Origin of the sequence: Paenibacillus faecis (genome assembly GCF_008084145.1) — a bacterium.
GTDB classification, from domain to species: Bacteria; Bacillota; Bacilli; order Paenibacillales; family Paenibacillaceae; genus Fontibacillus; species Fontibacillus faecis.
In genome coordinates, this window is the sequence record NZ_VSDO01000002.1 from 634,386 (window position 1) to 749,728 (window position 115,343).

Annotated in this window: 116 protein-coding genes (1 of these 116 only partly in view); 99 read left to right on the forward strand and 17 right to left on the reverse strand. The window is 53.5% G+C overall.

Translation table 11 applies throughout. From position 1 onward, the window contains the following. Positions 1-31, reverse strand: partial view of a BglG family transcription antiterminator LicT gene (gene licT / locus FRY98_RS10705; RefSeq protein ID WP_148451732.1) — the beginning only. 821 nt of this gene lie to the left of the window's left edge; only the first 31 of its 852 coding nucleotides appear in the window; the start codon lies at positions 29-31; its stop codon lies beyond the left edge, outside the window. A 210-nt stretch (positions 32-241) separates the two neighbouring features. Here licT and FRY98_RS10710 point away from each other — a divergent pair, with 210 nt between their 5' ends. From FRY98_RS10710 to FRY98_RS10770, 13 genes are all read left to right on the forward strand, one after another. Next, positions 242-529 (forward strand): stage VI sporulation protein F, encoded by a 288-nt coding sequence (locus tag FRY98_RS10710; RefSeq protein WP_148451733.1) that lies wholly within the window; start codon positions 242-244, stop codon positions 527-529. 734 nt (positions 530-1,263) lie between these two features. Then, on the forward strand, positions 1,264-1,962 hold the full coding sequence (locus FRY98_RS10715) for a TetR/AcrR family transcriptional regulator (protein ID WP_148451734.1): 699 nt from the start codon (positions 1,264-1,266) through the stop codon (positions 1,960-1,962). Between the two features lie 57 nt (positions 1,963-2,019). Then, a complete protein-coding gene (gene map / locus FRY98_RS10720; RefSeq protein WP_148451735.1) occupies positions 2,020-2,766 on the forward strand; it encodes a type I methionyl aminopeptidase in 747 nt (248 codons plus the stop codon). A 207-nt stretch (positions 2,767-2,973) separates the two neighbouring features. Further along, a complete protein-coding gene (locus FRY98_RS10725; RefSeq protein WP_148451736.1) occupies positions 2,974-3,360 on the forward strand; it encodes a YhjD family protein in 387 nt (128 codons plus the stop codon). Further along, entirely contained in the window at positions 3,357-4,595 is a 1,239-nt protein-coding gene (locus FRY98_RS10730; protein ID WP_148451737.1) for a DNA polymerase IV, read from the forward strand. Before FRY98_RS10725 ends, FRY98_RS10730 begins: the two co-directional genes overlap by 4 nt. After that, positions 4,592-4,921: a YolD-like family protein gene (locus FRY98_RS10735; RefSeq protein WP_148451738.1), complete on the forward strand. Its 330-nt coding sequence runs from the start codon at positions 4,592-4,594 to the stop codon at positions 4,919-4,921. Before FRY98_RS10730 ends, FRY98_RS10735 begins: the two co-directional genes overlap by 4 nt. Before the next feature lie 718 nt (positions 4,922-5,639). Then, positions 5,640-7,865 (forward strand): glycoside hydrolase family 5 protein, encoded by a 2,226-nt coding sequence (locus tag FRY98_RS10740; protein ID WP_148451739.1) that lies wholly within the window; start codon positions 5,640-5,642, stop codon positions 7,863-7,865. A gap of 52 nt (positions 7,866-7,917) precedes the next feature. Further along, positions 7,918-9,111, forward strand: coding sequence for a HEAT repeat domain-containing protein (locus FRY98_RS10745; protein ID WP_148451740.1), 1,194 nt, complete (start codon positions 7,918-7,920; stop codon positions 9,109-9,111). 43 nt (positions 9,112-9,154) lie between these two features. Then, positions 9,155-10,531 (forward strand): glycosyltransferase family 2 protein, encoded by a 1,377-nt coding sequence (locus tag FRY98_RS10750; protein WP_148452675.1) that lies wholly within the window; start codon positions 9,155-9,157, stop codon positions 10,529-10,531. 102 nt (positions 10,532-10,633) lie between these two features. Beyond that, a complete protein-coding gene (locus tag FRY98_RS10755) occupies positions 10,634-11,485 on the forward strand; it encodes a response regulator transcription factor (protein ID WP_148451741.1) in 852 nt (283 codons plus the stop codon). A 17-nt stretch (positions 11,486-11,502) separates the two neighbouring features. Continuing rightward, the gene (locus FRY98_RS10760) at positions 11,503-12,882 is read left to right on the forward strand and encodes a nucleotide sugar dehydrogenase (RefSeq protein ID WP_148451742.1); all 1,380 of its coding nucleotides are present in this window, start codon (positions 11,503-11,505) and stop codon (positions 12,880-12,882) included. 28 nt (positions 12,883-12,910) lie between these two features. Beyond that, on the forward strand, positions 12,911-13,822 hold the full coding sequence (locus tag FRY98_RS10765; protein WP_148451743.1) for a glycoside hydrolase family protein: 912 nt from the start codon (positions 12,911-12,913) through the stop codon (positions 13,820-13,822). 652 nt (positions 13,823-14,474) lie between these two features. Beyond that, a complete protein-coding gene (locus FRY98_RS10770) occupies positions 14,475-14,984 on the forward strand; it encodes a Crp/Fnr family transcriptional regulator (protein WP_148451744.1) in 510 nt (169 codons plus the stop codon). A 63-nt stretch (positions 14,985-15,047) separates the two neighbouring features. On the opposite strand, the gene hmpA is transcribed toward FRY98_RS10770, so the two are convergent. Continuing rightward, positions 15,048-16,265 (reverse strand): NO-inducible flavohemoprotein, encoded by a 1,218-nt coding sequence (hmpA, locus tag FRY98_RS10775; protein WP_148451745.1) that lies wholly within the window; start codon positions 16,263-16,265, stop codon positions 15,048-15,050. 446 nt (positions 16,266-16,711) lie between these two features. On the opposite strand from hmpA, the gene FRY98_RS10780 reads away from it, so the two are divergent. Then, positions 16,712-17,374 (forward strand): YitT family protein, encoded by a 663-nt coding sequence (locus tag FRY98_RS10780; RefSeq protein ID WP_249043384.1) that lies wholly within the window; start codon positions 16,712-16,714, stop codon positions 17,372-17,374. A 49-nt stretch (positions 17,375-17,423) separates the two neighbouring features. On the opposite strand, the gene FRY98_RS10785 is transcribed toward FRY98_RS10780, so the two are convergent. Both FRY98_RS10785 and FRY98_RS10790 read right to left on the reverse strand, forming a co-directional pair. Continuing rightward, complete coding sequence (locus FRY98_RS10785) at positions 17,424-17,606, reverse strand: DUF2188 domain-containing protein (RefSeq protein WP_148451746.1); 183 nt, start codon at positions 17,604-17,606, stop codon at positions 17,424-17,426. Between the two features lie 71 nt (positions 17,607-17,677). Beyond that, positions 17,678-18,172 (reverse strand): DinB family protein, encoded by a 495-nt coding sequence (locus FRY98_RS10790; protein WP_148451747.1) that lies wholly within the window; start codon positions 18,170-18,172, stop codon positions 17,678-17,680. Between the two features lie 130 nt (positions 18,173-18,302). Between FRY98_RS10790 and FRY98_RS10795 the strand changes: the two genes are divergently transcribed. Beyond that, positions 18,303-18,860: a CGNR zinc finger domain-containing protein gene (locus tag FRY98_RS10795; RefSeq protein WP_148451748.1), complete on the forward strand. Its 558-nt coding sequence runs from the start codon at positions 18,303-18,305 to the stop codon at positions 18,858-18,860. Positions 18,861-18,939: 79 nt separating this feature from the next. On the opposite strand, the gene FRY98_RS10800 is transcribed toward FRY98_RS10795, so the two are convergent. Genes FRY98_RS10800 through FRY98_RS10810 form a run of 3 tightly spaced genes read right to left on the reverse strand, consistent with a single transcriptional unit; the run spans position 18,940 to position 21,347 of the window. After that, positions 18,940-19,671 (reverse strand): ABC transporter permease, encoded by a 732-nt coding sequence (locus tag FRY98_RS10800; RefSeq protein WP_148451749.1) that lies wholly within the window; start codon positions 19,669-19,671, stop codon positions 18,940-18,942. 12 nt (positions 19,672-19,683) lie between these two features. Further along, entirely contained in the window at positions 19,684-20,433 is a 750-nt protein-coding gene (locus FRY98_RS10805) for an ABC transporter permease (RefSeq protein ID WP_148451750.1), read from the reverse strand. Continuing rightward, complete coding sequence (locus FRY98_RS10810; RefSeq protein WP_148451751.1) at positions 20,430-21,347, reverse strand: ABC transporter ATP-binding protein; 918 nt, start codon at positions 21,345-21,347, stop codon at positions 20,430-20,432. The genes FRY98_RS10805 and FRY98_RS10810 overlap by 4 nt, the downstream gene beginning before the upstream one ends. A 170-nt stretch (positions 21,348-21,517) precedes the next feature. Between FRY98_RS10810 and FRY98_RS10815 the strand changes: the two genes are divergently transcribed. Beyond that, positions 21,518-22,231: a response regulator transcription factor gene (locus FRY98_RS10815; RefSeq protein WP_148451752.1), complete on the forward strand. Its 714-nt coding sequence runs from the start codon at positions 21,518-21,520 to the stop codon at positions 22,229-22,231. A gap of 1 nt (position 22,232) precedes the next feature. Then, the gene (locus tag FRY98_RS10820) at positions 22,233-23,618 is read left to right on the forward strand and encodes a sensor histidine kinase (RefSeq protein WP_148451753.1); all 1,386 of its coding nucleotides are present in this window, start codon (positions 22,233-22,235) and stop codon (positions 23,616-23,618) included. Between the two features lie 108 nt (positions 23,619-23,726). On the opposite strand, the gene msrB is transcribed toward FRY98_RS10820, so the two are convergent. Further along, positions 23,727-24,713 carry a peptide-methionine (R)-S-oxide reductase MsrB gene (msrB, locus tag FRY98_RS10825; RefSeq protein WP_148451754.1) on the reverse strand — a complete coding sequence of 329 codons (987 nt, stop codon included), beginning with the start codon at positions 24,711-24,713 and terminating at the stop codon, positions 23,727-23,729. A 105-nt stretch (positions 24,714-24,818) separates the two neighbouring features. Beyond that, complete coding sequence (locus FRY98_RS10830) at positions 24,819-25,424, reverse strand: TVP38/TMEM64 family protein (protein WP_170287074.1); 606 nt, start codon at positions 25,422-25,424, stop codon at positions 24,819-24,821. Positions 25,425-25,768: 344 nt separating this feature from the next. On the opposite strand from FRY98_RS10830, the gene FRY98_RS10835 reads away from it, so the two are divergent. Further along, complete coding sequence (locus tag FRY98_RS10835) at positions 25,769-26,476, forward strand: TerC family protein (protein WP_148451756.1); 708 nt, start codon at positions 25,769-25,771, stop codon at positions 26,474-26,476. A 70-nt stretch (positions 26,477-26,546) separates the two neighbouring features. On the opposite strand, the gene FRY98_RS10840 is transcribed toward FRY98_RS10835, so the two are convergent. Next, positions 26,547-27,377: an AraC family transcriptional regulator gene (locus tag FRY98_RS10840; protein ID WP_148451757.1), complete on the reverse strand. Its 831-nt coding sequence runs from the start codon at positions 27,375-27,377 to the stop codon at positions 26,547-26,549. Between the two features lie 147 nt (positions 27,378-27,524). On the opposite strand from FRY98_RS10840, the gene FRY98_RS10845 reads away from it, so the two are divergent. From FRY98_RS10845 to FRY98_RS10885, 9 genes are all read left to right on the forward strand, one after another. Further along, entirely contained in the window at positions 27,525-28,598 is a 1,074-nt protein-coding gene (locus tag FRY98_RS10845) for a Gfo/Idh/MocA family protein (protein WP_148451758.1), read from the forward strand. Between the two features lie 53 nt (positions 28,599-28,651). After that, positions 28,652-29,422, forward strand: coding sequence for a sugar phosphate isomerase/epimerase family protein (locus FRY98_RS10850; protein ID WP_148451759.1), 771 nt, complete (start codon positions 28,652-28,654; stop codon positions 29,420-29,422). Continuing rightward, positions 29,415-30,497 (forward strand): Gfo/Idh/MocA family protein, encoded by a 1,083-nt coding sequence (locus tag FRY98_RS10855; protein WP_148451760.1) that lies wholly within the window; start codon positions 29,415-29,417, stop codon positions 30,495-30,497. The genes FRY98_RS10850 and FRY98_RS10855 overlap by 8 nt, the downstream gene beginning before the upstream one ends. 45 nt (positions 30,498-30,542) lie before the next feature. Beyond that, a complete protein-coding gene (locus FRY98_RS10860) occupies positions 30,543-31,511 on the forward strand; it encodes a sugar phosphate isomerase/epimerase family protein (protein WP_148451761.1) in 969 nt (322 codons plus the stop codon). A gap of 188 nt (positions 31,512-31,699) precedes the next feature. Continuing rightward, a complete protein-coding gene (locus FRY98_RS10865; protein ID WP_148451762.1) occupies positions 31,700-32,017 on the forward strand; it encodes a winged helix-turn-helix transcriptional regulator in 318 nt (105 codons plus the stop codon). A gap of 60 nt (positions 32,018-32,077) precedes the next feature. Continuing rightward, positions 32,078-32,647, forward strand: a complete 570-nt coding sequence (locus FRY98_RS10870) for an NAD(P)/FAD-dependent oxidoreductase (RefSeq protein WP_148451763.1) — start codon at positions 32,078-32,080, stop codon at positions 32,645-32,647. A 353-nt stretch (positions 32,648-33,000) separates the two neighbouring features. Further along, complete coding sequence (gene nirB, locus FRY98_RS10875; protein WP_148451764.1) at positions 33,001-35,436, forward strand: nitrite reductase large subunit NirB; 2,436 nt, start codon at positions 33,001-33,003, stop codon at positions 35,434-35,436. 32 nt (positions 35,437-35,468) lie between these two features. Continuing rightward, a complete protein-coding gene (nirD, locus tag FRY98_RS10880) occupies positions 35,469-35,807 on the forward strand; it encodes a nitrite reductase small subunit NirD (RefSeq protein WP_148451765.1) in 339 nt (112 codons plus the stop codon). A 43-nt stretch (positions 35,808-35,850) separates the two neighbouring features. Next, on the forward strand, positions 35,851-36,630 hold the full coding sequence (locus tag FRY98_RS10885) for a formate/nitrite transporter family protein (RefSeq protein ID WP_148451766.1): 780 nt from the start codon (positions 35,851-35,853) through the stop codon (positions 36,628-36,630). 427 nt (positions 36,631-37,057) lie between these two features. On the opposite strand, the gene FRY98_RS10890 is transcribed toward FRY98_RS10885, so the two are convergent. Continuing rightward, the gene (locus FRY98_RS10890; protein ID WP_148451767.1) at positions 37,058-37,774 is read right to left on the reverse strand and encodes a Crp/Fnr family transcriptional regulator; all 717 of its coding nucleotides are present in this window, start codon (positions 37,772-37,774) and stop codon (positions 37,058-37,060) included. 459 nt (positions 37,775-38,233) lie between these two features. Between FRY98_RS10890 and adhE the strand changes: the two genes are divergently transcribed. From adhE to FRY98_RS10990, 20 genes are all read left to right on the forward strand, one after another. Next, positions 38,234-40,849 carry a bifunctional acetaldehyde-CoA/alcohol dehydrogenase gene (adhE, locus tag FRY98_RS10895; RefSeq protein ID WP_148451768.1) on the forward strand — a complete coding sequence of 872 codons (2,616 nt, stop codon included), beginning with the start codon at positions 38,234-38,236 and terminating at the stop codon, positions 40,847-40,849. Positions 40,850-41,103: 254 nt separating this feature from the next. Next, positions 41,104-43,374 (forward strand): formate C-acetyltransferase, encoded by a 2,271-nt coding sequence (gene pflB / locus FRY98_RS10900; protein ID WP_148451769.1) that lies wholly within the window; start codon positions 41,104-41,106, stop codon positions 43,372-43,374. Positions 43,375-43,445: 71 nt separating this feature from the next. Continuing rightward, a complete protein-coding gene (gene pflA, locus FRY98_RS10905; RefSeq protein WP_148451770.1) occupies positions 43,446-44,189 on the forward strand; it encodes a pyruvate formate-lyase-activating protein in 744 nt (247 codons plus the stop codon). A 206-nt stretch (positions 44,190-44,395) separates the two neighbouring features. Continuing rightward, positions 44,396-45,781, forward strand: coding sequence for an ABC transporter substrate-binding protein (locus FRY98_RS10910; RefSeq protein ID WP_148451771.1), 1,386 nt, complete (start codon positions 44,396-44,398; stop codon positions 45,779-45,781). Positions 45,782-45,881: 100 nt separating this feature from the next. Next, the gene (locus tag FRY98_RS10915; protein ID WP_148451772.1) at positions 45,882-46,766 is read left to right on the forward strand and encodes a carbohydrate ABC transporter permease; all 885 of its coding nucleotides are present in this window, start codon (positions 45,882-45,884) and stop codon (positions 46,764-46,766) included. Next, on the forward strand, positions 46,766-47,593 hold the full coding sequence (locus tag FRY98_RS10920) for a carbohydrate ABC transporter permease (RefSeq protein ID WP_148451773.1): 828 nt from the start codon (positions 46,766-46,768) through the stop codon (positions 47,591-47,593). Before FRY98_RS10915 ends, FRY98_RS10920 begins: the two co-directional genes overlap by 1 nt. Positions 47,594-47,664: 71 nt before the next feature. Further along, a complete protein-coding gene (locus FRY98_RS10925; protein WP_148451774.1) occupies positions 47,665-49,506 on the forward strand; it encodes a cache domain-containing sensor histidine kinase in 1,842 nt (613 codons plus the stop codon). Then, entirely contained in the window at positions 49,478-51,142 is a 1,665-nt protein-coding gene (locus FRY98_RS10930; protein WP_148451775.1) for a helix-turn-helix domain-containing protein, read from the forward strand. Before FRY98_RS10925 ends, FRY98_RS10930 begins: the two co-directional genes overlap by 29 nt. 18 nt (positions 51,143-51,160) lie before the next feature. Beyond that, positions 51,161-52,795, forward strand: coding sequence for a beta-N-acetylhexosaminidase (gene nagZ / locus FRY98_RS10935; RefSeq protein ID WP_148451776.1), 1,635 nt, complete (start codon positions 51,161-51,163; stop codon positions 52,793-52,795). A gap of 163 nt (positions 52,796-52,958) precedes the next feature. Next, positions 52,959-55,247, forward strand: coding sequence for a stalk domain-containing protein (locus FRY98_RS10940; protein WP_148451777.1), 2,289 nt, complete (start codon positions 52,959-52,961; stop codon positions 55,245-55,247). Between the two features lie 140 nt (positions 55,248-55,387). Further along, positions 55,388-55,846: a Fur family transcriptional regulator gene (locus FRY98_RS10945; RefSeq protein WP_148451778.1), complete on the forward strand. Its 459-nt coding sequence runs from the start codon at positions 55,388-55,390 to the stop codon at positions 55,844-55,846. A 23-nt stretch (positions 55,847-55,869) separates the two neighbouring features. Next, positions 55,870-56,136 carry a membrane protein insertion efficiency factor YidD gene (yidD, locus tag FRY98_RS10950; protein WP_148451779.1) on the forward strand — a complete coding sequence of 89 codons (267 nt, stop codon included), beginning with the start codon at positions 55,870-55,872 and terminating at the stop codon, positions 56,134-56,136. A gap of 378 nt (positions 56,137-56,514) precedes the next feature. Further along, positions 56,515-58,503 (forward strand): methionine--tRNA ligase, encoded by a 1,989-nt coding sequence (gene metG / locus FRY98_RS10955; protein WP_148451780.1) that lies wholly within the window; start codon positions 56,515-56,517, stop codon positions 58,501-58,503. 166 nt (positions 58,504-58,669) lie between these two features. Next, complete coding sequence (locus tag FRY98_RS10960) at positions 58,670-59,710, forward strand: metal ABC transporter substrate-binding protein (RefSeq protein WP_148451781.1); 1,041 nt, start codon at positions 58,670-58,672, stop codon at positions 59,708-59,710. A gap of 37 nt (positions 59,711-59,747) precedes the next feature. Beyond that, positions 59,748-60,506, forward strand: a complete 759-nt coding sequence (locus tag FRY98_RS10965; protein WP_148451782.1) for a metal ABC transporter ATP-binding protein — start codon at positions 59,748-59,750, stop codon at positions 60,504-60,506. Between the two features lie 35 nt (positions 60,507-60,541). Further along, positions 60,542-61,345, forward strand: a complete 804-nt coding sequence (locus FRY98_RS10970; RefSeq protein ID WP_148451783.1) for a metal ABC transporter permease — start codon at positions 60,542-60,544, stop codon at positions 61,343-61,345. A 19-nt stretch (positions 61,346-61,364) separates the two neighbouring features. After that, the gene (locus FRY98_RS10975; protein ID WP_148451784.1) at positions 61,365-62,078 is read left to right on the forward strand and encodes a cytochrome c biogenesis CcdA family protein; all 714 of its coding nucleotides are present in this window, start codon (positions 61,365-61,367) and stop codon (positions 62,076-62,078) included. A gap of 141 nt (positions 62,079-62,219) precedes the next feature. Beyond that, positions 62,220-62,645 carry a transcriptional regulator MntR gene (mntR, locus tag FRY98_RS10980; protein WP_148451785.1) on the forward strand — a complete coding sequence of 142 codons (426 nt, stop codon included), beginning with the start codon at positions 62,220-62,222 and terminating at the stop codon, positions 62,643-62,645. Positions 62,646-62,838: 193 nt separating this feature from the next. Next, positions 62,839-64,476 (forward strand): family 10 glycosylhydrolase, encoded by a 1,638-nt coding sequence (locus FRY98_RS10985; RefSeq protein WP_148451786.1) that lies wholly within the window; start codon positions 62,839-62,841, stop codon positions 64,474-64,476. Positions 64,477-64,541: 65 nt separating this feature from the next. After that, positions 64,542-65,513, forward strand: coding sequence for a patatin-like phospholipase family protein (locus FRY98_RS10990; RefSeq protein WP_148451787.1), 972 nt, complete (start codon positions 64,542-64,544; stop codon positions 65,511-65,513). Here FRY98_RS10990 and FRY98_RS10995 read toward each other — a convergent pair. Together FRY98_RS10995 and FRY98_RS11000 are read right to left on the reverse strand one after the other, a co-directional pair. Further along, positions 65,510-65,830, reverse strand: a complete 321-nt coding sequence (locus FRY98_RS10995) for a hypothetical protein (protein ID WP_148451788.1) — start codon at positions 65,828-65,830, stop codon at positions 65,510-65,512. The genes FRY98_RS10990 and FRY98_RS10995 overlap by 4 nt on opposite strands. Positions 65,831-65,837: 7 nt before the next feature. Next, entirely contained in the window at positions 65,838-66,839 is a 1,002-nt protein-coding gene (locus FRY98_RS11000) for a DUF1385 domain-containing protein (RefSeq protein ID WP_148451789.1), read from the reverse strand. A gap of 156 nt (positions 66,840-66,995) precedes the next feature. Between FRY98_RS11000 and FRY98_RS11005 the strand changes: the two genes are divergently transcribed. From FRY98_RS11005 to FRY98_RS11165, 33 genes are all read left to right on the forward strand, one after another. Next, positions 66,996-67,490 (forward strand): YqhR family membrane protein, encoded by a 495-nt coding sequence (locus FRY98_RS11005; protein ID WP_148451790.1) that lies wholly within the window; start codon positions 66,996-66,998, stop codon positions 67,488-67,490. A gap of 125 nt (positions 67,491-67,615) precedes the next feature. Next, on the forward strand, positions 67,616-68,059 hold the full coding sequence (aroQ, locus tag FRY98_RS11010) for a type II 3-dehydroquinate dehydratase (protein WP_148451791.1): 444 nt from the start codon (positions 67,616-67,618) through the stop codon (positions 68,057-68,059). Between the two features lie 64 nt (positions 68,060-68,123). Continuing rightward, complete coding sequence (locus tag FRY98_RS11015) at positions 68,124-69,197, forward strand: M24 family metallopeptidase (RefSeq protein WP_148451792.1); 1,074 nt, start codon at positions 68,124-68,126, stop codon at positions 69,195-69,197. A 78-nt stretch (positions 69,198-69,275) separates the two neighbouring features. Then, a complete protein-coding gene (gene efp / locus FRY98_RS11020; protein ID WP_148451793.1) occupies positions 69,276-69,833 on the forward strand; it encodes an elongation factor P in 558 nt (185 codons plus the stop codon). A 246-nt stretch (positions 69,834-70,079) separates the two neighbouring features. Next, positions 70,080-71,333: an aspartate kinase gene (locus FRY98_RS11025; RefSeq protein ID WP_148451794.1), complete on the forward strand. Its 1,254-nt coding sequence runs from the start codon at positions 70,080-70,082 to the stop codon at positions 71,331-71,333. Between the two features lie 169 nt (positions 71,334-71,502). After that, positions 71,503-71,769, forward strand: a complete 267-nt coding sequence (locus tag FRY98_RS11030; protein ID WP_148451795.1) for a YqhV family protein — start codon at positions 71,503-71,505, stop codon at positions 71,767-71,769. A 106-nt stretch (positions 71,770-71,875) separates the two neighbouring features. Continuing rightward, positions 71,876-72,874, forward strand: a complete 999-nt coding sequence (gene spoIIIAA, locus FRY98_RS11035) for a stage III sporulation protein AA (RefSeq protein ID WP_148451796.1) — start codon at positions 71,876-71,878, stop codon at positions 72,872-72,874. Continuing rightward, positions 72,867-73,385, forward strand: coding sequence for a stage III sporulation protein SpoIIIAB (gene spoIIIAB / locus FRY98_RS11040; RefSeq protein WP_148451797.1), 519 nt, complete (start codon positions 72,867-72,869; stop codon positions 73,383-73,385). The genes spoIIIAA and spoIIIAB overlap by 8 nt, the downstream gene beginning before the upstream one ends. Before the next feature lie 60 nt (positions 73,386-73,445). Beyond that, positions 73,446-73,649, forward strand: coding sequence for a stage III sporulation protein AC (gene spoIIIAC, locus FRY98_RS11045; protein WP_009225775.1), 204 nt, complete (start codon positions 73,446-73,448; stop codon positions 73,647-73,649). 12 nt (positions 73,650-73,661) lie between these two features. After that, positions 73,662-74,051, forward strand: coding sequence for a stage III sporulation protein AD (gene spoIIIAD / locus FRY98_RS11050; protein ID WP_148451798.1), 390 nt, complete (start codon positions 73,662-73,664; stop codon positions 74,049-74,051). A 17-nt stretch (positions 74,052-74,068) separates the two neighbouring features. Beyond that, a complete protein-coding gene (gene spoIIIAE, locus FRY98_RS11055) occupies positions 74,069-75,268 on the forward strand; it encodes a stage III sporulation protein AE (protein WP_148451799.1) in 1,200 nt (399 codons plus the stop codon). A gap of 28 nt (positions 75,269-75,296) precedes the next feature. Then, positions 75,297-76,037 (forward strand): stage III sporulation protein AF, encoded by a 741-nt coding sequence (spoIIIAF, locus tag FRY98_RS11060; protein ID WP_148451800.1) that lies wholly within the window; start codon positions 75,297-75,299, stop codon positions 76,035-76,037. 13 nt (positions 76,038-76,050) lie between these two features. Next, positions 76,051-76,698: a stage III sporulation protein AG gene (gene spoIIIAG / locus FRY98_RS11065; RefSeq protein WP_148451801.1), complete on the forward strand. Its 648-nt coding sequence runs from the start codon at positions 76,051-76,053 to the stop codon at positions 76,696-76,698. A gap of 30 nt (positions 76,699-76,728) precedes the next feature. Next, complete coding sequence (locus FRY98_RS11070; protein WP_148451802.1) at positions 76,729-77,589, forward strand: SpoIIIAH-like family protein; 861 nt, start codon at positions 76,729-76,731, stop codon at positions 77,587-77,589. Between the two features lie 200 nt (positions 77,590-77,789). Next, positions 77,790-78,266, forward strand: a complete 477-nt coding sequence (gene accB / locus FRY98_RS11075; protein WP_148451803.1) for an acetyl-CoA carboxylase biotin carboxyl carrier protein — start codon at positions 77,790-77,792, stop codon at positions 78,264-78,266. A 55-nt stretch (positions 78,267-78,321) separates the two neighbouring features. Continuing rightward, complete coding sequence (accC, locus tag FRY98_RS11080; protein WP_148451804.1) at positions 78,322-79,665, forward strand: acetyl-CoA carboxylase biotin carboxylase subunit; 1,344 nt, start codon at positions 78,322-78,324, stop codon at positions 79,663-79,665. Positions 79,666-79,772: 107 nt separating this feature from the next. After that, on the forward strand, positions 79,773-80,180 hold the full coding sequence (locus FRY98_RS11085; RefSeq protein ID WP_148451805.1) for an Asp23/Gls24 family envelope stress response protein: 408 nt from the start codon (positions 79,773-79,775) through the stop codon (positions 80,178-80,180). 81 nt (positions 80,181-80,261) lie between these two features. Next, positions 80,262-80,801, forward strand: a complete 540-nt coding sequence (gene amaP / locus FRY98_RS11090) for an alkaline shock response membrane anchor protein AmaP (RefSeq protein ID WP_148451806.1) — start codon at positions 80,262-80,264, stop codon at positions 80,799-80,801. 8 nt (positions 80,802-80,809) lie between these two features. Further along, the gene (locus tag FRY98_RS11095) at positions 80,810-81,046 is read left to right on the forward strand and encodes a DUF2273 domain-containing protein (RefSeq protein WP_263639281.1); all 237 of its coding nucleotides are present in this window, start codon (positions 80,810-80,812) and stop codon (positions 81,044-81,046) included. A 201-nt stretch (positions 81,047-81,247) separates the two neighbouring features. After that, complete coding sequence (gene nusB / locus FRY98_RS11100) at positions 81,248-81,697, forward strand: transcription antitermination factor NusB (RefSeq protein WP_148451808.1); 450 nt, start codon at positions 81,248-81,250, stop codon at positions 81,695-81,697. Positions 81,698-81,764: 67 nt separating this feature from the next. Further along, complete coding sequence (gene folD / locus FRY98_RS11105; RefSeq protein ID WP_148451809.1) at positions 81,765-82,622, forward strand: bifunctional methylenetetrahydrofolate dehydrogenase/methenyltetrahydrofolate cyclohydrolase FolD; 858 nt, start codon at positions 81,765-81,767, stop codon at positions 82,620-82,622. Between the two features lie 85 nt (positions 82,623-82,707). Next, positions 82,708-84,075: an exodeoxyribonuclease VII large subunit gene (xseA, locus tag FRY98_RS11110; protein WP_420819700.1), complete on the forward strand. Its 1,368-nt coding sequence runs from the start codon at positions 82,708-82,710 to the stop codon at positions 84,073-84,075. Next, on the forward strand, positions 84,014-84,307 hold the full coding sequence (xseB, locus tag FRY98_RS11115) for an exodeoxyribonuclease VII small subunit (protein WP_148451811.1): 294 nt from the start codon (positions 84,014-84,016) through the stop codon (positions 84,305-84,307). The genes xseA and xseB overlap by 62 nt, the downstream gene beginning before the upstream one ends. Further along, a complete protein-coding gene (locus tag FRY98_RS11120; protein ID WP_148451812.1) occupies positions 84,294-85,202 on the forward strand; it encodes a polyprenyl synthetase family protein in 909 nt (302 codons plus the stop codon). Before xseB ends, FRY98_RS11120 begins: the two co-directional genes overlap by 14 nt. Positions 85,203-85,342: 140 nt before the next feature. Next, a complete protein-coding gene (gene dxs, locus FRY98_RS11125) occupies positions 85,343-87,241 on the forward strand; it encodes a 1-deoxy-D-xylulose-5-phosphate synthase (RefSeq protein WP_148451813.1) in 1,899 nt (632 codons plus the stop codon). 82 nt (positions 87,242-87,323) lie between these two features. Beyond that, positions 87,324-88,172: a TlyA family RNA methyltransferase gene (locus FRY98_RS11130; RefSeq protein ID WP_148451814.1), complete on the forward strand. Its 849-nt coding sequence runs from the start codon at positions 87,324-87,326 to the stop codon at positions 88,170-88,172. Positions 88,173-88,318: 146 nt separating this feature from the next. After that, a complete protein-coding gene (locus FRY98_RS11135; RefSeq protein ID WP_148451815.1) occupies positions 88,319-88,789 on the forward strand; it encodes a hypothetical protein in 471 nt (156 codons plus the stop codon). 29 nt (positions 88,790-88,818) lie between these two features. Continuing rightward, on the forward strand, positions 88,819-89,268 hold the full coding sequence (ahrC, locus tag FRY98_RS11140) for a transcriptional regulator AhrC/ArgR (RefSeq protein ID WP_148451816.1): 450 nt from the start codon (positions 88,819-88,821) through the stop codon (positions 89,266-89,268). A gap of 36 nt (positions 89,269-89,304) precedes the next feature. Beyond that, positions 89,305-91,029 (forward strand): DNA repair protein RecN, encoded by a 1,725-nt coding sequence (gene recN / locus FRY98_RS11145; protein WP_148451817.1) that lies wholly within the window; start codon positions 89,305-89,307, stop codon positions 91,027-91,029. Between the two features lie 188 nt (positions 91,030-91,217). After that, positions 91,218-92,540: a SpoIVB peptidase gene (gene spoIVB, locus FRY98_RS11150; RefSeq protein ID WP_148451818.1), complete on the forward strand. Its 1,323-nt coding sequence runs from the start codon at positions 91,218-91,220 to the stop codon at positions 92,538-92,540. A gap of 224 nt (positions 92,541-92,764) precedes the next feature. Then, positions 92,765-93,565 (forward strand): sporulation transcription factor Spo0A, encoded by an 801-nt coding sequence (spo0A, locus tag FRY98_RS11155; RefSeq protein WP_148451819.1) that lies wholly within the window; start codon positions 92,765-92,767, stop codon positions 93,563-93,565. A gap of 599 nt (positions 93,566-94,164) precedes the next feature. Continuing rightward, on the forward strand, positions 94,165-95,205 hold the full coding sequence (locus FRY98_RS11160) for a Cfr family 23S rRNA (adenine(2503)-C(8))-methyltransferase (protein WP_148451820.1): 1,041 nt from the start codon (positions 94,165-94,167) through the stop codon (positions 95,203-95,205). Positions 95,206-95,357: 152 nt separating this feature from the next. Continuing rightward, the gene (locus FRY98_RS11165) at positions 95,358-95,579 is read left to right on the forward strand and encodes a hypothetical protein (RefSeq protein WP_225040510.1); all 222 of its coding nucleotides are present in this window, start codon (positions 95,358-95,360) and stop codon (positions 95,577-95,579) included. Between the two features lie 69 nt (positions 95,580-95,648). On the opposite strand, the gene FRY98_RS11170 is transcribed toward FRY98_RS11165, so the two are convergent. Then, on the reverse strand, positions 95,649-95,945 hold the full coding sequence (locus tag FRY98_RS11170) for a DUF2627 domain-containing protein (RefSeq protein ID WP_148451821.1): 297 nt from the start codon (positions 95,943-95,945) through the stop codon (positions 95,649-95,651). A gap of 157 nt (positions 95,946-96,102) precedes the next feature. On the opposite strand from FRY98_RS11170, the gene lpdA reads away from it, so the two are divergent. From lpdA to lipB, 5 genes are all read left to right on the forward strand, one after another. Continuing rightward, positions 96,103-97,524, forward strand: coding sequence for a dihydrolipoyl dehydrogenase (gene lpdA, locus FRY98_RS11175; protein WP_148451822.1), 1,422 nt, complete (start codon positions 96,103-96,105; stop codon positions 97,522-97,524). A 117-nt stretch (positions 97,525-97,641) separates the two neighbouring features. Next, positions 97,642-98,664 (forward strand): thiamine pyrophosphate-dependent dehydrogenase E1 component subunit alpha, encoded by a 1,023-nt coding sequence (locus tag FRY98_RS11180; RefSeq protein ID WP_148451823.1) that lies wholly within the window; start codon positions 97,642-97,644, stop codon positions 98,662-98,664. 3 nt (positions 98,665-98,667) lie between these two features. After that, complete coding sequence (locus FRY98_RS11185) at positions 98,668-99,654, forward strand: alpha-ketoacid dehydrogenase subunit beta (RefSeq protein WP_148451824.1); 987 nt, start codon at positions 98,668-98,670, stop codon at positions 99,652-99,654. 21 nt (positions 99,655-99,675) lie between these two features. After that, positions 99,676-101,043 carry a dihydrolipoamide acetyltransferase family protein gene (locus FRY98_RS11190; protein WP_148451825.1) on the forward strand — a complete coding sequence of 456 codons (1,368 nt, stop codon included), beginning with the start codon at positions 99,676-99,678 and terminating at the stop codon, positions 101,041-101,043. A gap of 16 nt (positions 101,044-101,059) precedes the next feature. Continuing rightward, complete coding sequence (gene lipB / locus FRY98_RS11195; RefSeq protein ID WP_148451826.1) at positions 101,060-101,737, forward strand: lipoyl(octanoyl) transferase LipB; 678 nt, start codon at positions 101,060-101,062, stop codon at positions 101,735-101,737. 10 nt (positions 101,738-101,747) lie between these two features. Here lipB and prli42 read toward each other — a convergent pair whose 3' ends face one another. Continuing rightward, positions 101,748-101,846, reverse strand: a complete 99-nt coding sequence (prli42, locus tag FRY98_RS11200) for a stressosome-associated protein Prli42 (RefSeq protein WP_148451827.1) — start codon at positions 101,844-101,846, stop codon at positions 101,748-101,750. An 82-nt stretch (positions 101,847-101,928) separates the two neighbouring features. Here prli42 and FRY98_RS11205 point away from each other — a divergent pair, with 82 nt between their 5' ends. Next, positions 101,929-103,065, forward strand: coding sequence for a M20/M25/M40 family metallo-hydrolase (locus FRY98_RS11205; protein WP_148451828.1), 1,137 nt, complete (start codon positions 101,929-101,931; stop codon positions 103,063-103,065). A gap of 56 nt (positions 103,066-103,121) precedes the next feature. On the opposite strand, the gene FRY98_RS11210 is transcribed toward FRY98_RS11205, so the two are convergent. Then, positions 103,122-104,183 carry a hypothetical protein gene (locus FRY98_RS11210; protein WP_148451829.1) on the reverse strand — a complete coding sequence of 354 codons (1,062 nt, stop codon included), beginning with the start codon at positions 104,181-104,183 and terminating at the stop codon, positions 103,122-103,124. A 9-nt stretch (positions 104,184-104,192) separates the two neighbouring features. Next, positions 104,193-104,333, reverse strand: a complete 141-nt coding sequence (gene mciZ, locus FRY98_RS11215) for a Z-ring formation inhibitor MciZ (protein ID WP_148451830.1) — start codon at positions 104,331-104,333, stop codon at positions 104,193-104,195. Between the two features lie 81 nt (positions 104,334-104,414). On the opposite strand from mciZ, the gene FRY98_RS11220 reads away from it, so the two are divergent. From FRY98_RS11220 to FRY98_RS11280, 13 genes are all read left to right on the forward strand, one after another. Then, positions 104,415-104,981, forward strand: a complete 567-nt coding sequence (locus FRY98_RS11220; protein ID WP_148451831.1) for an NUDIX hydrolase — start codon at positions 104,415-104,417, stop codon at positions 104,979-104,981. Beyond that, positions 104,978-106,183 carry an endonuclease Q family protein gene (locus tag FRY98_RS11225; protein ID WP_148451832.1) on the forward strand — a complete coding sequence of 402 codons (1,206 nt, stop codon included), beginning with the start codon at positions 104,978-104,980 and terminating at the stop codon, positions 106,181-106,183. The genes FRY98_RS11220 and FRY98_RS11225 overlap by 4 nt, the downstream gene beginning before the upstream one ends. Positions 106,184-106,314: 131 nt before the next feature. After that, entirely contained in the window at positions 106,315-106,950 is a 636-nt protein-coding gene (gene spoIIM, locus FRY98_RS11230; protein ID WP_148452681.1) for a stage II sporulation protein M, read from the forward strand. A 210-nt stretch (positions 106,951-107,160) separates the two neighbouring features. Continuing rightward, a complete protein-coding gene (locus FRY98_RS11235) occupies positions 107,161-107,490 on the forward strand; it encodes a hypothetical protein (protein WP_148451833.1) in 330 nt (109 codons plus the stop codon). Positions 107,491-107,494: 4 nt separating this feature from the next. Then, the gene (locus tag FRY98_RS11240; RefSeq protein ID WP_148451834.1) at positions 107,495-108,163 is read left to right on the forward strand and encodes a class F sortase; all 669 of its coding nucleotides are present in this window, start codon (positions 107,495-107,497) and stop codon (positions 108,161-108,163) included. After that, positions 108,160-109,287, forward strand: a complete 1,128-nt coding sequence (locus FRY98_RS11245; protein ID WP_148451835.1) for an amidase domain-containing protein — start codon at positions 108,160-108,162, stop codon at positions 109,285-109,287. The genes FRY98_RS11240 and FRY98_RS11245 overlap by 4 nt, the downstream gene beginning before the upstream one ends. Before the next feature lie 75 nt (positions 109,288-109,362). After that, positions 109,363-109,836: a YhcN/YlaJ family sporulation lipoprotein gene (locus FRY98_RS11250; protein WP_148451836.1), complete on the forward strand. Its 474-nt coding sequence runs from the start codon at positions 109,363-109,365 to the stop codon at positions 109,834-109,836. 114 nt (positions 109,837-109,950) lie between these two features. Then, positions 109,951-110,424, forward strand: a complete 474-nt coding sequence (gene fur, locus FRY98_RS11255; protein WP_148451837.1) for a ferric iron uptake transcriptional regulator — start codon at positions 109,951-109,953, stop codon at positions 110,422-110,424. A 175-nt stretch (positions 110,425-110,599) separates the two neighbouring features. Beyond that, complete coding sequence (locus FRY98_RS11260) at positions 110,600-110,836, forward strand: DUF4227 family protein (RefSeq protein WP_148451838.1); 237 nt, start codon at positions 110,600-110,602, stop codon at positions 110,834-110,836. 103 nt (positions 110,837-110,939) lie between these two features. Beyond that, positions 110,940-111,845: a site-specific tyrosine recombinase XerD gene (gene xerD, locus FRY98_RS11265; protein ID WP_148451839.1), complete on the forward strand. Its 906-nt coding sequence runs from the start codon at positions 110,940-110,942 to the stop codon at positions 111,843-111,845. 84 nt (positions 111,846-111,929) lie between these two features. After that, positions 111,930-113,117: a phosphopentomutase gene (gene deoB, locus FRY98_RS11270; protein WP_148451840.1), complete on the forward strand. Its 1,188-nt coding sequence runs from the start codon at positions 111,930-111,932 to the stop codon at positions 113,115-113,117. 18 nt (positions 113,118-113,135) lie between these two features. Next, positions 113,136-113,963: a purine-nucleoside phosphorylase gene (locus FRY98_RS11275; RefSeq protein WP_148451841.1), complete on the forward strand. Its 828-nt coding sequence runs from the start codon at positions 113,136-113,138 to the stop codon at positions 113,961-113,963. A 19-nt stretch (positions 113,964-113,982) separates the two neighbouring features. Further along, on the forward strand, positions 113,983-115,314 hold the full coding sequence (locus FRY98_RS11280) for a pyrimidine-nucleoside phosphorylase (RefSeq protein WP_148451842.1): 1,332 nt from the start codon (positions 113,983-113,985) through the stop codon (positions 115,312-115,314). Positions 115,315-115,343 lie beyond the last annotated feature (29 nt).

Genomic DNA, 115,343 nt, shown 5'->3' on the forward strand with positions numbered 1-115,343 from the left:
CGTTGTTGTTGAAAATTTGCCGGATAATCATGACGGCGCGTTCACTCCTTCTGCTCAAATCCATGCCTATGTATAGGGTTATCATCGGGCTTAAATTTTACAACCTACGATAGCACACACCCGGCAGCGAACACAATAGATTGCTGTGGCAGCCGGCAGCCGTTTTTTTCGGCACTATGTACAGCCACTCCCGCATATAAGTAGAGAGAAGGCCTTGAGGGACGGGAGGTGTAGAGTGCCGTTGAGTTATCATCAATACGGAATCAGTCCGCAGCTGGTGGAACGGGTCAAGCTGAAAATGAAGAATCCGGCGACCAAAGAGCGGGTGAAAAAACTGGTGGAAGGGTTGACCAAAGCCGACCTGCAGGATCGGGTCAAGGTTCGCCGGCTGGTCAAATCGGCAGCTTCGCTGCTGAACGAAAGGTTGAGCGGCGTCCAGGAGGAGCAGATCGTTCAATTTGTCGTGGCCCAACGAATCGATCCGCAGAGCACGCTCCACTTGATCAGGCTGTGGGGGATGTTTCGCTAGGCTTAAACCCATTTGTCATCTTGCCGAAGCCTTGTCGGCAAACACGGTCAGCCGGAATATTCCGGCTGATTTTTGTTAGTGGCTTTAGCCCCAGTTGAGCACGCGAAGCGGGTGAGGCAAAACACCTGGGTTCGTTATCATGGGAGTGTTCAAGCTACTATGTATACCGAAAGGAAAAGGTGGCTTAATGGCTAATCGAAGTGATATGCCACCTACAAAGAGGCGCCTAGCGTGCTTCCAAGCTTCCAACTCTAAAAAGATGCAAATCTGCAGGCATTTAGGCCAATTCCCGAGGGAATGCGAAAATAGATGCAAATCTGCAGGAATTTCCAGCGGTTTTAGAGAAACGAGCCGGTTTCGTCAAAAATTCCTGCAGATTTGCAGGATTTTTGAAATTTTGGGCCCCGAACAAGAAAAAAACATGCATATATGCAGGAATTCTATATTATCAAGGTGGTCTGAAGAGGGACCAGTAATAAACGCACTACCCGTTTGACGTGTGGTTATGATTACCGGAAAATGAGCGGAATCATGATGGGCGGATCTATGCGGCGTAAAGGGAAGTTCAGCGGGTTAACCGGATGTTAACCGGAGATACGGGGAAAGTTAAACGAGCGGGGATTGTAAAAATGAAGGTTGGGGTGGAGAATCGCCCTTGCGCGAAGAGAAGATTTGTTGTATTTTTAAATTGACATGACAGTAGGTCAAAAATAAATCGCAGGTGGTGGCGTATCATGACACCTCGGACGAAGGAACAGAACGAACAGATCCGGAACCTTCGGATGTCGCAGATCTTGAAGGCCGCGGCCGATGTTTATCTCGAGCGGGGACAGCAGATGGAAATCCGCGACGTGGCGGCCGAGGCCGGATTAGGCTATGGAACGGTATACCATTATTACAAAAATAAAATGGATCTTCTGCATGATTTGATGCTCCAGGCGATGAGCCGGGCGGAGGAGATTCTGCTGTCCGCCGCGTTGGCGGCCGGACAGCCGGCTGCCGGCGCCGCCGTCAGCGCGGGGCCATCGGCGGAGCCCGGGCGCGGCCGTTACGCGGACGCGCGGGCCGCTCGCCCGGCGGCGGCCAACGGCACGGGCCCGCCGCAGCGAGCGCTCGCCGTCAAGCTGCTTCAGGCATGGGCGGAGGACCATGCCTTCTATTTGGCCTGCCGCCTGGGGGGCGAGCAGTTCCGCCCGCTTCCCGAAGCGCAGGCGGAGCCGCTCGCGGCCGCATTCCGCGAGCAGGTGCTGCGCCCGCTGGCGGCGATCCTCGGCGCCCTTCCCGCCGCCGATCCGCAAGCGCCGGCGGACGGCGGCGAACCCGGACGCCGGGCCGAATGGCTGCTCGCCGCTTTGACGGGCTGCGCCTTGGCTCCCCTTCGCCGGGGAACGCTGCGCGACGAGGCGGTCCAGATCGCCGCGTTTTTATTTTGAATCCGCAGGCGCACCGCTACGGCGGATTTCTAATTTTTATAGAGTGGAGCGAAGGCAATGATTATATTGAAATCACCCAGGGAAATCGAAGAGATGAAAACGGCGGGCCAGATCGTGGCCGACTGCCACAGAGAGGTCGCCAAACTGATTGAGCCCGGTATCACCACGCTCGAGATCAACGATTTTGTCGCCAAGCACATCATGAAATTGGGCGGCAAGCAATTTACCAAAGGCTACAACGGATTCCCCGCGGAAACTTGCGCTTCGGTCAACGATGTGGTGGCGCATGGTTTTCCGTCCGCCAAACCGCTGCAGGAAGGGGATTTGCTCAAGCTGGATATCGTGGCGGAATACGGCGGCTGGTTCGGCGACTCCTGCTGGTGTTATACGATCGGCCAGCCCAGCCCAGCCGTGGAGCGCCTGCTCAAGGTCACCAAGGAATGCCTGGAGCTGGGCATTGCGCAGGCGATCCCGGGCAATCGGCTCGGGGATATTACCTCGGCCATCCAGAAGCACGCGGAATCGCACGGGTATTCCGTGGTCCGCGATCTTCTGGCTCATGGGGTCGGCCGCTCGCTGCATGAAGAGCCGAGCTACGAGCATGTCGGCGTAGCCGGGAAAGGCGTACGGCTCAAAGAAGGCATGGTTTTTACCATCGAGCCTATGATCAACGAAGGAACCTTTCGTATTTCAATTGATGCGGACGGATGGACCGCCAGAACGGCGGACGGCAAGCTTTCGGCCCAGTACGAACATACCGTGGCGCTGACCGCGGACGGACCGCTCATTTTAACCGCTCAATAATCACTCATGGCCGAAGGCCGGGGAGGACCGAGAAACACAGGCCCCCCGGCCTTTTTTGCGCGTATTGCCTTTTGCCCCAGATCCCTGCTGTATATCCAGCAATAACCTGTTGCTAAAGCGAATATTTGTTCGTATTATGAATACAATAAGAACAAACGTTCTTATGGAAGGTGAAAGTATGGGATGGGTTGTTAGGAGTGGGGACGCATGAAGACAATTCCTTGGCAAACGCCGGAAGAGGCGGAATTCGTAAAGGAGTACTTGCTGCTTCCCTTGATGCTGGATGTACTGGAGCGGGATCGGATCGCGATGGGCAGGGCCGGCTTGAAAATGCCGGAAGTCTACGACGTTTTGGTCCGGCTGCTGCAGGAGGCGATTACCGCCGACTTGGCCCAGGCCCGGAAAGGAATGAGAGAGCACGGAATGAAGGTATATGAAGAACATCGGACTTCCTTGGGATTGGAAGCGCGGTATCTTTGCCGGGGCTACCATTATGAATTTTCCATGCTGTGGGGGCTCGTCAAGGCGGAAATGCTGCGGCGGTTTTGCGCTTATTTGGGCATTGACATTGCGGAGAAGGGGATAGGGTCATGAAGACGGATGAGCGAATCGTGATGCTGGGAGACTGCCAGTCCTTTTATGCGAGCGTGGAAAAAGCGGACCATCCCCAATACGAGCATCGCCCGCTGGTGGTCGCCGGGGATCCGGAGCGCCGTTCCGGTATCGTCCTTGCGGCCTGCCCCAAGGCCAAGCAATACGGCATTACGACGGCCGAAACGCTGGGAACGGCGCTGGCCAAATGCCGGGACCTTGTCGTGATGCGGCCGAGGATGGAACGGTACATCCAGGTCTCGATGCAGATTACGGACATCATGAAGCAGTTCACGGACCTCGTGGAGCCTTACAGCATCGATGAGCAGCATCTGGACGTCACCGGGAGTCTCTCCTTGTTCGGCGATCCGATCTCGCTGGCCCGCAAAATTCAGGAGGAAATCCGGAGCAGGACGGGGGTATACAGCCGGTTCGGCATCAGCTATAACAAGGCGGTCAGTAAAATGGCCTGCGATAATTTCGCCAAAAAAAATGCGGACGGCATTTTTGTGCTGCCCAAGGAAATGCTGCCGAAGAAGCTCTGGCCGCTGCCGATTCGGAGTATGTTCATGGTCGGGTCCCGGATGGAGCACCATTTTCAGCGGATGGGGATCCGCACGATCGGGCAGCTTGCGGCGACCCCGCTGTCCCGGCTGCGGCAGCGCTGGGGCGTAAACGGCGAAGTGCTGTGGCGCATCGCCAACGGGATCGACCCTTCGCCCGTGAGTCCGGGCACCCATCAGGGCGAGAAGTCCGTCGGTCACGAAATGACGCTGCCCCGCGATTACTACACACTCCAAGAAATCGCGGTGCCGCTGCTGGAACTGACCGAGCTGGTCTGCCGGCGCTGCCGTGACAAAGGGTATATGGGCGGCGTGGTGAGCGTGGGGTGCCGGGGAGCGGACTTCGATCATCCGACAGGATTTTTCCGCCAGATCAAGCTGGGGGACCCGACGAATATCACCAACCAGGTCTATCAAACGGTAATGGGCCTTTTTCGCCGGCATTGGGACGGTGAGCCGGTACGGAAGGTAGGGGTCACTTTGTCGGGGCTGGTGCGGGACGACGAGTATCAGCTGCTGCTTTTTGACGAGCGTCCCAAATACCAGGCTCTGGAGAAGGCCACGGATGAAATCAAACGGAAGTATGGGGAATCGGCGATATTGCGGGCGGTTTCCCTGACCGCACCGGGTCAGGCCCGGGATCGGGCCGGCAAGATAGGAGGGCATTACCGATGAAAGGGAAGCTGCACGGCAACGGGCTCTGGGAGTCGTCCAGAATGATGCTCCCCGAGCACAAAGAGGCGATTTTGGAATATAACCGCAGACAGCACCGCCGTTCGCGCATCCTGTTGGATGAGCAGGAGATGGAGGAGATTTCCCGGCGGATTGCGGAGTCGTTAAGGGACAACAAAGAAATCGGCCTGAGGCTCTACGGAGAGTTCGGAGACCGGCGGGTTCGGGGAGTCGTGGAAGCGGTGCGACCGGGAGAGCGGCGTTTTCGGCTGAATACGGACGGAAATCCGGAATGGATCGCCTTTGCGGACATCGTTTCGGCGGAATAATACGAGCCAAGGAACGGAAAGAGAACATAGAACAGCCAAAGGGCTGTTCTTTTTTTGTCCGAAGATTGGAGCAGGAGACGCAGAAAAAGAAAAAACGGGAACGAAGTCCTCTTTAAAATTGGGAAGGAAGTCGCTAAACCGGCAAAAAGGGAATCAACCGAAAATGGACTGAAAATGCATCAAGTAACCAAAGGGCCTAATATGGGACCAGAGTATGTTTTTTATCACAGACGTTGTCATTTCAGAACTCGCAAAAATCCGCGGTGTTACGCGATTTTCTGCTAAGACTTAGGTATCAATTTTGTAACCTTTATGGAAATGCGTGTAAAAAATGAGCGAAACTTCGAATCATTTGCTGCGTCTAATTAGGGCGAAAAGGCTCAAGCGCCTCCTCCGTGAAAACAATCGTATGGAAATTCATCATGAAATGTAGGGGTTTTCAAAACTTTTTTCACGGACAAAAAAGGATAGGGGCAGGACAGGCGGACTTCCTGATTTTGGGAGCTAGGTGCCAAAGACGCGGTGGTTTTCCGGGAAAGGACCCAAAAACAAAACACTTCCATCAGCCTAGTTACATTCCATGTTCACTTGGTTAATGATAGAAGTAATTTGAGGAGTGGAGGTGTGTGTGAGGGACCGTACTGATCATCGCCTGCATACAAAAAGATAGCGAGGTGAAAAAAAGGGGTCAGCGATTGTAATGATCTCTTGAGGACCGATGACAAGATTAGCGCGAAAAAGGCTAGCCATTTGGATAGCGCTCGGCGCGGCCCTGATCGCCGGGGGGATTGCTCTATACTTCTGGTTGAAGCCGCCGATCCCTGTCAGCTCCGCCACTTCCGATGGGGATAAGATGAAATTCCAAACCTCGGGAGACAAGTTCATGGAATACCGGGGCGACGGGGCCTGGAACGAAATCTTCGTAAAGGGCGTAAATTTGGGCGCGACGGTTCCCGGACATTTTCCGGGAGAATTCCCGATCACCGAGGAGGATTATCTGCGTTGGTTCCGGCAAATTGACGAGATGGGCGCCAACGTCATCCGGATTTATACGGTACACAATCCGGTATTTTATAAGTCGCTGGTGAAGTACAACCGGGATAAGGTAGACGATCCGCTGTATTTTATCCAGGGAATCTGGTCCCCGGAGGAGCAGTTGATCGAGCTGCAGGACGCGTACAATCCGGGGATTAAAGAAAAGTTCCACAAGGAGATCGAAAAGGCGGTCAAAGCCGTGTACGGCGATCTCAATGCCGACCCGGTTCCCGGAGAATCGGGAGGGAAATACACCGCCAACGCGGGCCCGTTCCTGATGGGCTGGCACATCGGAACCGAATGGGACCCGGAAATGGTCGACAATACGAACAAAGTGCATGCGGGAACGGAACCTTACAAAGGCAAGCACTTTGCGGCCAAGGCGGACGCCAGTCCGTTCGAGAGCTGGCTCGCCGAGTTGGTTGACCAAACGGCCCAGTTGGAGAAAAAATACGGTTGGGAGCACCCGATCACCTTTACGAACTGGGTGACGACGGACGTGCTGGAGCATCCGGGCGAACCGCTGTTCGAAGAGGATCTGGCCAGCGTCGATGCGACGAAAATCGAGCCGGTCAATTGGGAAGCGGGGTACTTTGCGGCCTATCACGTCTACCCGTACTACCCGGATTTCTTCCACCTCGATAAAACGCTGGAGACGATTCCGGAGGGGAACGACTACAACACGTACAAAGCTTACTTGAAACAACTGAAGGCGCACTACAAGGATATCCCGATTATGGTTACGGAATACGGCGTTCCTTCTTCGCTCGGCGTATCGCACTTGGGCCGCGGCGGACGAAATCAGGGAGGCCACAGTGAGAAGGAACAGGGCGAAATCAACGTGTCTCTAACCAAGGATATTTACGATGAGGGATATGCGGGTGCGATTCTGTTCATGTGGCAGGACGAATGGTTCAAGAAGACTTGGAACACGATGCGCTTTGAAATTCCGGAAGACCGGCGTTCCTATTGGCTGAACGTGCTGACCAACGAGAAGCTTTTCGGCCTGCTGTCGCTGGGGCCCGGTAAAGAGGATCAAATTATCATCGACGGGAAATTGAACGACTGGGCTGCTTTACCCGAAGGGGAAGTCAAGTCGTGGGAAAATCCGGTTCCCGGCATGAAGCAGCTCCGTGTCACGCATGACGAAGCTTACGTTTATGTGGGAATGACGCTGGAACAGCCGTTCGATCCGAAAAAAAGTCAGGTTTACCTGGGCACCGATGTTTTGCCCGGCGGCGACCAACCGGTCAACGAACTGCCCGGCAAATCGCTGAGCGAAGGACTGGAAGGCATGGTTGTGATCGGAACGGACGAAGAAACCCAGGTGAAAGTAGCTCCGAGCTACGATTTCCACCAGCGTTTATACGGACGATACGGATACTGGATGCTGGACGATCCGACCGCGGAACAGAAGAAACAGTTCCGGCCGTGGAAACTGGCGGTGAGTTTGACGATGACGCCTCCCGATACCCGCTTCGCCAACCCGTTCATGGATATGACGGTCGGCAAGCTGCTAAGGGGCACTTCGGACCGGAACAGCGAAGCGTTCAACTCGCTGACTTCATGGCAATACAGCGGCAATGAGGTAGAGCTGCGCATTCCATGGATGCTGTTGGGCTTCGCCGACCCGAGCTCCCTGCAGGTGATCGATTACGGGCCGCTGAAGAAAGACCGCACCTTCGCCACGACGAAGACGCAAGGCATCACCTTCGTCCCGTGGATCAAGGACCGGGCCAGCGGAAACGTATCCTGGCCGGGAGGGGCCGGCGGAACGCTCGATCTGGGCGGACAGCCGAAGTACACTTGGTCTCCTTGGGAGACGGTCAAGTACACGGAGCACTTGAAGTCAGGCTACACCGCATTGAAGGAGTTTTACGAAACGCTGCCGGATCACAGATCCCCTTAGCTATGACGACACAAACAATCGTGCTTGTATCAGGAAGGAGGAGCTATTCTTTATGTATTCGCACCTTACCGTAGCCGTCTATTTCATCTACGGTTGCCTAGGATTAATTCTCGCAGGGATGCTGACGTTGTTCTGGCTCCGGATTAGAGCGATCCGCACGGCAAAGAAGACGGAAATCTATCTTCAGAAGCATCAGGACTATTTCAAATTTGTTCAAACCCATTTGAGCGGGGTTTCCGAATTGCCGCTGCCGCCGGGAAAACTGACTCCGCTGGAGCGGCGGGTCATTCAGCAGCGGATCATGGAATGGATCGAGCAGCTGAAAGGCGATATGCGCGACAAGCTGATCAAGCTGTGTCGTGACGCGGGATTCGTCGACGACGACATCAAGCTCCTGGACAGCTTGCTCTACGGCCGGCGGATTGCCGCGGCTTACCGCTTGGGCGGAATGCGGGCGGCGGAAGCCGTGCCGAGAATGCTGCTCATGCTGGAGCAGCAAAAGTACAGCCCGCTGTCGATCGTCATCGCCCGCTCGATCGCCAAGTGCGCGGAGCGCGAGGAGCAGCTTACGGAGATGCTGAAGCATTTGCTCCGGCACGGCAAACCGATTCATAATCTGGCGGCGGACATCCTGATGGAAACGAGTCTGGATGCCAGCCGGCTCCTGCTCAAGCTGCTGGATGACGAAAATCCGGATTTTGTCAAAGTGGCGCTCGTCGCCATGTGGGGGCAGGCCGTACCCGAGGTCGTTCCTTCGCTGGACCGCCTGGTCGGCGCGGAGGAGAAAGAGGTACGGGCCAGCGCGGTCAAGCTTTACTTAAGCTCCAATCCCGTGCTGAAGGACGAAACCATTCGTCAATTGATGGCGGACACGGATTGGGAAGTCCGGGCCGCCGTGGCCAAGTCGCTCGGCAACACGCACGCGGCCGGCAGCATCCCGCTGTTGCGCGCGGCTCTGCAGGATCCGCACTGGCGGGTGCGCAACAACAGTGCGGAAAGCTTAGCCAAGCTGGGCGAGACCGGATTTGAGGTGCTGTGCCAAATCGCCAAGCACGGGTCCGGGGTCGAACGCGAAACCGCGTTGTATTACGTGGAGAAAACGATGGCGCAGGAAGGCGAACATCAGAAGCTGGATCAGATGGTCGCCTATAACAAAAAGAAGCTGCTGTACGAACGGTACTTCGGGGTTGCCGAAGCGAAGCCGGTTCGACAGGTCGCAGCGGTCGGAGGGGATTATACTGCTTAGGGATATCTTGCTCATTTACGGCCTATTTGCGACGTACTACGTAATGACCGTAAATGTCATCTATTTTTCGATCATGACTTTTTCGTTCCGCAATATTATGACGATTTTCCGCCGGGCGGCGTATTCCAAGTACAATACGCTTTCCGGGTCCGAGCTGGTCCCGTCGATTTCCCTGCTGGTTCCGGCGTACAACGAGGAATTGACGGTCATTGAAAACGTAAAATGTCTGATGACGCTGAATTACCCGACCTATGAGGTCATCGTCATCAACGACGGTTCCAGCGACGACACGCTGGGCGTGCTTCGGAGAGAGTTCGGGCTCGAACCGCTGCCGAACCCGGAGATGCGGAACTCGATCGACTGCCAGCCGATTAATGCGGTTTACCATAATCCTCAGTATCCGCATCTGTATGTAATTGATAAGCCGAACGGCGGCAAGGCCGATTCGCTTAATGCGGGCATTAACTTGTCCCATTACCCGCTGATTTCTTCCATCGATGCGGACTCCTTGCTGGAGAAAGACGCCTTGATCCGGATGGCGCGGACGTATATGGAGAACCCGGAAGAAACCGTGGCCATCGGCGGGGATGTGCGCATCGCCAACGGCTGTGTCATCGAGAACGGGGCGGTCAAGGAAGTTTCGCTGCCGCGTAAAATGTGGCCGATGTTCCAGGCGGTCGAATACCTCAAGGCGTTCCTTGGCGGCCGGATCGGCTGGAGCTCCATTAACGGCCTGATTATCGTATCCGGCGCATTCGGGCTTTTCCGCAAGGATTATGTGATCGCCGTCGGGGGCTACCGGGGCGGATATCCCGGAGAGGATATGAACATTATTATCAAGCTGCACCGTTACATGCTGGAGAACAAACTGAAATACCGGGTCGCCTTCTGTCCGGAAGCGGTCTGCTGGACCCAGGCTCCGGACACGTACCGGATTCTGTCCAACCAGCGCAAGCGCTGGGGGCGGGGAAATCTTAAGAACATGATCGAAAACTACGACATGGCGTTCAATCCGAAATACAAAGTGATGGGGCTCCTCACGATGCCGTACAACATCATTTTTGAAGCGTTGAACCCTTACTTCAAGATCACGGGTCTTCTGGCTCTGATCGGTTATACGATGATGGATATGACGCATTGGAGAGTGCTCGCGGTATTTTGGCTGATCAACTTCCTCAGCGGTTATTTGCTCAGTATCGGGGCGCTGCTGCTGGAAGAACTGGCTTTTAAACGGTTTAGCAAACTGTCCGACCTCGTTCGGATGATGCTTTACTCCATGTTCAAATTTTTCGGATACGCCCAGCTCGGAGGGCTGTGGCGGATTCAGGGGCACATTCAATATTTGCGCAACAACAACTCCTGGGGGACGATGACCCGGCAAAGCTGGCAAGAGAAAAGCGACACAGCCAAACCGGCGTAACCTGCATTCCCTGAAGGGAGTTGATGCAAAAGCCAGAAGCGGCCAAGGCCGAATCCTTGGCTAGACAAAAAAATCTATTACGGAAAGAAGGCGGGATGAGAGATGCTGAATACGGCATTGCAAAGCAAGCAAGAGCAGACCAGCTTATATATGGATATCGAGCAAAGCGTCAAGGAAGCGGCCTACGAAACCAACGGGATTTTGTTCATTTCTTGCGCAGGCGGGCCAACTTACTTGGAGAAGCAAGTGCGTGGCATTTTGGAATCCCAGCCCGGGGTGAATCCCAAGATTTGGGGCGGCGAAGAGCCGGGCTCCCTGTTCATTCTTTTCCCGGGGCAAACGCTCGACGCGGTGCACTTTCAAGGGCTGCTGCTCAAACAGCGGCTTCAGGAAAGCATGCCGGACTTGGTGGTCCGGATGACTCTAACAAGCTTTCCTGAAAAAAAGCAGCTGACGCAGGAGGTGTTGATCAAGATGGAGGACTCGGTAAAGCAACAGGCCTCCGGAGAAATCCACATTTTTACGCGTGAAGAGATGAAAACCATGCGCAGCCGCATTTTGATTGTGGAAGGGGACGCAACGGTCCGCGAGTTTCTGGAAATTCGCCTGCAGATGCAGGGTTATGAAACGGCCGTGGCCGACAACGGCTTGTCCGCCTTGGAAACGATCGAATCCTGGAAGCCCGATTTGGTGCTGACGGAGCTTAATCTGTATGGTATCGACGGATTGCCTTATATTCACCATATTCAACAACTGCAAGTTCCTGCGGTGCCGAAAATCGTAGTCCTGACCGAGCAAAGAGTGGAGCAGACGATCAGCCTATGCTTCCAAAACGGAGTGGACGATTATATCACCAAGCCGTTCTCCCCCGTGGAGCTGGACGCCCGGATTCGCCGTTCGCTGAATTCTTTGAGAATGAACCTGCAAGGGTTGAACTCCCAGCATATCAAATAAAAATCTATATAGATAAAATGGAGGTTGGAGCAGTGAATAATCAATATCAGAAATTACTGGAAGCCATCGAATCGAAAAACGCAGTTTTGGGTGTGGTCGGTCTTGGATATGTCGGCCTTCCCCTGGCTGTCGAAATGGTGAAGCAAGGTTTTCGTGTGGTAGGTATTGACCTGGATGCCGGCAAAGTCGATCGACTATATCGCGGAGAATCCTATATTCATGATATTTCTGACGAGACCCTCGGTGAAGTCATGGCTACGGGACGGTTCAAACCAACGACGGACTATGCTTCCCTGCGGGAGATTGATGCGATCAGTATCTGCGTTCCGACTCCGCTCAGCGAAAATCAGGATCCGGATACCTCTTACATCGTAACGGTGGTTGAGCAAATCAAACGTTTCATGAAAAAGGGCATCCTGATCACATTGGAAAGCACGACTTACCCCGGAACCACGGAAGAGCTGATCCAGCGGGAACTGGAAAAGCTCGGCTATGTGGTAGGCGAGGACTTCTTCCTCTGCTTCTCTCCGGAACGTGTCGATCCTTCGAATGCGAAATTCAATACCTTCAATACGCCGAAAGTGATCGGCGGAACGACGGAGGCCTGCCTCGCTCTGGGCACGGCGCTGTACAGCAAGTATGTTCAAACGGTCGTTCCCGTCAGCTCGCCTAAAGTGGCCGAGATGTCGAAACTTTTGGAGAATACGTTCCGCAGCGTCAACATAGCCTTCATTAACGAAATGGCCATGATGTGCGACCGGATGGGCATCGACATCTGGGAAGTGATCGACGCGGCCAAAACCAAGCCGTTCGGGTTTATGCCGTTTTATCCGGGGCCGGGAATCGGCGGACATTGCATTCCGCTGGATCCGATGTACCTGTCCTGGAAAGCGAAAGGCTTCCGCTTCTACAGCCAGTTTATCGAACTCGCCCAGTCGACCAATGACAATATGCCTTACTATGTAGTCAACAAAACATCCAAGATTTTGAACGAATATGCGAAGTCAATTAAAAAATCGAACATTCTCATTCTGGGAATGGCTTATAAGCCGGATATCAGCGATCTGCGCGAATCGCCGGCGCTGGAGGTTTATGAGCTTTACAAAGATAGTGGAGCGAAGGTGGATTTCTACGACCCTTACGCGACGAGTTTCCGCGACAAACACGGGATTACCGTGCCAAGCGTGGCGTACGACCTGGAGAAATTCAAAACGTACGATTGCATTGTGCTGGTGACCAATCACAGTAACCTGGATTACGGAGCCATCGCTCATCTCGGCGTACCGATCGTGGATACGCGCAACGCATTCCGCGACTTCAAATTTCCGCATATTTACAAGATCGGCCATTCGGTACAGCATGTGGCTGAAGCCAACGAGGCTCTGATCGTCGGATAAGGGGCTTGCGTAGACAAGGGAGGCGGTGATGAAAATGAAAAGCGCCGGAGCGAACCGAAGAAGACAGCTTCTGATCCTGTGCGGGGGGATCGCCTTATCCCTTCTTCTGCTCGTCATCCGCCCTTCCCCCTCGGAAGCCAAGGCAACCTGGCTTTGGAATACGAAGCTGATCCAGCAAAACGGCGAGGACATCATCCATTTTGCCAAGAAGCAGCGCATTAAAGTGATTTTTTTGCAAATCAGCGGGGATGTGAAAGAGGAAAGTTATCGTCATTTTGTACGTCTGGCCTCCTCCGAGGGCTTGGAGGTTCATGCGTTGAACGGACAGCCGGAATGGGCCTTGCAAAAATACCAACAAGAAGCGAAAGATTTCCTCGAATGGGTCAAGGAGTACAACCGGAAAGCCGCACCGGAGGAGAAGTTTACCGGCGTACAGTTCGATGTGGAACCTTACCTGCTGGATAATTGGGAAGCACGCAAGGCATCCATCGTCGAGCAGTGGGTGGAGAATATCCGGGTCTGGGTCGAAGCGGGCAAAGGCAGCGACTTTGAGATCGGTGCCGCGGTTCCCTTCTGGTTGAACGATATCAACTATCCGGGATCCAAAGCGCGGTTAAACCAGTGGATGCTGGAAAAGTTCGACTATGTGGCCATCATGTCTTACCGCGACGAGGCGGACCGGATCTATCAGGCGGCCCGGGCGACCCTGGAGGAAGGAGACCGCAAGAAGAAGCAGGTATGGGTCGGTGTAGAGGTCGGGAAGAGCAAGGAAGGACCGGGCGTGTCTTTTCACGAAAAACCTTTCGTCTCTCTGATCGGAGAGATGAATAAGTTGGTTAAGCTGGTGAAGGATCATTCCTCCTTTGCCGGCATTGCGGTTCACAGTTACGAGCCTTGGAGAAACAAACAGGGCCTGTGGGAACGATCGCTTAAGGAATAGCTTTGAGAAACAGCAGCAACCCGGAGCATAAGGCTCCGGGTTGTTTTTCGTTAGTAGCTTTAGCCAGTTGAGCTCGCGAAGCGCGCGAAACAAGAAGCTACCTGTTATGCGGGTGGTGTAGTGATGCTTATAGCACTGATGTTGGGGTTGTTATCATAGGAGTGTTCAAGCTACGATGTATAAAGAAAAGAAAAGGTGGCTTAATGGCTAATCGAAGTGATATGTCACATACAAAGAGGCGCTTAGCGTACTTTCAAGCTTCCAACTCCAAAAAGATGCAAATCTGCAGGTATTTAGGCCGATTCCCGAGGGGATGCGAAAAAAGATGCAAATCTGCAGGAATTTTCAGCGATTTTAGAGAAACGAGCCGGTTTCGTCGAAAATTCCTGCAGATTTGCAGGAATTTTGAAATTTTTGGTCCCAACCAAGAAAAAACATGCACATATGCAGGAATTCTATGTTATCAAGGTTATCTGAGGGGGGGCTAGTAATAATCGCACCCCTTCAGGGGTAGGCAAAAGCGGCAACGGCCTAGTAGCTTGAACGTAGTAAAAGCTAGCGCCTTTAGACGCGAGCCGGTAATAAGGGCGAAGAGTTTGATATTTTTTGCTATAATGAAAGCAATAGTGTCTATGGGGAATGGAGCGATGGCATGATTTTGCATAAAGGAGAAATTTTATTCCGCCAGGGGGATGAAGGGCTGTTTTTGTACCATATCAAGAGCGGTCTGTTTAAAGTAACCCGGCTGCACGAGAACGGCAATATGGTTCTGTTTAATATTTTATATCCCGGTGAAACGGTTCCCCATCATTCTTTGATTTCGCCAAAAGAGACGCACGGAACGGCTATTGCGCTGATGCGCAGCGAGGTGGAGGCCATTCCGGCGCAGGAGTGGTACCGGGAATTGCAGGAGGATCCGAAGAAGCCGTTGGAAATCGCGCGGCTGCTTCAGGAGAAAGTCCGGTTCATGCAGGAACGGTTGGATCACCTGACCGTCGGTACCCCGGCGGAGCGTTTGGAATTGCTGACCAAATGGCTCGGACAGCACGCCCATGGCGTGCCGCTGACGGAATATTTGACCCAGGAGGAGATCGGCCAATTGATCGGCGTCCGCCGCGAAACCGTGAACCGTCTGCTGCGTCAGCACGCGGCCTCCGAATAAAACAACCCCGGCAAAGACCGTATCTTGCGGATCTTTGCCGGGGTTGTTTTTGCATTTCAAGGCTTAATTCATTTCGTTTTCCAAGCTGTCCGCCGGTCCGAAGAATTCGAAATGAATCCGTTCCTGCGGTACGCCCCATTCCTTGAGCGCACGGTTGATCGCCCGCATAAAGGGAACGGGACCGCAGAAATAGAAGTCCGCTTCGGGGCTCGCGACCGATTGCAGCCAGGGCAAGTCAATGTAGCCGGTTTTGTCGCAGCTTTCGCCCGGGGCCGGCGTTTCATAAATATGATAGGCGGTGAGCCGGTCCGCATGCCGGCTTGCCAGCTGGTCGATATGCTCCTTCATCGCGTGGTGGCTGCCGCAGCGGGCGGCGTGGATGTAAGTTGCTTTGCGGCTGCCGCCTTGCCGGAGCATCGTTTCCAGCATGCTGACCATCGGCGTCAAGCCGACCCCGCCGCTCAGCAGCACAACCGGCAGGGTCTTGCTTTGGTCCAGCATGAAGTCTCCGGCCGGAGCGCTGATCTCCAGCACATCGCCCTCCTGGATCCGGTTGTGCAGATAGGTGGATACAATCCCGGCGGGCTTGTCGCCGATAGCATCTTCGCGCTTGACCGAGATTCTGTAGTATGGTTGCCCGGGAGCGGCCGATAAACTATAGTGGCGGAGATGCGTGAACTCCTGACCCTCTGGTTTGACGCGAACGGTGATGTACTGACCGGGTTCATAGTCGGCGATCTCTTTCCCGTCCTCGGGTTTCAGGTAGAAGGAGGTGATGACGTCGCTCTCCTTGACTTTGCGGTCCACCACAAAGCGGCGCCAGCCCCGCCAGCCGCCTTTTTTCAGCTCGGCTTCCTTGTACATTTCCGCTTCGACGCTGATAAATACATCCGCGATAACGCCGTAGGCTTTGGCCCAGGCAGCGATAATTTCATCCGTCGCGGCGTCGCCGAGCACGGTCTTGATCGCCGCCAGCAGATTTTCGCCGACGATCGGATAATGCTCCGGCTGGATGCCCAATGCGCGGTGTTTTTGGGCGATCCCGCGGACGACCGGAAGAATTTCCTCCAGCCGATCGATATGGGCGGCCGCCGCGTAAACGGCGTTGGCCAAAGCCGTAGGCTGCTTACCCTGACGCTGATTGGCGTGGTTAAAAATATTAAGCAGTTCGGGGTGGTTTTTGAACATCATTTGATAGAATTGTTTGGTAATGGTCTGTCCGTGGACTTCAAGCACCGGAACGGTGGACTTGATTACTTCAATCGTTTTGGTATCTAACACGATCAAACCTTCTTTCTGTTGGCTTATTCCTTTACATAACAAGTATAGACAGCCCGATTGCGGCGGAATTGTGAGTTTGGTCACATCAAAAATTTCTGAAATGTGAATTTGAAGAAAATGCAATGAAAATTATCACACTTCCGGGATAATTTAATGTTTCCCTGGGGCAAGCTGTTTAGTCATCATGAAGACTGTGTTATAATAAGAATAGATAAAAAACAGAAAGGATCAGGATACCATGTGTTCCCGAAGGACGAATTCCCCAAGGACGATTTGGAAACGTTATGATCTCTCTTATACTTAGCTTCTTTCGTGGAGCGTCGGTTTACGGCCAACAACCCTACGAAAGAAGCGTGTGATGATGCGAAGGATGAAGTCCTCAAGGACCTTCTTTGGCGTAGGGGATGGCCGTAAGGTCAACAAATCTACGATAAGAGGGATTCCGAATGAGGAAATGGACAGATTGGAAGATTGACGGCAAGTCATGGATGACGATGATGTTCGGAACGTTTGTATTGGCATTTACGTATTATCATATTAATTTTCAGAACGGCTTGTCCGAAGGCGGTTTTGTCGGCTTGGCCCTGTTGGGCAAGTATTTGCTTGATGTGCCTCCGGCGCTTTCGATGATCCTGATGGACATTCCGATTTTTATTGCGGCGTTCTTTTTGCGAGGCAGAAAGTTTATCGTAAATACGCTGATAGCCTCGATGGCCTTTTCGGTGCTCTATGATCTTTGCGAGCGGTTTTCGCCGCTGCATATCGATCTCGGGGCCAATTTACCGCTGGCGGCTCTTTTGTCGGGCCTGTTGACCGGTTTCGGGGCGGGCCTCGTCATCCGAAGCGGCGGCGCCACAGGCGGGGATGATATTTTGTCCCTGTTGATCAGCCAGTGGTCCGGCATCAAGATCGGAACGGTGTTTATTCTGCTCGACGCCGTCGTTCTTACGATTTCGTTGCTGTATTTACCGTTTAGAGAAACGATGTACACAGTGATGGCCGTTTTGATCGCCGGCAAGATGATCACTTGGACCGTTCATTACGGAAGAAGAGAGGTCGCACCGCGGCCGGTACCTTATGGCGTGAAAAAGAAAACAGCTCGAGCCTAAAGCCCGAGCTGTTTTTTTGCGCATTTTTTTAAGATGACGCTTCTTGATTCTATTTCTCCTCCGCGGGATGGTTCTTGTCCCATTCCTCCGCTTTGGCGGTGCCGATGGCGATGGCGCGCCCTTCCTCATAGCCTTCATCAAGCAGGGCGTTGGCGATTTCAACCGCTTTGTTTCGCACCCGGGGGCTGAGATTCTTCATGGACGGCGGATAATCCTGCTTATTCCACGGCATGGCGATCTCCTCCTTCTCCTTGTCTCTTCAGTATCTCATTACCCCTCAGGCGGATGGGGAAAACCAGGGAGTTATGTTCGCCAGGAGCCCTGCTGCTTGCGGATCAGTACAATCTGGCCGGCATGGTACGCATCGTGGAGCAGCCAGCGGGCGATCTCTTCGCCGAGCGGCACGTGGCTTGCCTTACTGGAGTATGGGGCCTGCAGGTCACTTTCCTGCAGGGCGGCAAGAGCCTCGCGAAGAGCGGCTGCGGTCCGCTCCGTCTCGGTGACGAGGGCGCTCCATCCTTCCACGCCCGGGGGATGCTCCAAATCGCCGAACGTTTCTTCGTTGGTTTGAACCCCGGGCGCATTGGCGATGTTCCGGAGACGGTTGAGAATTCGTTTGTTGAAATACTGGATATGGTTGAGTGTTTCGCGGATGGAATTGCCGCCGCCCGGCGGCTTCCATTCCGCTTGCTCCGGCGTCAGGCCCCGCAGGGCAACCGACAGCGGAACGACCCATTCCTCGTGGTCCCAGGTATTGTCCTTCTGCAAAACGAGTAAGTCAACAGCATTCGTGCTCATTGTCCCATCTCCTTTTCAATGTAACTGGTGAAGTGGCAATTAAGGGGTTACAATGAGATTGTAGCATACTAAAGATGGGGTGTAACTACTTAAATTAATATTAGATAGTTACAGGGAAGGCGGGACCGATTTGGAAACGCTGTGGAGCGATTTTTTAAATAGCGAATGGCATGATTGGAAAGGAAGCGGGCGTTCCGAGGACCGGCTGGGGCAAGAAAAATGGCAGCGCTATTTTCTAACGCAATGGCAGTTGCCGGCACCTGTTCCGGCGGACGAAGATACGGTCGCGGCGATGAGAAGCTTCCGTGAACGGCTTCATGGGATGTCCGTACGGTTAGCTGCGGGGAAGACGCTGGCGGAGGAGGATTTCGCTTACCTTAATTCCATCCTGGATAAGGGGGCGGTGAAGCGGCGGATAGAACCGGAGAGCGGCTCGGTTCGCATGCGTTTGCTCGGGGTCGGCGAGAACTGGGAGCAAGTCATGGCGGAGGTGGCCGCGAGCTTCGCAGAGACGTTGATCCGGGGGGAAGGCGCGCGAATCCGGATTTGCGAGAATCCCGACTGCCGCTGGATTTTCTATGATGATACCCGGAACCGGACCAAGAAGTACTGCGATCATAAAATGTGCGGGAACCTTATGAAGGTCCGCCGGTTCCGCGCCAAGCGGAGGGAAGAAGGGCGAAGTTGACGGCCTGCGCATGACGCAACTTCGCCGGGTTCCCGGGAATGATCCGCTTTTCAAACAAAACCGACTTCGGGTAAGGCCATCAGGAGGTGGCGATATCCCGCTTTTTCAAACGGCGGATAGACGCGGAACAAAAAATGAGCATATAGGCCAAATTCACCGTCCAAAACAACAAGTTTTGAGCGTCCGTCAACTCATTTTGATTCAGTGCGCCCATTCCGATCGTGAGGAGCGAAAACGGAAAGAACAGCCCCAGTTTGGCGACATACATCCCCAAACCGAGCATGACCGCGCAAAGACTGATGCCGATGGGCGTAGCGAAGCTGCGGATTCGCAGCGATAACGAAAGCTGCAGAGCGACGACGGATAAGGAAGCATACCAGCCCCGCAGCATCCAGCCAACCGTTTCCATGGGGAACGGCCCGGGGAGGGAAAAAAGCGTGCCCGCAAGCCAATAGAACCCCATAAACAGCACCTGGGCAAGCAGAACCAATAGGCCGACGACGATCCATTTGGCCAATACCACGCTGGCGATCGAGACGGGAACTGTTAATGTGACGTTCCAGTTTCGGTTCAGGTGCTCCAGCCTGCACACGTAGGAACAGCAAATGGCAATCAGGATAGGCAGGAAGAACTCGCCGTAAAACAGGCCGACCTGCGTCCACAGACTATACCAGCCGTTATTCAGGACGCCTTGGTTGAAATAAAAATTGGCGCATCCGATCAGCAGGCTTAGGATCGGCAGGGCGGCGAGCGCGAAGCCGATCCGGGAATGCCGCAATTTGAGCCATTCAGCGGAAATACTCCTTAACATCAAGTTTCCTCCTTAGATTTCCTGCCGGGTAACGTGAAGATTTCCGGCGGTATAAAACAGGAGCGCTATTATAAATGCGGCCGCACTCCATCCATAGTCGAGCGGCTGTGACACATAGACGCCCGATGCGTCGGCGTAACGGTAAGTAACGGGGCTGAGATCCAGGTAGTAGGACCATAGCAAAACATGTCTGACCGCGGCGGGAAAAAGCCCGGATGTCATGCCGATCAGCCCGCCCAACATACCGAGAGACAACGCGAAAGTTTGATTTTTGACGGCGAGGGAAATCCACTGCTGAAGCGCCGTAACCGCAAAAGTCGTCAGCGTGGCGCCTGCAAGAAACCGGGCCAGCATACCGACCGGCGGAGCGTCGGACATATTCATGACAAGGCCGAATACGGTCATGAGCAGAGCCTGCCCAAGAAGGCCGAAGAAGAGCAGGCTGTTGGCGCAGATATACTTTGCCGCATAAAGACGGCTGCGGCTCACATTGGTGGCCGCCAGCATTTTCCACGTGTTCCCTTTGTGTTCCATGTCGCAGACGCGGGAGACCACGATGGCCGATAGAATGGGCATAAAGAGCCCGTTCATGGAGGCGATCGTAAAGAGGACGGACTCCCATACGGCATGATCGGGATTGCGGGCGATGGAACGGCTGACGGACATGAAGGTCCACAGCAGCTCCACGGCGAGAAACAGGAGGATCATGATCCCTATTTTTTTGCGGCGAATTTTGAAGTATTCCAATCCCAACAGGTTCACAAGCTTCGCCCCTTTCCCGTCAGTTCCAGGAAAATATCCTCCAAACTTTTGCTCTGCTCCTCGATTCGGATAACGGGGATGTCCTGCGCGACGAGCAGTCTGTTGATTCCCGCCACCTGCGCATCGTCAAGATCGCCAAGCTCAAGACGGCCGTTGTTCTGGACCGGATGGTAGCCTTGGGTAAGCAGCAAGCGTTCCGCGCCGGCGTTGTTTCCCGTTTTGAGCGTGATGGAAGTGCTGCTCTTTCTCCGCAGGCTATCCATGGTGCCCTGAAACAACAAGTTGCCTTCGTTGATAATGCCCACTGTGGTGGCGATTTGTTCGACTTCCGACAGCAGGTGGCTGGAGAGGAGTACCGTCATCCCGTAACGCCCGGGCAAAGACTTGATAAGCTCCCGGATTTCGCCGATGCCGGCGGGGTCCAGGCCGTTCGTCGGTTCGTCGAGAATCAGCAGTTTGGGAAAAGAGAGAAGGGCCATGGCGAGCCCCAGTCTTTGCTTCATCCCGAGCGAGTACTGTTCGGTTTTTTTGTCTTTTTGATTCTCCAGCCGTACGATCCGGAGCGCCTCATCGACGTTGCGGTCGGGCGCGTTTCGCAGGCGTTGGATGATCCTCAAATTTTCCAATCCCGTCAAATGTCCGTAGTAGGAGGGGGATTCGATCAGCGACCCGGTGCGCTTTAGAATAAAAGGGCGCTGTTTGCTCAGGCTTTGCCCAAAGAGTCGCAAGCTCCCCTCCGTTGGTTTGATAAGCCCGAGCAACATTTTTAATGTGGTGGTTTTACCGGCTCCGTTCGGGCCCAAAAAACCATAGATCTCTCCCTCCCCGACCACAAGATCGACTTTATTGACGCGGTGGATGCCCGCATAAGTTTTGGTCAGGCTTTGCGTTTGTACGATAGCCGAAGCGCTCATATGTACCGTCAACTCCATTCCGGTGATATTAGTTTAGGATATCTCCTTAGGTTCACTTTATAGAGCCCGGCTTTCCCGATGCTGAAGAGAACCTTACATCAACCTTAAATGAAGGGCATCGGCTCGGATTGTCCGCATGTTCATGTATAATGAAAGTCGGGTGATACAGGATGGAGAATATGAGAGACAAAAAAATATTAATTGTCGATGACGAACCGGAAATCAGGATGATGATTGAAAGATTTTTGAGAAAAGAGGGCTTTTTTCGCATTTATTCGGCGGCGGATTGCGCTTCGGGCTTATCGGTATGCCGAGCGAACAAACCGGATATCGCGATCCTCGATATCATGCTGCCCGATGGCGACGGATTCTCGCTGCTTTCTTCCATTCGCCAGTTCTCCAGTATGCCGGTCCTCTTTCTATCCGCCCGGGGCGAAGATGAAGACCGGTTGCTGGGGCTGGGGTTGGGGGCCGACGATTACCTCGTGAAGCCGTTTTTGCCGCGCGAGTTGGTTCTGCGGTTGATGGCGATCTTAAAACGGGTATATTCCCCTGCCCGGGAAGAAAGTCTCCCGGTTTTCCGGTTGGGCGGCCTGACCGTCGACCTGGAAGGAGCCGTCATCCTCGGAGGGAGTACGGACATGCCGCTAACCGCCAAGGAACACGGCATCCTTGTCAAGCTGTATGAAAACCGCGATCGGATCGTGACGAACGATGCGCTCTGCCAGGCGGTTTGGGGGGACGACAGCTACGGCTACGAAAATACGCTGATGGTCCATATTCGACGCATCCGCGAGAAAATCGAGCCTGATCCCTCCAGCCCGATATACCTCCTAACCGTAAGAGGACTGGGCTATAAGCTGCTGGTAAAGGAGAAGCATTAAAGTGGAAGCGATTCTTCGGATTTTACGCCGGTTTGTCGCCACGACCATTCTCGTTTCGATCGGTGTGCTTATTTTTAACTTCGTGCTGCTTGGCGTTTTGGTGTTTAAGGAAATCAATCAAGCTCCCTCTCCCGAAGGCGTAGTCAAAAAAGTCGCCCAAGGCTTGGGCAAGCGGGACGGCGGGTATCGGTTGGACGAGCGCGCGGCCGAACTGCTTACGCAACATCGGGCCTGGGCCATGCTGCTCGGAGAAGAGGGAAAGGTGGAGTGGGACTATCAACTGCCGTCCGATGTGCCGCGGAGCTATAATCTGATCGAGGTAAGCCAATTTTCGCGCTATTATTTAATGGAATACCCGGTCTACATCTGGAAGCACGGTGACGGCCTGGTTGTGGTGGGATACCCGAAGAAAAGCCATTGGAAATATCAATTGGATTTTCTGCCCGAATGGGTTAGATCCTTGCCGCTGCGACTCCTGACGCTGCTACTGCTCAACGTGGCGCTTGCTCTGCTGGTCTCTGTTCTGATCGGCACGCGGCTGATCCGGAGGATACGTCCTCTTGTGGAGGGGGTGCTGCGGCTTCCGAGGGAAGAAACGGTCGAGCTCGACTCAAAAGGGATATTCGGGGATTTGGCCCGGAGCATTAATTCCGTATCGGACATGCTTCAGAAAAAGACAGCGTCGTTGAAGGCAAGGGATGAAGCGCGTTCCAACTGGATTGCCGGGATTTCCCATGATATCCGGACGCCGTTGTCGATGATTCTCGGTTACGCGAGCGAGATGGAGGACAGTCCGGACCTGCCGCAGGAGCAGAGGCACCAAGCGGGAATTATCCGGCGTCAGGGCGAAAGGCTGCGCTCGCTTGTAAGCGACCTGAATTTGGTCTCGATGCTCGAATATGAAATGCAGCCCTTGCATATGAAGCCCGTGAGACTGGCGGTGCTGGCGAGACAGGTGGTTGCGGATCTTTTGAACAACGGGCTGGACGAGCGTTACGACATAGAATTGCAACTGGCCGACGAGGCGGTTCAGATCAACGGGGACGAGAAGTTGCTGCTTCGGGCTATTGAAAATCTGGTGCAAAACAGCGTGCGCCACAACCCGCAAGGCTGCAGGATCGTAATACGAAGTTCTCTGTCCGAGGACCGCTCACGGTACCGTCTGATCGTAACGGACGATGGGAAGGGGATCCCGCAGGAGCAGCTGGCGGAAATTACCGAGCTGCCGTATTCCTCAAAAAGGAAGAGGCCCGTTCAGCAAGGCCATGGGTTAGGGGTGCCGATGGTCGCGAGGATCGTGCAGGCGCACCGGGGCGAGCTTACGCTCGAAAGCGGCGGGGAGCGAAGCGGGCTTCAAGCTGTCATGGAGTTTCCTTCACTCCTGTGAAGCCGGACTTCGTCTATTCGGCCTATCGATACGAAAAAAGCGGCAGCCGGCGGGAATGGGTTCTTCCCGTCGGCTGCCGCTTTGTCTTCCTGCGAAGCGATAACTTCGTTATTCGTTCTCGGAAGGAGAGTCGAACAAATAGAGATATTCTCCGTAGCCTTCCTTCTCCAAATCCTCTTTCGGGATAAAGCGGAGAGCCGCGGAATTGATGCAGTACCTCAGTCCCGTCGGTTCGGGTCCGTCTTCGAACACATGTCCCAAATGGGAGTCGCCTTGCCGGCTGCGGACCTCCGTCCGAATCATAAAGTGGCTCGTGTCGGTCTTTTCCTTGATGCTGTACTCGCGCAGTGGCCGCGTAAAGCTCGGCCAGCCGCAGCCCGCATCGTATTTATCGCGCGAGCTGAACAGTGGCTCGCCCGAAACGATATCCACATAGATGCCGTCTTCCGTATGATCCCAATATTCTCCGGTAAACGGACGTTCCGTGGCGTTGTTTTGCGTTACTTCGAACTGAATCGGGGTTAGCCGTTTCTTGAGCTCCTCGGGGTCGGCCGGACCTGACCAATGGCGCTCGATGAAATCCTCGCGTCCCGATCCCTTGCGGTAACGCTTGTAGTGCCCCGGATTCTTCTTGTGATAATTTTGATGGTATTCCTCGGCCGGGTAGAACGGCGCGGCGGGCAGGATTTGCGTAGCGATCGGTTTGCTGAACCGGCCGCTTGCGGCTAGCTCGCGCTTCGACTGCTCGGCTTCTTCACGCTGCCGTTCATTATGATAAAAAATCGCTGTCCGGTAAGATTCGCCGCGATCATGGAATTGCCCGCCCTCATCGGTGGGGTCGATTTGCTGCCAGTAAAGCTCTAGGAGCTTGCGGTAAGGAAAGATAGCCGGGTCAAATTTGATCTGTACGGCTTCATAGTGACCGGTTTGTTCGGAGCACACTTCTTCATAAGTCGGATTCTCCGTCCTGCCTCCGGTATACCCCGAAATGATGCCATGGATGCCCGGGAGTTCCTCAAAGGGCGAAACCATGCACCAAAAACACCCTCCGGCAAAAGTGGCCAGCTCCAGTTTGGAAGCCTGCGATGGATTCAAGCTGATCCCTCCGTTTCGATTTGGCGATTAGTTAAGGTCATGAGTCGGGGTGATTCCGGCTTCCATTATAGCGCGTTTTGGCTGAAATCCCAAACCGCCCGGTGGTCAGGTTTTCCATAATTTCCGGTACACCGTTAAAATGGCGAGAACAAACAGCATGTAAACGGCAATGGCTCCGGCGGCAAGCCAGGGGCGATCGAACAGGGAAGCGCCCAAATAGGCATAGAAGAACATGCTGGGCAGTTTGCCGATAACCGATGCGGCGAGATAGACGGAGAACCGGATTCCGTAAGCGCCGGCATAAACATTCACGGCCGTTTGCGGCAGAACCGGGATCAGCTTGCAGACGACGATCGCTGTAAAAGGACGCCGATCGATCGCCGCCGTTATGCGTTCGAGCGGCTTGAACCGGCCGCTCCATCCGCGGGCGGCATGGCCGAAACCGTAGGCGGCTCCCCAGTAATACGCCGCGCCCGCCAAGGTGGAGCCGATCAGCGTGATGAAGCCGCCCCAGAAAGCTCCCGCCGCAAAGCCCGCCGCCGCGATGACCAGCCGATAAGGCATGACGGGAAAGACGGCCAGCAGCGTGGACAGGATGAGAAGCAGCCAAAGCGGCGGCCCCGCGGTCAGCCAGCGGGAGAGCTCATGCCGACAAGCGAAAGCCAGAACAAAGGCGGCGGCATAAACCGCCAGCGCCATCCAATTTTTCATGAAGACTCCTCTCAACCTCATTCTATCTAAATACTATATCAGTTCATGTATCTCTCAAACTTGTCGACGGAAAAATCTAGCGCTTTTATCATCGCCATGCTATAATAATCTCAATTTAACATGCATGGTTCCCAAAGGGGAGTAGCTGTTACAATAAAGTCGTCATTACGGGTTGTAAGCCCCGGCTTTATTGGCAACCTTTCGTTGTTAGCGAGACCTTTGCCCGGTGCGAGTATTGGGTAAAGGTCTTTTTGATGCGTATATGCGTCGTGCCCAATACAAGCACGGCGTATTTTTTTTGCGCCGGAAGCCAGCGTATGGATAGGACAGAAAGGGGAGAGAGCATGGATTTTTTGAGTGTAGATTTTTGGACCGCCCTATTTTCCATCATCCTGATCGACCTTGTACTGGCCGGTGACAATGCCATTGTAATCGGACTTGCGGCGAGAAACGTTCAGAAGGCGGACCAGAAGAAAGTCATTTTGTGGGGAACCCTCGGTGCGATCATCGTTCGTGTTATCATGACGGTCCTGGTGCTGCAGCTGCTCAATATTCCGGGACTTCGTCTTGTCGGGGGGCTTGCGCTGCTATGGATCGCTTACAAGCTGCTGGTAGAAGAGAAGAGCCACGAGATTAACGCCGGCAACCAAATGTGGGCGGCCATCCGCACGATTATCATCGCCGATACGATGATGGGCCTGGACAACGTGTTGGCCGTCGCGGGCGCCGCACACGGCGATTACACGCTCGTCATTGTCGGACTGGCCGTATCGGTGCCGATCATGGTATGGGGCAGTACGATCATCCTCCGGCTGACGGAGCGTTATCCGGTCGTCATTACGATCGGAGCGGCCGTTCTGGCTTGGACCGCCGCGAAAATGCTGGTCGAAGAGCCGTTGATTCATGACTGGTTCGCGATGGCATGGGTCAAGTACGGTTTTGAGATCATCGCCATCATCCTGGTCGTCGGCATCGGACTCATGATGAAGAAGAAGAAAGAGCGCTTGAACCAAATCGATCAAAAGCTAAAACAGGGCAACCTGCCGACCTAAGGCCGGATAACCCCGCTGAACCTAAACGCCGCCGTCGACTTCCGTCAGGAAGGGACGGCGGCGTTTGCTTTCAGTTCGGTTCGGCGCCGGTATTCCGGGCGGTTTGGCGGTACTGCTTCGGCGACATGCCGAAACGTTTGCGAAACACCTTGTGAAAGTAGTTATAGCTCGGAAATCCAGAGCTTTCGGCCACATGCTCCAAAGTCAGCGGGCTGAAAATGATCCGCTCGCGGGCCATGTTCAGCCGGACCTCGAGCGTGTACTGGATGATGCTCGTGTTGAACGTTTCCTTGAACAGGTGGACGGCACGGGAAACGCTGATTCCCACATGAGCGGCGGCGTCCTCCAGCTTGAACGGAATGGCGGCGTTTTCCTCGATATAATTTTTGATCCTGTGGGCAAGGTAGGTCGGATAAGTGGTGGGCAGCGGCTGCTGCAGCAAATTCCGGTCGATATCCATGCACAGAATCTTTAGGTAATATTCGGCGATTTCGGGAGAAGGATTGGAAATCCGCCGCTGCTCCAGCATAATCTGCCGGAAAACCCCGAGAATCCCTTCGGAGAGAGGGACCTTGACTTTTCTCGGGCGGTCCGTTTTAGTCCACCAGGATTCCACCCATTCCCCGGCCAGAAATATATGATAATCCCCGCTGTTTACCACAGGCTCTCCAAGCGCCGTCTCCTCGGCGTCGATCCGCAGCTCATAGGGCTGGCCGGGGGCGACGAGCAGAAGATCCCCCGGTTCCAGCAGCTCCAGGTTGCCGGACAGGCGGGTGCGGCAGCGGCCGGAAGCCTGCAGCCGAATCAGGTAACTTTCTAAACCTTCCGGCTGGAAAATGTGGAAAGGCTTGCTGTGAAGCGAATAACCGGCTAGCAATATCTGCAGGTTTTTGTGATCCATAAATGGCTTTCCCCTGTACTTTTAAAAAAATAATGACCAGATAGTTCATGTTTTAATCATATTATTCATTTTACAATAAGACAATTTGAAATACCATGTAGGTGAGTCTAATGACACCACGATCGCTTCCTGGGAGGAGTGATGAGAATGACAAAAATGAAAGTCGGGATGATCGGCTGCGGGAACATCAGCCCTGCCTATTTAACGTATCTCGCCCGGAGCGAAGTCGTTGAGGTGCATGCCTTGGCCGATCTGCTACCCGAAAAGGCTCATGAGCGGGGAGCCGAGTTCGGCATTGCAAACGTATGCACAGTGGAGGAATTGCTGAATCATCCGGAAATCGAACTGATCCTGAATTTGACGGTCCCTTCGTCGCATGCTTCGGTTAATATGAATGCGCTTCAAAAAGGGAAGCACGTTTATGTGGAGAAGCCTTTATCCGTCTCGCTCGAGGAGGCGAAAGCGACGCTGGAGTTGGCCGAAGCCAAGGGGCTGCGCGTCGGCTGCGCTCCCGATACTTTTCTCGGGGCGGGTATCGAAACGAGTCGGCGAGCCATCCAGGATGGCTTGATCGGCAAGCCTGTAGCGGCCACCGCGTTTATGATGGGCGGCGGTCCGGAAAATTGGCATCCGAATCCGGCGTTTTTCTATGCCGAGGGCGGCGGTCCGATGTTTGACATGGGGCCCTACTATTTGACCGCGCTCGTGCAATTGCTGGGGCCGATTTCGCGCATTAGCGCGATCGTCTCCCCCCCGGGTCCCGAGCGAAGTATTCAAACGGGACCCCGGGCGGGCGAGAGCATCCCGGTACGGACGCCCACGCATTACAGCGGGACGCTGGGTTTCGCCTCAGGGGCGGTGGGCACCTTGGTGACCAGCTTCGATATCCCCGGCGGAAGCGCGCTTCCTTCCATGGAGATTTACGGTACGAAAGGAACGCTGAACGTGCCCGATCCGAATTATTTCAACGGCGAGGTCAAGGTGCGGCTTCACGGCGACGAGGAGTGGCGTCCGGTGCCGCCGGCGTTTGAGAGCGGACCGAATGAGCGGGGGCGTGGCCTGGAGGATATGGCGAGGGCGATTGCGTCGGGCGAAGGGCATCGGGCCAGCGGGGCCGCGGCCTACCATGTACTTGAGGCGATGCACGCATATGAGCGTTCATCCCGAGAGGGCCGCCATATCGAGCTGTCCAGCGCATTCATGCTTCAAACCGCCAAATGACGAGCCATAATATGGCCAACCCACCAAAAATCCAATTGTAGAGGTGATTAATTATGGTTAAAGTAGGTTTACAGCTTTATACCGTACGCGAAGCCATGGAGCGCGATTTTGAAGGTACGCTTCGGAAGGTCGCCGGTCTTGGCTACCAGGGTGTGGAATTTGCCGGATTTTACGGGCGGACGCCCGAACAGGTCAAGGCGATTCTGGAGGAGACCGGCCTGGTTGCTTTAGGAGCCCATACATCGTACGGACGGCTTCTTCACGCTTTGGATGAAGAGATCGCGTTTAACAAGGCGATCGGCAACCGCTATCTTATTTTCCCTTATTTGGAGGAGAAAGACCGCGAACGCTGGGAAGAAGTCATTGAAGACATGAAGCGGATCGGTCAAAAATGCGTCGACGCGGGCATGGTGCTCTTCTATCATAACCATGAATTTGAATTGACCGAGGAGTTGGACGGGCAGCCCGTTCTGGAAGCCATCTTCGCCAAAATTCCGCCGGAGTTGATTCAGATGGAACTGGATTCCTGCTGGGTCAGCTACGCGGGATTCGATCCGCTGGAGTACATTTCAAGATACAGCGGGCGTCTGCTTTTGCTTCATTTGAAAGACATGGTGATCAAGACGGACGGAACGGCGGAGACCGTGGAACTCGGCCAAGGGGAAGTGGCGATCAAGGATGTTGCCGACGCGGCGATCTCCGCAGGCGTGGAATGGCTTGTCGTAGAGCAGGATCATTGCGCCGGCGACGCGTTGGAGAGTATCAAAACGAGTATGGATTGGGTGCGGGATTACGGAAATCAAGGAGGACGAATCAATGTCTAAAATTTTGAAAGTTGCGATTATCGGTTGCGGGGGCATCGCCAACGGCAAACATTTGCCGAGCCTGGCGAAACAGCCGCAGGTTCAAATGACGGCGTTCTGCGATATCGTTGAGGAGCGCGCGGCCAAGGCTGCACAAGAGTACGGCGCGGAAGGCGCGAAAGTTTATACGGATTACCGCAAACTGCTTGAAGAAACGGATGTGGATGTAGTTCACGTCTGCACGCCGAATGATTCCCACGCGGAAATTACGGTCGCTTCGCTGGAGTCCGGCAGACACGTCATGTGCGAGAAGCCGATGGCCAAAACGGCGGAACAAGCGCGTCAAATGCTGGATGCGGCCAAACGGACCGGGAAAAAGCTGAGCATCGCTTACCAGAACCGCTTCCGCGACGACAGCTTGTTCCTGAAGCAAGTTTGCGAAAACGGCGAACTGGGCGATATCTACTTCGGCAAAGCGCTGGCGCTGCGACGCCGGGCGGTACCGACTTGGGGGGTATTCCTGGACGAAGAGAAACAAGGCGGGGGCCCGCTAATCGATATCGGCACCCATGCATTGGACTTGACGCTGTGGCTGATGGATAACTACGAGCCGAAAAGCGTAACCGGGTCGGTGTTCCATAAGCTGGGCGGCCGTGCGAATGCCGCCAACGCGTTCGGCCCTTGGGATCCGGAACAATTCAAAGTGGAGGATTCCGCCTTTGGCTTCATTACGATGAAGAACGGAGCGACGATCGTACTGGAGTCCAGTTGGGCGCTCAACGTCCTCGACTTCGGGGAAGCGAGAACCTTGCTGTGCGGCACGGAAGGCGGAGCGGATATGAACGACGGGCTGCGTCTGAACGGTGAAAAATTAAGCCGGCTTTACGAGACGAAAGTCGATTTCGGATCCGGCGGGGTGGCGTTCTTCGAGGGTCAGCAGGAAAACGATGCGACCCGCGAAGCCAGATACTGGGTAGAAGCCATCCTTGAGGACAAGGAACCGCTCGTTAAGCCGGAGCAGGCCCTTGTTGTAACGGAAATTCTTGAAGCGATTTACGAGTCGGCGAAAACAGGAAAAACGGTATATTTTGACTAATTTATAACAAGACACTCAAAACATCTTGATATAGGAGGTAGGGACATGAAGTTAGGTGTTTTTATGGTTCTGTTCGGCGGCCGCCCGTTTGAGGAGGCGCTGGATCTTATTGCCGCCCAAGGGTTGAAAGCGGTCGAGATCGGCACGGGCGGACATCCCGGCAATTCGCACTGCAATCCGGACGAACTGCTGGGCGATAAAACGGCCCTCAGCAATTTCAAGAAAGCGGTGGAGTCCCGGGGCTTGACCATCAGCGCGCTAAGCTGTCACGGCAACCCGCTCCATCCGCAAAAGGCGATCGCCCAAGAGTTTCACGATGTTTTCGTAAAAACGGTGCAGTTGGCGGAACAATTGGAAGTTCCGGTTGTAAATACCTTCTCGGGCTGCCCGGGCGATCACGAGGACGCCAAGTATCCGAACTGGCCTGTGGCTCCCTGGCCTAACGACTTCCAGGAGATTTTGGACTGGCAATGGAAGAACAAAGTGATTCCTTACTGGACCGAGTGGGGAAAATATGCGGCGGACCACCATGTAAAAATCGGGCTGGAGCTCCATGGCGGATTTTCCGTTCACACGCCGGCCACGCTTCTCCGCTTGCGCGAAGCGGCGGGCGAAGTGATCGGAGCGAACCTGGATCCGAGCCATATGTGGTGGCAGGGCATCGATCCGGTTCAAGCGATTTCGATTCTGGGCCGCGAGGGAGCGATTCACCATTTCCACGCCAAAGATACGACGATCGATCCCGTGAATGTGAATCGCCACGGCATTACGGACATGCAGCCGTACACGGCTATGCTGGACCGCGCATGGCAGTTCCGGACCGTCGGCTTCGGGCATGACATGAAGACCTGGGCGGACATTATCAGCGCACTTCGTCTGCACGGTTATGATTACGTGGTAAGCATCGAACATGAAGATGGCCTGATGTCCACCGAGGAAGGCTTCACCAAGGCCGTGAAGAACCTTCAGCAAGTGCTGATCGAAGATTCGGCGTCAGACATGTGGTGGGTATAACTGGCGGAGAAGGGAATATAATTTAGCAGTAGCGGCTGCCGCCCGGCAGCCGTTTTTTTGAGAGCACCGAATTCACACCCCTTCCCTTGGTGTTTTTTTGCACAAAAATATGCTATGATGAAATATACTAACTAAATGTAAGCTAACACCGATAAATCCGGTTTTAACAACGATGGGGTGAGAACGTTATGGAAGAAAACCAGCATGCGATGTGTCCGCGTTTTGAGTCGGCCTTCGTCATTCTCGGCAAACGTTGGAACGGTCTGATTATTCATACGCTGATGAGCGGACCGAAACGGTTTAAGGACATATCCAATGGCATTCCGGCCATGAGCGATAAAATGCTCTCCGAACGAATGAAGGACTTGGAGAACGAAGGGATTGTGGTCAGGCATGTCTACCCTGAAACCCCCGTACGCATCGAATACGAGCTTACGGAGAAGGGGAAGGCGCTCAGTCCGGTAATGGAACAGGTCCAGCATTGGGCGGAGGCGTGGATCGAGTAGGAAAACGTGCCGTTGTCCTGCGGGGAGGCGGCACGAAATATATGGAAAGTGGGTGTACTTGTGGCTGAGGTAATCGTAATCGGAGCGGGACCGGCTGGTTCCAGCGCAGCCTTGTTTCTCGCTAAGGCAGGGAAGGAGACCCTCGTTCTGGACAGCAACGCCAGTATGACGAAGCGGGCTTGGATTGAGAACCATTACGGGGCAAAGGATATTTCCGGTCCGGATTTGCTGACAATCGGTCGGGAGCAGGCCCAGAAATTCGGCGCCAAGTTTATCGAAGAGAAGGTAACGGTAGTCGATACGAACGGCGGCTCCAAGGTGACGGTAAAAACGGAGAGCGGCCGCAGTTACGAAGCGGCTCATGTGATTCTGGCGACAGGCGCGTTGACCGAACTGGCCAACACCATCGGCCTGAATCTGGTGGAAGGCCGCGAGCCGCGAATCAAGACCGTCATCGAAACCGACGGGTTCGGACGCACAAGCAAGCCGCGGGTATGGGCGGCAGGTACGGTTGCCGGTGTAAGCGTTCACACGATAATTACCGCAGGTGACGGAGCGAAGGTAGCCATAGAGCTTATCAGTGAGCTCAATGGCGAACGCTACGTCGATCATGACGTATTAAAGAACTGATCATACAGTCCTATTCCTTGCCAAAAGCCTCCCAGACTTCCTAAGCGGGAGGTTTTTGGCGTAAAATTGACAAAAACAAAGTGACTGCAATCACATAGTTCTATTTTAGTGTATCGTAGTTTAAAGTCAGTACATTTGTGACTATAGAGATCCAAAAACCGGGTTGGGAGGGTGATTTTCTATTTTGCAATAGAGAATTGCAAGAAAGTTTGAATATTTTTGTGATACTTTTCACAATTATTGTGAAATGGATCACACATTAGTTTGAATTTTAAGTATATAATCGAAGCATAGAACGATACCAAGGACGATGCAGTTACCATTCGCGTCAATTTGAAGGAGGCACTTCCGATATGGGGACAGATAGAGAAAAGCTTGTGGTGATCGGCAACGGGATGGCCGGGATCAGCACCGTTGAACAGATTTTGAAGTTGACCAAGAAATTTGACATTACTGTTTTCGGGAGCGAGCCGCATCCGAACTATAACCGGATCATGCTTTCTTATGTTTTGGAAGGCAGCAAAACGATCGATGATATCGTGCTCAACGATCTGAATTGGTATCGCGAAAACGGGATTACCCTGCATACGGGAACAACCGTAGCGAAAATCGACGAACAAGCCAAAGAAGTGGTGACCGTAGACGGAATGCGCGTACCTTACGACAAGGTGCTGATCGCTACCGGTTCGAATTCGTTCATCCTGCCGATTCCGGGCAGCGATAAAGAAGGGGTAGTCGGTTTCCGCGATATCGCCGACTGCAATCAAATGCTGGAAGCGGCGAAAACTTGCCGTAAAGCCGCCGTTATCGGCGGAGGTTTGTTGGGGCTCGAAGCGGCCAAGGGACTTGTGCAGCTCGGAATGGATGTCACCGTCATTCATTTGATGGAAGATCTGATGGAGCGCCAACTGGACCACCAGGCCGCATCGATGCTCAAGGCGGAGCTTGAGCGTCAGGGCATCAAATTCAAAATGGGGGCCCAAACGACGGAATTGCTGGGCGATACCCGGGTAAGCGGTCTGCGCTTTGCGGACGGTACCGAACTTGCGGCCGAATTCGTCGTGATGGCTGTCGGAATTAAGCCGAATGTGGCGGTTGCCAAAGAAAGCGGGATCGAAGTGAACCGGGGGATCGTGGTCAACGACTACCTGCAAACTTCGATGGACGGCGTCTACTCGGTCGGCGAATGTACCGAGCACCGCGGGGTTTGCTACGGTCTTGTCGCCCCTCTGTTCGAACAGGGGATGGTGCTGGCCAAACATATCAGCGGCGTGGAGACGGCTCCTTATGAAGGCTCGGTAGTGTCGACCAAACTTAAAATTTCGGGAGTCGACGTATTCTCAACCGGTGAATTTATCGATGGACCGGAACATACCGTGATCGCCAACAAGGACGACTGGAAGCGGACCTACAAGAAGATTTTGCTGAAAGACGGCGTTATGGTCGGTGCCGTTCTGTTCGGGGATATTACCGACTCGGCAGAACTGCAGAAGCTGATTAAGCAGAGAACGGTAATGACGGATGAACTGTACGATTCGCTGATGGGAACCGGCTGCTGCGGCGGCGGGGGCAAGAAGACGACCTCGGTCGAAACGATGCCGGATGAAGAAATTGTCTGCGGCTGTAACGGGGTAACGAAAGGAACGATTGTCGACGTTATTACAAACCAAGGGCTGACGACGGTCGATGAGATCAAAGCGTGCACCGGAGCGACCCGCTCGTGCGGCGGCTGCAAACCTGTGGTGGAACAAATTCTGCAGTATGTTCTCGGCGATGGTTTCAAGGAAACGGCAAAACAAGGCATCTGCAGCTGCACGACGCTGAGCCGGGATGAAATCGTGGCGGAAATTAAAGAGAAAGGGCTCCATACGACCAAAGAGGTCATGAATGTGTTGGGCTGGAGCCAGCCGGAAGGCTGCTCGAAGTGCCGGCCGGCCATCAACTACTACCTGGGCATGCTGTACCCGGATACGCACGAAGATGAGAAGGAATCGCGTTTTGTCAATGAGCGGATGAGCGCGAATATTCAAAAGGACGGAACCTACACCGTCGTTCCGCGGATGTACGGCGGGGTGACGACGCCGGAGGAATTGAAGCGCATCGCCGACGTTTCGGTCAAATACGATGTGAAAGTCGTAAAAGTCACCGGCGGCCAGCGGCTTGACCTGATCGGCGTGAAGAAGGAAGATTTGCCGAAGGTTTGGGAAGAGCTCGATATGCCGTCGGGCTACGCTTACGCCAAATCGCTGCGTACGGTTAAAACTTGCGTGGGCTCGCAATTCTGTCGCTTCGGGACGCAGGATTCGATGGGCATGGGCGCTACGTTGGAACGCAAATTCGAACGCCTGGACTTTCCGGCGAAATTTAAATTGGCCGTGAACGGATGCCCGCGGAACTGCGCGGAATCGTGCACGAAGGACATCGGCATCGTCGGCAACGACGGCGGCTGGGAAATCTTTGTCGGCGGCAACGGCGGGATTAAGGCGCGGCTTGCGGATTCGCTCTGCAAGGTGAAAACCGACGATGAGCTGATTGAAATTGTCGGGGCCGTCATGCAATACTACCGGGAAACCGGGAACTACCTGGAAAGAACCTCGGAATGGGTGGAGCGCATCGGATTGGATGCGATCAAAGCCGCGGTGGTGGATGATCCCGAGAACCGCAAGGCGTTGATGGAACGGATCGAGTTCGCGCTCAAGCAAGTGGAAGACCCTTGGAAGAAAATGCTTCGCGAAGGCGAGCAAAGCGGCAAGTTGTTCAATCGCCTCGAGGTCAGCAATCAATTATAAGCATCGCGCGAAAGAGAGGAGAGAATGTGAGTATGGAAAAAGAGAAGGAGTTTTACCCTGTCGGAGCGTTGGATGAATTTCTGGTTCAAATCGGCCGCGTCGTAGAGGCCGGGGGACGGCAGATCGCCGTCTTCCGTCTCTCGGACGGACGGGTATTCGCCGCTTTGAACAAGAATCCCCATCCCAAAGGCGGACCGCTTGCGGAAGGCATCGTGTCCGGACACTATTTGTACGACCCGCTGTACGACTGGAAAATCGACTTGACTACGGGGCTTGTCCAGGCTCCGGATACCGGGCGAGCGGAAATGGTACCGGTAAAGGTGGAGGACGGCCAAGTCTGGATTGCGGCAGGGGCGCTCCAACCGCAATAGAGCAGTACATTTTTTGAGGAGAGAGTTTGGGGAGGAAGAGACGATGTTTACGCAAAGTGTCGAGACCATTGTAGAAGCAGCCGTTAAGAAAAAGGAGAAAATGAATGAAAGCCTGCTCCGATATTTTGTATCCACGCTTTTGGCGGGGGCTTACGTAGGCTTGGGGATTATCCTGATATTCAGCGTCGGGGCCCCGTTGGCCGCCGCCAAATCCCCGTTTCAGACGATGGTCATGGGGATGTCCTTCGGGATCGCGCTGACCCTGGTCATCTTCGCCGGTTCCGAACTGTTCACCGGAAACAATATGTTCTTTACGGCAAGTACGTTGGCCAAAAGAACGACGGTGGGGGATACCCTGAAAAACTGGGGGATCGTGTTCCTCGGCAATCTGGTAGGAGCGATCATCCTGTGTTTGCTTATCGTTGGTTCGGGGTTGTTTAAAACCGCGGCGCCGGAGCATCTCCTGTTTGCGTCGGCGGCCAAGAAGATGGGCGCTCCTGTAATGGAACTGTTCTTCCGCGGCATTTTGTGTAACTGGCTCGTCTGCCTCGCTATCTGGATGGCGAACCGGGCGAAGGACGACATTTCCAAGCTGGTGCTGATCTGGTGGTGTCTTTATGCCTTTATCGCCAGCGGGTATGAGCATAGCGTCGCCAACATGACCTTGCTCAGTTTGTCCGTGCTCCTGCCGAACCACCCGGAAACGGTCAGCCTTGCAGGCTGGTTCCACAATATGATCCCGGTCACGCTCGGGAATATTGTCGGAGGCGCCGTGTTTGTCGGTATGGCCTATTGGTTCATCTCGCCGGTTCGGAAGAAATAATTAAACAATAGTCGTAGTGTTACAGTCTGACCGCCTCAACGGGAAAATCCGGTGGGGCGTTTTTTTATGTTAGGTTAAGGCAACCCTAGCTTGATTTGAAGCGGACATATGGATTGTGTAATTCTCGGAAAGTTCCCGATGAGGAAGCGTCATTTCGAAGAAACGGAGAGGCTGAAGTCCGTATAGCCGGCAGGAAAGAATCGGGGGGAAACTACATTTCGATAAGGACATGAATCGGATAAGGGCTATTGTTCTATAGCGGATAACAACGTAGGGGATTTAGAAGAAGCCTTCTCGGGGGATGGCCACGAGGCTGGTTGAATAGATAGGGGGAGTCGAGAGCAATTTTGAACATCATGACCTCATGAACTTCAAAACCGGCAAGCAGCCTGGAGTCCTCTTCCTCCAGGCTGCTTAGACAATCGAGTCAGATTCGGCAGATCTCGTTCGGGCACAGTTCGCAATGGCAAATGTCCTGGAGCATGACCAAATCCTTGATCACAATCATGCCGTTCTCGTATTCCAACGCGTCTTTCTTGCGCAGATCGCTTAGCATCCGGTTTACACTCTCGCGTGTGGCGCCGATCATGTTGGACAGGTCGGTGTGCGTGATCTTCTTGTTGATCAGAATGTTGTCACCGTGCTGTTCGCCGTAAGTGTTGCTCAAACGGATCAGAGTCGAGCAGAGGGCACCCGGTTTGCCGTACATCATCAAGTCGCGGAATTTGGTCTGTGTCAGGCGGTGATGGATCCCCATCCATTTCATAAAGTCGATGGCGAAATCGCAGTGTTGGCAAATCATAATTTCAAGATCCTTCTGTTCGATAACGCCGATTTCGCTGTCCTCGATGACTTCGGCGGTGAAGCTGTGCTTGGTGCTGAAGAAAGGATCGGCCTGGCCGACCATATCGCCGCGTCCGTACATGTATAGGATCAGCTCTTTGCCTTCGTCGGTGGATTTCGTCAATTTGATCCGGCCGCGCTTCACGTAGAACAGTTTATCGGAAAAGTCGCCCTCCCAAAAAAGATGGGTTCCTTCGGGGTACGTCTTGTCTTTCATCGTTACAAGTAGCCGGTTGAAATTTTGCTCTGTAAAGCAGCTAGTATTGCCGCGGGGCTGTGTGGTGCTCACCATTTCACTCATTTTAATTTCCCCTTTGCACTCCTAAGTTATCTGAAAATTTAAATTAATTATATAACGTTTCTTCATGTTTGAGTGGCCTGTAAAGGCTGAAAAAGTGTCGAAATTTTAACATTGTGACTATTTTCACTTTTTGAGGTTGATTTATTTCACTATCCATGTGATTCATGATACAGAAATAACTGCCGGAAATGGAGAGGAACATCATATGAAGAAGGGGCTCTCCTCACTGTTCTATGATAAGGAATGAAAATGAGTTTTGAAAAAACAAACAGATAAAATGAAAGTAAATCAAAATATTTTTAAACTACGTGAAAAATTTCACTATACAAACCGGACCTGATGTGGTATGCTTTAACCATCAAGAGAAGCGCAAGGCTTCATAAGGATAAACCACAAAGTGAAATAATTCACAATTAGATAAAAGGTTTATCCATAACCCCACTTAGGAGGATGAGAGAAATGGCCGTAAAGAATGACGCGACGACAAAAGCAGCTCCGGATGCACAGCAGTACACCCAAACTTTGATTGACAAGGCGAAGAAAGCTTCCGAAGCGTTCATGACCATGGATCAGGAACAAATCGACAAAATCGTGCAGGCGATGGCCCTGGCCGGACTCGACAAACATATGCATCTGGCGAAGATGGCCGTAGAGGAAACCGGGCGCGGCGTTTATGAAGACAAAATCATCAAGAACATGTTTGCGACCGAATACATTTATCACAGCATCAAATACGACAAAACGGTAGGCGTTATTGAAGACAACCAATTCGACAGCTTCCAGAAAATCGCCGAACCGGTCGGTATCATCATGGGGATCACACCGGTAACGAACCCGACATCCACCACCATTTTCAAATCGCTGATCGCGATCAAGACGCGGAACCCGATCATCTTCGGATTTCATCCGTCCGCTCAAAAATGCAGCGCGGAAGCGGCGAAGATCTTGCTCGAAGCCGCCATCAAACACGGGGCTCCGGCCGACTGTATCCAGTGGATCGAGAACCCTTCGATGGATCGGACCAACGCGTTGATGAATCATCCCGACGTGGCCTGCATCCTGGCTACCGGCGGATCGGCGATGGTCAAAGCGGCTTACAGCTGCGGCAAACCGGCCCTCGGCGTAGGCCCCGGCAACGTGCCTTGCTTCATCGAGAAGAGTGCAAACCTGGATCAAGCGGTGAACGACCTGATTCTGTCCAAGACGTTTGACAACGGTATGATCTGCGCATCCGAGCAAGCGGTGATTATTGAAGAACCGATTTTTGATCAAGTGAAGAAAAAAATGATCGCCAACGGCTGCTACTTCGTGAACAAGGACGAAGCCGCCAAATTGACCGCGGGAGCGATTATCGCCGACAAATGTGCGGTTAATCCGAGCATCGTGGGTCAACCGGCCGTCAAGATTGCGGAAATGTGCGGCATTGACGTTCCGGCGGGAACGAAAATTCTCGTAGCCGAAATCGAGGGTGTGGGACCTAAATTCCCGTTGTCCGCCGAGAAGCTGAGCCCGGTGCTTGCCTGCTACAAGGTGAAAACGGCCGAGCAAGGGATCGAACGCGCGTTGGAAGTCGTACAATTCGGCGGCATGGGCCATTCCTCGGTCATTCATTCGAATAATGATGAAATTATCCAAAAATTCTCGGACCGGATGCCGACGTGCCGGATCTTGGTGAACCAGCCATCTTCGCAAGGCGGTATCGGCGACATTTACAATACGAATCTTCCATCGTTGACACTGGGCTGCGGATCTTACGGACGCAACTCGACATCGTCGAACGTAACGGCTGTAAATCTGATCAATGTGAAAAGGGTGAATCACCGTACCGTGAATATGCAATGGTTCAAAGTGCCGAGCAAGATTTATTTCGAGAAAAATTCGACTCAATATCTTGCCAAAATGCCGGATATTTCCCGTGTGCTGATCGTAACCGACCCGATGATGGTAAAACTGGGCTACGTGGAAAGAGTAGAGCACTATCTGCGTCAACGTCAGACACCTGTCGCTATCGAAGTGTTCTCCGACGTGGAGCCGGATCCATCGACAACGACGGTAGAACGCGGTACCGAACTCATGGCGAAATTCCAGCCTGACTGCATTATCGCACTCGGCGGGGGGTCGCCGATGGACGCAGCGAAAGGCATGTGGCTGTTCTATGAGTATCCGGACACGGATTTCCACAACTTGAAGCAAAAATTCATGGATATCCGCAAACGGATTTACAAGTATCCGCGCCTGGGCCAAAAAGCGAAATTCGTGGCGATCCCGACCACTTCGGGTACAGGTTCGGAAGTCACTTCGTTCGCGGTCATCACGGATAAAATCAACGGCAACACGAAATATCCTTTGGCCGACTACGAGCTGACTCCGGATGTGGCGATCATCGATCCGGAATTCGTGTACAGCTTGCCGAAAACCGCGGTGGCCGATACAGGGATGGACGTATTGACGCACGCGATCGAAGCTTATGTATCGGTTATGGCTAACGACTATACGGACGGCCTTGCGATCAAAGCGATTCAATTGGTGTTCCAATACCTTGAGAAGTCGGCTTTGACCGGCGACAAGCTGGCCCGGGAAAAAATGCACAATGCTTCGACACTGGCAGGTATGGCCTTCGCGAACGCGTTCCTGGGGATCAACCACAGCTTGGCGCATAAATGGGGCGGCCAATATCATACCGCTCACGGCCGGACCAATGCGATCCTGATGCCGCACGTCATCCGCTATAATGCCAAGAAGCCGACCAAATTCGCGGCTTGGCCTAAATACACGAACTTCGTTGCCGACGAACGGTATGCCGAGATTGCCCGCATCCTTGGACTACCGGCCCGTACTACGGAAGAAGGCGTGAAGAGCTTGATCAATGCGATTCGCGATCTGAACAGAAAACTGGGCATTCCGGAAACCTTCCAGGAACTCGGCTTCGATCCGAAGGATTTCGAATCGCGGGTTGACTATTTGGCCGACCGCGCTTTTGAAGACCAATGTACGACAGCCAATCCGAAGCTGCCATTGGTATCGGAGCTGGCCGAAGTTTACCGGGACGCCTTCTACGGAAGATTTGAAGAATAAGTGAACAAAAGGCTCGAACAACGTGACAAATATCACCTTGTGTGATATTTGTCACAATCTTTCTAAGGGGATTGTTATATCATATAAATATAAATGATCCCTAGTACGTTGGTAAGTTCAGCGGAGATCATCAACATCAGATCAAGGACTTATCAGTGTCTAAAATGTGAAAATTATCACAAATTTAAGGGATCGTGAGGCGCGGAAAGCATCCTTCAACGCCGCGCACTTCAAATATATATGGAGGGATTAAGATGTCGGTGATCGAGAGAGAAGTACAAAACACGCAAGAAGTTAAGACGGCTTGGAGAGGATTTAAGAAAGGCAAATGGATGAGGGAAGTGAACACACGGGACTTCATCGATACGAACATTAAGCCATATGAAGGAGACGAATCCTTCCTGAAAGGCGCCACAGCCAATACCAAAGCGCTGTGGGACATCATTTCCGATCTGTCCAAGAAGGAGAGAGAAGCGGGCGGCGTTTTGGATGTGGACGTTCATAAACCTTCGACGATCGTTTCCCATAATCCCGGTTACTTGGACAAAGAGAAGGAACAGATCGTAGGCGTGCAAGGGGATGCCCCTTTCCAACGGACGATCCATCCTTTTGGCGGTATTAACATGGTCATTAATTCTTGCAAGGCTTACGGTTTTGACCTGCCGGGCGAGATTGTAGATATGTTCACCAAGATTCGCAAAACACATAACCAGGGGGTGTTCGACGCCTATACTTCCGACATGAGAGCCGCGCGTAAAGCGGGGATCATTACCGGGCTTCCGGATGCTTACGGCCGCGGCCGAATTATCGGGGACTACCGCCGCGTCGCCCTTTACGGCGTGGACTTCCTGATCAAGCAAAAACAAAAAGAGCTGAAGGATCTTGAAGTGGACGTCATTGACGAAGACGTAATTCGCCTTCGTGAAGAATTGTCCGAGCAAATCCGCGCTCTGGATGAGTTGAAGCAACTCGGTCAAATGTACGGGTTCGATATTTCGAGACCGGCGGAGAACGCCAAAGAAGCCTTCCAATGGCTGTACTTTGGATACTTGGCAGCCGTCAAAGAACAGGATGGAGCCGCAATGTCCCTGGGCCGTGTTTCTTCCTTCCTTGATGCTTATATTGAACGCGACCTGGCTGAAGGCACACTTACCGAGGAAAGCGCGCAGGAACTTGTCGACCATTTCGTCATGAAACTGCGGATCGTCAAATTCCTTCGCACTCCGGAATACAATGAGCTGTTCAGCGGCGACCCGACCTGGGTAACCGAATCGATCGGCGGGATGTCCGTACACGGTACGACCAAAGTTACCAAGAACAGCTTCCGTTTCCTGCATACATTGTACAATCTGGGACCAGCGCCGGAACCGAACCTGACGGTTCTGTGGTCGGAGAAATTGCCTGAAGCGTTCAAGAAATACTGCGCCAAGGTTTCCATCGAAACCAGCTCGATTCAATATGAGAACGACGATCTGATGCGTCCGATCTACGGTGACGACTACGGTATCGCCTGCTGCGTGTCCGCGATGGAAATCGGCAAGCAAATGCAGTTCTTCGGTGCCCGCGCCAACCTGGCCAAAGCGCTGCTGTACGCCATTAACGGCGGTAGAGACGAGAAATCCGGTGCGCAAGTCGCTCCTGAATTCCCGGCGATCACTTCCGAATATCTTGACTACAACGAAGTCATGAAACGGTTTAAACCGATGATGGAATGGCTTGCCAAGCTCTATGTAAATACGCTTAACGTTATTCACTATATGCATGACAAATATTGCTACGAACGCATTGAGATGGCGCTGCATGATCGTGATATTCTTCGTACGATGGCTTGCGGTATCGCCGGACTGTCGGTAGCGGCCGACTCGCTGAGCGCGATCAAGTACGCCAAAGTGAAGCCGATTCGCAACGAGCAAGGCATTGCCGTCGACTTCGAAATCGAAGGCGAATATCCTTGCTACGGTAACAATGACGATCGTGTCGACCAAATCGCCGTCGGGCTCGTGGAATCGTTCATGAGCATGATCCGCAAACACAAAACTTACCGTAACGCCATGCCGACACAATCGGTATTGACGATCACGTCGAACGTGGTTTACGGCAAGAAAACCGGCTCTACGCCGGACGGACGCAAAGCGGGCGAACCGTTTGCTCCGGGGGCGAACCCGATGCATGGCCGGGATAAGAAGGGGGCGCTCGCCTCGCTCAGCTCGGTAGCCAAACTCCCATACGAGCACAGCTTGGACGGCATTTCCAACACCTTCTCGATCGTGCCTAAGGCGCTCGGCAAGGAAGCTGAAAGCCGCAAATCCAACCTGGTATCGATGATGGACGGTTATTTCGGCAGCAAGGCGCATCACCTGAACGTCAACGTATTTGACCGTGAACAACTGATGGATGCGATGGAGCATCCGGAGAACTACCCGCAATTGACGATTCGCGTATCGGGTTATGCGGTCAACTTCATCAAGTTGACCCGTGAACAACAACTGGATGTCATCAATCGGACCTTCCACGGCTCGATGTAAGCAGAAAGAATTTTAAAGATAGGTCTATGCTTGGTCCAACGACAGCTTACAAATAAAAGGAGTGACGAAACATGCTTAAAGGTCGCATACATTCATTGGAAACTTTCGGAACGGTGGATGGCCCGGGTATTCGTTTCGTCCTCTTCATGCAGGGCTGTCTGCTGAAATGTCAATATTGTCACAACCCGGATACCTGGAGCCTGACGGACGGGAAAGAGATGACCGTAGACGAGGTGCTGGCCGAAATTGAGCCATACCTTACCTACTACCGTTCCTCGGGCGGCGGGTTGACGGTATCCGGCGGAGAGGCAACGCTGCAAGCTCCGTTTGTCACCGAGCTGTTCCGCGAAGCCAAGAAGCGGTGGAATCTTCACACGACGTTGGACACCAACGGTTACAATGAGGGGGATAAGATTCGCGACCTTCTGGATGTGACGGATTTGGTCCTGTTGGACTTGAAACATATTGACAACGAGAAACACATCAAGCTAACCGGCAAGCCGAATGATCGGATGTTGAAGATGGCGGAATGGTTGTCGGAACATGACCGTAACATGTGGATTCGCCACGTTTTTGTTCCCGGCATCCATGATGATGAGCAGGATTTGTTAAACCTCGGCCGCTTTATCGGTGGTTTGCGGGGAGTGGAGAAGTTCGAAATTCTCCCCTATCACCAGATGGGGATTTACAAGTGGCAAGAGTTGGGCTGGGATTATCCGCTTGATGGGGTCCCTTCGCCAACGCCGGAGGAACTCGAGCGGGCAGGTCGGTTGATTGAAGAGGGACGGCGGCAAGCAGCCGGTGTGAAATCGTAATTGGCGTCAACAAATGTAACATGCAATCTATTTTTTATAAGAGAAACGGTTCAACTTAACTCAAGAAGTTAGGTTGAACCGTTTTCTTTTTGTCATTTAGATGATTTTATCCCTGGAATAGAAAAATGACCTCCTTACCAATATTGAACGCGCTTTCTATAATGAAAGTGTAGCAAAACCAGACAATGAGGAGGGTCCATAAAAAGATGAAAAAAAGCTTCGTCCTTCTGTTGAGTTTATTTCTTTTGAGCTCGATAATGCTGGCCGGCTGCGGAAAAGCCGCTAACGAGGGAGCTCCCGCAACAAACGGAGAACAGCCCGCGACAAACGACAAACCTAGCGAACCCAAAGCCAGCGAGGAGCCGTTTGAGATTACGATCCGTCACACGCAAGTTGGCGAATCCAAAAAGTTCCGCCTTGCCTTGCTAGAGGATGTCGTGAAAAAGACGCAGGAAGCGGTTCCGGGACTCAAAATCAAGCTGGATGCCGTCGATTCAGAAGTAAACCGGAAAGAAAAGCTGAGAGGCGAGATGGCTGCGGGGAAACCGCCGGAAATTTTCGATGTTTTCGGAAGTCCGGACGCCGCCCTATATGCCAAGGAAGGGTTGATGCTGGACTTGACGCCGATTTTGGAGGAGCTCGGCCTCAAAGACAAGTTCACCACCTTGGCCCCGTTCACGCATGACGGAAAGATCTACGGACTGCCGATCGGCGGGTCGATCGAAGGATTTTTCTACAATAAGGCGTATTTTGAGGAGAAAGGGCTGAAAGTGCCCGCCACGCTGGATGAACTGGAGAAGCTGGCCGAAACGATCAAAGCCGACGGCAAAATCCCTTTTGCCCAATCCTCCAAGGATGCCTGGATTCCTCTGATGACAACCAACAACCTGTGGTCTTACTACGGAGGGCCGGAAATTACCTACGGCTTCAAGACGGGCGAAACCAAGTGGACGGATGAAAATATGGTCAAGGCCGTAGCCAAGCACCAGGAATGGGTGCAGAAAGGTTATTACAAGAAAGGCGAGCTCGGATTTGAATATGCGGACATGCGGAATCAAATCATTACGGGCGAAGCGATCATGATGATGGATGGCTCTTGGGCCAATTCGGTGTTCCGGGATCCCGCACAAGCAGGCGATACGGTCGGTAAAATCGGATTCTTCAACATGCCGCCGCTGAAAGCCGGAGACCCGGTGGTGGTCATGCAGGACGCGAACAACGGGTACGGGTTCTCCAGTGCGGTCGCGGAAGATCCGCGGAAGCTGCAGGCTGTCAAAGAATTCATCAAGTTCATGTGGACAGAAGAGATGCAGCTTCGTGGACTGAAAGAAGACGGCGTGCTGCCGGCGATGAAAATGGATCTGGAGCAAATGAAGACGACTTCGGACGATCCGCTGATGCAGGATATTTTCAAAGCGGTCAGCGAGATCGGGACTTCGTTCCCGGCGTTTGACGCCCTGGTTCAAGCGGAAGTCAATACGGCGCTTAGCATGGGGATCCAGCAAATTATCGGCGGGGAAATCGATCCGGTCAAAATGCTGGAGAACGTCCAGGCGGCTCAAGACGCGGCGAACGCGGCTGAGCCGCAATAAGGACCGCCAATAGCGATTGACGATGATGAAGGGCGCCACCCGCCTCCAAAGGGGGCGCTCTTTTTTCACAAAAAATAAGGCATCCGCCATGGAGGTTACTATGAATAAAGCGCTAAGAAATCCGCTGATCTATGGATTGTTTGTGCTTCCGGCATTCGTGTTGTTCCTGGCCTTCTTCGTTTATCCGATTTTGAGCGCCATGAACAACAGTTTTACGAGCTGGAACGGAATTTCCAAAAATATTACGTATATCGGCTTTGACAATTACCTCACCGCTTTTCAAGATGCGGCTTTTTGGAAATCGGTACGGAATAACGTTTACTTCATTCTGTTCTCCTGTTTAATCCAGGTTCCCTTGATCGTCATTTTCTCGCTGCTGATCGCCAATGTGAAGCGGCTGAAAGGCTTGTACAAAACAGCGGTATTTATGCCGTCCATTATGTCGACGGCCGTGATCGGCATTCTGTGGGGCTTCATTTACAATCCCGATTTCGGGTTGGCCAATGAAATATTGGGCGTGTTCGGTTTGCCGCAGGTTTACTGGCTGTCGGATAAAAATTGGGCGATGCTGTCCATTTTGATCACAAACGCCTGGCAGTGGACCGGATTTTATATCGTGATGGTGCTGGCCGCGATTATTTCCATACCCAAAGAATTGGATGAAGCGGCGGCGATCGACGGCGCCACAGGGTTTCAGCGGGCTACCCGGATTACCATTCCGCTCGTGATGCCGATTATCTCCGTTGTGATCATGCTGTCCATGGCCGGGGCCATGAAGGCGGCCGATATTGTGCTGGTCATGACCAAAGGGGGGCCCGCCGGTTCGACGGATGTGATGGCCACTTATATGATCCGCTACGCGATTACGAGCTTCAGACATGGTTTCGGCAACTCCATCGCCGTGCTGATCTTTGTGTTCACGATCGTCCTCACCGCGCTTTATCAATTTTTTGTGGCAAGACGGACAGAAAGGATTGAATACTGATGAGAGCATTAAAAAAAATCGTCCCGCATATTTTTCTGATGGGTTACCTGCTGATCATCCTGTATCCGTTCCTGTTCGTCCTGTTTTCTTCCGTAAAAACGAACAATCAGGATATCGCGGCGAATCCGTTCGGTTTGCCGGGTTCCATAACCTTCGACAACTACGTTAATGCGTGGGTGAACGCCAAGATTAACACTTATTTTTTTAACAGTTTATATATCGGTGTCGTTTCCGCCTGTTTATCGATTCTGTTCGCGGCGATGCTGGCCTTTGCCGTAACCCGCATGCGTTACAACCGGATCAGCGCCGCCTTGTTTCAATTGATCCTGCTGGGCATGCTTATTCCCAACAACTCGCTGCTGCTGCCGATCTACGGCGTGATGCGAAAATTACACATCCTTGATACGCATATGGCGTTGATTCTTCCGTACATCGCCAACGCGATCCCGTTCTCGGTCATCATTCTCGCGGCATTCATGCGTTCGCTGCCCGGAGAGATTGAAGAGGCGGCGGTCATCGACGGTTTGGGTTCGGCCGGACTATTCGCCAAAGTTATTATTCCGCTCACGGTTCCCGCGATCGTTACGGTGTTTATTATTAATTTTCTCGGCAATTGGAACGAGTTTTTGCTTGCCAACTATTTCTTGTCGAGCGACGAGCTGCGGACGCTTCCCGTCGGGATGGTCGGATTCCGAGACGCGTACAACACGAATTATGCCCAGATGTCCGCCGGCATTGTATTCAGCGTCCTTCCGGTCATGATCATCTACGCTATTCTTCAGGAAAAGATCATAGAAGGAGTTACGGCCGGCAGTGTCAAAGGATAATAAAAGCGCTTCCGCAAAAGGGAGAACCATTCTCGGCGTCGCGCACTTCAACTTCGGGAGCGAAACGGCCAATGAACTTGCGCATCAAATTGTTTACCGCCTTTCTCGGGCTGGTCATTATTCCGTTGTTCATCCTCGGCATCATTACGTTTATCGTAACGTTCCGGTCGATTGAGACGAAGTACAGCCAGCAGGCCGAGTACTCGCTGAGGGCGATCGGCTACAGTATCCGAAATGTATTTCACGAAATGGATAATGTGACGGATAACGGGATTGCCAAGGGGGTTTTTCAGGAGGCGTTGAATTCGCGAAACCCGGACACCCAGGATTTGACGGCCGCAGACCAGCTGGAGCTGAACGCCAATCAGCGAAATTTCCGCTCGTTGTTGTACAATCATCCGGCTATCGATTACGCATTTTTGTACAATATCCAAAGCAGCCGGGAATCCAAAGTCATTACGATCTTTAATAAGGAAAATTTCGAGACGCTGCCCTATGAGGAATTCAAAGAGCATTCCTTGTACCGGGAGGTTGTAAAATTGAATGGGGTACCGCGCTGGATCGCGCCGCGGGAGTATCCCGAGTTAACCGGAACGGACAGCGTCTTCACGCAGATCCGTTTGATCAAGGACCTGGAGAGTTTTAAGCGGGTTGGCGTTTTGTTCGTCCAAATCAAAAGTTGGGAGTTCGAAAAAATATTTCAGAGCATGACCCTCGGCAGCAAGCTGCGGGACACGAGATTTTTTCTGGTCAACGATAAAGGGCAGGTGCTGTATGACTATCCCTCCGAGCTGACGGGTCTGGTGCTGGATGAACAAATCCGGCAAAGGCTTGTCGGCACCCGCGACGTGTTCAGTTATCGAGGCAAATTCAACGGAGAAGAGAGCGTGATCTCCATCCATCGGTTACAAGATTATCCATGGACGGTGGTATCCGTGACCTCCTGGCGTTATCTGTCGCAGGAAGTGACGACTTTTGCCAAATGGTTTGTGGCGATCATTCTTGTCTGCGTGCTGACGGCGATGCTGTTCAATGTCTTGTTCGTGAACCGGATTACGGGAACGATCGGCGTGATCGTCCGCTTTATGAGAAAAGTCGAGGCCGGCGACCTGAACGCCAGGGTGGAGGAAAAAGGGGATGACGAGCTGCTGCTGCTGCAGCAGGGCTTTAACAGCCAAATGGATAAGATCAACGAACTGTTCGACCAGGTGAAGAAAGAGCAGCGGCAAAAAGCAAACGCGGAGCTCCGGGTGCTGCAGGCGCAAATTAAGCCGCACTTTCTGTTTAATACGCTGGAATCCATCAATGTGCTCGCGGTGCAGAACGAGGGGCGTAAAGTAAGCGAGATGGTGCTGCGGCTTGCCCGGATATTAAGGATCAGCATCCAGGGGAAAGAGGAGATCCCGCTTCGTGAAGAAATCGAGCATTTGCGAAGCTATCTGGAGATTCAGAAGTTCAGATTTGCGGACCTGTTCGAGTACGAGATCGACGTTCCCCCGGAGCTTATGGATTGCCTGGTATTAAAGCTGACGCTTCAGCCTTTGGTGGAGAACAGTATTCAGCACGGGTTTGAAGGAATCGCGTATGGAGGAATTCTGCGCATATCCGGTCATTCGGAAGGAGACCGTTTAATTCTGCGAATTGAGGATAACGGCATCGGAATAAGCCGGGAACAGTTGTCGCTGATCCACTATGCGGACACCGGAAATCATCCGGAGGTCGAGAGCGGGGCCGATCAAGAGGGAAGAGGGCTTGGGCTGCGCAGCGTCTATGACCGTTTGCGGTTTCAATACGGGAGCCGGTACGGCCTGTTTATTTGCTCGCATCCCGGAAGCGGGACGGTCATTCAGTGTGTGATTCCGAAATCCGAATGGGGGAAACGAGATGAAGCTGAAGGTATTGCTCGTGGATGATGAATTGCCGATCCTGAACAATTTGTCGAAAGTGCTGCCCTGGGAGGCCATGAACTTCGAAGTGGTCGGTCTGGCCAGAGAAGGCCGTCAGGCTTTGGAAGCGGCACTCCTGCACCGGCCCGATTTGATTTTGAGCGATATTCGGATGCCGGTCATGGATGGGCTTTCTTTTATCCGCCACGTCAGGGAAAACGGATTGGACAGCGCGATACTGCTGCTGACGGGGTACCAGGAATTTGAGTATGCCCGGACCGGCATAAAATACGGCGTCAGCGATTATATTACGAAACCGATCGATTATTATGCGCTTGAGGAAACGGTGCGGCGGCTTGGGAGTCAAATCGCGGACAAGAAAAAGAAGCAATTCCGGCAGCGGCAGTTAAACCGGATCGCCCACTGGCTGAATGAAAAACACATCCTTTATTCGCTGCTGGGACAGAGCACGGAGGAAGGCACGGTTGAAGGGACGGAATTTGAAACGGAGAGCGCACATGCGGACGGGAGCGCGGATTCGAATGGGGACCTTGCTATGAACCCGCAGCCCGGGTGTTACGGCCTGCTTCTGTTGGAGGCGGACGGGTATGTCGCCGGGTCGCTATCCTGGTCTTCCGCCGAACGAAAAAGCTGGAACTTGAAGATCAAGCAGCGGTTAAAGGAGTTGTTCCTGCCCTTATTGAACGAGTACCTGATTATACAGGCGAGGGAAGGGGAATGGTGTGTCGTTTTTTCCACGGACACGGAACAGGACCTCTCTAGCGAGCGGCTGCGGCCCATTTACGAGCGGTTGCAAGCCTCGGTAGGAGAAGAGACGGAAGGCAGGGGTGTCCGGATGTGTCTGGAAGCGGGGGGACTGAGAAGGAGCGACCTAAACTTGGCATACCGGCGCCTGCAGCGGCTGCTGCTGGCGGTGGCGCCACAGGAATGGTTTGTGCGGGCGGACCGCCTTCCGGAACGGGAAATCGGACATTCCCATGCATCGGAGGAGGGCGGACGCTGGGGCTATATCGAAGAGCTCGGCCCCGCCCTTCGACATGGCCATCCGGATGCGTTAAACCGGATCGCCGACGGTCTTTCGCAATATGCGGAGCGCATGGCCGGAGGGCAGCGGTCGGGCGAAGCCGAACGAATGCTGAATTATGTGCTGATCCATCTTTTGCGCGAGCTGCGTGAATTACGGGTGTTGACGGAAGAGGAAGAGGCCGCCGTTTGGTCCCGGCTGCGGGAATCCCTCGGACTAAAAGACCTGCTGGCGCTGGTCAAATCGTTGCTGCATCGCGCCGGAGTCTGCCATGCCGGCAGGAAATCCGCGGAGATGTTGATGGCCTCGGCTCAGGGCTATATCCGGGATCATCTGGCCGATGATTTCGGGATCGAGGAGATCGCCGATTTTCTCGGAATCAGCTGCAGTTATTTTTGCCTGCTGTTCAAGAACCACTTTGGCGAAACCTTTGTTGAATATTTAACGAGGCAGCGGATGGAAAGGGCCAAAGATTTGCTGAGCCGCAGCGATAAACCGATCGCGCAAATCTGTGCGGCCGTCGGCTATCAAGAACGCCGTTACTTCTCGAAAGTGTTTCAGAAATACACGGGCATGACGCCTTCGGAATTTCGTATTCAGCAATCGAACGTATCCTAAGAAAACGGGGGAATTAGCATGGATTTGTCGCAATGGTCTTTGGACGAGAAAATCGGCCAGCTCTTCATCTGCGGATTTCACAGCCTGACAGCGGATGAACAAATTCGGATACTGTTGAAGGATTATCATGTCGGAGGAACCGTCTACTTCCGCCGGAACGTGGAATCCGTCTCCCAATTGGCGGCCCTGTCGGCCAATTTGCAGCGGCTGCCGCGCAGCAGGCCGGAAATTCCGCTGTTTATATCCATCGATCAGGAGGGAGGCATGGTATCCCGCCTGGACCATGAAGGGATGAGCCGGATTCCCGGAAACATGACGCTGGGGGCGGCCGGGGACCTGCGGCTGACTCGGCGCGCGGCCGAGTTGGCGGCCAAGGAAATGATCGCCTTGGGCATCAATTTCAACTTCGCCCCCTGCGTCGATGTAAACAACAATCCGGCGAATCCGGTCATCGGGGTCCGTTCCTTCGGGGAGGACCCGGACAAGGTCGGGGAGCATGGAGCGGCGGCGATCCACGGATATCAGCAAAGCGGCGTGATCGCGACGGCGAAGCATTTTCCCGGCCACGGCGATACGACCGTCGATTCCCACCGCGGGCTCGCGGTGGTTCCGCATGATCGGCGGCGGCTGGAGCGGATCGAGCTCGCGCCGTTCGCAAAGGCGATCGCGGCCGGCGTCGATGCGATCATGACGGCGCATGTGGCGTTTCCGGCCTTCGAGCCGGATGAGGGTACGCCAGCAACGCTTTCGAAGCGCGTGCTGACCGATTTGCTTCGCGTAGATCTGGGGTTTGAAGGCGTGATCGTGACCGATTGCCTGGAAATGCATGCGATATCCAAATCGTGCGGTATCGCCGAGGGGGCGGTGCGGGCCATCGAGGCCGGGGCGGATCTCATACTCGTCAGCCACACGTTCGAGGATCAGATCGCCGCGATTCGGGCGGTTCGGGAGGCGGTAGCGTCCGGCCGTCTCAGCGAAGAACGAATAGACCGCTCCGCAGAGCGCGTGCTTGCTTTAAAGAAGAAGCGGATCGGTTGGTTACCCCCGGTTGCGGAAACGGAGTCTTTCGTCCCCGTTCCTTTAACGCCGCCGGAAGAGAGCGATGCCCTCCTGACCGAAATTGCCGAACACAGCGTTACCCTGGTCAAGGATGCCGAAAACCTGCCTCTTGATCCCGCGGAGGCCATCCTGGTCGTGTGGCCCGAGCTCCGTCACCGGACGGAAGTGGATGAGCCGGCGGTTCACCGCTATACGCTGGCCGATGCCCTTGGGCGGTACGGGGAACGGATCACCTTGTCCGTGATCGGCACGCATCCGACGGAGCGGGAGGTGGAGGAGGTGCTAAACCAAAGCCGAAATTTTGCCCAAATCGTGGTCGTCACTTATACGGCGGAAGGTGAACTTCCGACGGGTCAAGCGCAGCTGGTTCAGGGGTTGAATCGGCTTTACGGTTCACGGATCGTCGCGGTTTCAAGCCGCAACCCCTATGACCTGCATGATTTCCCGGAGGTCGGCACTTATCTTTGCCTCTACGAAAACCGATCCTTTGCGCTGGATGCTTTAGCCAAAGTGCTGACCGGCAAAATCGTGCCTCGCGGTACGCTGCCGGTAAGCTTGGACTCCGAATACCGGACCGGGTTCCGGTTACTCTAACTGAAACAAGGCCATAACTCGCGGCAGATCCAACAAAATTAACGGATCATGTCGCTTTTTTTACATTGCTGTAATATTTACAGAAACTTTTTAAGGGAAGGCGCGTTTAATAGTATGTGTGATTTTGAAAGAGTCAAATATGGGAGTAGAGAAGGAGTCTAGCATGAATTTCAAAAGATTGGTTATCACTACAGTTATAGCGCTTTCACAAGTGGCTATGGTTCTTCCCGCGAGTGCGGAAGAAGCTGTTACACCTCCCGCTTCGAACGGGGCGAATGCAACAACGAGTCAAAATCAGAGCAACACCGGCAGTGGAAATACGTCGAACCAAACGACTGATCCCAGCGGGGGCCAGGGGAATGGGCAGACCGGGGATCAGACTTCGGGAGAAAATCAGGGGAACACCGCTCCGGCCGATAACGGCACACAAGGGAAGAGCGGCGACAAAGGGGCTCCGGACGGTACGGTAAATGGTGATCCGGCAGCACAGACACCCGACAATCAAGATCCGGCGAACCAGGTTCCGGGAACCACGGAAGAGCCGCCCGTTGAAATTACGTCGAACGATGCCGCCGGCTCCGGCCAGCTGGTGCTTATGATGAACAGCAAGAAGATGTACCAGAACGGCAAGGAATACCTCGCCGGTTATCCGATGGAGGTCAAGGACAACGTTTCCTACGTTTCGATCCGCGCCATCGTAGAACGCGCCGGATTGCAGATCGCTTACGACGGCAAAACCAAGGAAACCATCATTAAGCGCGGGACCGACGAACTGCGTTTTAAAGTGAACAGCGCCAGCTATAAAGTGAACGGCGTTACGACGGCCATGAAGGGCAAATCCTATTCCGTCCAAAATAACTTCATGGTCCCTTTGACGGCGATCACCAAGGCTTTGAACATCAAGTACGAGGTGGATCTGCAAGGCAAACGCGTCATTCTGAATCTTGAGACGAAACCGAAGGCTTCCTTCTCGATCGGGAACAAGGAAGTGATTGCGGGTGAGACACTCGTTCAGTATGTGACGGAATCCACTTCGCCGATCGGACTTCCGATCGTTAATGAAGAGTGGCAGGGCAAGCAAGATATGTTCGATACGCCGGGGCTTTACGTCGTGACTTACCGGGTACAGGATTCCAGCGGTCAATGGAGTGATCCGTTCTCCCTGACGATCGAAGTCAGAAAACCGCATACGCCGCCGGTGGCGAATTTTACGACCGACAAAGATACTTACAAGATGGGCGAGCTTATTACTTACACGGATCAAAGTACCGACGAAGTCGGCATCAAGAGCCGCGAGTGGCAGAATCGGGAGTACGCTTTCTTTTCGCCGGGTCCCGTAACGATCAAGCTGACGGTAACCAACGAATTCGGACTGACTTCCAGCATCGAGAAGACGATTACGATTACAAATGAAACGCTGTACACCCGGGACGAATTTAATAAGCTGTTCATTCCGGTCGGCGAGAAATACGGTTTCGATGGAACCCAGGTGCCAAGCTGGGAAAGAGTAAACTACCAGTTCACTTCCGAACCGACGACGCTGATTCGCAGTAACAGCCCGGAAACGGTATATTCCGAAGGCATATTGTACCAGGAGTCGGTTATGGGGAATACCCGTTTCATGGTTCACCATGTGAACGCGACCGGCAAAAATGTGAAAATGTATATTATCGCTACCAACAACAATGCCGAAACGGTGCGGTTAACCCAGACCAACCTCGGTTTTGCCGGACCGAACCCATCCGCGGTGGGCGTCGGTAAAGCTTCGGTTCAACGGTATTACGAGTCGATGCAAAACGGCAGCCAATACAAAGAAACGTGGATTGCTCCGGGCGAGAAAAAACTGGTGATGACCGAACTGAGTGCGGTAGCCCTGAAACAGGGGGACGTCATTTCCTTGCTGGCCGATCTGTACAGCGACAACACGCTGCAATACGATGTGATTCTGATCGGAGCGGACAAAGATCCGATCGCTACGCTTCCTTGGCTGGGCTTCGTGGAAAAGGATAAGCATAACCGCGGCACGTTCCCTGAAGCGACTCGCCGTATCGATTACGGGGAATTGGTCGGCTCGAAGCAAACCCGCCTTTTGATCGGCGACAATTCCAGCGACCCGTTCCTGGTCGGTTACGATACGCCGAGAAACGGCGAGTATGTGCTCAACGCCGGGAACTTCGGCGTCCTGTATACGATCAAGCTCCATCGCGTCGCACCGAACACGCTGGTTACGTTTAACCCGCGCGGCGGCTTCTATACCGGTTATATTATGATCAACGGAGAGATTGTGCCGGTGGCCAAGGAAAGCGGCGTATATGCCCCTAACGAAAACGTTGTTCTGTTCCGGACGGGGGACAGTGAGCAATCCGTGGAGTTCCTGTTTACGGCTGCTCCTGGCAGCAACTTGTCCGTGAACCTGTTGTTCCAACCGCTTCCTCAGAAGAAGCAGCCTTAAGGTTTTAATTGACGAAAGCGAGCCATAGAGGTCACACTCTGCGGCTCGCTTTTTTTGGCAGGGGCTTCATTGACGAGGGGCCCTCTTTTGCGGCATTATAATAGAAGTGACGCATGAAGGAAAGACGGGAGGAATGTCGCATGCTGTCAACGGAAGAGATTATTTCGGTCATGTCGGCGCAAGGTTTGAGAATTACGGATCAGCGCAGAAGCCTTGCGAAACTGTTTGCCGAGACTGACGGTTACCTAACGCCGAAAGATGTTTATGAATATATGAGCAGCAAATACAACGGACTCAGTTTTGATACCGTATACCGTAATTTACGGGTTATGGAGGAGCTGGGGGCGATCGAGCAGATCGTATTTGAGGACGGCTTGAAATTCCGTGCCAGTTGCAGCAGCGAAGGCCACCATCATCACCACATGATCTGTCTGCAATGTCAGAAAACCTACCCGATTCATTTTTGCCCGATGCCCCTGACGGATGCGCCCGAAGCTTTTCAGGTGGTCAAACATAAATTTGAAGTATTCGGGTACTGCAAAAATTGCCAGCGGGTAAGCGCGCCGGGCGAAGAAGCGGCTCGAAAGCCGGCCAAGTAAGGCACAGAAGGAAGAGGATTGCCATGGGGATCACCAGAAAAGCGTTCCAAGGTCCGATCGTTTTTTACCGGAAGTTTATTTCTCCCCTGAAGCCGCCGACTTGCCGGTTCTATCCGACCTGCTCAGCCTATGCGCTCGAGGCCATCGAAGTTCACGGGCCGGTGAAAGGCTCCTGGTTGGCGGCCAAGCGCATCGCAAAATGCCATCCTTTTCATCCGGGCGGTTTGGACCCGGTTCCCCCGCGTAAGAAAGAGCGGCCGGAACTGTCGGATGACTCCGCTTCCGGTTGAGAAGTGATGGAAATGACGGAGCCGCGGCTTGACAGAAAGGCGTTATTTTTCATAAGATAACCTTATAACTGAATTTCCCATTTCGATGAACGGATAAGTACTTGGATTTAGGCCAGCCTCAGAGAGCCGGGGGAGCTGCAAACCGGTCTGGTCTAACCTTGGAAGATGGTCCGGGAGAAACCGCATTCGAGTCGCCGGCGGAAACACCGGGATAAGGATACGGCGCGGCATCCGGCGTTAATGGAGGGTCCGGCAGGACCGACTGAGCCCGTGCGCTGTGAAGCGGCGGGGAAATTGGGTGGTAGCGCGTGAGTTTTCTCTCGTCCCATATTGGGACGGGAGTTTTTTGTTTTTTAACTCTAAAAGGAGCTGAAGGAAATGTCCGAAAAAAAGACGTTTTACATTACGACCCCCATCTATTATCCCAGTGACAAGCTGCATATCGGGCATGCGTACACCACGGTGGCGGGCGACGCGATAGCTCGTTACAAACGGCTGCGCGGCTTCGATGTCCGCTATTTGACGGGGACGGACGAGCATGGTCAAAAAATTGAACGCAAGGCCGGAGAAGCGGGGAAGACCCCGCAGCAATTTGTCGACGACATCGTGGTCGGCATTAAAGAGCTGTGGAAGAAGCTCGACATTTCGAACGACGATTTCATCCGCACGACCGAACCGCGGCATAAGGCGGTCGTCGAGAAGATTTTTGACCGTTTGGTGGAAAAAGGCGATATCTATAAAGGGGAGTATGAGGGCTGGTACTGTACCCCGTGCGAATCCTTCTTTACGGAGCGGCAGCTCGTCGAGGGCAACTGTCCCGACTGCGGACGTCCGGTGGAGTTGGTCAAGGAGGAAAGCTATTTCTTCCGGATGAGCAATTACGTCGACCGGCTACTGAAGTACTACGAGGAAAATCCCGGCTTTATCCAGCCGGAATCCCGCAAAAACGAAATGATCAACAACTTTATCAAGCCGGGTCTGGAGGATCTGGCGGTATCGCGGACCACGTTTGACTGGGGCGTGAAGGTAAAAGGGGATCCGAAGCACGTCGTATATGTGTGGATCGACGCTCTGTCCAACTATATTACGGCTTTGGGCTACGGAACCGACAACGAGGAGCTGTTTAACCGCTACTGGCCCGCCGACGTTCATCTCGTCGGGAAAGAAATCGTGCGGTTTCATACGATTTACTGGCCGATTATGTTGATGGCGCTGGATTTGCCTTTGCCGAAAAAAGTATTCGGCCACGGCTGGCTTCTGATGAAGGGCGGCAAAATGTCCAAATCCAAAGGAAATGTCATGGATCCCGCCGTGCTGATTGACCGTTACGGGCTGGACGCCACCCGTTATTACTTGCTGCGCGAGGTGCCTTTCGGCGCCGACGGTTCGTTTACACCGGAGAGCTTCGTCCAGCGCGTTAATTCCGATCTGGCTAACGATCTGGGCAATCTGCTGAATCGGACGGTGGCGATGGTCGGCAGATATTTTGACGGCGAAGTCCCGGCTTACCGGCCGAACGTTACGCCGTACGATGCCGATCTCTCCAAACTTGCGCTCGAAACGGTCGAGAAGGTGGAAGAGGTCATGGAGAATTTGGAATTTTCCGTGGCGCTGTCCGCTATCGGCGCTTTTATCGGCCGGACCAACAAATACATCGATGAAACCCAGCCTTGGGTGCTCGCCAAAGATGAGGCGAAAAAAGAGGAGCTGGCTTCGGTGATGGTCCATCTCGTCGAATCGCTGCGGATTGCGGCGATCTTGCTGCAGCCGTTCCTGACCCAGGCGCCGGCCAAAATCTGGGCGCAGCTGGGCTTGACGCCGGGCGAACTGACCGCCTGGGACAGTGCCAAGTCCTTCGGCCTCGTACCGGCCGGGACGAAGGTCGGCAAGGGCGAGCCGATCTTCCCGCGGCTCGACGCCGAGCAGGAAATCGAGTACATCGCGAACTCGATGTCCGGGGGGACGGCGGCCGCGGCTGCCGCGCCGGCTGAGGCGGCCGACGCTGGCGCTCCCGCGGAGGCTCCCGCGAAGCCGGAGCTCAAGGACGAAATCGGCATCGACGATTTCGCCAAGGTCGAGCTGCGCGTGGCCGAGGTGCTTGCCTGCGAGCCCGTGCCGAAAGCTGACAAGCTGCTCAAGCTGCAATTGGACCTCGGCTTCGAGCAGCGGCAGGTGGTCTCCGGGATTGCGAAATTCTACAAGCCCGAAGAGCTGGTGGGCCGGAAAGTCATCTGCGTAACGAATCTCAAGCCGGTGAAGCTGCGCGGCGAGCTGTCCCAGGGAATGATCCTGGCGGCTTCGCAAGGGGACCAGCTTACGCTGGCCACGGTGCCGGATTCCATGCCGAACGGCGCCGTCGTCAAATAAAACGACCGATTGTACACTTAACGCCAAGGGCTCTGCCCTTGGCGTTTTTTTTGTGGCTTGCTCTCAAATAATAAGCAAAATGTCAACATGGAGTTGACACTTGTTTTACATTACCTCTATAATCATCTTTGTAATTATTACGATTAAAGCGAGAGGGAGAGAAAATATGCGTTTATACATAAATAAATGCTGGAAGCCGGCGATGATCCTGCTGGCAGGAGTCCTGCTGCTTGCAGGCTGCGGGAAAAGCGGCGGCGGAGGCGAAATTGTCGAGGGGAAGCTGAATGTCGTCACCAGTTTTTATCCGGTTTACGAATTTTCCGTGGCGATCGGCGGCGAGGACGCGAATGTGATCAATCTTCTGCCGACCGGGGTGGAGCCGCATGATTGGACACCGCGGAGCAAGGACATGCTGAACACCTCCAAGGCGGATTTGTTCCTTTATAATGGAGCGGGATTGGAAGGATGGGTTCCCAACTTTCTTAAAGGGCTGAATCAAGACGCAAAAGTGAAGCCGGTGGAACTGAGCAAGGGCATCGAGCTGATTTACGCGGAAGGAGATGACGGCCATAACCATGGCCATGCGGAGGCAGGCGAGAACGGGGCGGAAGAAGAAGGGCATGCCGACGAGGCCCATGCCGATGAAGCCCATTCTGAACAGGCACACGAGGATGGGCATGATCATCATATCGATCCGCACACTTGGGTCAGCCCGAAATCCGCGAAAATCATGGCCGAGAATATCAAAAACAGCTTCGTGGAGGCAGATCCCGCCCATAAAGAAGGGTATGAAGCCAGGTTTGCGGAGCTTCGCCAAAAGCTCGACGATCTTGACGCGAAATTTACGGAGGAGCTGGCCAAAACCTCGAAAAAGGAAATCGTCGTTTCCCACCAAGCTTTCGGCTACTTGTGCCGGGATTATGGCCTCACCCAGCATGCGATCATGGGCTTGTCCCCGGAAGCGGAGCCACGAGCCCAGGATTTGGTGACACTCTCCAAAATGGTCAAACAGGAAGGCATCCGGTACATTTTCTTCGAGGAACTGGTTTCCGACAAGCTGGCCAAAACTTTGGCGAGCGAAGCCGGTGTCGAGACACTGGTGTTGAATCCGGTCGAAGGGCTTACCAAGGAGCAGCAGGAGAACGGTGACAATTTCTTTACCCTCATGGAAAAGAATTTGCAAAATCTGATTCTCGCTCTAAAATAAAGAGAGGCATTACAGTAGAACCGGAAGGAAGAGAGCCATGAACTCCGAAAACGCCGCTCCGGCGGCTTACTGCCATGAGAATATCATCGAACTGGATCAGGTTTCCTTCGCTTACGGCGATCAGAAAGTCATTACCGATCTCAGTCTTGTCGTGAAAGAACGTGATTTCGTCGGCGTGATCGGTTCCAACGGAGCCGGCAAAACGACGCTTCTCCGGATGATGGTCGGCTTGCTGAAGCCGTCGCAAGGAGAGATCCGGCTGTTCGGGCAAAGCATCCGGCGGTTTCGGGATTGGGACCGCATCGGCTATGTGCCGCAGAAGAACGCCTTTAATCCGCTGTTTCCAGCAACGGTGCGGGAAGTGGTCATGTCGGGCTTGTACAGCAACAAGAAGCTGTTTAAGCGGGTCGGCAAGGAGGATCTTCAGAAATGCAGTGAAGCCCTGGAAGTCATGCGAATCGCGGACATTGCCGGCAAGCGGATCGGTCAATTGTCGGGAGGTCAGCAGCAGCGGGTGTTCCTCGCCCGGGCGCTGATCAATCAGCCCGATCTGCTCGTGTTGGATGAGCCTACGGTCGGGATCGACGCGCAAACCCAGGCCGATTTTTTTGAATTGATTTTTCATATGCATCGCCACCACCACATGACATTCCTGATGGTGTCCCATGATATGGAAATGATTGAAAGTTACTTGGGTAAAGAACCGCGCGACCGCTGCGGCGGCATTAAATTTTACGTGCGCCATTCGCATGAACAGGACTGCACCATCCCCGGGATGCAGCATTCGTTGGTCTAGTCTGCATGCTCGGGAAGCGATAGGAGATGTGACATTTGGAGATTTTAACTGCGGATTTTTTTCAAAGAGCGCTGACAGGCGGGCTGCTGATCGGGCTGACGGCTCCCCTGATCGGCATTTTTCTTGTTTTACGGCGGCTTTCGATGATCGGGGATACGCTGGCCCATGTGACGATTGCGGGGGTGGCTCTGGGGCTTCTGGTCAATGTCTATCCGATCGGCGTCGGGCTGGCTTTTGCCGTCGCGGCCTCGTTTGCGATCGAGAAGCTGCGCAAGGCCTATAAAGGATATGCCGAGTTGTCCATCGCCGTCATCATGGCGGGGGGCGTGGCGCTGGCTTCCCTGTTCTTCACGCTGGGAATGGGTTACAATACGGATGTAATGAGTTATTTGTTCGGCAGTATATATACGTTGGACACTACCGATCTGTATGTGGTCGGTGCGGTCACCCTCGTTGTCGTCACGGTGGTGTCGATCTTCTTTAAAGAGATGTTCTTGCTGACGTTCGAAGAGGATGCAGCATCGGTCAGCGGGTTGCCCGTCAAGCTGCTGAACATGCTGATTACCGTTATGACGGCACTGGTCATCAGTACCGCGATCAAAATCGTCGGCGCCCTGCTCGTATCGGCGCTGCTCACGATTCCGGCGGCCTGCAGCCTGCTGATTGCCAGAAGCTTTAAGTCCTCGGTGATCTTCTCCGTCGCTATCGCCGAGATCGCCGTGGTCGCCGGCCTGGTTACCGCGGGGGTATGGAACCTGGCCCCCGGCGCTACGATCGTTTTGCTGCTGATCGCCATGCTGATTTTAACATTGATCGGGAAAAAAGGATTTTCCGCATAGACATGGAAGGATGGGTGTTATGGCCGACATGAATCTTTGGGTTGCTTTCGGGGCGGGGGTGGCGTCCTTCATTTCTCCATGCTGCCTTCCGTTATACCCGTCCTATTTGTCGTATATTACCGGTCTGTCGGTGCAGACGCTAAAGACTGAACAGAACAAACGGGAAGTCCGGTTCCGCACCATGACGCATACGCTGGCCTTCATTTTGGGGTTTTCCGCGGTATTTTATACGCTCGGATTCGGCGCGGGACTGTTCGGCGAGGTTTTTAACAACAACCGGGATTTGATCCGCCAATTGTCGGCGATATTAATCATCCTGATGGGACTATTCCTGCTCGGCATCTTCCAGCCCCAGTTTTTGCTGCGCGAGCGGAAGATGAATTTGAAATTCAAGCCGACGGGCTACATCGGCTCCTTTATTTTCGGCATCGGCTTTTCGGCGGGCTGGTCCCCCTGCGTCGGTCCGATCCTCGCCGCGATTATCGCGCTTGCGGTAAGCGAGCCGGGGACCTGGCTCGGTCTCATCACCGCTTATTCGGCCGGGTTTGCACTGCCTTTCTTTGCCCTTGCTTTTTTCGTCGGCTCGACGAAGTGGATTGTCCGTTACTCGGCTGTTCTGATGAAGGTAGGAGGCGGAATTATGCTGCTGATGGGCATTTTGCTGTTTACGAACCGGATGGCGCAAATTACGATTTGGCTGCAGCAGATGACGCCGGAATGGTTGAAATTCTGAGCGAACCGCCTTTCCATGAGTATTAAATGCATGGTTCGCAGACTTGCCAACAGACAAGTTTTACATGTATCATTAAACAAGTAGCGGGATGTGCATGTGATGTCAGGTCCGCGTGAACTCATGGAAAAGAGGTAATACCAGATGCCAACGCCCAGTATGGAAGATTATTTGGAGCGTATCTACAAATTGATCGACGAGAAAGGATACGCCCGAGTTTCCGATATTGCGGAAGGGTTGGAGGTGCATCCTTCATCCGTCACCAAGATGATCCAGAAGCTGGATAAAGATGAATATTTAATTTACGAAAAGTATCGGGGCTTGGTTTTGACGAACAAGGGGAAGAAAGTAGGAAAACGGCTCGTTGACCGTCATGAGCTGCTTGAAGAATTCCTCGAAATGATCGGTGTCGATCAGGAGAATATATATAAAGATGTGGAAGGGATCGAGCATCATTTAAGTTGGGATTCCATCACCTGCATTGCCGGTCTGGTCGAATATTTTAAGCGGGAGAGCTCCAGGGCCGAGGATTTGCGCAAGGTTCAGCAGGAACTGCTGGGGGAATCTTAAGTCCGTCAAGAACGTATTAAGGATGCTTCGTCAAAAAGCGCGAACGCAGGGGGCGACCCCTCGCTGTTCGCGCTTTTTGTTTATGACCTGCGCGGTTTCCCGAAAAGTTTACGGGTTGTCCGCAACTCCGGAGGCCTTTGGTGCGTTTACATTAGGTAGAGTTGTTTAGGGATTTCAATAGTGGAGGTTGCAGATGAAATTTTTTCGGGTTTGGTTAGTGGCTTTATTGGTTTTTGTCTTGGTCTGGCCTGTTTCCGGAACGGGACGGGTGCAGGCGGCTTCGGACCGTGACATTCAAATCGTGATGGACGGAGAAGTTCTTCCGAGTGATTCGGCACCCTATGTGAAGCCGAAACTGAATGTGACGATGGTCCCGCTTCGGGTCATCAGCGAAGAGATGGGGGCCCGGGTCGACTGGTCTCCGTCAGTTCGTACCGCCACGATCGAGAAAGACGGCAACACGCTGGTGTTGACGATGGGCAGCAAGACCGCTGTAGTGAACGGGACAAACGTAGCGCTCGAGGTCTCCGTGGAGAGCAAGAACCTCAGGACGATGGTGCCGCTCCGCTTTGTCGGCGAGCAGCTCGGGCTTTCGGTCGATTGGGATCCGACCTCAAGAATTATTACGCTTACGTCGCCGGGCGGGGGGACCGGACAGCCGCCGGAGGCTACGCCGCCAACCGAGCCGCAGCAGCCGGACATCCCCGCACCCGCAAAGAGCGGTGAAATGCGCGGAGCCTGGATTTCAACCGTCTCGAACCTGGATTGGCCGAGCAAGGCTTCGTACGGGAAGGCCGACGAGCAAAAGGCCGAGTATACGAAGCTGCTTGACGAGCTGCAGGCGATGGGCATCAATGCGGTATTCGTTCAGGTTCGCCCTTCGGCGGATGCGCTCTACCGTTCCGAGCTTGTGCCCTGGTCGGGTTTTCTAACGGGCACGGTGGGGAAAGATCCGGGGTATGATCCGCTGCAGTTCATGATTGAGGAGACGCATCGCCGCGGCATGCAGTTCCATGCCTGGTTCAATCCGTTCCGCGCCAGCACGGGAAGCGATGCCAGCAAGCTGCCGGCCAACCACGTGGCGAAGCAGCATCCGGAATGGATCGTTAAGTTTGACGGCAAACTGTACATCAATCCGGGCATTCCGGAGGCCCGGGCGCATATCGTTGATGCGATCATGGAAGTGATTGAAACTTACGATATCGACGGCGTTCATCTTGACGACTACTTCTACCCTTCGGGTGAGTCGGCCAAGGCCAAGTTTAACGACGATGCTACTTACAAGAGCTATAACGCCAACAATATCGGCGATAAAGGGGACTGGCGCCGGGACAATGTGAACGATCTTGTCCGGGAGCTTGACCGCCAAATTCACGCGGTCAAACCGGGTGTGTCTTTCGGGATCAGCCCTTTCGGGGTGTGGCGAAATAAGGCGACCGACCCTACGGGATCGGATACTCGCGCCGGTATTACCGCTTATGACAGCACCTATGCCGACGTCCGCACCTGGATCAGGGAAGGGTGGATCGATTATGTGGCGCCGCAAATTTATTGGAGCCTGACCCGCAAAGAAGCCCGCTACGATATTATCGCAAATTGGTGGGCTGCGGAAGTAAGAGGCACTGGCGTGAAATTATACATCGGACACGCGCCTTACAAGATCGGTACCCCGGAGATCGGCTGGAATACCGCTCAGGAGATTATCGATCAACTGGATTATAACCGGACGATTCCGGAAGTAAACGGCAGTATTTTCTTCAGTGCCAAGGATTTGCGAAAAAATCCGCTCGGACTTATTCCTTTGCTTCAATCCTATTACGGCAACAAATAAGCATATGGACAACCCTCATCCTCATACATAAGCATAAGACTTGTGTAGGGGATGGGGGTTTTCTTATGCTTATGAACGGCGTTTTCGAGGGTGGAGGAGTTAAGGGCATTTCCCTGGCCGGTGCGGTTAGGGCGGCGGAAGAGCATGGGTGGCGATTTCATCGGGTTGCCGGCACGTCTTCGGGCTCCATCGTCGCTTCGATGTTGGCGGCCGGTTACGATGGGCAGGAGATGCGGGAGATTATTCTGGAAACTTCATTCACCCGGTTTTTGCGCAGAGCTCCGATCTTTAATACCGCGTTGATCGGTCCGGCTCTGCGCGTCCTTTTAAAGAAGGGGCTATATTCCGGAGAGGCGCTGGAGGAATGGATCCGCAAAATACTGTTGGACAAAGGCGTCAAAACCTTTGGCGATCTGGAGGACAATAAATTGAAAATTATCGCTTCGGATATCACCAGCGGAAAAATCATGGTGCTTCCGGACGATTTGGTGAAAATCGGATTTCGTCCCGAGTCGTTTGAGGTGGCCAAGGCCGTAAGGATGAGCTGCAGCATCCCGTACTTTTTTGACCCGGTCCTGCTCCGTCTGCCCCCCAAATTGTCGAAAGGCAAAAGGTTTCCCGACCAGTTCCTCCACATTGTGGACGGAGGGCTGCTCAGCAATTTTCCATTATGGTTATTCGACCAGGTTCCGTCCGCTCCGAAGAAGGACAAGATGATCCCGACGGTGGGATTCCAGATGGTCGGCAAAAACAGCAACCAACCCCATGTGATCCGCGGCCCGTTCTCCATGCTCCAGGCTTTGGTGGAAACGATGCTATCTGCCCACGACGAACGGTACATTGAACAAGAAAACCGCTATCGGACGGTTAAAATCCCCACGCTTGGCATCTCGACCACGCAATTTGATATCGGAAAAGAAGAGAGCCTGCTGCTCTATGAATCCGGGCTTCGGGCCGGAAATCGCTTCTTCGGGGACTGGAATGCCCAGTATTACGAAGAGCAGTTCATAAAGTATCAGCAGGCTCGTGTCAATTAATGATATTTCGGTAAATCGTCGTCGTTTTTTCCCTTTTGGCCTTCTATGACCTGAAACGGGTAAGACTTGCGCTTCCCTCCGGCCTGACGGCGTTCTCCGGCGACCTTGGCCATGGTCCGGGCCGAGGGCTTAACCTTGGGGGTAGATTTCCGGAATTGACGCGGCGGGAACTTATAGAGCAGGAATACGATGCCGACGACAATGAGCGGAATCAACAGACCGCCAAGGTCCAATCTTCCTCTTCCAAACAGTCCATCTAAAATGCTGAAGGCGGCTAAGGCGATAACGATCCAGAATAGAATGGCCTGTTTTTTCATGCTCTCATCATCCTTTCACGGGATCCAAGGAAGAACGGCCGATATCGGGTTCGATCGCTGAGGATTGCTCCAGTCGGGCATCCAGCTCGCGCATCCGGTTAAAGGAAGCGATGGAGACTTCGACCTGATCGTCGGTCGGTTCTTTAGTGGTTAACAATTGAAGCCAGAGTCCGGGATAACCGAGAAACCGGAGTACCGGGATGTCCCGGACCGCATTCGTAAACCGGAGCATTTCGAACGAAATGCCGATGACCAGCGGCAGTAACAGGATGCGAATATATACGCGCTCCCATATGGAATCCCAACTGAAAATCGGAAGGGAGTAAATGATGACGCCGACAATCACCGTCAAGATGATGAAGCTGCTGCCGCAGCGGTAGTGCAGGCGGCTGTATTTCTGCACGTTTTGCGGCGTAAGTTCTTCGCCGGCTTCATAGGCGCTGATCACCTTGTGTTCCGCCCCATGGTATTGAAAAAGGCGCTTGATGACAGGCGTTTGCGAGATGATCCACAGGTACGCCAGAAGGAAGACGATTTTGATGACTCCTTCAATCAGGGTATGCAAAGTCTGATTCTCAAATGCATGCTGAAAAATGAACTGTTCGACTACCGCAGGTACGGCCGTGAAAATCAGCTTTCCGACTATAAAAGAAAGCACGCCTACCACCGCCACCCCCAAAATCATGGACAGGGAGAAGGAGGATTCTTCCTTTTCTTTTTGCTTGGCGCGTTCCTCCTGTGAAAGTTCGTCATCGGCCATCGCCTCGGCCGAATAATTTAAATGCTTGGACCCTTTGGCGCTGGAATCGATGATGCTGACCAGACCGCGGACAAGCGGAATTTTACGCAGTTTTCTCACCCAGGCTTTATCCTGTTTGGGCACTTCCAAAAAGGTGATCTCTCCGTTTTTGCGGCGAACTGCAGTGACATTGACATGTTTTCCGCCGAACATGACGCCTTCCATAACGGCTTGGCCGCCATAGATCGTGGGTGTGGATTGCTGAGGCAACTATTTCACCTTCCTAGAATCGATTTAATAGAAATGAGGGTTTCATAAACACATTGTATCGAACTTCTAATGTAAATTCTAGTTTGATTAGTCTTTTTTGAATTGCGCATACTAATGGCAACCATACAAGGTATCTGGAAAAGGGGAAGTGTGCAAATGATCCAACATATGTTCAGACGAAAGAAGAAGACGAATATCTGGCTTTTTTCCCTACAGCTCGGCTTTTTTGCGGGACTGATCTGGGGCGCGGTCAGAGGCTTGTTTTATTATATGAAGTTTACGGGGATCGTCCCCGGATTTTTAATGGAACCGTTTTTTAAACATGCTTATCTAAAAACGCTGCCGGGGTATTATGCGGGATGGCTGTCTTTTATCCTGTTCTCTCTCGTCGCTTCCGTAATTTATGTGGTGGCGTTCCGGAAATTAAAGGGACCTTGGCCCGGACTGGTCTATGGTGTGGCCTGGTGGCTGGTTTTGTTTTTTGCATTGGGGCCGTTCACAAAAATGACCCGACCGGCCACCGAGTATTCGTTCGATACGCTGTTCAGCGAATTTTGCGTATTTTTGCTGTGGGGCATGTTCATCGGTTACACCACGGCCGAAGAGTATACGAATGAAAGGGTTCGGGAGCCGAAGAAGGTACTGCAATAGGGACAAAATGCTTCTCAATATCCGTTTGTCTATGGTAAAATAACTTTTGGTTATTTTTACAGGGGAGGTTCTGAAATTCGGACACAGCCGTTCTGATGAACCTTGAACCAGGAAGGGTGAGCCATATGTATCGCATCCTTGTGATAAACGGCCCGAATCTGAATATGCTGGGAATCCGCGAGCCCGGAATATACGGCTCCGAAAGCCTGAAGGATATCGAGGCCAGGTTGAACGAACTGGCGGGGAATGAAGATATCGCGCTTTCTTTTTTTCAATCCAATCATGAAGGCGCATTGATCGATCAAATTCATGAGGCGTACGGTTCCTTCGACGGCATTTTGATTAACCCGGGGGCTCTCACCCATTACAGTTACGCGCTCCGAGACGCGCTGTCCGCGGTTAACCTCCCTGCGGTGGAAGTGCATTTATCCAACATCCATACCCGCGAATCCTTTCGCCATCATTCGGTGATCGCTCCGGTAGCGGTGGGACAAATTGCGGGGTTCGGTTCTTACGGATATGAGTTGGGGCTGGCGGCGCTAAAACGTCACCTGCAGAAGCTTCAATAAATGCGACCTCGTGGCACAGTGAAGCGAAGTTAACAAGGAAGTTAACAAGTAAGGAGAGTTAAATATGGGGAATACACGTGTAGAGGGCTTGCGCAAAGTTATGGAGCGGGAGCAGCTCGAGGCATTATGGATTACGAACGCTGTGAACCGCCGCTATTTGACGGGATTTACGGGCAGCTCGGGATATGTTCTCGTTACCCGGCAGAAGGCCTTCCTGCTGACGGATTTCCGCTATACGACACAGGCGGCCGAGCAGGCGCCCGGGTTTGAAATTGTGCAACATGGCCCTTCCGTTGCGGACAGTCTGAAAGAGCTTCTTTCGGGAGAAGGGATTAAAGAGCTCGGTTTTGAGGAAGCGAGCATGGTATTCTCCACTTACCGTGCGCTGGAACGGGATCTTCACCCGGTGAAGCTTGTACCTGTCGGCGGACTGGTGGAGGAGCTGCGGCTGTACAAGGATGACGGCGAACTGGAATTAATGAAACAGGCCGCCGATTTGGCCGACCGCACCTACCTGCACATGCTGGAAGTGCTTAAGCCGGGAGTAACGGAATGGGACATGGCGTTGGAACTGGAGACGTTCATGCGCAAGCACGGCGCTGCCGGAACTTCTTTTGACACCATCGTCGCGTCCGGCGAGCGCTCCGCGCTGCCGCACGGTGTGGCCAGCAGCCGTGTGATCCAACGAAACGAATTCGTTACTATGGATTTCGGCGCTTATATGAACGGTTATTGCTCGGATATAACCCGCACGGTTTTCATCGGAGAGCCTACGCCGAAACACCGGGAGATTTACGATATCGTTCTGGAGGCTCAACTGCATACGCTTGAGTTTCTCCGGCCGGGCATGACAGGCCGCGAAGCGGACGCCCTCGCCCGCGATATCATTACCCGGTACGGCTACGGAGAGCAGTTTGGCCACAGTACGGGCCATGGTCTCGGTCTGGAGGTTCATGAGGAGCCTCGCGTCTCCAAACTAAGCGACACCGTTCTGAAACCGGGGATGGTCGTCACGGTCGAGCCGGGAATCTACATCCCTGGTTTCGGCGGGGTGCGGATTGAAGACGACGTGGTCATTACGGAGAACGGGGCCAAGCGTTTGACGGAATCGACCAAAGAATTTATGATGTTAGGGTAATTCGTCGAACGGCGGGTTTTGCACGGGGTAATTTTTAATTAACAATAAATAGTTTAACCCACTTGAGGAGGTTCTTTTGTGATTTCAGTAAACGATTTTAAGACAGGCTTGACCGTCGAAGTGGACGGAGATATTTTTACGGTGCTGGATTTCCAGCATGTTAAACCGGGGAAAGGCGCGGCTTTCGTCCGCTCCAAATTGAAAAACCTCCGCAACGGGAACACGGTGGAGAAGACGTTCCGCGCCGGTGAAACGATCGGCCGGGCGATGATCGAGAACCGCGACGTTCAATATCTGTATGCGAGCGGCCAGGATCACGTGTTTATGGACAATGAAACTTACGATCAATTCAGCTTGTCCGAGGACCAATTGAAATGGGAGCTTAATTTCCTGAAAGAAAATATGAACGTAAAAATCGTCAGCTACCAAGGCGAAATTCTTGGCATTAACCTGCCGAACAGCGTTGAGCTTCGCGTCGTGGAAACCGAGCCGGGGATCAAAGGCAACACGGCAACGGGCGCCACAAAGAACGCCAAGGTCGAAACCGGCCTTAACGTACAAGTCCCCTTGTTTATCAATGAAGACGATATTTTGCTGATCGATACCCGCGAAGGCAAATACATCTCCCGGGCCTAAGACTACAGCGCATTTGGGTTTTAACGATATCCTCCACCCATACACGGGTGGAGGAATTTTTATAAGTAAACATTTTTAAGGGAAGCGCGTCGGCAGATGTTTTTCTTTGAATGTCGGCAAAAGCATTGACTTCCTTCCGGTCTTTCGTATTATACTGGTTTAAAGCGTTAGTGATAGAAAAATGGCAATAGTACTTCCACAGGCAAACTTGTTGGATAGGATTGCGTACATTAGGGAGGGTCCGACTTGGCTTTATATGTAATGAAATTCGGAGGCAGCTCCGTGGGGGATACGGAGCGCATGCAGCGCGTAGCCCGGCGCGTCGTGGAGAAACAGGATGAAGGACACCGGGTTATGGTTGTCGTTTCCGCCATGGGCGATACGACCGACGATCTGATCGATCAGGCGAAGCTGCTGGGCAGCGAACTGCCGGCTCGCGAGATGGATATGCTGATGACGACCGGGGAGCAAATTTCCATCGCCCTGCTATCGATTGCGATACAACAGCTGGGAAGAAAAGCGATTTCCTTCACCGGTTGGCAAGCCGGGTTCCGGACGGAAGCCGTACACGGCAAGGCCCGGATCACGGGGATCCATCCCGAGCGCGTGACACAGGCTCTGGAGGAAGGATATATCGTCGTCGTAGCCGGCTTCCAAGGCATGACGGAGGACGGCGAGATTACCACGTTCGGGCGCGGGGGCTCGGATACGACGGCCGTAGCGCTGGCCGCCGCCACTTCCGCCGATGTCTGCGAAATCTATACGGACGTGGATGGCGTGTATTCGACCGATCCGCGGATCGTCAAGAACGCTCGCAAGCTGGAGGAAATTTCTTATGACGAAATGCTGGAGCTGGCGAATTTGGGAGCGGCCGTATTGCATCCGCGCGCGGTGGAATATGCGAAGCATAATCAGGTTCGCCTCGTCGTCCGGTCCAGCTTTAACCATAATGAAGGCACAGTTGTCAAGGAGGATGTCAAGATGGAGCAAGGTGTAGTAGTCAGCGGAATCGCTTATGACAAAAATGTGGCACGCATCAGTATTTTGGGCGTTTCCCATGTACCGGGCGTACTGGCGAAAGTGTTCGGTTCGCTGGCGGAAGCCAAAATCGACGTAGATATCATCGTTCAGAGCGGCGTTCAGGACGGGAAAGCGGACTTCAGCTTTACGGTCGCTCTTTCCGACCGGGAGAAAGCCCTTGGCGTCCTGGAAGGGATTCGGAGCGAGCTTCCCTACGAGGAGGTGACTTCGGAAGTCGATCTCGTAAAAGTATCGATCGTCGGGGCGGGTATGGTCAGCCATCCGGGCGTCGCCGCCAAAATGTTTGACGTCATCTCCAAAGAAGGCGTGAACATCAAAATGGTCAGCACTTCGGAAATCAAAGTCTCTTGTGTGATCGAAGCGGGCAAGCTGAACGAAGTCGTCAAGGCGCTTCACACCGCATACGGGCTTGATACGGACAGCCAGGTTTTTGTGGGCGGGCCGAAAGACCGCCGTTAAGCTTTCAAGAAGCAGTGAGAATACTTTTAAGTCAGGGTCGCCCTATTAAAGGCGATCCTCTTTTCGATAGGTTTTGAACCGTCCAGCAATTTGGGCGGTTCTTTTTTTTCTAAAATGACCGGCTTCCGCATATCGATAAATGAGCACATTGGACAAGAAGGAGGACCTTATGCTTGATAAATTTGTTACGGGAATGGCGACGCTGCGGATTATATCCGGAACGATTGAAATTTTGGCGGCGTTGTTGATGCTGAAGCTGGGAAGGGTCGATAAAGCGCTGGCCGTTAACTCGGCGCTCGCCTTTGTGGGGCCGATGATTCTGATCGTGACCACGTCCATCGGGCTGGCCGGCATGGCGGATAAACTCTCCTGGGGGAAAATGCTTTGGATCGGCTGCGGGGTTACGTGTCTCTTAATCGGCATTTTGAAGAAATGATAGATTTCCCGTCATAAAGACGGAGTACAGGCATAAATATGAGATATACCACGAGGGAAAAGACATGCATTACCCATATTAGCAAGAAAGATTTGGGGGTACGCCTATGGATCATAGCCAGAGCTGGCTAAACGTATTTCCCGACCACCTCCGCTCCCTGTTGGCCAAGCTTCCGCCCGCCCTATTCGCGGCGCTTGAAGAGGTGCGGATCCGGGAGGGGCGTCCGCTTGAAGTGAATGCCGGCGGGCACTACTACTTTTTGACTCCCGAAGGAGGTTTGACCCGTCAGCCGGCGGAGGCCTATATCCCCGGAAAGCCGGAGGGGAACCGTCTGCTCGATCTCATCACGAACCACTCGCTTTATACGATGGAGGAGGAGCTGCGCAAAGGCTTTATTACGATCGCCGGCGGACACCGGATCGGACTGGCCGGGAGAACCGTATTGAGCGGAGGAAAGGTGGAGCATCTGCGTGATATCAGCGGCTTTAACGTGCGGATTGCCAGAGAGATTCGCGGAATCGCCGACAGCTTGCTTCCGCATCTGCTGGATTTCAAACAGCACAGCATTCTGCACACGCTGATTTTGTCTCCGCCCCAGCAGGGAAAAACGACGTTGATCCGAGATTTGGCCCGTCAAATCAGCGCGGGTACCTGGAGACACCCGGAAGCGAAATGGCCCGGATTGAAAGTCGCCGTCATTGACGAAAGATCGGAGATCGCGGGCAGCAAGCGCGGAGTGCCCAGCTTCGATATCGGGCCGCGCACGGATGTGATGGACGGGTGCCCGAAAGCAGAAGGCATCATGATGATGATCCGCTCGATGTCTCCGGATGTGCTGATCGTCGACGAGATCGGGAGGCCGGAGGATGCGGAAGCGCTGGCCGAAGCGCTTCATGCCGGGGTGCGCGTCATCGCCACGGCGCATGGTTCCGGCGTGGAGGATATGCCTTCCCGCCCGGCGTTGTCCAAGCTCTCGGAAACCTCTTTCTTTCAAGTGTACGCCGTGCTGAACCGGACGGAGAAAGGCACCTCTTTCCGGCTATGGGACGGGAAGCGGAGAAGGGTACAGGAAGCCGGCTGGAAGGGCAGGGACGAGCATGCTTAAGATGCTTGGGGCGGTTCTGATCATCACGGCGGCGACGCTGGCCGGTTGGATTCAGGCCAAGCAGTACGCCAGCCGGCCGAACCAGATTCGCAAGCTGATCCTGGCGCTAAGGCGGCTGCAGACGGAAATCATGTACGGCTTTACGCCGCTCCCGGATGCGCTGGAGCGCATCGGCGGACAGAGCGGGGAGCCGATCCGTTCGATCTTTCGGAGCGCGGCGGAGTCGATGAAGCCGGGCGGCAACCGGACGGCCCAGGAAAGTCTGCATGCGGCAGTGGAATCGGGCTGGAAGCACACCGCCATGAAGGCCGCCGAGAAGGACGTGCTGCTCCAGCTGAGCTATACCCTGGGGACAAGCGACCGGAACGACCAGCTTGGTCACCTCGAGACCGCCGTACGCCAATTGGAGAGCGAGGAAGCCGTGGCGCGGGAGGATCAGGCCCGATATGAAAAAATGTTCAAGAGCCTGGGATTGCTGTGCGGAGCGTTCATCGTCATTTTATTCTATTGAATCCCTTACCCCTCCCTACTCCTGTTTCGCCTGTGAATACGATAGCGAGGTGCCAAGTCAATGAACATAGAAGTGAACGCCATATTTCAAATCGCGGGCATCGGGATCATCATCGCCATGATCCACACGGTGTTGAAGCAGATGGGCAAGGAAGACATGGCCCACTGGGTGACGCTGATCGGCTTCGTCGTCGTGCTGTTTATGGTGATCCGGCTGCTGGACAGTTTGTTTCAGGAAATCAAATCGATTTTTCTCTTCCAGTAGGTGATCCTTAACGTGGAAATCATTCAAGTTGTAGGCCTCGGACTCGTGGCGACGATATTGATCCTGGTCATTAAGGAGCAAAAACCGCTATTCGCCTTTTTAATCGCCGCAAGTACCGGTATATATATCTTTTTGTTCCTGATCGGCAAGATCGGCGGGATTATCGAAGTCCTGGAAGATCTGGCCGAGTCGTCCGGCGTACAGATGATCTATTTAAAAACGATTTTGAAAATTATCGGGATCGCCTACATCGCCGAATTCGGAGCGCAGATTGTCAGGGACGCGGGGCAGGAAAGCATCGCTTCCAAAATCGAGCTGGCGGGAAAAGTGATGATCATGGTCCTGGCGATCCCGATCATTACGATCATTATCGAGACCGTCATGAAATTGCTGCCGGCATGAGCAAAGGTGGGACAAGAATGAGAGCGCGGCACACCGATTGGCGGCTTAAAACTCTGTTTCTGATTGTTTTCGGGCTGATGCTTCTCAAGGTTCCCCTCCCCGTCCTGGCTGCGGAAGAAGGTCCCGCCGGAGACTGGGTACAGCGGCAGGCGGAAGAGCTGCCGACGGATCAGGTGGAAACCTACTGGCAGAGCTTGATGAAGGAGTACGGCGGCTTTTTTCCGGACGGGCACATGCCCTCTTTCATGGATTTGCTGTTCTCCAAAGATCGGGATTTCTCCTTTAAATCGGCTTTGACGGGACTGCTCAAGTACATGTGGCACGAGGTGCTGTATAACGGCCACATTCTCGTTACAATCGTGCTGCTGGCGGTGTTCAGTATGATTCTGGAAACGCTGCAGACCGCTTTCGAACGGAATCAGGTGAGCAAGGTGGCCTATTCCATCTGTTACATGGTGATACTCGTGCTTGCCATCAACAGTTTTCATGTGGCTGTCACTTATGCGACGGAGGCCATCAACGGGATGATCGACTTTATGATGGCCATGGTTCCGCTATTGTTTACGCTGCTCGCTTCGATGGGAAACGTCGTCACCGTTTCGGTTACCCATCCGCTGGTCGTGTTCATGGTTCACGCCGTCGGGACGATGGTTCACACGCTCGTCTACCCGCTTCTGTTCTTTTCGGCGGTCCTGCACATCGTCAGCTCCTTGTCGGAGAAATACAAGCTGACCCAACTGGCCAATCTGCTCCGGACCGTAGGCATGGCGATCCTTGGCGTGCTGCTTACCGTGTTTCTGGGCGTCATCTCCGTAAAAGGCGTCACCGGATCGGTCGCCGACGGGGTGACCCTGCGGACGGCCAAGTATCTGACGGGCAATTTCGTACCGGTCGTAGGCAAAGTATTCGCGGACGCTACCGATACGGTGATATCGGCCTCACTGCTCGTTAAAAATTCCATCGGTCTCGTCGGAGTGATCATCCTGCTGTTTCTCTGCGCTTTTCCGGCGATCAAGATTTTGACACTGGCGCTGATCTTCAATTTATCCGCCGCGGTGATGCAGCCGCTTGGGGACTCGCCGATTACCGCCTGTCTGGAAACGATCGGGAAATCAATGCTGTATGTGTTTGCGGCGCTGGCCGCCGTCGGAATGATGTTCTTTCTGGCGATCACAATTATGCTGATGGCCGGGAACGTTACGGTCATGATGCGATAACGAATCGCCGGGTCAAGGGGGAGTTGACATGACGTTTATTGGGGAGTGGCTGAAGGAAATTATCCTGGTCGTTCTGATCGCCGTGTTTATCGAATTGCTCCTGCCGAACCGGGCGATGGAACGCTATGTGAAATTCGTGGTCAGCCTGCTCATCTTGTTGACTCTGCTGTCTCCGCTCATGCGCCTCTTTTCCACCGATGCTTCCGAAAAAATAGAATCGGCCTTCATGGATAATTGGGGCGGTTTGGAGGAGAGGGGAGCTCAAACGGCGACAGACTCCATATTGGCGCAGGGAGAACTGCTCAGGAAGCGGCGGGAAGCGGAAGCGCTACAGTGGGCGGGCGAGGAAGCGGCCCGGCAGATGAAGCGGCAGATTGAGCAGGAAACCGGCACTTCGGTGGAACGGGTGGTCGTTAACATCCGCGAAGGGAAGCCTTCCTCGGAAGGAAAGCCGGTTGGCGAGGCGGAAGGGCCTGTGATCCAAACCGTACAGGTGGTCATGAGAACGGGAGAAACGCCGGCCGTGGAGGCGGGACAAAAGAAACGGATTGCAGTGGAGCCGGTGGAAAAAGTCCGGGTGGACGACGTGGAGGTTTCCGCGAAGGCCGGTCCCGAGGAAGAGAGCGACGGCCGTGCAAGCGAGGTTATGGCCGATACCGAGGAGGTTAACCCCGACGTAACCAAGCGGATTGAAGCGCTGCTGCTTCGGGAGTGGGGGGTTCCGCGCGAATCGGTCACGGTTCGGAAAGGCGAGCAAGTATCTAGTTAGGGAGGTGAGTCGGATGCCGGGATGGTTGAAAAAACTGGAGCAGTGGATCGGCCAAGGGGGTGGAGAAAAAAAGAAAATCCAGACCTTCCGGTTGCTGTTGATCGTCGGTTTGGTGGGGGTGGCGATCATGCTGTTCAATTCTTTTGTCAACGTCAAGCGGGTGGAGCCCGGCGGAGAGGGGAGGGAGCCTCCGGTCATGCAGGGGGTGACGACCTCGGACGATGGCTTGATCTCCGGGGAGAATGACGGCCCCTTTGCCCGGATCGAGCAATCGCTGGAGAACAAAACGAAGGAAATCCTGGAAAAAATCGTGGGTGTAGGTGCGGTGGACGTCCTGGTAACGATCGATTCCACGGAGGAAACCATTGTACAGCGCAACATGAAGGATACGCAGGAACTGACCGAAGAGACCGATGCCGACGGAGGGAAACGGAGTATCACCCAGTATTCGCGCGACGGGCAAATTGTGACTTATGAAGCGTCGGGGAAGGAACAGCCGATCATTACGAAAAAAATCAAGCCGAAGGTCCGCGGCGTGCTGATCGTCGCCAGAGGGGCCGAAAACAAAACGGTCAAGGGATTGATTGTCGATGCGGTGGAGAAGGGACTGAATGTTCCGGCTTACCGGATTTCGGTGGTACCGCGGAAGCAATCGCAATAAAAACAATTTAGATTTAGGAGGAATTTAGCAATGAAATCCAAAAGACAAACGGTGTGGCTTGTATCGATGCTCAGTTTGATGGTTGTGTTATCCGCTTATTACTTGTTCACCGAAGATAGCTCAACGCGAAACCAATCCGCTACGGGCGAACAGGTCTCATCCATCAATAACGAAAAGACGCCGGGAACCGCGGCGACCGATGAGATGCTGCAAAACGACGATGTGGTGCTCTCGGAGATCATGGGGGAGGATGGCAAAACAGAGGTGGTAACGGAAGAGAAAGCTGCCGGGACGGCCTCTCAGAACAGCGGCGAAGCCGCCGATGCCGGCGGAACCGCGGGCAGTAAGGAAGCGGCCGATGAGGCCAAGGCGGACACCGGGGCGCCGGATGCCTCAGGAGCTGCCGAGGACGCCTCCGGGACAAAAGAAGGAGCATCGGCGTCGAAAGACAACGCCGGTAACAAAGGGGATTCCGCAGGGTCCGCAGCCGCGGGCAAAGACGAGGACGTGTTGAAGCAGTTGGAAAGCCAAGGGAAATCGGCGGCGGATTCGCTGACGGCGTATCAGTTCCAGCGTTCGGAGCAGAATGCCAAGAAACAGGATGAGCTGATGCAAGCCATCAACGACGGAAACAAGTCGCTGGATGAGGCGGCTATGGCGCAACAGGAGCTCAGCGCTTTGGAGGAACGGCAAGAAAAAATTTACGACATCGAAGAAAAATTGCAGCAAACGTACGCGAATGCTGTCGTTACCGAAAGCGAGGACAAATACAAGGTGCTGGTTGTCAGCGAAAAGCTCGAAGCCAAGGAAGCGGTCAATATTATGGATCTCGTCATAAAAGAGCTGGGTGTATCGCAAGATAAAGTAAGCGTCCAATACGTGACCCAATAATGAGGCGGTTTCGCCCCGAGTCGATTGTTGACGAAAGCGGGGAGATCCCCGCAGCTTATGGAAGAGTCCGAGGGAACCTTGGGCTCTTTCCATTTTAGTCGATTATGATATAATACATAAAGTTAAGACGAGGTCACAAAATTTTAATATTTGAGCTGGTCCGGGCTTTGTTTGAAAAAGCTAAAGGAGTGAACCAAAATATGTTCAATTTAAATGAAATTAAAGAGTTAATTGAATTGGTGGACAAGACTTCCGTACAGGAACTGGAGATTGAAAACGACGGGGCTCGCCTGAGCATCCGGAAACCGGGAAAGACCGAGTTTGTGCAAATGCAGCCGACCGTTATCGCCGGCGCTGCCCCGGCTCCCGTCGCGTCGATTCCGGCTCCCGCCGCAGCCGACACCTCCGCGCAGCATCCGGCGGAAACCGCGGCCAACCTACATACGATCGTTTCCCCGATGGTGGGTACGTTTTACCGTGCCGCATCGCCCGAAGCGAATCCGTTTGTAAATATCGGCGACAAGGTCGGAGAGAAAACGACGGTGTGCATCATTGAAGCCATGAAGCTGATGAACGAGCTGGAGGCCGAGATTAAAGGCGAGATCATCGATATTCTCGTGGAAAACGGACAGCTCGTGGAATATGGGCAGCCTCTCTTTTTGGTGAAGCCGGAGTAATCGATCGGCCGTGCCTTTTCAGGTAAGGTTAAGCTTTCCAAGGAGGATGGAACTAGTGAAATTTCATAAAATACTGATAGCGAACCGCGGAGAAATAGCGGTTCGAATTATTCGGGCCTGCCGCGAGATGGGGATCTCCACGGTCGCCGTATATTCCGAAGCGGACAAGGATTCCCTGCATGTCCGGCTGGCTGACGAGGCCTACTGCATCGGTCCGACCCTGGCGAAGGACAGCTATTTGAACTTCACCAATCTGATGAGCATTGCGACGTTGACGGAATGCGACGCGGTCCATCCGGGCTACGGCTTCCTGGCCGAAAACGCCGATTTCGCTGAAATCTGCGGCTCGTGCAATATTACCTTCATCGGTCCTTCGCCGGAAGCCATCACCAAGATGGGCGACAAGGCCGTGGCCAAACAGACGATGAAGGAAGCGAACGTTCCGGTCATTCCGGGGTCCGACGGCCTGATCGAGGACTTGGAGCAAGCCGTTATGGTGGCCCGCGACATCGGTTACCCGGTCATCATCAAGGCGACGGCCGGAGGCGGGGGCAAAGGCATCCGCATCGCCGAGGACGAGGAATCGCTTGTCAAGCAGATTACGACCGCCCAGCAGGAAGCGCAAAAAGCGTTCGGCAACGCCGGCGTTTATTTGGAAAAGTACTTGACCGGCATGAAGCACGTCGAGATTCAGATTATCGCCGACAAGCACGGTAACGCCGTTTATCTCGGCGAGCGCGACTGCTCCGTACAGCGCCGGCGTCAGAAGCTGGTCGAGGAAGCGCCTTGCCCGGTAATCTCGCCGGAGAAACGGCAAGAGATGGGGGAAGCTGCGGTACGGGCCGCGCTGGCGGTGAATTACTCCGGAGCGGGTACATTGGAGTTTTTGCTCGGACCGGACGGACAATTCTATTTTATGGAGATGAACACGCGGATTCAGGTAGAGCACCCGGTCACCGAAATGGTTACCGGCATCGACCTCATTCGGGAAATGATCTCCGTGGCGGAAGGCAGTCCGCTGTCTTTTTCCCAGGAAGACGTCGTCATCAACGGCTGGTCGATCGAATGCCGGATCAACGCGGAGGATCCTGCCCGCAACTTCATGCCTTCTCCGGGGAAAATCGGGTTTTACCTGGCGCCGGGAGGGCCGGGGGTTCGCGTGGACAGCGCCGCATATCCCGGTTACATGATAAGTCCTCATTATGATTCCATGATCGCCAAGCTCATCGTCTGGGGAGCCACCCGCGAGGAGGCCGTGGCCAAAATGAAGCGGGCTTTGGCCGAATTTGCGATCGAGGGGATTCATACGACCATTCCGTTCCATCAGAAACTGTTGGAGCATCCGGTTTTCCTGAAAGGGGATTTTGACATCAAATTCTTGGAAGAATATGAGATTTAATTCCGGGAAGCGGTTTGTCATAATGAACCCGAAATGATATAGTATGTATAATAAGTGCGCGGTCTTAGACAAGAGGGCGTCATACTTATTGAGAGGTGGATGATAGAATGAGTTCTTTGCCTACGGAATTCGAACGGACCGACATCGGTGAGATTCAAATCGCTCCCGAAGTCATTGAGGTTATCGCAGGTCTAGCGACCGTGGAAGTGAAGGGCGTTGCCGGGATGAGCGGCGGCTTCGCCGGCGGCATTGCCGAACTGCTCGGACGGAAGAACCTGTCCAAAGGCGTCAAGGTGGAGGTGGGCCAACGCGAAGCGGCGGTCGATGTCTCCGTGATCGTGGAATACGGCAATCGTCTGCCCGAGGTGGCGACGGAAATTCAGCGCAACGTCAAGAAATCGATTGAGACCATGACCGGCTTGACCGTGGTGGAAGTCAACGTACATATCCACGACGTTATTTTCAAAACAGCAGAACGGACCGAAGAAACCGATTTAAGCCACAGGGTGAAATAAGCCTGGCCCTAAACCCCCGACCATCGCGTCAGGGGTTTGCTATAGTTATAGACCATTCGCTTTATAAGGAGGCTTATTGTCGTGGCCAAAATTTTGGACAGACTCTTGCTGTTTATTTACAGCTTGAGTATCGGAGCTTTATCCGTAATCGCCATCCTCCTGTTGACGGAAGCCATACCTCTGAAGTTGGACGGGAGTGTGGAAAGGCCGGTTTGGATTGCCGGAATTGTGATCGCTGCGGTTTTGTTTTTGCTCAGCCTTCGTTTTTTCTACATTTCCATTCGGCGGGACCGCAGTTCCCTTTCGTCGATCGATCAGCGGACGGAGTACGGAGATATTCAAATTTCCACCGAAACGATCGAAAATCTGGCGTACAAGGCAGCATCGCGCGTTCGCGGGATTCGTGAAGTCAAAACCCGTATCCGCATTACGGAATCGGGATTGGATATCGTCGTGCGGGCGATGGTCGACGGGGATACCCCGATACCGACATTAACGGAAGAAGTGCAGAAGCAGGTTCATGACCATGTCGAGGAGATTACGGGCATTCCGGTGTCTTATGTATCCGTTTATATTGCTAACCTTGTGCAGTCGCCTGTCATCAAAAGCCGGGTTGAATAGGGGGTAGCATGGTGTTCTGGAAGCAATTATGGGAGAGTCACAAAGGGCGATTGCTCGGGCTTGCGGCCGCCGTTTTTCTATGCCCGATCTACCTGTTCTTCGGATTTTGGAATATGCTGTTCTGCGCGCTCTTGCTCTTCATCGGGTATACCTTCGGTAAATACAAGGATTTGGACCAGGGGCCCCTCCTTCCATGGGGGGAACTGAAGAATTGGCTGGCGTCCAGGTGGCGTCCGTTTAAATGATTCCTGTGATATGCTTCCTCCGGAAAAAGAGCATCTTTTTATTTTGCCCGTTTGCGGAGGAAGCATGCTGCAGGTTTTTTTTTGGCCTAGATCAAGGGCTGTGAATACGTTATTGGAATTTATTAAGCGATATTCGTCATGAACGGCGCGTTTTTGGCTCATGATGAAAGTAGCGGGAGATCAAGTTCAAGGAGGCAACCTATGAAACGCAGATTGGCGAGGGAAATTGCGGTACAGTGTTTATATCATATGGAAATGAATGAAGTTCAGGCGGAGGAAGCGGTGACCATGCTGCTCACCGAAGCGGCGGGCGAGAACGAAGGCGAAGTCAAGGTGAAGGATTTGGAGGGCGCCAAGACGTTTGTTCTGGAGCTTGTGGCGGGGACGTGGGACCGCAAGGCAGCGATTGACGGTCTGCTGACCGAGTATTTGAAGGGATGGCAGATCAGCCGGCTGTCGAAGGTGGACCGGCAGATTTTGCGTCTGGCCGCCTATGAAATGATTTTTCGGGAGGATGTTCCCGGCAAGGTGGCCGTCAATGAAGCGATCGAATTGGCGAAGCATTTCGGTACGGCGGAGTCGGGCAAATTCGTGAACGGCGTACTCGGCAAAATGATCCAGGATGTGGATCAATTAAAAGCGAAGCTGTAGCGTCAAATCCGGTGGTCATCGGGATTGAGGGGTAATTATAGAAAATCACAGATAAGGAGAGGATCACATGACAGCACCAATCATTAACGGCAAGCAAGTATCGGAGGAAATTCGGGGAAGCCTGCGCGGCGAAGTCGAGCGTTTGGCGAAACAGGGCTTTAAACCGGGCCTTGCCGTCGTCCTGGTCGGCGAAGATCCGGCTTCCCAGGTGTATGTCCGCAACAAAGAGAAAGCCTGTCAGGACTTGGGCTATTACTCGGAAGTGCACCGCCTCCCGGCTTCGACTTCCCAAGAGGATCTGCTTGCGCTGGTGGACAAGCTGAACCGCCAGGAGAATATTCATGGGATCCTTGTGCAACTGCCGCTGCCGGGACATATCGACGAGAAGTCCGTCATCGACGCCATCGCGGTCGAGAAGGACGTGGACGGCTTCCATCCCGTGAATGTCGGCAATCTTGTCATCGGCGACGACAGTCTGCTGCCTTGCACCCCGGCCGGGGTGATCGAGCTGATTAAACGGACCGGGATCGAAATGGCCGGCAAGCATGCGGTCGTTATCGGCCGCAGCAATATCGTCGGCAAACCGGTATCCCTGCTGCTGCAGCGCGAACATGCGACGGTTACGATGTGTCATTCCAAAACCGCCAATATGAAGGAAATTACGAAACAGGCGGACATCCTGGTCGTCGCGATCGGCCGGGCGAATTTCGTCGACGCTTCTTACGTGAAGCCGGGGGCCGTCGTGATCGACGTGGGCATGAACCGGTTGGACAACGGCAAATTGGCCGGGGACGTGGATTTCGAATCGGTGAAGGAAGTGTCCGGCCCGATCACGCCGGTACCTGGCGGCGTAGGTCCGATGACGATCACGATGCTGATGCAGAACACGCTGCTCGCGGCAAAAAGGTTAAACGGCCTCGCTTGATGATTCGGGTCCGCGTTTGGGGAGAGGAGGGACCCTTTTGGAGCAGCGCGTCTTATCCATCAAGGAACTAAACCGTTATATCCGAATGAAGCTGGAGTCCGACGCCTTGCTGTCCGAGGTGTGGATTCGGGGAGAGATCTCCAATTTCACGCATCATTCCAGCGGGCATATGTACTTTACGCTGAAGGATGCGGACAGCCGGATCAAAAGCATCATGTTCGCTTCGCATAACCAACGGCTTGCGTTTATTCCGAAGGAAGGTACGCGCGTCATCGCGCGCGGAAACGTCTCGGTCTATGAACGGGACGGACAATATCAATTCTACGCGACACATATGCAGCCGGACGGGATCGGCAGCTTGTACCTCGCTTATGAACAGCTGAAAGGCAAGCTTCAGGCGGAGGGGCTGTTCGCGTCCGAACGGAAGAGGAGCCTGCCCCGATTTCCGAAGGTCATCGGGGTCGTCACTTCCCCGACGGGCGCGGCGATCCGCGACATCCTGATCACGTTGCAGCGCAGGTATCCGCAAGCCGCCGTCGTGCTGCACCCGGTGCTGGTTCAGGGCAAAGGGGCGGCGCCGTCGATCGTGAAGGCGATTCGCACCCTGAACGCCATGGGGGAGGCCGACGTGCTCATCGTCGGCCGGGGCGGCGGCTCGCTCGAAGAGCTGTGGGCGTTTAACGAAGAGCCGGTCGCCCGGGCGATCTACGAATCGGAGATCCCTGTCATATCGGCCGTCGGCCATGAAACGGACTTCACGATCGCCGATTTCGTTGCCGACCTGCGCGCCGCCACGCCCACCGCCGCCGCGGAGCTCGCCGTGCCGCACGCGCCCGAGCTGAGGGCCCAGCTGCGCCAGCGCGAACAGGCGCTGCAGCAGAGCCTGCAGCACCGCCTGGCGCAGGCGCGCGAGCGTCTGCGCCGGCTCCAGGCGTCGCCGGCGCTGCGGCAGCCGCAGCGGTCGCTGCTCCAGCACGCGGAGCGGCTGGACATGCTGAAGGCGCGGCTGCGGCAGGGGATGGCGTCCCGCGCGGAGCTGACTGCCGCCAGGCACGACCGCTTGCATCAGCGCCTGCTGCGGTACCATCCGCAGGAGAGCCTGCTCTTTGCCAAGCGGCGCCGGAGCGAAGGGGAGCGGCAGCTGCGCCAGGCGATGACCGCTATCCTGAAGGATAAAGCCCGTCAACTGTCGTACGGCATCCGTCAGCTTGATGCCTTGAGCCCTCTGAAGGTGATGGGGAGGGGCTACAGTCTTGTCTATAATGAGCCAGGAACCAAATTGATCAAATCGCTGAACGATGTCGAGCCCGGGGATATGGTCAGGGTAAAGGTGACCGACGGGGAGCTGGATTGCCAGGTATGGGGAATGCGGAAAGGAGACGAGAACGAACATGGCGAAGGAAACACAGGAACGGGAACAGGAGCAGGAGCAGGAGCAGGAGCAGGAGCTTAATTTTGAGGAAGCGATGAACCGGTTGGAGGACATCGTCTCCCAGTTGGAGCGGGGAGACGTCCCGCTGGAGCAGGCGATCGAATTGTTCCAGAACGGGATGCGGCTTTCCCAGCTTTGCGGTCAGAAGCTGTCGCAGGTGGAACGAAAAATCGAAATGATCGTGGACCAAGAGGGCGAAATCGGGAAAAAACCGTTCCAACCACAGATAGAGGAGAGCGATGCACTTGGCTAAGCCTTCGATAAACCAATACATCGGTGAGATTTCCGAACTTGTCGGCGGAAGGCTGGAATCCTTCCTGCCGGAAGGCTGGGAAGTGCCGGAAAGCCTGGCGAAATCGATGAAGTATTCGCTGATGGCGGGCGGCAAACGGCTGCGCCCCCTTCTGGTCATTGCCGCGGCGGAGTCGCTGGGGGCGAGCCGGGAGGCCGCGCTGCCCGTCGCCTGCGCCGTGGAAATGGTACATACGTATTCGCTGATCCATGATGATCTGCCGGCGATGGATGACGACGATTTCCGGCGCGGGAAGCCGACCAATCACAAGGTGTTCGGGGAAGCGACGGCGATTTTGGCGGGCGACGGCTTACTGACGCACGCTTTTTACAGTGCGGTTCAAGCGGCGCGGCAGCCGGGCGTAAAGGCGGAAGAGGTGCTGGCGATCGTGGAGGAGCTGGCGGTGTATGCCGGACCTTCGGGCATGGTGGGCGGTCAGGTCGCGGATATGGAAGGGGAGCAGGGGCTTACCGACCTGCAGCGGCTCCGGTTCATTCATGAGCACAAAACCGCCGATTTGATCGTCTTTTCTTTGAAAGCCGGCGGCCGGATCGCTGCGGCGACTTCAGCGCAGTTGTCGGCGCTGGAAACCTATGGGCGGGCCTTGGGGCTTGCTTTCCAGATTCAGGACGACATTTTGGATCTGGTCGGGGACGAGGCGAAACTGGGCAAAAAAACGCAGAGCGACGTGAAGCAGGGAAAGGTAACCTATCCCTACTTTCTGGGGATGGAGGCCTCCCGCGCCGAGGTCGACCGGCTTACCCGCTCGGCCAAAGAAGCGGTTACCGGCGGAAGCATTCCGAATCCGGAACGATTGCTGGACATCGCCGATTATTTGTTGAGCAGGGACCATTGACCCCCGGTATGTTTCTTCCTTAGGGATGGATGTGATATAATAAAGGCTATTATCCCCGAGTTTCGGGGATCAGGTTCATCTTGGAATGACAACGATGCTACATTCTTCAAGAAATCCATTCAGGAAAGCGGGGAATCCAGGTGCTGCTTTCACAGATTAAGGGACCCGGCGATTTAAAGTCATGCTCCATCGAGGAATTGACTCCGCTAGCGGCCGATATTCGCCAATTCTTAATTGAAAAGCTGTCCGTTACGGGCGGCCATTTGGCTCCCAATCTGGGGGTGGTCGAGTTGACAATCGCCCTGCACTACTGTTACAACAGCCCTCGGGATAAATTTATTTTCGACGTAGGGCATCAAGCCTATGTTCATAAAATATTGACCGGACGTATGGATCGATTCGATACGCTTCGGATGAAAGACGGGCTGTGCGGCTTCGTCAAACGCTGCGAAAGCGAGCATGACGTCTGGGAGGCGGGACACAGCAGCACCTCGCTGTCCGCGGCGATGGGGATGGCTCTGGCCCGGGATTTAAAGGGAGAGGACCATAAAGTCATCGCCATCATCGGCGACGGAGCACTGACCGGCGGCATGGCCTTCGAGGCTTTGAACCATATCGGCCACGAGAAGAAAGATCTTATGGTCATTCTGAACGACAACGAGATGTCGATCGCTCCCAATGTCGGGGCGATGCACAATTACTTGACCAAGATCCGCTCCGACCGGAATTACTTGCGGGCCAAGGACGAGGTCGAACAGCTGTTGAAGAGAATTCCCGCGGTCGGAGGAAAGCTCGCCAAGACGGCGGAGAAATTGAAGGACAGCCTGAAGTACATGATGGTGTCCGGGGTGTTGTTCGAAGAGCTGGGATTTAAATATCTCGGGCCCGTGGATGGGCACGACTTGCCGGGGCTGATCGATTCGTTCAAGCAAGCCAACAATGTCAGCGGTCCGGTACTGGTGCACGTCCTGACTACGAAGGGCAAAGGTTACACGCCGGCTGAAGAGGACTCGTTTAAGTGGCACGGGATTTCGACGCCGTACAAAATTGAATCGGGACAGCTGCTGAAGGCGGTCGGCAACCCGACTTATACCGATGTATTCGGAAAGACGCTGATCGAGCTGGCCGAGGAGGACGAGCGGATTGTCGCCGTAACCCCGGCGATGCCCGGCGGGTCGGGTTTGGTGAAGTTCGGGGAAAGGTTCCCGGGTCGAATGATCGACGTCGGAATCGCCGAACAGCATGCGGCGACCATGTGCGCGGCGCTGGCGATGGAAGGGCTCAAGCCGGTCTTTGCCGTATACTCGACGTTTATGCAACGGGCGTATGACCAGATCGTTCATGATATCTGCCGTCACAACGCTAATGTGATGTTTGCCATCGACCGGGCCGGTTTTGTGGGAGCTGACGGCGAGACGCACCAAGGTGTGTTTGATATCGCTTTTTTACGTCATATTCCCAATATGGTCCTGATGATGCCGAAGGACGAGAATGAACTCCGGCACATGATGAAAACCGCGCTGGAGTATAATGACGGCCCGATCGGTTTCCGCTATCCGCGCATCAATGTACCGGGGGTCCCGCTCGACGCGGAACTCGTCCCGCTCCCGATCGGAAGCTGGGAAATTCTCCGCGATGGGGACGGACCGATTATTATCGCGGTTGGCCCGATGGTGCAGGTTGCCGAGGCGGCCGCGGATACCCTCAAACGGGAAGGCGTTCAAGCCGCTGTGGTTAACGCCAGATTTCTGAAGCCGTTGGATGAGGAGATGCTCATGGAACTCGCCCGGCGGAATCAGCATATGATCGTGCTTGAGGAAGCCTCCCAGGCGGGCAGTTTGGGCAGTGCGGTGCTGGAGTTTTATGCGCAGCGGGATTTGTCCGGCCTGGACATCTCATTAATGGGAGTACCGGACCGGTTCATCGAGCACGGCAGCATCAACGAACAGTTGGAAGAGGTTGGCTTAACCGCGGAGGATGTGGTCCGGAATGTTCATAAACATCGTGCCGGTCAAAGTCTGCGGTTGGCCAAAGAATAAATAAATCAGTGCGGTGAAAGCTCGCAGGCGGAAGTTCCGTCCGCGAGTTTCTCCTTTCACCGGGAACGTCAGGAGAATGGGAATGTCCGAATCCAAGGAGAGAATTGATGTCCTGCTGGTGGAGCAGGGTTTTTTTGAAAGCAGGGAAAAAGCGAAAGCGGCGATTATGGCCGGGCTTGTCTTGAGCGGGTCGGAAAGGATCGAGAAGGCGGGAATGAAAGTTCCCCGCAGTCTTCCCATCACGGTCAAAGGCGCCGTACACCCTTATGTGAGCCGAGGCGGCTTAAAGCTGGAAAAAGCGCTCAAGGAATTCGGCATCGATCTGAACGGAAGAGTCATGCTGGATATCGGATCCTCGACCGGAGGGTTCACCGATTGCGCACTGCAGCACGGAGCCAGTTACGTTTACGCGATCGATGTCGGCTACAATCAGCTCGATTGGTCGCTCCGTAACGATGAGCGTGTCAACGTCAAAGAGCGGACGAATTTTCGCTATATGACTCCCGCCGATCTGGACGGACCCCGTCCGAGTTTCGCCAGCATCGACGTGTCGTTTATCTCGCTGAAAATTATTCTTCCTCCGCTCCTGGAGCTGCTCTCCCGCCCCGCGGATATCGCCGCCCTGATTAAGCCGCAATTCGAGGCCGGGCGGGAGAAAGTAGGAAAATCCGGCGTGGTGCGCGATCCGAAAGTACATCAGGAGGTTCTGGAAACGGTGCTGAATGAGGCGCGGGATCTCGGATTTTCCTTGCATGGGCTTACCTTTTCGCCGATTACCGGCGGGGAAGGGAATATTGAGTTTCTTGCCCATTTTGGACTAGGAAGGGAAGAGGATGGAGCTCTTGTTAAAGAGTCCGGAGATATTAAGGAAATCGCCCGCAAGGTCATTGCGGAGGCAGCGCGTAAGTTTCATGCAAACCCGTCTTCGTGACGGGTTTTTGCTTGCCCGGGATTGAAATCGGAACAAATGTTCCCTATAATAGAGTTGATTAAATTTCGAACTTCACCCGGGTTTTTCGTAAGAAGTGAACAGGAGCTGGGCCTTCGGCGTCGAATACAACCACTGAGGTGATGGAGATGGGTGGGTTCTCAGACGCGATGCTGATGTTGCTGATTGCCGCCATCGGCCTGTATTTCGGTTACCGAGGATTCCGCTCCTGGGTTCGCAAACCTTATCCTTTAAGATCCGGAATCGGGTTTATCATGAACGAGGAGATTATGGAACATCCCGCGGTCGATTTACTTGAAGCCGCCGGATATGAAGTGGTCAGCGACAAACTGAAAGTGCCGCTCGCTTTTAAAGTGGACGGGAGTATTTTGCACAGCAGGCTGTTTATCGACTATATCGCGACCAAAGGCGGGGAATTCTATCTGGTGAGAACCGCCAGGGAACGAATGCCCCTGGAGTGGACGGGCAGCGGCTTGCGTAAGGAACTGCTTCCTTATTTGCTTCTCTATCCCGATTGCGCCGGCGTGATTTATTTGGATGCGGATCAGGGGATGCTGAAAGAGATCACCCTCATCGCCGACGATGAGGAGGAAGGGTAATCAGACCGTTAAGGAAGATGGAGGGCGTTATGAAAGGTCAACGACATATTAAAATACGAGAAATTATTACGAACCGGGAAATTGAAACCCAGGATGAGCTTGTGGATGCGCTTCGGAGCTCGGGGTTCCAGGTCACGCAGGCGACCGTTTCCCGTGACATCAAGGAGCTTATGCTGATCAAGGTGCCGACGGATGACGGGAGGTATAAATACTCCATGCCGACGGCCCAGCGGTACAATCCCGTTCAGAAACTGCAACGCGCTTTGGTCGACAGTTTTGTACATATCGATCATACCGGCAATCTGGTCGTGGTGAAATGTCTTCCCGGGACGGCCAATTCCGTGGCCGTTTTGATCGACAACATGGAATGGCCCGATTTGCTCGGGACGATTTGCGGGGATGATACGATCCTGATGATTTGCCGCAGCGAGGAGTATGCTTTGTTCATTATCGATCAAATTATGAGCTTTATTTCTTAAAATTATGAACTGCTCTCGAAGGGAGTTGCTGTCACGTTGTTAGTCCATTTATCGATTCGGAATTTGGCGGTTGTGGAATCGGTGGATATTACGTTTCATCCCGGGTTCCATGTGTTGACCGGGGAGACGGGCGCCGGTAAATCGATTATTATCGATGCACTTGGGCTGATCGCCGGAGGCCGGGGTTCGGCCGATTTGATCCGTTACGGCTGCGAAAAAGCGGAGATGGAGGCGGCTTTTGATCTCCCCGAAAGCCATGGCGTTTGGTCATTGCTTTCCGGATTCGGCATTAGCGCCGAGCGGGCCGAATCGCTGATTATTCGGCGGGAAATCAGCGCTCAAGGGAAAAGTACGGCCAGAATCAACGGACAGCTTGTCAACTTGACCATGCTCCGCGAAGTCGGGGAGAGCCTCATAAATCTGCATGGACAGCATGAACACCAGACCCTGCTTCGCTCCGAACGTCATTTGGAACTGCTCGATGCCTACGGTTACGAGGAGATCGAGCCGGTGAAGAAGGACTACCAGGAGACCTACGCTTCGTTCGTCAAGGTGAACAAGGAATGGAACGAGCTGCGTAACACCAGTCAGCAGGCGCTGCAAATGTTGGATCTGTACCGGTTCCAGCTGGAAGAAATTGCGGCGGCCGCCTTGAAGCCGGGGGAAGATGAATGGCTGACGGAAGAGAAGGTAAGACTATCCCATAGTGAGAAAATGATGGATGCCGTTTCCCAAGCTTACGAATTGCTTTACGGTCAGCAGGGGCTGGAGGCCGTCGCCAAAGCGATTTCGCGTCTTACCGAGGCGGCAACTTACGACGGCAAAGGAATTACTCCGCTGCTTGAACAACTCCAAACGGCTTATTACCAGCTGGAAGATGTGTCCTTCGGTCTGCGCTCCTACCGGGAGAATATTGAGTTCAACCCCATTAGGCTGGAGGAGGTGGAGGATCGGTTGAACCTGATCTCCTCCATGCGGCGGAAATACGGAGATAGCGTCGAAGGAATTGTGGACTATTACAATAAAATCCGTCATGAGAGCGAAACGCTTGAAAATAAGGACGAACTGCTTGAAAAACTTGAAGCAAAACGGGAAAAGCTGCTGGCCTCTCTGTTGGAGAAGGCAGCGAAGCTGAGTGAAGTTCGCCGAAAGAAAGCAGATGAGCTGGCGCTGCAAATCGAGCATGAGCTTAAGGATTTGCAAATGGGCCGGACTTCCTTTCAGGTGAAGTTAAGCCCGGTGGAGGACGTGGGGAGTGGAATCGAGTGGAACGGAAAGAAGGTTCGGCCCGGGAAGCAGGGCATCGACAGCGCCGAATTTTTGATTTCGCCGAATCCGGGGGAACCGCTTCGTCCGCTGGGCAAGATTGCTTCCGGTGGGGAATTGTCGCGGATCATGCTGGCGCTTAAGAGCATTTTTGCCCGCCATGACGAGGTTCCTGTTTTAATTTTTGACGAAGTGGACACCGGTGTCAGCGGACGGGCCGCCCAATCGATCGCCGAGAAGTTATACCGCCTCTCGCAGACTTGCCAGGTTTTCTCCATTACGCATCTTCCGCAAGTGGCGTGCATGGCCGATCAGCAGTATTTGATCGAAAAGGTGGTCGAAGACGGCCGGACCATGACACGTGTGGACGAACTTACCGATAAACAACGTGTCATGGAGTTGGCGCGTATGCTCGGAGGCGTGGAAATTACGGACAAAACCAAGCATCACGCCAAGGAAATGCTTAATTTGGCCAAGGCTCAGAAGCAGAAGTAACGGCTTGACGTTTCGGATAAGTTCAATGACTCCCTCCAGCGGTCGGAATTGGTTCGATAAGCAATCCCTTTAGGGCTCGGGTCAATCATTGACAGTAATAAAAGACCTGGCCCGGGGTATCTTATAGGTACGCAATTGGCGACCACCTTTTTCGTCAAGCGAAAGAAGCAAAGGGAGCGTGACAGCCATTGAACCCGAACCTCAGGAAAAGACTGCTCGGCCTTTTATTTGCCTTCTTTTTTTGTTTTCTTGGCACCTCCGCCGCCGAGGGGCATTTGCCTGAATTGCCGGATGAACTGCGTCTGTTCCAGGGACAAGGACGACAACTGCATTTGGCATTGCCCGTACATGCCAGCATTAGTGTGGACCGTCCGGACATTGTCAGGTTAAACGGTCAAACCACGCCATCCATGGAAGTGTCTTTAGGGAATCCCCTGGAACTGTCTCCCATGAACAGCGGCGAAGCCAAGCTGCGCATGAAATTATTCGGTAAACTCCCTCTTAAAACCGTGAAAGTCAATGTGATTCCCGATTTGAAAGTGATACCCGGCGGTCAGACGATCGGCGTCAAGGTGAAATCCGCCGGTATTCTTGTGGTGGGCCATCATCAGGTGAGCGACGGAACCAAGAAGATTTCACCGGGTGAGGCCGCCGGCATTCAGGTAGGCGATTTGATTACGCATATGAATCGAACGGAATTAAAGGATATTAAGGATGTCGCCAAGTTAGCGGAACAGGCCGGCGAGTCGGGCAAGCCGCTCAAGGTCACTTATCAGCGAAACGGCAAAACGATGACAACGCAGCTTCACCCGGCTTACGACGGGCACGACAAGGCTTGGAGACTCGGGCTTTATATCCGGGATTCCGCGGCTGGCGTCGGAACACTAACTTTCTATGCACCGAATCAAGGCGTGTATGGAGCGCTTGGGCATGTCATCACGGATATGAATACGCAAACCCCGATCGTGGTGGGAAGCGGACAAATTTTGCAATCGAGCGTTACCTCGATTTCCAAGAGTGAGAGCGGCGAACCGGGCGAGAAAAGAGCGCACTTCATAAAAGAGGGCCGAACGCTCGGAAATATCGAACGGAACACGCATTTCGGCATTTTCGGCCGTATGGATCAAAATCCGGATTACAGCGTGTATCAAAAGCCGATCCCGGTCGCTTTTTCTGAGGAAATTAAGGAGGGACCCGCGGAGATTCTGACCGTTGTCGAAGGACAGAAGGTGGAGAGGTTTAAAGTGGAAATCGTGCATGTTTCCAAACAAAGCGCACCGGAGACCAAAGGCATCGTTCTGCGAATTACCGATCCGCGGCTGATTGAGAAAACCGGCGGTATCGTTCAGGGAATGAGCGGGAGCCCCATCATCCAAAACGGAAAGCTCATCGGTGCGGTAACCCATGTGTTCGTTAACGACCCGCGTTCAGGCTATGGTTGTTTTATTGAATGGATGCTGCAGGACGCCGGCATCTTGCAAGGGACTACACAAAATCTTAAGGCGGGCTAATTCGCCTTAAGATTTTTTTCTTAGCGGGATGTTTGGAATTGTCGAAAAAAAATGAATTAAGAGATAATATGTAAATAAATGAATTATTATATCTCAACTGAATAAAAAAATAAAGAAAAATAATTTTCGACAGAAGGAATTTACTTTTGTATGTCGAATCCTTATTCTGGAAGAGAAGAAAATAAAAATACTTAATTTTAATTACTTAAGGAGGACAAAGGTCAGTGCAGAAAATTGAAGTGTTGTTGGCGGATGATAATCGAGAATTTACGAATTTGCTCGCGGAATACATTTCGGGGCAGGACGACATGGTCGTCTCGGGAATCGCTTATAACGGGGAAGAAGTACTGGACATGATCGAAAACGCGTCGAAGGTGCCGGACGTACTGATTTTGGATATCATCATGCCGCACCTGGACGGACTGGGTGTCCTCGAGCGTCTGCGCGACATGAACCTGAATCCGCAGCCCAAAATCATTATGCTTACCGCTTTCGGCCAGGAGAACATAACCCAGCGGGCCGTTCAATTAGGGGCTTCTTACTATATCCTTAAGCCGTTCGATATGGAAGTGCTGGCAAACCGTATTCGTCAGCTGGTTGGAGTTCAAACCACCTCAAGCACATCGACGGCGACGTTTACGAAGTCCAATGTGGTGCCTTTGGGAAAAGGAAAAAATCTCGACGCAAATATCACGTCCATCATTCATGAAATCGGTGTACCTGCGCACATTAAGGGATATCAGTATTTGCGCGAAGCGATTACGATGGTCTATAACAATATCGAAATTTTGGGAGCGATCACCAAAACGCTGTACCCCGCGATTGCCGAGAAGTTCAAAACCACTCCATCCCGTGTGGAACGCGCGATTCGTCATGCGATCGAGGTTGCCTGGACGCGGGGGAATATCGACTCCATCAGCCATTTGTTCGGCTACACGATCAACATCAGCAAGTCTAAACCGACTAACAGCGAGTTCATCGCGATGGTCGCTGACAAGCTAAGAATTGAGCATAAGGTGTCGTGAAAGGATAAGGAGTAAAGACACCGCAAGGGATTTCTGGTTTTGGAAACGCAATTCTGCTGGTTCGATTTTGCCGACCTTGGAAGCAGAGCAAGGTGGAATTGTGAAATTGGTTATGCTACAATAATGGCAATTATTTTTAGAAGGAGCTGATGAGAATAATGTAATATTTCTTGCTTACATTACGAACGATAAAACAAAACTTGTTTTATTCTTTGTTAAGCAAGAAAGTTACTTATTCTCTTCACTCAAATACATAACAATATCTAATCCTTTAATGGGTTTGATTTTAGTATTTATTATTTGAGCTACAAGAAAGGTAACTTTCTTGTAGCTCTTTATTGTTTAAGGAAGATTGTTAACTACTCTAGGAGGTTGAAATACATGGTTGAGGTTGTACATGTTCCTGTGAACCGTTCATTGTCCGTTGGCACGGTTCACGATTTTACTAAACGGATGCCGGAGCATTTTCCATCTATTGATAGATGCACGTAGCGACTCTATTACATCTTCGTGGGTACAGATTTAGTTGGTTAATGTAGATTTTAAGCACCCGTTAAGGATGCTTAAGGCCTATTCTCCGGCTCAAAAGGAGAAAAAACATGACATCAACTTCGAAATACGAAATGATGCAACACGTACTGACTGAATTGAAACAACCTGCATATCGGTTCCAACAAATTGCGGATGCGATCTTCAAGCAACGAATCGGTGAATACGACAGAATGACTTCACTGCCCAAGGGGATAAGAAAGGAATTAATTAAGCACTTTGGTGAACATGTTTTAAACTTAACGCCTGTCATGCAAAAGACGTCCCGACAAGTGAATAAAGTGCTTTTTTCGATGGCGGGCGGCGACCATATTGAAGCGGTTCAACTAAGCTATAAACGCGGCTGGAAATCATACTGCATTTCCAGTCAGTGCGGATGCGGATACGGCTGCCGCTTCTGCGCTACAGGTACAATCGGGCTGAAACGAAATTTAACCGCTGATGAAATTACGGATCAACTGTTATATTTTCATTTAAATGGTTATGCCTTGGATAGCGTATCGTTTATGGGCATGGGAGAGGCGCTGGCCAATCCACATATTTTCAACGCGCTCAAGATTCTAACGAATCCACGAACCTTTGGCTTGGGGCATCGAAGAATTACGGTCTCCACCATCGGAATTTTGTCGGGTATCGATCGTCTGGCCAAGGAATTTCCGCAGGTTAACCTAACCTTTTCGCTTCACTCTCCGTTTGACGAACAGCGGAGTGAACTGATGCCCATTAACAAACGGTTTCCGCTGAATGATGTGTTAAACGAGTTGGATCAACATATTCGGAATACAGGGAGAAAAGTATATATTGCATATATTTTACTTCGAGGAGAAAACGATTCAAATGAGCATGCCGAAGCCATCGCCGCTTTATTAAAGCACAGAGGATCTTGGGAACATTTATATCACGTTAATTTGATCCCCTACAATTCAACAGACGTAACGCCCGAAAGCTTTCATCAATCCGACAAAGACCGGGTTCAAAAGTTTGCAGGTATCTTGAAGTCACAGGGAATCAAAGTCACTGTACGGACGCAATTTGGAACGGATATTGATGCTGCATGCGGTCAGCTATACGGGTACAATAAGCAAATATAAAAAATTCAAGCCTACATGGGGGATGGTTTCTTTAAATTATTCCCCTGCTTAGGCAATAGAATTTACTGCATTCATAAATTTTTTTGCGGTGCAAGTAGATCCCCATATTAAATGATACAATAGCGGAAGGACCCGGGTAGGAGGAAAAAGGGATGCAGGAATCAAATGAGCAAAAAATGAGCGAGATGTTTCTGAAACGTTTTATGGAACGCCCCGGCTTGGATCAGGAGGAGCGGGAACGGATACGCGAAGCCATTCAAGAGCTTAGCGACCTTCGGGCGGAAAATGAGCGCTTGCGTAAAACCGTCGTGCGGTTGAGATCGGCAAACACGCCGAGAATGTCCAGTAAATTAAAAGATGCGCTTTATGAATGAAGCTGCTCAAAAAATAAAAGATCTTTCCTCTTCTAAGTGAAGGAGAAAGATCTTTTGGCGTTTCCTCGGTTATTTCTGCGAAGGTTGAGCAGCGGCTTGACGGGCTTTTTTACGGGGACCGGCATAATTTCGCTTGCGATCGCGAAAATAAATCCATCCGCCCAGAAAACCGATCCCCAGCACAAACAGCAGAAGTCCCACAATAAAGGTAAGCCAGTCAAAAGAAACATGGGTGAGCGTGTCGTCACCGTGTTGGGACATATATATAAACAAGGCGTCCTTCATTTTCAAAAAGCCGGTCATGGCGGCAATACCGGGAATCACCAAAATGACGATGGCTATAAAACGGGAAAGCATCAGTTTCATGGAGGTAAGCGACTTCCTTTCGCAAAAAGGCTCATTTTCATTTATCATACAATCTTCCCGGCGTTCTGTCCATGTGAGCGGCTTGTTTGTAATAGCGAAAAAACGAGGTACAATGATAAAAGTAATTTAATCAATGAAGAATGGTGGGAGTGTTGAAATGGCGATTACATGCGATGTGGCGGTACTCGGGGGAGGAACCGGCGGATATATCGCCGCGATTCGTGCGGCTCAGTTGGGGAAAGAGGTCGTAATCATCGAAAAGGACAAGCTCGGTGGAACCTGCCTGCACCGCGGATGTATTCCGAGCAAAGCATTGCTCCGGAGTGCGGAATTGTATGCGCAAATGAAGAACAGCGAGAGCTATGGCATTGAAACGGCCGGCGTTTCCCTGGTGTTTCCGAAAGTTCAGGAACGGAAGCAGGGAATTGTCGATCAGTTATATAAAGGCGTGCAGTATTTGATGCGCAAAAATAAAATCAAGGTGCTGGAAGGGACCGGCCGGATTATCGGGCCTTCGATTTTCTCGCCGAAAAGCGGAGCCGTGGCGGTGGAACTAAGCGATGGAGAGATGGAGACGGTCGTTCCGGCCAACCTGATTATCGCCACGGGATCACGCCCACGGACGTTACCGGAATTGACGCCGGACGGAGTTCATATCCTGAGCAGCGACGAAGCCTTGGCGCTTGAGAAGCTGCCAGAATCGATGATTATTGTCGGCGGCGGCGTGATCGGGGTGGAATGGGCGTCTTTGCTGCATGATTTCGGCGTTAAGGTGACGGTTGTCGAAGCGGCGGAACAGCTGTTGCCGGCCGAAGACGAAGAGGTGGCCCGCGAGCTGCTGAAACAATTGCAGCGACGGGGAATCGAGGTGTTGACCGGGGCCAAGGTACTGACCGACACGTACCGGGTGGAGGAGAACCGCGTGCATATTACGGCGCAAAGCGGTGAAACCGTCGTTGAATTGACGGGGGATCAACTGCTGGTCTCGGTCGGGCGTCAAGCCAACGTGGAAAATATCGGATTGGAAAATACCGATATCGGACTGCACCAGGGCTTTATTCGCGTCAACGAACATATGCAAACGACCGAGCCTCATATTTACGCGATCGGCGACTGCATCGGCGGTCTGCAGCTGGCTCATGCCGCCAGCCATGAAGGGATTGTGGCGGTAAACCACCTGGCGGGTGAGCCGTCTCACGGCTATAGAACCGAACAGGTTCCGCGCTGCGTTTACACCCGGCCGGAAGTGGCCTCCGTCGGCTGGACCGAGGCGGAAGCCAAGCGTCAGGGAAGGAATGTGAAAACGGCGAAGGTCCCTTTTACCGCGATCGGAAAAGCTTTGGTGCAAGGGGAGCCGGAAGGGTTTGTAAAGATGGTCGCCGATGCCGAAACCGAGGATTTGCTCGGGGTACAAATCATCGGAGCCCATGCGACGGAGTTGATCGCACAGGCCGCGTTGGCCCAGCTTCTTGACGCGACGCCGTGGGAAATCGGCCAAGCCGTTTACGCCCATCCTTCGCTCTCCGAAATTATCGGGGAAGCTGCGCTGGCTGTCGAAGGACGTTCCCTTTCCCTATAGTGATAACTATTATTTTCTTTTTCCGGCGAAAGGGATTATAATAAGGTTATCCCAAGTCTTAGTACCAGGTTTTAAGATGAGCTAAAGACACGGGTCCAAAAAAAGGAGGTAACTCCCATGAATGCGAAAAGTTCCATAAAAACAGCACCCCAACATGAGCAGCTCGGATTGTCGGATGCCGAAGTGGTGGACATGTACAGATATATGCTGCTCGCGCGGAAATTCGACGAACGGAATTTGTTGCTGCAGCGGGCGGGCAAAATTAATTTTCACGTCTCCGGGATCGGACAGGAAACCGCGCAGGTCGCGGCCGCGTTCGCGCTGGATCGCGAGCGGGATTATTTCCTGCCTTATTACCGGGATTACGGGTTCGTGCTGTCCGTCGGCATGACGTTAAAGGAATTGATGCTCTCCGCGTTTGCCAAGGCGGAAGACCCGAACAGCGGCGGCCGTCAAATGCCGGGGCATTTCGGCAGCAAACGGCTGCGGATCGTGACCGGCTCCAGCCCGGTGACTACGCAGGTCCCGCATGCGGTCGGCTTCGCCCTGGCGGCCAAGATGAAGAAGCAGGACATCGTGTCTTTTGTAACGTTTGGCGAGGGCTCCAGCAACCAGGGCGATTTTCACGAAGGATTGAATTTTGCCGGGGTTCAGAAGCTGCCGGTCATTTTTATGTGCGAGAACAACCAGTATGCCATTTCCGTACCGATCAAGAAACAGCTTGCCGGCAAAGTGTCCGATCGTGCGCTCGGCTATGGCTTCCCGGGCGTCCGCGTCGACGGCAATGACGCGTTGGAAGTGTATCGGGTCGTGAAAGAAGCGCGGGAACGCGCCGTTCGCGGCGAGGGTCCGACCTTGATCGAAGCGATGATGTACCGGCTGTCGCCTCACTCGACTTCGGATAACGATCTGGCTTACCGGACCAAAGAGGAAGTGGATGAGAACTGGAAGAAGGACGGGATTCCCAAGATGAAATCCTATCTTATCCAGCACGGCTTATGGAGCGAAGAGCAGGATGAGGCGCTGCACCGGGAAATTTCGCAGCAGCTCAAGGATGCCATCGAAGCTGCCGAACTGGCGCCGTTCCCGAAGCCGGAAGATACGCTTCTGCACGTGTATGCCAGCGAAGGGGAGGAATAAACCATGCCGGTTATGGAATATATCGATGCGATTCGTCTCGCCATGAAAGAAGAGATGGAGCGGGACGAAAATGTATTTGTGTTAGGTGAAGACGTCGGGGTCAAGGGCGGGGTTTTCACAACGACCAAAGGTCTTCAGGAGCAATTCGGCGAACTTCGCGTACTGGATACGCCGTTGGCGGAGTCCGCCATCGCCGGAGTGGCGATCGGCGCGGCCATGTACGGCATGAAGCCGATCGCGGAGATGCAGTACTCCGATTTCATGCTCCCCGCCACGAACCAGATCATCAGCGAAGCGGCCAAAATCCGCTACCGCTCCAACAACGATTGGAACTGTCCGGTCGTGGTGCGGGCTCCGATCGGCGGGGGGATTTTCGGCGGATTGTATCATTCCCAATGTCCGGAGTCGATTTTTTTCGGGACGCCGGGATTGAAGATCGTAGCGCCGTATTCTGCTTACGATGCCAAGGGATTGCTCAAGGCCGCCGTTCGGGACCCGGACCCCGTCTTGTTCTTTGAGAACAAAAAATGCTATAAGCTCATTAAAGAGGACGTGCCTGAGGACGACTACATCGTTCCGATCGGCAAAGCGAACGTGCTCCGCGAAGGCACGGATATCACGGTGATCGGATACAGCCTTCCGCTCCATTTTGCGATGCAGGCGGCAGCCGAGCTTGAAGCGGAGGCAGGAATCAGCGCGCACATCCTGGATCTGCGCACCCTTCAGCCGCTGGACCGCGAAGCGATCGTGGAAGCGGCGCGGAAGACGGGGAAGGTGCTGATCGTGCACGAAGACAACAAGACCGGCGGCGTGGGCGCGGAGGTAACCGCGATCATTGCGGAGGAGTGCCTGTTCGAACTGGATGCTCCGATTCAAAGACTGTGCGGGCCCGACGTCCCGGCGATGCCGATCAGCCCGCCGATGGAGAAGTTCTTTATGCTGAGCAAAGATAAAGTTAAAGAAGCGATGCTGCAATTGGCACTTTTTTAAAGCAGGGGAGTGAGAGCGGATATGTCAAACAAACAGCTAACCGATGTCGTTATGCCTCAGCTCGCGGAATCGCTCGTTTCGGCCACGATCGGCAAGTGGCTTAAGCAGCCGGGTGACCGGGTTGAACAATATGAACCGATTTGCGAAGTGATTACGGATAAGGTAAATGCGGAGATTCCGTCGACCCTCGACGGGATCATGGGCGAGCTTCTGGCGAAGGAAGGCGAGGAAGTTTCCGTCGGTACGGTGATTTGCCGGATCGAGACGGAATCGGCGGCTTCGGCCCCGGCCGGGACAGCGCCGACGGAGGCCCAGGCCCAAGCGGCCGCTCCGGGCGAACCCGGCGAAGGGTCGCAGCGCCATCGCTACTCGCCGGCCGTGCAGACCTTGGCCGCCGAGCATGGCGTAGACCTTCGGTCCGTTCCCGGCACCGGGCTGGGCGGACGCATCACGCGCAAGGATGTGCTCGCGTATATCGCGGGTGGCGGCGGGGGGAACGCCGCACAGGCGCCGACGCAGCCATCGGTACAGCCGGCGGTGCAGCCGTCGGCCGTCAGCCAGCCCGCTGCGCCGCCGGCGATTCCGGTCGCCGCGGATCTGAGCCGGGCGGTTTCCGAACCGGTGCGCCATTCCGGCCTGCATTTGACCGAAACGCCGCGCATCCCGACGATCGAAGTCGAGGGCGGGGACCGGTCCGAATATTTCATCGACGTCACCCCGATCCGCAATACGATTGCGACCCGGATGCGCCAAAGCGTGTCGGAAATTCCGCACGGCTGGATGATGATTGAGGTGGACGTGACAAACCTTGTCCAGCTCCGCAACAAAATCAAGGACGAGTTCAAGCGCAAGGAAGGGGTCAACCTGACTTATCTGGCCTTCCTGCTCAAAGCGGTCGTGAGCGCGATCAAGGACTATCCGATCATGAACTCGGTGTGGGCCGTCGACAAAATCATCGTCAAACGCGATATCAACATCTCCCTGGCCGTCGGCACCGAGGATTCGGTCCTGACCCCGGTCATCAAGAAGGCCGATCAGAAGAACATCGCCGGCCTGGCCCGGGAAATCGACGAATTGGCGACCAAAGTGCGCGCCGGCAAGCTGAAGCTCGACGACATGCAGGGCGGCACTTTTACGGTAAACAATACGGGCTCCTTCGGCTCGATTCTGACCCAGCCGATTATCAACTACCCGCAGGCGGCGATTTTGACTTTCGAGTCCATCGTGAAAAAGCCGGTTGTGATCAACGATATGATCGCGGTCCGTTCGATGGCCAATCTGTGCCTGTCGCTCGACCACCGGATTCTGGACGGCGTGATTTGCGGAAGATTTATGCAGCGCGTCAAAGACAATATGGAAAGTTATTCGCTCGATACGCAAGTCTATTGATGTGGAGGCGGCGGCAATGACGAGATCCTTGCATATTTCTTATATTCAGGAGATGGAATACGGAGAGGCTTGGGACAAGCAAAAACAGCTTGTCCGGGCCATTGATGAACAGCAGCAGGGGGAACACCTGCTGCTTCTTCAGCATCCGCCGACTTATACGATCGGCTCGCAGCGGCACCCCGAGCATCTCCTGCTCGGTCCCGAGCAGCTGCGCGAACAGGGCATCGCCCTGTTTGAAATCGACCGCGGCGGGGATATTACATATCATGGCCCCGGTCAGTTGGTCGGCTACCCTCTTCTGTATCTTGAAGGCGGAAAAGGTCTGGATTTGCACGGGTACTTGCGCAATCTGGAGCAGGTGATTATCAATTACCTGGGGAGCTGCGGGATCGAAGGCTCCCGGAAACCGGAGTACACCGGGGTATGGGTAGGTGACGAAAAGATCTGCGCGATCGGCGTGAAATTCAATAAATGCCGCCAGCGCAAAGGGTTTGTCACGAGCCACGGTTTTGCGCTTAACGTCAAGGCGGGGATTGGCCGGGAGGGGTTCCGGGGCATTATTCCTTGCGGCATTCAGGAGTATGGCGTCACTTCGCTTGAGGATGTAACCGGGCGCAGTTACGATGTCGAAGAAACGGCACGTGAAATCGTGCCGTATTTTACCGAGCTGTTCGGGTATACGGGGGAGCTGTGAGCCCTTAACATCAGCGAATGAACAGCGGCTCCAACAAAGCGATCAGCGTAGAAGCGAGCATGGAAAACAGCATGACGTATACGACGATTTTGAACCATTTATTTTTCATAGCGCAAAAAATCTCCTTCACGGACATAAATTTAGAGCATTCCTAATTATATTATCGTAAATACGAAAGCGAGGAAAGTCCAGTGATCAATAGAGAAAGGCTCATTCAGCAATTTCTGGAGCTCGTTCAAATCGACAGCGAGACCAAGCACGAACGGGAGATCGCCGATTTCCTGAAGGCCAAGTTTACCGAGCTCGGGTTAACGGTCGTCGAGGATGATTCGGCGGCCCGCACCGGCCATGCGGCCGGAAATCTGGTGGCTACCTTGAAGCCTAGCGATGCGTCCACGTCCCAGGTCCGTCCGTTCTTGTTCACCTGTCATATGGATACGGTCGTTCCCGGGAAAGGGATCAAACCTGTCGTCGGAGACGACGGCTATATCCGCAGCGACGGCACGACGATCCTCGGCTCCGACGACAAAGCGGGCGTTGCCGCATTGTTGGAAGTCATACAGGTGCTGCGTGAAAACAATCTGCCGCATGGCCAGATCCAGTTTGTGATCACCGCCGGCGAAGAGTCGGCCTTGGCCGGATCCAGAGCGATGCAGCCCGGTCTCCTGGACGCTCAGTACGGCTTCGCCATCGATTCGAACGGGGAAGTCGGAACGATCTGCATCGCGGCGCCGACCCGGGCCGAAATCGAAATCGAAATCCTCGGCAAATCGGCCCATGCGGGCGTAAATCCGGAGGACGGCATCAGCGCGATTCAGGTCGCGGGCAAAGCGATCGCCCGGATGAAGCTCGGACGGATCGACGAAACGACGACCGCGAACATCGGCAAGTTTGTGGGCGGCGGGGAGACGAACATTGTGCCGGATCATGTCGTTCTGTATGCCGAAGCGCGCAGCACTTCATTGGAGAAGATCAACCGGCAGATCGAAAGCATGGAGGAAGCGGTGAAAGCGGTCTGCGGCGAATATGGAACCCGCTATGAGTTCCGCAGCAATCTGGCCTATCCGGCGTTTCATTTTGAAGAGGACGAGGAAGTTGTGGTGTTGGCGAAAAAAGCCGCACAGCGATTGGGGATGTCGGGACACACGTTTATGTCGGGCGGGGGCAGTGACGCCAACGTATTCAACGGCCTAGGGATTCCCACCGTCAATCTGGCTGTCGGCTATGAGGATATCCACACCACCGCGGAACGAATCAAGAGCGAGGATCTCGTCAAAGTCGCGGAATACGCTCTGGAAATCGTCAACCAATCCTTAAGCAAAAAGTAAATCGGAAACAGCCGCCAGGGGATGCATGATTTCGGACCCGGCGGCTGTTTCATTTTTCAATGGGGACGGTGATCGTCGTCTTTCCGGGGAAAATTGCGCCGCTGCGCATAGGTCCATTCCGTGTGCCACGGTACCGTCGAGATGATTTCGAGCGCCTGGTTCAGCTCGTTCAGATGCTTATCGATTTTGGCCCGCTCCGTCTCGTCCGGACGGTACAGCGAAATACGGCCGGCCAGACGGGATAGGGCGGCTTGCAGATAACAGGAGCCGGCGGCAAATCGCGCTTCGGCCATATCGGGGCAGGTGGCGGCTAAACTTTCGAAAATGGCGGCAGCCTCATCATAAAGTCCGTCGTCATGAAGCATCTCTCCATAAATATAGGCGGTTTCACGGAAAGGCGACCGATTGTCCCGGAGAAAACCGTGGCCTAACCGGGCGAGTTGTTCTTTCGCCAGGTCCAGATATCCCTCCGCATAAAGCGCGCGGATCAGTGCGCAGGCTAGATGCGGGTCGCTTGTTTGGGGTGGCTTGGCATGAGCCGTGCCGGCAGCAGCCAGCTTTGTCGCGACGGCAATCTGTCCGTATTCGACCGCAAGGCGTATCACTGCGATGGTTTCCTGCAGACTGCGGGGCTCCGCCGAGATTTCTTCTCCCTTCTCATCCAGGGTCAGTCGGGCGAGCAGTTCAAGGCGTTCGAGCTCGGCCCAAAAGGCTTCGCTTTCCGCACGATCGGACATCTGTTCTTTTCGGACGCCTATTTCTTCCAGGGCTCGCCTCGGCTCCCCGCAGTGAAACAAACAGCGGAGATACATCCGAAACATTTCTTCCGCCGGAGGGACCGAAGCGATGCAGCGATCCAGAGCGTGGCGGTAGGCGCCGAGCCGCACCAGGGTCCGGAACAGCACCCCGTTTGCCTCGTCAGGCGACAGGTTCAGGTGCTTCAAGGATTCGGCCAGGGATTCGGCCATATCGGCGTCGGAAGCGCTGTATGACCCGAGAAGGGCTCCTTGCTTCAGCAGTTCCGCTTCTGCGTCGGAATCCAGCTCCACGCCTTCCGGTTCCGCCGGGGGGAGAAACGTCCATCGATTGCTATTCAAGTTTTTCGTCGGTTTATCCATCGTCTTCTCCTATCTGCAGACGCAGCGGTGGAGGAGGTCAGCGACCGTCGTCGATGCTCCGGCCTCTTTCTTCCATTGGGACAGAAGAATCCGGATCTGCCAGGCTTTGCCCTGGAAACACATCCTGTTTACGGAAAAGTAGCTTTTCATCGCCATACTCCTTTTTTACGGGTTTGGTATAATAACACCATATGTTCGCAAGGGACAAGTTATGACAGGGGGAGTTTTAAAGTGACAAATTCGAATCCAAAATTGACCGAGAAAACGATCACCACCAAGCCGATATTCAGCGGAAAAGTAATTTCTTTGCAAATCGATACCGTAGAGCTCCCGGACGGTTCCACGGGAATGCGGGAAATCATCCGTCATCCGGGGGCCGTTGCCGTTTTGGCGGTGAAGGACGGACGCCTTCTGCTGGTCGACCAGTATCGGCAGGCGTTGGGACGCTGTGAACTGGAAATCCCCGCGGGCAAGCTGGAGGCGGGGGAAGACCCCATGGAGGCCGCCCGCCGGGAGCTTCGGGAAGAAACGGGCTATCAATGCGCCAAAATAACGCTTCTGCATTCTTTTTACACGTCGCCGGGATTTGCCGATGAAATCATCCACCTCTATTTGGCGGAGGAATTAACGGCAGGGGACATGGCGCCGGATGAAGATGAGTTCCTGGAAGTCATTGAGGCGAATTATGAGGAAGTGCAGCGGTATATCGAAGAAGGCCGAATCTCCGACGCCAAGACGATCCTCGCGGCTTACATTTGGCGGCTTCAGTTGATCGGATCGCGGGAGACGGGAAAATGAAGCGGGAACAGTCGTCCAACGGCGGATTATCCTCTTTTTTCGCGGACCTGCATATCCATATCGGAAGAACCGGAAAGGGCGCGCCCGTAAAAATCAGCGGCAGCCGGGACCTCACCTTCGCCAATATCGCGAAAGAGGCGGCCGAACGAAAAGGCATTCAGCTTGTGGGCATTATCGACTGCCATTCCCCCGGGGTGCAGGAAGACATTGAAGCCAGCCTGAAGCAAGGGGAAATGCGGGAATTGCCCGATGGCGGAATTGCTTATAAAGAGACGACTTTATTGCTGGGCAGCGAACTGGAAATCCGGGAACCGGGCATGGGTCCGGCCCATTTGCTCGCCTTCTTCCCGGATTTTTCGACGATCCGCTCGTTCACGGGTTGGTTGGAGAAGCGAATGAAAAACGTCAACCTGAGCTCCCAGCGCGTTTACGCCCCTGCGCGGACTTTGCAGGAGGAGGTGTATACCCGCGGGGGAATGGTTATTCCGGCGCATATTTTCACGCCCCACCGAAGCATTTACGGCAGTTGCGCCCCGCGTATGGCGGACGTGCTCGATCCGAAGCTGATCAGCGCGGTGGAGCTGGGACTCAGCGCCGACAGCGAGATGGCCGGATGGATCAGCGAACTCGATCCGTACACGATCCTGACCAACTCGGACGCGCACTCCCTGGGAAAAATCGGGCGGGAGTATAACGAATTGATTCTGCGCGAGCCGAATTACCGGGAGTTCGAGAAAGCCCTGCAGAGAACCGAGGGAAGGAAGGTTGCGGGCAATTACGGCTTGAACCCTCGGCTGGGGAAATATCATCGGACGTACTGTTCGGGCTGCAGCTTTATCGTCGAAGAAACCGAAGCGACCGTGGAGCGCTGCCCCTACTGCGGAAGTCCCAAGCTGGTTCGCGGCGTACTGGACCGGATCGTCTCGATCGCCGATCGGACGGAGCCGCGGGTGCCCGCCCATCGCCCGGACTATCACTACCAGATCCCGCTGGAGTTTATACCGGGGCTCGGTCCGGCAAAACATGAGCTTCTGCTCCGCACTTTCGGAACGGAAATGAACATTCTGCACCGGGTACCCGAACAGGATCTGGCGGATGTAGTGGGAGCCGAGCTTGCGGGCAAAATCGCCGCGGCCCGCAGCGGAACGCTCCAGCTGGAATCCGGAGGCGGGGGCAAGTACGGCAGAGTATCCAAGCCGTGAGGTTCCTTCTACGGGCTTAAGACTGGCATATGCGGCTGAGCTTGTTCATACCTTAGAAAATAAGCGAAATCAAGAAAAGCTGCTGGTTTTTCTTCGGAACTAAGATGAACAAGCTTGGAGGGCCGCCTATGCTGGAGCCGTTTCGTCATACTTTAAAAGACCAGACCCCTTTGTACGTGTTTGTCGCCGTGCTTTTTCTGATGGGCGTCGTATTCGGAGCCTTAATGGTCAATGCGCTGACGCTGGAGCAGCAGCAGGATCTGTCCAGGTATTTGGGCGATTTCTTCATCTCCGTAAATGAAGGCGGAGAGAGTTTTCAGCCGTTGACCTACTGGGAAGTTGCGGCGCTTCATCTCAAGTGGCTCGGCTTGATCTGGCTGCTCGGCCTGTCCGTCATCGGATTGCCCGGCATCCTGATTCTGGATTTTCTTAAAGGCGTCCTGATCGGCTTTACCGTCGGCTGTCTCGTGGGGCAATTCACCTGGAAGGGGCTGCTGTTTGCGCTGGTGTCGATCGCTCCACACAATTTGGTCGTCATTCCGGCGCTTCTGATAGCGAGCGTGGCGGCTGTCAGCTTCTCGCTGGGGATTATCCGCAGCCGGGTGCTGTTGAACCGCAAAGGCACCGCCGCCCGGCCTTTCTTGTCCTACACCGGGTTGACGGTGGCTATGGCTCTCGTCCTCATGGCGGTGTCTTCTTTTGAAACCTGGGTTACGCCGGTCATGATGACTTGGGTTACGCCGCTGATCGCCCAAAATAGCCTATAAAGCAATAGTAACTGTAATATTTTTAGAGATTGCCTTTAAGGAAGGCCCTGCATAAAATGCAGGGCCTTTTTTCATGTTGATCACTCACTTGAAAATACAGCGGGACTTCTGTTGGAGCGGAAGGAGAAGGCTTTAAAAAATTCCCAGTTTTGTCGTACGGACAATTGGAAACCATACCTTCTAGGGAAAATAAACCTTAGGAGGATGATTATGAAGAAGTTATCGATCGCCGTTTTGTCTTCTTGCTTGCTGCTTTCTTCCGTATCGGCTGTCAGCGCAGCACCCATGAACGAAAAACAACAGCACAAGGTTCATGAGCACAAAGTAAAGAAACATGAAGAGAAGAAGATTCGTGCTAAGTCCATTCGCGAATCAGGAATCAAAACAAAATCGGATGGCGCAGGAAAGAGCGGAAGTAAAGGCATGAAGAGCGGAAGCAAAGGCATGAAAGCCAAAAGTATGAAGACCAAGAGCATCAGAACAAAAGCGACTGAAATGCCGAAATCCGGTTTCGGTGGCGCGAGCGAACAAACAGAATAGGGGGATGAAAGAGGGGAGCACCCTCTTTCTTAGCATGAAACGGATACCCATCAAATTGCCGACGCTGTGTTTAATCATTATTTCAATCTTATTTTGCTCGGCCTGTCATGATAAAGGAAAAAATCAAAATTTGGCGGAAGTAAAAGAGCCGCAGGTTCGTCTCCAAAGAAAAAGCGACCCGATAAAAAATAGGCAGGATATTCATGTTGAAACCATTCAGCCTTTTACTCCCACGCAATTGATTATTCCGGCGATCAAAGTTTCCGCAAAAGTCATTCCGGTTGGTGTTCTGGATAACGGGCAAATGGACGTACCGAAAGATACTGAATCCGTAGGGATTCTATACCCGGGCGTAGTGGCCGGTGAACGGGGAAATATGGTGATGGATGGTCATGTAGATAGCTACACGGGCCCGGCTGTTTTCTTTAACCTGAAAAAATTGAGTCCTGGTGACGCCATTATTGTCCGTAATCAACATTCAGACCAATCAATGACTTATCGAGTCGAATCCGTTGAGGCATTCAAAACTTCCGAAGCTCCCATTGAGCGGGTATTCGGACCATCTTCCGGATACAAATTGAACTTGATAACTTGCACCGGGAGATATAGTCGTAAAAAAAAGGAACATGAAGAACGGCTGGTTATTTTCGCTAAATTGGATGGTGTGAAATGATTAAAGTCATAAAAACCATGTTGTGTGCCGCTATTCTCACAGTGGCTTGTTTTTGGAGCGGGATTGCCTACTCCGAACAAAATAAGACAAAGGCGTATGAAGAAAATCAGACTGAAGCGCATATTGAATCTTTTTTAAAGCGGCTGTACGACATAAGGGCAACGGCCTTAATTCATCAGAATGAACGTGCTTTTGATGATTATTACTTAACCGATAAGCAGAGCAGTAATGCGTTAAAGAACGAAATAAGACGAATGGATTACATCAATGCTTGGGCGAACAAAAGATCTCTCAAATTAGTGGATGCGAAAAGTGAAATCAAGATCGTGCGAATAAAAGTGAAAGACGACCGGGCTACGGTTTCTTTAGTTCAGTCCTTAAAGGTAAGCTATGACTATCCGAACAAGGAAATTCCAACCTATTCCTTCGGCATTGGAACCCGCCATTTCCTTACATTAAAACTTGTTAACGGCAAATGGATGGTTTCACGGGAATGGTATTTGGATCCGTTGGATGAGAATCCCAAAAAAATTGCTGAAGGAGCCCTTCCTTCCGTCAAGATCACGGGAAATGTAACCGACGGCAAAAAATTTAAAAGGGAACAGGCTGTAGCCTACGCAAATAAGTACGCGGGCATAGCCTGGGGAGCCGGAAATAACCGCAGGTACAACCCCAATTATAAGGATTACACCTATCATGGAGGAGATTGCACCAACTTTTCTTCCCAAGTTCTTGGCGACAAAGAGGGAGGGGGGCTGCCGATGACGAAACAGTGGAATTACAGCAAAGGCTACGGCGGCACCCAGCAATGGGTCAGGACGGACTCGCTAGGGAAATTTCTCATCTACAGCGGGTATGGGAAAATGATCGCTAAAGGAGATTTTCAACATATTGTAACGCCGACAAAGGAACATCCAAATGGAGCGATTGCCCGGCTGCAGCCCGGAGATTTAATCGGATATATCATCCAGGGCAACGACATCGACCATTTTTCGATTCTTGTCGGTTTTGATCCGAACGGGTATCCGCTTGTCAATTCGCATACGGCGGATCGCTATCAGGTGCCTTTCGATCTCGGATGGGATCGTTATACCAAATATGTACTAATTCACATTAAGGACTAGGCTCCATGCCGGTTAATTTAGCAACGGTATATATTTGAGACAAACACACAAAAGATCGAAAAAGGAGGAGCAATTATGACGGTGACCATAATGAAACGATTAGGGATGCTCACGCTGGCGGTCATGCTGGTGTTTTCAGGAACAGGGTGCCAAGCAAACAAATCGTCAAAATCCAATAACAAACCTAAAGCTCAAAGCGTTCAGAAAAAAACAGCAATCGATCCGGCTACAAAAAAAATTACCGATGAAGTAATGAAGGTAAAGGGTGTAAGTAAAGCAACGGTGTTAGTTCACAATCCGGATGTATTGATCGGGATTGACGTTAAGGAAGGGGAACACACGGCAACTGTCGAGGATCATGTAAGATATAAAGTAGAGAGCAGCAAACCCGGTTACTTTGTACACGTCACCTCGAATAAAAAACTTCATCAAAAAATAAAAAAGTTAAGCACTAAAATGTCTGGTAAGAAACCGGGTCAGGCCGAAGGAACCGAAGTGGGAGTTATTATTTTGGACATCGGAAAAGAGACGCGGACTCCATTCCGATAAAATGCTGCAACCGGGCAGACAGCTGTAGTTAATGTTTGACTTTGTTGATTGGGACCCCCTATAATGATAGAAGCGATTCAAGTGCGACTTGCGGCAGATCCTGGGGGGGAGAACATGGAAGCAAAGATTGAAAAAATTAAACAACAGCTGCAATCCCACGGGTATAAATTGACACCCCAACGAGAAGCCACAGTTCGAGTCCTGCTGGAGAACGAAGATGACCACCTTAGCGCGGAAGATGTTTTTATGCTGGTGAAGGATAAAGCGCCGGAGATCGGTTTGGCGACCGTTTACCGGACCTTGGAGCTGCTGAGCGAGCTTCATGTTGTGGAGAAAATCAACTTTGGGGACGGGGTTGCCCGTTACGACTTGCGGACGGATACGACCAAGCACCATCACCATCATTTAATCTGCGTACAGTGCGGCGCCATGGATGAAATCCGCGAAGATTGGCTGGGGCCGTTGGAAGAGCGGCTGGAGAAGGAATTCAACTTTACGGTTCTGGACCACCGGCTGGATTTCCAAGGTATCTGTTACCGCTGCAAGGATAAGAACGGTGAGCCGGGAAACGGCAACAAGAAATCATAATAAGCAAAGCTCCGAACGGTTCCAAGCCGCAAGGAGCTTTTTTTGTTCGTCCGGATGGGACTTCGGCTCATATTCGTTCATATTTTTCTATATACTGTACAAAAGTCCCGTAGTAAACGGAGGCGATCCGCTCTACAATGGGACGGGCTGACGGTGATGGAAAGGAGAGACCGCCATGGTCATTTCGCTGCGAAAATGGCTTACATCCGTAAAGTATGCTTTAATATTTATGGCACTTGTTTACTTCATCTATCAAGCTATCGGAATGCTCGAGAGCAAAGTGTTTCCGCCGGACAAATATCGGATTCCTGAGGGTTCGGCCATCAAGGTATTCCAATTCGAGCCTTTGGAAGCCCCGGTGATGGAACGTATGGCGGAGCGTCTGAAGCTGTTTTTCTGGATTGGCGAATAATGCCTGCCTTCAGGCAGGGAAAAATCAAAGGGATGTTGAATTGAAGTATGAGGGAGTTCACAAAAAGATAATATTCGACAAGTGAGAGGGAGGCGCTGAAACCATGGAGCAGTACGCAGCCTCTTTTATTTCGCATTTGGCGGGCCAAAAAGCTTTGAGCGACTCCACGCTGGACAGCTACCGGAGGGATGTAAAACAGTTTCTTGCCTATTTGAGCGGCCGGGGGATCGAGGGACTGGACGAGGTATCGCGGGCGGGAATCATGCTGTATTTTTCGGCACTGCGGGATCAAGGGAAAGCTCCGGCCACCATAATGAGGATTTCGGTCTCCTTGCGCGCTTTTTTTCAGTTCCTGGTTCAGGAAAAAATAATTGGCCAAGATCCTTTTATCACGGTAAAATTGCCGAGGTTTGACAGAAATCTTCCCGCGGTGCTGACGGTAGAGGAGACGGAAAAGCTGTTGGACATGCCTCGGACCGATACTCCGTTAGGCCTTCGGGACAGGGCAATGCTCGAGCTGTTGTATGCCACGGGGGTTCGGGTCAGCGAGCTGATGTCGCTCAAGGTTGGCGATATCGACACAAAAGTCCGGTTCCTTCGTTGCTCCGGAGAAACCGGCAAGGAGCGGGTGCTCCCTTTTGGACGGTTCACCGCCGATTGGTTGGACCGGTATTTGCAGGAGGTACGCCCCGTTTGGGAGCCGAATGGGCCGGAATCCCCCCTGTTTCCCAACCGGACGGGCGGTAAAATGAGCCGGCAGGGATTCTGGAAGGTAATTAAGAAGTACAGCCGTGACGCCGGAATCGCTAAAGAGATTACGCCTCATACGCTGCGCCATTCTTTTGCGATTCATCTGCTTGAAGGCGGTGCGGATGTGCGATCCGTTCAAGAGATGCTTGGCCATGCCGATATGGCGACTTTGCAGATCTACCTGAACCAGGCGAGGCCGAATCTGAAGTCGGTCTACGATCATTTTCATCCCAGGGCTCAGGCAAAGGGTAATCCTTGAGGAGTCTGAGCGAATGAGAGGAATCGGGAATGGTTTTTGCCGACGCAGGGATAACTAACAGCAAAGATTGAAGGAGTGACGAAGATGGAACCTAAGAATCGTTTCGAGAAAATCACGGTGATCGTCCTGGACAGTGTTGGAATCGGGGAAGCGCCGGACGCCGTCAAATTCGGCGACAAGGGCTCGCACACACTCGGCCACATTCTGGAACGGGTACCCGGCACGAAGCTGCCGAATCTGCAAAACATGGGGCTCGGGAATATCGCGGAATTGCCCCACGTGAACCCGGTCGACGCTCCGGCGGCTTATTACGGCAAAATGGCCGAAGTGTCTTCGGGGAAAGACACGATGACCGGACACTGGGAATTGATGGGGCTTAAAATCGATACCCCATTCCAGACTTATCCGAACGGGTTCCCACGCGATCTGATCGCCAGATTCGAGCAGGAGACGGGCCGGAAAATCCTCGGGAATAAACCGGCCTCCGGCACGGAAATTTTGGACGAGCTGGGCGAGGAGCATATGAAAACGGGAGCATGGATCGTCTATACTTCCGCGGACAGCGTATTTCAAATCGCGGCCCACGAAGAGATCATCCCCTTGGATGAACTGTACCGGGCCTGCGAAGTGGCGCGGCGTTTAACCCTTGAGCCGGAGCATTCGGTGGGGCGGGTGATCGCCAGACCTTTTGTCGGTCAGCCGGGAGCCTTTAAGCGAACGAGCAACCGGCACGATTATGCCGTTACTCCGCCGGCACCGACCGTGCTGAACGCGCTGAAGCATGCCGGGAAGGACGTCATTTCGGTCGGCAAGATCAACGATATTTTTTCCGGAGAAGGCATTACGGAATCCTATCCCACCAAAAGCAACCGCCATGGCATCGACGAAACGCTGCGCTTGATGGAACGGCCGTTTCATGGCTTGTTGTTTACGAATCTCGTCGATTTTGACTCGCTTTACGGGCACCGCCGCGATCCGGAAGGCTACGCTCGCGCCCTGGAAGAATTCGACGTTTCGTTACCCGATCTGATGCAGCGGGTGGGGGAAAAGGATCTGCTGATTATCACCGCGGATCACGGAAACGACCCGACGCATCCGGGTACGGACCATACGCGGGAATACGTGCCGATCCTCGTGTACGGCAAAGGTCTGACGGCGTCTGGTGACTTGGGCGTACGCTCGACCTATTCCGATCTGGCGGCAACGATCGCCGACAATTTCGGCATTTACGGCACCGAACATGGCAAGAGTTTTTTGGGACTATTGAAATAAAAACGGGAGAGATGAACGATGGCGACAGTACTTACGATTGGCATGATTCGCGAGGCGGCGGATTTTATCCGCTCCAAAACGACAATTTTACCAAAGGTCGGTCTAATCCTCGGTTCGGGACTCGGTGTCCTGGCGGACCATATTGAAGAGGCGGTTAGCATTTCGTATTCGGATATTCCTTATTTCCCTCAATCGACGGTGGAAGGGCATGCCGGAGAACTGATGATCGGCACCTTGAACGGGGCGCCGGTCGTCCTTATGAAAGGCCGTTTCCACATGTATGAAGGCTACGGTCCCGAAATTACCGCGTTCCCGGTCAGAGTCATGAAGGAGCTCGGGGTCGAAAAGCTGCTGGTGACCAATGCGGCGGGCGGTATCAATACCTCTTACCAGCCGGGGGATCTGATGCTGATCTCCGACCACATCAATTTGACCGGCACAAGTCCCCTGATCGGGCAGAACGATAACGAATTGGGCCCCCGTTTTCCCGACATGTCCCAAGCTTACAGCCGCAGGCTGCGCGAGTTGGCCCGCAATACAGCGGAAAAAGCGGGGGTACCGCTTCAGGAAGGCGTCTATGTAGGTATGCTGGGACCCTCATACGAAACGCCAGCGGAAATCCGGATGCTCCGGACGCTGGGGGGAGATGCCGTCGGCATGTCAACCGTGTCCGAAGTCATCGTGGCAAGACATGCCGGCCTGGAAGTGCTGGGGATTTCCTGCATCAGCAACATGGCGTCCGGCATTTTGGATCAGCCGTTGTCCCACGATGAGGTGATGGAGACGACGGATCGGGTACGGGAGAAGTTTTTAAGCCTGGTGCTTGCGATTATTCCTCAAATGTAGCTTAGGGAGGTGTGAGCCGATGAGAGCGGTTGACCTGATTCGAAAAAAAAGGGACGGCCAGGAGCTGACCCATGAGGAAATCGGCTTTTTGATTAAAGGCTACAGCGAAGGGGCCATCCCGGATTATCAGATGGCGGCCTGGGCGATGGCCGTTTATTACCAGGGCATGAGCGCGCGCGAAACCGCCGATTTGACGATGCACATGGCATCTTCCGGCGATATGATCGATCTAAGCTCGATCCGCGGCGTCAAAGTGGACAAGCACTCCACCGGAGGGGTGGGGGACAAGACGACGATCGTCATCGGTCCGCTTGTCGCGGCGGCCGGCGTGCCCGTTGCCAAAATGTCGGGAAGAGGCCTCGGACATACCGGGGGGACGATCGACAAGCTGGAGGCGATAGGCGGCTTCTCCGTGGAGTTGGGACAAGAGCAATTTTTCCGCCAGGTTAACGAGATCGGCTTGGCCGTGGTCGGCCAAAGCGGCAATATGACGCCGGCGGACAAGAAACTGTACGGCCTGCGGGACGTGACCGCGACCGTGGAGTCCATCCCGCTCATCGCAAGCTCCGTCATGAGCAAGAAGATTGCCGCCGGTGCCGATGCGATCGTGCTGGACGTGAAGACGGGCAGCGGCGCGTTCATGAAAACGCTGGACGATTCGATTCGTCTGGCGAAGGCGATGGTCGATATCGGCACGCAAGTGGGCCGGAGCACCATTGCGGTGATCAGCGATATGGACCAGCCTCTCGGCTATTCGATCGGGAACGCCCTCGAAATCGAGGAGGCGATCGCCACCCTGCGGGGCGAGGGGCCGAAGGATTTGGAGGAAGTATGCCTGATCCTCGCGTCCCATATGCTTGTTCTCGGTGGCAAAGCCGAGAATGAGGAGGCTGCGCGGGCCATACTCCAAGAGAAGCTCGCCAGCGGCGAGGCGCTGGAGCGCCTCAAGATGATGGTGGAAGCGCAGGGCGGGGATACCCGGCAAATCGAAGACGCGGGCTTGCTGCCGAAGGCCGAGCTTCACGTGGAAGTGAAGGCGGAGAAGCGCGGTTTTGTCGAATCGATCCAGGCGGAGGAAATCGGCGTCGCCGCGATGCTGCTGGGCGCAGGCCGGGAGACGAAAGATTCCGTCATCGATTTGGCGGCGGGGCTGAGTCTGCGCAAGAAGATCGGCGATCCGGTCGAGGTCGGCGAAGTTCTCGCGGTACTCCATCTCAATCCGCCATTCCAGGACCGGCTGGAAGAGGCGAGCCGAAAAGTGAAAGAAGCCTACGGGATCACGGACGAGAAGGTACCGCGGAGACCGCTGGTATTTGCTTTGATTACGCCCGAAGGGGTGCGCAGGTTCTAGCCAGATAATGGTAAAGCAGTCGGGAGCAA

Excerpts from the sequence above, each read along its gene's own strand:
- FRY98_RS10745 (WP_148451740.1), top strand. The coding sequence starts at position 7,918 with ATGTATTCGCACCTTACCGTAGCCGTCTATTTCATCTACGGTTGCCTA.
- mntR (WP_148451785.1), top strand. The coding sequence starts at position 62,220 with ATGCCAACGCCCAGTATGGAAGATTATTTGGAGCGTATCTACAAATTG.
- mciZ (WP_148451830.1), bottom strand. The coding sequence starts at position 104,333 with ATGAAAAGCTACTTTTCCGTAAACAGGATGTGTTTCCAGGGCAAAGCC.
- FRY98_RS10975 (WP_148451784.1), top strand. The coding sequence starts at position 61,365 with ATGGCCGACATGAATCTTTGGGTTGCTTTCGGGGCGGGGGTGGCGTCC.
- pflA (WP_148451770.1), top strand. The coding sequence starts at position 43,446 with ATGCTTAAAGGTCGCATACATTCATTGGAAACTTTCGGAACGGTGGAT.
- FRY98_RS11225 (WP_148451832.1), top strand. The coding sequence starts at position 104,978 with ATGAAGCGGGAACAGTCGTCCAACGGCGGATTATCCTCTTTTTTCGCG.
- FRY98_RS11160 (WP_148451820.1), top strand. The coding sequence starts at position 94,165 with ATGACATCAACTTCGAAATACGAAATGATGCAACACGTACTGACTGAA.
- FRY98_RS10800 (WP_148451749.1), bottom strand. The coding sequence starts at position 19,671 with ATGTTAAGGAGTATTTCCGCTGAATGGCTCAAATTGCGGCATTCCCGG.
- xseA (WP_420819700.1), top strand. The coding sequence starts at position 82,708 with ATGAAGCTGGAGTCCGACGCCTTGCTGTCCGAGGTGTGGATTCGGGGA.
- prli42 (WP_148451827.1), bottom strand. The coding sequence starts at position 101,846 with ATGAAAAATAAATGGTTCAAAATCGTCGTATACGTCATGCTGTTTTCC.
- lipB (WP_148451826.1), top strand. The coding sequence starts at position 101,060 with ATGACGAGATCCTTGCATATTTCTTATATTCAGGAGATGGAATACGGA.
- FRY98_RS11005 (WP_148451790.1), top strand. The coding sequence starts at position 66,996 with ATGATCCAACATATGTTCAGACGAAAGAAGAAGACGAATATCTGGCTT.
- adhE (WP_148451768.1), top strand. The coding sequence starts at position 38,234 with ATGGCCGTAAAGAATGACGCGACGACAAAAGCAGCTCCGGATGCACAG.
- pflB (WP_148451769.1), top strand. The coding sequence starts at position 41,104 with ATGTCGGTGATCGAGAGAGAAGTACAAAACACGCAAGAAGTTAAGACG.
- FRY98_RS11095 (WP_263639281.1), top strand. The coding sequence starts at position 80,810 with ATGGTGTTCTGGAAGCAATTATGGGAGAGTCACAAAGGGCGATTGCTC.
- aroQ (WP_148451791.1), top strand. The coding sequence starts at position 67,616 with ATGTATCGCATCCTTGTGATAAACGGCCCGAATCTGAATATGCTGGGA.
- FRY98_RS11085 (WP_148451805.1), top strand. The coding sequence starts at position 79,773 with ATGAGTTCTTTGCCTACGGAATTCGAACGGACCGACATCGGTGAGATT.
- FRY98_RS10995 (WP_148451788.1), bottom strand. The coding sequence starts at position 65,830 with ATGAAAAAACAGGCCATTCTATTCTGGATCGTTATCGCCTTAGCCGCC.
- spoIIIAC (WP_009225775.1), top strand. The coding sequence starts at position 73,446 with ATGAACATAGAAGTGAACGCCATATTTCAAATCGCGGGCATCGGGATC.
- fur (WP_148451837.1), top strand. The coding sequence starts at position 109,951 with ATGGAAGCAAAGATTGAAAAAATTAAACAACAGCTGCAATCCCACGGG.
- FRY98_RS10815 (WP_148451752.1), top strand. The coding sequence starts at position 21,518 with ATGGAGAATATGAGAGACAAAAAAATATTAATTGTCGATGACGAACCG.
- FRY98_RS10840 (WP_148451757.1), bottom strand. The coding sequence starts at position 27,377 with ATGGATCACAAAAACCTGCAGATATTGCTAGCCGGTTATTCGCTTCAC.
- FRY98_RS10940 (WP_148451777.1), top strand. The coding sequence starts at position 52,959 with ATGAATTTCAAAAGATTGGTTATCACTACAGTTATAGCGCTTTCACAA.
- FRY98_RS10735 (WP_148451738.1), top strand. The coding sequence starts at position 4,592 with ATGAAAGGGAAGCTGCACGGCAACGGGCTCTGGGAGTCGTCCAGAATG.
- FRY98_RS10755 (WP_148451741.1), top strand. The coding sequence starts at position 10,634 with ATGCTGAATACGGCATTGCAAAGCAAGCAAGAGCAGACCAGCTTATAT.
- nusB (WP_148451808.1), top strand. The coding sequence starts at position 81,248 with ATGAAACGCAGATTGGCGAGGGAAATTGCGGTACAGTGTTTATATCAT.
- FRY98_RS10770 (WP_148451744.1), top strand. The coding sequence starts at position 14,475 with ATGATTTTGCATAAAGGAGAAATTTTATTCCGCCAGGGGGATGAAGGG.
- FRY98_RS11170 (WP_148451821.1), bottom strand. The coding sequence starts at position 95,945 with ATGAAACTGATGCTTTCCCGTTTTATAGCCATCGTCATTTTGGTGATT.
- FRY98_RS10725 (WP_148451736.1), top strand. The coding sequence starts at position 2,974 with ATGAAGACAATTCCTTGGCAAACGCCGGAAGAGGCGGAATTCGTAAAG.
- FRY98_RS10945 (WP_148451778.1), top strand. The coding sequence starts at position 55,388 with ATGCTGTCAACGGAAGAGATTATTTCGGTCATGTCGGCGCAAGGTTTG.
- FRY98_RS10910 (WP_148451771.1), top strand. The coding sequence starts at position 44,396 with ATGAAAAAAAGCTTCGTCCTTCTGTTGAGTTTATTTCTTTTGAGCTCG.
- nirD (WP_148451765.1), top strand. The coding sequence starts at position 35,469 with ATGGAAAAAGAGAAGGAGTTTTACCCTGTCGGAGCGTTGGATGAATTT.
- FRY98_RS10845 (WP_148451758.1), top strand. The coding sequence starts at position 27,525 with ATGACAAAAATGAAAGTCGGGATGATCGGCTGCGGGAACATCAGCCCT.
- accB (WP_148451803.1), top strand. The coding sequence starts at position 77,790 with ATGTTCAATTTAAATGAAATTAAAGAGTTAATTGAATTGGTGGACAAG.
- spoIIIAA (WP_148451796.1), top strand. The coding sequence starts at position 71,876 with ATGGATCATAGCCAGAGCTGGCTAAACGTATTTCCCGACCACCTCCGC.
- FRY98_RS10740 (WP_148451739.1), top strand. The coding sequence starts at position 5,640 with ATGACAAGATTAGCGCGAAAAAGGCTAGCCATTTGGATAGCGCTCGGC.
- FRY98_RS10930 (WP_148451775.1), top strand. The coding sequence starts at position 49,478 with ATGAAGCTGAAGGTATTGCTCGTGGATGATGAATTGCCGATCCTGAAC.
- FRY98_RS10965 (WP_148451782.1), top strand. The coding sequence starts at position 59,748 with ATGAACTCCGAAAACGCCGCTCCGGCGGCTTACTGCCATGAGAATATC.
- FRY98_RS11120 (WP_148451812.1), top strand. The coding sequence starts at position 84,294 with ATGCACTTGGCTAAGCCTTCGATAAACCAATACATCGGTGAGATTTCC.
- FRY98_RS11280 (WP_148451842.1), top strand. The coding sequence starts at position 113,983 with ATGAGAGCGGTTGACCTGATTCGAAAAAAAAGGGACGGCCAGGAGCTG.
- FRY98_RS10885 (WP_148451766.1), top strand. The coding sequence starts at position 35,851 with ATGTTTACGCAAAGTGTCGAGACCATTGTAGAAGCAGCCGTTAAGAAA.
- FRY98_RS10750 (WP_148452675.1), top strand. The coding sequence starts at position 9,155 with ATGACCGTAAATGTCATCTATTTTTCGATCATGACTTTTTCGTTCCGC.
- FRY98_RS11030 (WP_148451795.1), top strand. The coding sequence starts at position 71,503 with ATGCTTGATAAATTTGTTACGGGAATGGCGACGCTGCGGATTATATCC.
- FRY98_RS11165 (WP_225040510.1), top strand. The coding sequence starts at position 95,358 with ATGCAGGAATCAAATGAGCAAAAAATGAGCGAGATGTTTCTGAAACGT.
- FRY98_RS10785 (WP_148451746.1), bottom strand. The coding sequence starts at position 17,606 with ATGCCGTGGAATAAGCAGGATTATCCGCCGTCCATGAAGAATCTCAGC.
- FRY98_RS10925 (WP_148451774.1), top strand. The coding sequence starts at position 47,665 with ATGAACTTGCGCATCAAATTGTTTACCGCCTTTCTCGGGCTGGTCATT.
- FRY98_RS10830 (WP_170287074.1), bottom strand. The coding sequence starts at position 25,424 with ATGAAAAATTGGATGGCGCTGGCGGTTTATGCCGCCGCCTTTGTTCTG.
- map (WP_148451735.1), top strand. The coding sequence starts at position 2,020 with ATGATTATATTGAAATCACCCAGGGAAATCGAAGAGATGAAAACGGCG.
- FRY98_RS10850 (WP_148451759.1), top strand. The coding sequence starts at position 28,652 with ATGGTTAAAGTAGGTTTACAGCTTTATACCGTACGCGAAGCCATGGAG.
- FRY98_RS11260 (WP_148451838.1), top strand. The coding sequence starts at position 110,600 with ATGGTCATTTCGCTGCGAAAATGGCTTACATCCGTAAAGTATGCTTTA.
- FRY98_RS11135 (WP_148451815.1), top strand. The coding sequence starts at position 88,319 with ATGGGTGGGTTCTCAGACGCGATGCTGATGTTGCTGATTGCCGCCATC.
- spoIIIAF (WP_148451800.1), top strand. The coding sequence starts at position 75,297 with ATGACGTTTATTGGGGAGTGGCTGAAGGAAATTATCCTGGTCGTTCTG.
- ahrC (WP_148451816.1), top strand. The coding sequence starts at position 88,819 with ATGAAAGGTCAACGACATATTAAAATACGAGAAATTATTACGAACCGG.
- FRY98_RS11240 (WP_148451834.1), top strand. The coding sequence starts at position 107,495 with ATGAAAGAGGGGAGCACCCTCTTTCTTAGCATGAAACGGATACCCATC.
- FRY98_RS10760 (WP_148451742.1), top strand. The coding sequence starts at position 11,503 with ATGGAGGTTGGAGCAGTGAATAATCAATATCAGAAATTACTGGAAGCC.
- FRY98_RS10855 (WP_148451760.1), top strand. The coding sequence starts at position 29,415 with ATGTCTAAAATTTTGAAAGTTGCGATTATCGGTTGCGGGGGCATCGCC.
- spoIIIAG (WP_148451801.1), top strand. The coding sequence starts at position 76,051 with ATGCCGGGATGGTTGAAAAAACTGGAGCAGTGGATCGGCCAAGGGGGT.
- yidD (WP_148451779.1), top strand. The coding sequence starts at position 55,870 with ATGGGGATCACCAGAAAAGCGTTCCAAGGTCCGATCGTTTTTTACCGG.
- FRY98_RS10985 (WP_148451786.1), top strand. The coding sequence starts at position 62,839 with ATGAAATTTTTTCGGGTTTGGTTAGTGGCTTTATTGGTTTTTGTCTTG.
- FRY98_RS10890 (WP_148451767.1), bottom strand. The coding sequence starts at position 37,774 with ATGAGTGAAATGGTGAGCACCACACAGCCCCGCGGCAATACTAGCTGC.
- FRY98_RS11250 (WP_148451836.1), top strand. The coding sequence starts at position 109,363 with ATGACGGTGACCATAATGAAACGATTAGGGATGCTCACGCTGGCGGTC.
- folD (WP_148451809.1), top strand. The coding sequence starts at position 81,765 with ATGACAGCACCAATCATTAACGGCAAGCAAGTATCGGAGGAAATTCGG.
- xseB (WP_148451811.1), top strand. The coding sequence starts at position 84,014 with ATGGCGAAGGAAACACAGGAACGGGAACAGGAGCAGGAGCAGGAGCAG.
- FRY98_RS11180 (WP_148451823.1), top strand. The coding sequence starts at position 97,642 with ATGAATGCGAAAAGTTCCATAAAAACAGCACCCCAACATGAGCAGCTC.
- lpdA (WP_148451822.1), top strand. The coding sequence starts at position 96,103 with ATGGCGATTACATGCGATGTGGCGGTACTCGGGGGAGGAACCGGCGGA.
- deoB (WP_148451840.1), top strand. The coding sequence starts at position 111,930 with ATGGAACCTAAGAATCGTTTCGAGAAAATCACGGTGATCGTCCTGGAC.
- FRY98_RS10790 (WP_148451747.1), bottom strand. The coding sequence starts at position 18,172 with ATGAGCACGAATGCTGTTGACTTACTCGTTTTGCAGAAGGACAATACC.
- nirB (WP_148451764.1), top strand. The coding sequence starts at position 33,001 with ATGGGGACAGATAGAGAAAAGCTTGTGGTGATCGGCAACGGGATGGCC.
- nagZ (WP_148451776.1), top strand. The coding sequence starts at position 51,161 with ATGGATTTGTCGCAATGGTCTTTGGACGAGAAAATCGGCCAGCTCTTC.
- FRY98_RS10990 (WP_148451787.1), top strand. The coding sequence starts at position 64,542 with ATGCTTATGAACGGCGTTTTCGAGGGTGGAGGAGTTAAGGGCATTTCC.
- FRY98_RS11210 (WP_148451829.1), bottom strand. The coding sequence starts at position 104,183 with ATGGATAAACCGACGAAAAACTTGAATAGCAATCGATGGACGTTTCTC.
- FRY98_RS10835 (WP_148451756.1), top strand. The coding sequence starts at position 25,769 with ATGGATTTTTTGAGTGTAGATTTTTGGACCGCCCTATTTTCCATCATC.
- FRY98_RS11245 (WP_148451835.1), top strand. The coding sequence starts at position 108,160 with ATGATTAAAGTCATAAAAACCATGTTGTGTGCCGCTATTCTCACAGTG.
- spoIIIAE (WP_148451799.1), top strand. The coding sequence starts at position 74,069 with ATGAGAGCGCGGCACACCGATTGGCGGCTTAAAACTCTGTTTCTGATT.
- FRY98_RS10715 (WP_148451734.1), top strand. The coding sequence starts at position 1,264 with ATGACACCTCGGACGAAGGAACAGAACGAACAGATCCGGAACCTTCGG.
- FRY98_RS10915 (WP_148451772.1), top strand. The coding sequence starts at position 45,882 with ATGAATAAAGCGCTAAGAAATCCGCTGATCTATGGATTGTTTGTGCTT.
- FRY98_RS10780 (WP_249043384.1), top strand. The coding sequence starts at position 16,712 with ATGAGGAAATGGACAGATTGGAAGATTGACGGCAAGTCATGGATGACG.
- xerD (WP_148451839.1), top strand. The coding sequence starts at position 110,940 with ATGGAGCAGTACGCAGCCTCTTTTATTTCGCATTTGGCGGGCCAAAAA.
- metG (WP_148451780.1), top strand. The coding sequence starts at position 56,515 with ATGTCCGAAAAAAAGACGTTTTACATTACGACCCCCATCTATTATCCC.
- FRY98_RS11190 (WP_148451825.1), top strand. The coding sequence starts at position 99,676 with ATGTCAAACAAACAGCTAACCGATGTCGTTATGCCTCAGCTCGCGGAA.
- FRY98_RS10920 (WP_148451773.1), top strand. The coding sequence starts at position 46,766 with ATGAGAGCATTAAAAAAAATCGTCCCGCATATTTTTCTGATGGGTTAC.
- FRY98_RS11070 (WP_148451802.1), top strand. The coding sequence starts at position 76,729 with ATGAAATCCAAAAGACAAACGGTGTGGCTTGTATCGATGCTCAGTTTG.
- FRY98_RS11275 (WP_148451841.1), top strand. The coding sequence starts at position 113,136 with ATGGCGACAGTACTTACGATTGGCATGATTCGCGAGGCGGCGGATTTT.
- FRY98_RS10960 (WP_148451781.1), top strand. The coding sequence starts at position 58,670 with ATGCGTTTATACATAAATAAATGCTGGAAGCCGGCGATGATCCTGCTG.
- spoIIIAB (WP_148451797.1), top strand. The coding sequence starts at position 72,867 with ATGCTTAAGATGCTTGGGGCGGTTCTGATCATCACGGCGGCGACGCTG.
- FRY98_RS11130 (WP_148451814.1), top strand. The coding sequence starts at position 87,324 with ATGTCCGAATCCAAGGAGAGAATTGATGTCCTGCTGGTGGAGCAGGGT.
- FRY98_RS10730 (WP_148451737.1), top strand. The coding sequence starts at position 3,357 with ATGAAGACGGATGAGCGAATCGTGATGCTGGGAGACTGCCAGTCCTTT.
- FRY98_RS11185 (WP_148451824.1), top strand. The coding sequence starts at position 98,668 with ATGCCGGTTATGGAATATATCGATGCGATTCGTCTCGCCATGAAAGAA.
- FRY98_RS10865 (WP_148451762.1), top strand. The coding sequence starts at position 31,700 with ATGGAAGAAAACCAGCATGCGATGTGTCCGCGTTTTGAGTCGGCCTTC.
- FRY98_RS10810 (WP_148451751.1), bottom strand. The coding sequence starts at position 21,347 with ATGAGCGCTTCGGCTATCGTACAAACGCAAAGCCTGACCAAAACTTAT.
- FRY98_RS11235 (WP_148451833.1), top strand. The coding sequence starts at position 107,161 with ATGAAGAAGTTATCGATCGCCGTTTTGTCTTCTTGCTTGCTGCTTTCT.
- FRY98_RS10765 (WP_148451743.1), top strand. The coding sequence starts at position 12,911 with ATGAAAATGAAAAGCGCCGGAGCGAACCGAAGAAGACAGCTTCTGATC.
- FRY98_RS10860 (WP_148451761.1), top strand. The coding sequence starts at position 30,543 with ATGAAGTTAGGTGTTTTTATGGTTCTGTTCGGCGGCCGCCCGTTTGAG.
- FRY98_RS11015 (WP_148451792.1), top strand. The coding sequence starts at position 68,124 with ATGGGGAATACACGTGTAGAGGGCTTGCGCAAAGTTATGGAGCGGGAG.